Genomic DNA, 113,906 nt, shown 5'->3' with positions numbered 1-113,906 from the left:
CCCCGAAGGCAACGATCTCCCCGAGAACCACGGCGTCCCCGGTCGCTCCGGAGTGCCCGAGGACTGGTTCGTCGATCCGGTCCGGCTCGGCGTCCCCGGTGTCCGCCGCGGTGTCGACGCCGAGAGCGAGGCACCCGGCGGCGCGCTCTCCTGGCAGGTCGACTCGTTGTGCGCGCAGACCGACCCCGAGGCCTTCTTCCCCGAGAAGGGCGGCTCGACCCGCGACGCCAAGAAGATCTGCACCTCGTGCGAGGTGCGGGCGCAGTGCCTCGAGTACGCCCTCGAGAACGACGAGCGCTTCGGCATCTGGGGCGGCCTCTCGGAGCGCGAGCGCCGCAAGCTCCGCCGCCGGGCGTAGGGCACGCCCGCCTCCCCTCCTCTCCTCTTCGCCCCCTCCTCTTCGCCCTCCCGGTAGGCCACGCGATGCGGAGCATCGCGTGCTCGCTGCCGCTTCATCGCGTAGCCGTGAGTGCGTCGGGGGAGGGCGGCGAGCCGCAGGCGGCGCCCCGGTCGCCATCGCCTAGGGTGGTCCGCGATGTATCCACGAGTCACCGCCGTCCTCGTCGCGCGCAACGGCGCGGCGTACCTCGAACGAACCCTCGCGGCGCTGCGGGCGCAGACCCGCCAGCCCGATGCGACCGTGTTCGTCGACGGAGGATCCCGGGACGCGACGGGTGAGCTGCTCGCGGGATGGGGGCCGACCCAGCTCGTGCAGGTGGCCGAGAACCTGCCCTTCGGTCAGGCCGTGGCTCGCGCCGTGCGCGTGATGCAGCCTCCCGCGGGCGAGGACGAGTGGCTCTGGCTGCTCGCGCAGGACTCCGCCCCCGACCCCGGCGCCCTCGCGGCGCTCCTCGGAGCCGTCGAGGTCGCTCCGTCGGTCGCGGTCGCCGGCCCGAAGGTCATGGACTGGACGCGCACCGGCTACATCCGGAGCTACGGCGAGTCGATCACGCGCTACGGCACCACGGTCCACCTCGTCGAGGACGAGCTCGACCAGGGTCAGCACGACGCGACTCCCGATGTGCTCGCCGTGTCGGCGGGTGGCATGCTCGTGCGGCACAGCCTCTGGGAGGAGCTGGGCGGCTTCGACCCGGGACTCCCCGTGGTCGACGACGCCCTCGACTTCTCCCTCCGCACCCGCCTCGCGGGTCACCGCGTCAGCCGAGTGCCCGACGCCCGGGTGTCGACGGCGCGCATCGGCCTGCAGCGCCCCGATGGACGCCGCATCGACGGCGGCGAGCGTCGCCGCGCACGGCAGCACCGCACCGCCCAGCTGCACCGCCGGCTCGCCTACGCGCCCGTCGCCCTGCTCGTCCTGCACTGGCTCACGCTGGTGCCGCTCGCCGTCGGACGCGCCGTCGTCCGCCTCCTGCGCAAGCAGCCGGGGCTCGTCGGAGGCGAGCTGCTCGCCTCGTTCGTCGTGGCGTTCGGCGGCACCAAGGTGTTCCGCGCTCGCCGAGTGCTCCGCTCGTCGAAGAACGTGGGCTGGAAGGCGATCGCGCCCCTGCGGATCCCGCTCGACGTGGTGCGGCAGCTGCGCTCGGTCCGCCACGACGCCGTCCGCGTCCAGGCGAGTCGCGAGCGCCACCCTCTGCAGTTCTTCCAGGGCGGCGGAGTGTGGATCGTGCTCGTCGCCGCGCTGGCCGGTCTCATCCTCTACACGCCGCTCATCGCCGCGTCCGCGATCAGCGGTGGCGGGCTGCTCACACTGTCCCCGACGGTCGGCGAGCTGTGGCAGAACGCCGCCTACGGCTGGCGCGACCTCGGCTCCGGCTTCATCGGAGCGGCGGACCCCTTCGCCGCCGTCCTCGCCGTCCTCGGCTCGCTGACCTTCTGGGCCCCGAGCTTCTCGATGGTCCTGCTCTACCTCACGGCATTGCCGCTCGCGGCGATGGGCGCCTGGCTGATGATCGCGCGGATCACCCCGCGACCGATCGCACGCGCCGCCGGAGCCCTCGTCTGGATCCTCGCGCCCGCCTTCTTCGCGGCGCAGGCCGACGGGCGTCCGGCCGCGATCCTCGTGCACGTGCTGCTGCCGTGGCTGTTCTTCGCCGGCTTCGGCGCGTACCGCTCGTGGTCGGCCTCCGCCACCGCGTCGATCCTCGCCGCGATCATCGTGGCCTGCGCCCCGGTCCTGGCGCCGCCGCTGCTGATCGTCTGGATCGTCGTGCTCGCCACGGCCGGTCGCCGCATCGGCCGCTTCGCCGGGCTGCCGATCCCGGGCCTCGCCCTGCTGTTCCCGATCGTGGTCGCTCAGGGCGGCCGGGGCGACTGGTTCGCGATCCTCGCCGATCCGGGGGTCCCGCTCGCCTCGGCGCGCGTCGACCTGTTCTCGCTGCTCGCGGGCTTCCCGTCGCAGCTCCCCGACAGCTGGCTGGGCTTCCTGCAGGATCTGAGCGTCCCGGCCTCGGCCGCGACGCTGGCGACGGCCGTGCTGATCCTGCCCCTCATCGTCGCCGCGCTCGCGTCGCTCCTCCTCCCGAACAACCTCTCGGCTCTCGGCGGTGTCGGTGTCGCCGCCCTCGGGCTGGTGACCGCGACGCTGGCGCAGGGCCTCGAGGTCGCGACGAGCGGATCGGAGTCGGTCGCCGTCTGGAGCGGGACCGGCCTCAGCCTCTACTGGCTCGGCCTCGTCATCGGCTTCTCGCTCTCGGTAGCGGCGCTGCCGTCCTTCCGCCTCGTCCCGGCCGTCGTCGTGACCGCCGCTGTGGTCATCGCCGTCGCGCCGCTCGCCGGTGCGTTCCCGCTCGGGACCGGCTCGGTGTCGACGACCTCCGACCGCTCACTGCCCGCCTACGTCGCCGCGGAGGCGCAGAACGACCCGCGGGTCGGCACGATCGTGCTCGTCCCGCAGGCCGACGGCGGCATCCTCGCCCGCCTCGAGCGCGGAGCGGGCGCGACTCTCGACCAGCAGTCGACCCTCGCGGCGACCGGAGCCGAGAGCACGGACGCCATCGACGAGCTCGCGGGCAATCTCGTGTCGCGCACCGGCCTCGACGTCGACTCGGCCCTCGACGAGCTCGGGGTCCGCTTCGTGGTGCTGACGGAGCCGACCGAGTCGCAGGCGAGCGGCGCGGCCTCGGCCGTCCGCTCCCGCGCCGCCGTCTCGCTCGACGCCAACGCGGCGTTCTCCGCCGTGGGCGACACCCGCTACGGCCTCCTCTGGAGCGCCGTCGACGACGACGGCGTCCGCGCCGATCCCGCACCGAGGGGAGTCGTCGGGCCCTTCGGCCTCGCCTACACGGTCGGCGTCCTGCTCGTCTTCCTCGTCGCGGTCCTGCTCGCGGTGCCGACGGGCCTCTCGCTCGAGCGCGCCCGCTCGGGCGCCGCGGTGGCGGGGATCGACGACGAGCCCGGCGAGGCGACCGGCCAGTTCGACGACGGGAACGACGATGTCTGATCCGACCGACCAGGAGACGCCGGCGAAGGCCGTGTCCTCCGCCCGCACGAAGCGCGCCGACCGCCGCAGGGCCCCGAGCGAGAGCTCGGCCTCGACGCCCACCCGCCGCGGGCCGTCCGCCGCCCGTCGGCGCCGCTCGGCCCTCCGGGGTGCAGCAGGGATAGCGGGGCTCGCCATGGCGGCCGCCGCGGTCGTCGTCCCGCAGCTGATCCCGCTGCCCGCGGAGAGCCGCGCCGCGGAGGGCGTCGTGATCACGCCGGTCGCCGCCGACGGCTCCCTGGTCTGCGGGGGCGACCTCATCGACGCCGGTGAACCCGAGGAGCTGCGAGCATTCAGCGGCTCGGCGACCACGGTGTGGCCGGCCGGCTCGACCTCGGGCTCCGCGGTGCTCACGGAGGCGGATGTCGCGGCCCCGGGCTCCGGCATCGACGGTCTCAGCGTGCCCGCCGACTCCGACCCCACTCCCGGCGGAGTGACGACCCAGTCGATCGCGAACGAGTCGATCTCGGGCCTCTCGGCGCACGGCTGCGCCGAGCCGACGGCCGACAGCTGGCTCGTCGCCGGGTCGACCGACGTCGGTCGCACGTCGGTGCTCGTGCTCGCGAACGCCAGCGAGGTCGCCGCGACAGTCGATCTGACCCTCTACGGCGAGCAGGGCCTCGTCAGCGCCACCGGCGCGACCGGGATCGTGGTGCCGGCGGGCTCCGTCCGCACGCTGCCCCTCGCCGGGCTGGCGCCCGACGTCGTCCAGCCGGTGGTCCGGATGACCGCGCGCGGCGGAGAGATCGCCGCGAGCCTCCAGAGCAGCGCCATCTCGGGGCTCACTCCCGAGGGCGTCGAGACCTCGTCGCCCTCGGCCGGCCCCGACACCGTGACCGTCATCTCGGGCTTCACCGTCGCCTCCCCGCCCGCCGACACGGCGAGCGACGACGGCAGCGGAGGCGCGGGCAGCCCGGTGCTGCGCATCCTCACCCCCGGCGAGGCCGACAGCACGGTGTCGATCGAGGTGTCGAACGAGGATCCGAGCGGGCTGGGCGCCTCCACTCAGGTCGTCGTGCCCGCCGGTCGCGTCGGCGAGGTGCCCCTCACCGGGCTCGCCGACGGCTCCTACCGGGTGACCCTCTCCTCCGACCAGCCGATCGTGGCGGCCGGACGCTCGAGCTCGACGGGCTCGGCCGGAACCGACTTCGCCTGGTTCGCCTCCGGGACGGCGACCTCCGTCCCCTTCGGCATCGGCAGCACCGGCGAGGCGGGCGCCCGCCTGCACCTCGCGAACGCGAGCGACTCCTCGGCCTCGGTCGTCCTCGAGTCGGCGTCCGGATCGCGCACCCTCGAGATCGGGCCGTTCGCGGCCGCTACGACCGAGCTGGGCACCGACTCCGTCGTGGTCTCGAGCGACCAGCCCGTCCAGGCGTCCGTGTCGATCGCGGCCGACGGCCGGATCGCCTCCTACCCGATCGTGCCGCCCGGACCGCTCTCCTCGCCGGTCACCGTCTACTCGCACTGAAGCGCGATCCACGAGCGTCAGGGGATCGGGCTCTCGGGCTGTCTGTCCGACGCAGGTGGATCTCGATACGCCCGCTGCGCGGGCTACTCGATCAGCGAGGGGTGGGAACCCTGCGCGAGCCGTGCGAGCCGTGCGAGCCGTGCGAGCCGTGCGAGCCGTGCGAGCTCGCTGGTCGAGTAGCCGCCGCGGGCGGCGTATCGAGACCCACCTCCCTGCGGACGTGGGCGCCCGCGTCAGTGGTGCCGGAAGCGGTCGGGCGAGATGTCCCAGGGGTCGCGGCCGAGGAGCTCTGCGACGGCGCGGAAGACGTAGCTCTCGATGAGCATGCGCTGGTGCCAGTCGTCACGGCGGTGCAGCTTGGCCAGCCGCTCGATGGGGACGCGGTAGAGCGTGATGCGCCGTGCGGCGTGGTCGACGCGCCACCGGGCGATCCCCGTGCCGTGCAGGCGGGCGGGGTCGACGTCGGGTGTCGTGGCGACGTCGACGTGGATGCCCGCCAGCTCCTCCGGCCACATCCCGCGGAGGTAGTCGATCGCCGATCCGATCGTCATCTCGAAGAAGTCGGTGCGCGTCTGCAGCGGCGGCAGGTGCGGCCCGGTGACCTGGCCGCGGATGCCCCGCCCGTGCCGATCGCGGGATCCGCTGCGCACGGTGCTCGCCTGACGAGTGGTGGAACGACGTGCGCGGGGCATGTCTCCAGCCTATTGCGCCCGCGACCACCCGCTCCGTCGCCCCTTGCTACTCTGAGCCGGATGGACGGTCAGGGCGCGGTGGACCACGAGCGCCTGTGCTCGCGGACGGGCTGCCGCTCCGAGGCGGTCGTGACTCTCACCTACGACTACCGCGACTCCGTCGTCGCCGTGGGCCCGCTCAGCCCATCGCCCGATCCGCTTGGCTACGACCTCTGCGCCGAGCACGACCGGCGACTGCTCGTGCCGAGGGGCTGGCAGACGATCCGCTACAGCGACCCGTCGGCTCCGACCGTCGGCTGATCGACCGGCCGACCGGGCTCGCGCTCGGGGAAGCCCCGAGGAGCGTCCGCGAGGACCGGTGCGAGGCGTCGGAGCCGCTGGTCGGCGAGGCCGAGCGCGCGCCCCTCCCGCGCCCGGCGCAGCGCGGCGACGCCGAGCAGGAAGTCCTCGGCCGGAGCGTTCGGCACCGGCGAGACGAACGCCGACGCCTCCTGGGCGAGCGAGACCGCCAGCTGCGAGCGCGACGGCTCGGTCATCCGCCCGCGCTGGCGGAGGAACTGCGCGAGCCGGCGGGCGAGGGCGTCCGGGAGGCGCGCCACGTCGGCCGTCGCGGCCCAGCGCAGCAGCGGGGCCGGCACCTCCGCCTCGAGCGGCTCGACCCGGGGGACGCGTTCCAGCTGGCTGCGGGTTCCGGCGAGGATGTCGCCGAGTCGACGCGACTGCCGCGAGAGCAGTCCGACGACCGCGGCGAGGCCGCCGGCCGTCATCAGGATCTCGAGCACCCCGGTCAGGCCGCGCACGAGGGCGTGCCGGAACCCGATGGCTCCTCCGTCGTCGCGCACGATCCGCGCTCCCACGGCGAGCTTGCCGAGCGATCGGCCGCGCGTGGCCGTCTCGACGACGACGGGGACGACGACGATCGAGACGACCAGGGCCGCGATGCCGACCGCCGCGAGTGCTGCGTCGTCGAGGCCGCCGTCACCCGCGAGCGAGGCGACGAGGTAGAAGAGGCCGAAGGCGAGGATCAGCTCGGCGAGGAGGTCGATGATCGCGCCGCACGCGCGCAGCACGAACGACGTCACCGGGACGTCGAGGGCGATGGCCTCGCCGGTGATCAGGCCGGGATCGCCGTCGGCGTCGTGGTCCATCGCACTCCTCGGGTCCCGTCCTCCGTCGCAGCGGAGAGATCACTCCGGGCTATCCTCTCAACAGATGGACATCGACGCTCTCTCGGCTGCACGCAGCACCCAGTGGACGCGCCTGGACGAGCTCTCGCGCAAGCGCCGGCTGAGCGGCGGTGAGGCGGACGAGCTCGTGGAGCGCTACCAGTCCGCCTCCGCCGATCTCGCCGCGATCACGTCGACCGCGGGCTCGACGGCCGTCGGCACGCGGCTCGCCGTCTCGCTGTCGCGTGCGCGGGGCCGACTGACCGGCACGGGAGACGAGCCCCTCGCCGCCGTCTCGCGCTTCGTGGTGCTGTCGCTCCCGGCCGCGCTGTACCGCCTCCGCTGGCTGACCCTCGCGGTCGCCCTCGCGACGGCCCTGGTGGCCACGCTCTACGCGGTGTGGATCCTCGGCGACGCCCGGCTCCTCGCCGCGCTCGGCGACGACGAGGAGCTCCGCCGCTTCGCGCAGAACGACTTCATCGACTACTACTCCGAGAACCCGGCCGCCTCGTTCGCGGGCCAGGTCTGGACCAACAACGCCTGGATCGCCGCGCAGTGCGTCGCGTTCGGCATCGTCGGCGTCTACGTGCCGTACATCCTGCTGCAGAACGCGCAGAACCTCGGCACGTCGATCGCGGTGATGTTCCACGTGGGCGAGGGCGACACGTTCTTCCTCTACATCGCGCCGCACGGCCAGCTCGAGCTGACGGCCGTGTTCGTCGCGGCGGCGGCCGGCCTGCGCATCTTCTGGGCGTGGATCGCGCCCGGGCCCCGCACGCGAGCTCAGGCCCTCGCCGAGGACGCCCGCAGCCTCTTCACCGTCGCGATCGGCCTGGTCTTCGTGCTGCTGGTGTCGGGCGTCATCGAGGGCTTCGTGACGCCCGCTCCGTGGCCCTGGTGGCTGAAGATCGGCATCGGCGCGGTCGCGCTCGGTGCGTTCCTCGTCTACATGATCGTGGTCGGGGGCCGCGCGTCGCGGGCCGGTGAGACGGGCGATCTGGATCGGTTCGGGGCGGGCTCGCGGAGCATCGCGGAGAGCTGAGCCGGGTCTCACCGGACGCCCGCTCGGGACTCAGAGCCGTCCGGCCGCCTTCAGCGCGATGTAGCGGTCCGCGAGCAGCGGAGGGAGCCGCTCCGGCGCTCCGAGGACGACGTCGCCGCCGAGCCGGCGCACCGCCGCGGCGAGGCGATCGGAGTCGGTGAGCGAGCGCTGGGCGGCGGCGGCGGTGTAGACGGCGCTCCGGTCGCTCCGATCGGCCGCCATCTCGACCAGCTCGGGATCGAGCGCGCACGCGACGACGACGGTGTGCTGGCGGGTGAGCTGGGGGAGGACGGCGAGCATCCCCTCGGCCGAGCCGACGGAGTCGAGCGCGGTCAGCAGGACGACGAGCGAGCGCTGCGAGGCGAGCGTGCGCACCTGGCCGGGCACGGCCGACCAGTCGGTCTCGAGGAGCTGCGGCTGCACGGGGGCGAGCGCGTCGACGACGCGGCTCAGAACCTCCGTGCCGGTCGCACCGTGCACGCGGGCGCGGCGGGTGCGGTCGAAGGCGAGGACGTCGACGCGGTCGCCCGCCGAGGCGGCCAGCGCGGCGAGCAGGAGGGACGCCTCGATGGCCGTGTCGAGCCGCGGCTCGTCCTCGATGCGCGCGGCGCTGGTGCGCCCGGTGTCGAGGACGAGGATCACCCGCCGGTCGCGCTCCGGCCGCCACGTGCGCACCACGGGCTCGCGGCGGCGCGCGGTCGCCCGCCAGTCGAGCGAGCGGACGTCGTCACCGCGGACGTACTCGCGGAGGCTGTCGAACTCGGTGCCCTGACCGCGGATCATCACGCTCGTGCGGCCCTCGAGCTCGCGCAGGCGCGCGAGGCGCGAGGGCAGGTGCCGCCTCGACCGGAACGGCGGCAGGACGCGGATCGCGGCGGGAGCGGCGTGGGTGGCCTGCCGGCCGGCCAGGCCGAGCGGCCCCTCCGACCGCACCGTGACGTGCAGGGCTCGACGCTCGCCCCGGCGGCGCGGGACGAGCGCGGTCGTGACGGCCCGCCTCTCCCCGGGTGGGAGGCGCAGGGCCGAGCGCGTGGCGATCGCACCCGCCGACGGCTCCCAGGCGTCGCGCAGGACACCGCGGATCCGCCTCCGCCCCGTGTTCGTGACCAGCAGCTGCGCCTCCGCCCGCTCGCCGAGGCGCACCCGGTCGGGGACCCGGCGCTCGACGGAGACGGACCGCGGCGATCCCGCGATCGCCAGGTCGACCCCGACGAGGACGAGCCAGAGCAGCAGCCAGAGCCCGAGCACGCCGAACGCGGTCTCGGCGCGGCCGCCGAAGAGGACGACCGGCACGAGGCCGACCAGGAGGACGAGGACGGAGCGCCCGGTGAGGTGCACGGCTCAGACCGGGACGCGGACCTGCTGGAGGATGCCGCCGAGGACCGCCTCCGTGCGCACGCCCTCGAGCTCTGCCTCAGGCTGGAGCTGGATGCGGTGCCGGAGCACGGGGAGCACCATCGCCTGCACGTGGTCGGGCGTGATCGAGGTGTAGCCGTTCAGCCAGGCCCACGCGCGCGAGGCGGCGAGCAGGGCGGTCGAGCCGCGGGGGCTCGCGCCGAGCTTCACGCTCGGGCTCTGCCGGGTCGCCCGGGCGACGTCGACGATGTAGCCGAGCACGTCGGGGCCCGCACCGACGCGGCGCACCGCCTCCTGGGCCGCACGCAGTCGCGAGGCGTCGAGCACGGGGTGGACGCCGGCGGCGGCGAGGTCGCGCGGGTCGAAGCCCGCGGCGTGGCGGGCCAGCACCTCGACCTCGACGTCGCGCGGGGGCACCTCCAGCACCAGCTTGAGGAGGAAGCGGTCGAGCTGCGCCTCGGGCAGCGAGTAGGTGCCCTCGTACTCGACGGGGTTCTGCGTCGCCGCGACGAGGAACGGATCGGGCAGCGGCAGCGTGCGGCCGTCGACGCTCACCTGGCGCTCCTCCATCGCCTCGAGCAGCGCCGCCTGGGTCTTCGGAGGCGTCCGGTTGATCTCGTCGGCGAGGAGCAGGTTCGTGAAGACCGGCCCCTCGCGGAAGGCGAAGCCCGAGGTGGAGGCGTCGTAGACGAGCGAGCCCGTGATGTCGCCCGGCATGAGGTCGGGGGTGAACTGCACACGGCGCGTGTCGAGCCCGAGCGAGACCGACAGGGCGCGCACGAGCAGCGTCTTCGCGACTCCGGGGACGCCCTCGAGCAGCACGTGGCCGCCGGCGAGGAGCGCGATCAGCAGGCCCGAGACCGCGCCGTCCTGCCCGACGACCGCGCGCCCCACCTCGGTGCGGACGCGGTCGAGCTCGACGCGCAGATCGTCGTCGCCGATCGGCGGGAGGGAGGTGTCGCTCATCGGTGGGGGCCTTCCGGTCGTCGGTCGGGGTGCGTGGTCGCGGGGGAGAGGGCGGTGCGGATCGCGCTCTCGAAACGGAGGAGCTCGTCGGACGCCGAGACCAGCGCCGCGTCGTCGCCGGGCAGGTCGTCGACGAGCAGACGGCGGACGGCGACCGGGTCGCGGCCGAGGAGCTCGGACGCCACCGACACGATCTCCTCGACCGCCGCCGAGGGCGAGAGCCCGAGCTGGGCGCCGACGCGGTGCAGAGTGCCGATGCGCAGGGCGTCGAGGGCCCGGACCCGGGTGTCGCCGCGGGCGTAGAGGCGTGCCCTGCCGCGGGCGGTCTCGCTCGCGTGGACGACGACCGGCAGCGGCTCGACGGCGAGCGGCCCGAACCGGCGCCCGCGCCAGACGGCGGAGGCGACGAACACGCAGACGAGCAGGAGCAGCGCCGGCGTCACCCAGCCGGGCGCGAGATCGGCCGGGTCGGGGGTGGCGCCCCCGGCGAGGTCGTCGAGTCCGACGCGGTACCAGACCAGTCGGTCCTCGCCGCCGAGCAGCCCCAGGGCCAGGGCGGCGCGCCCCGCCTCGTCGATCGTGCCGTTGCGGAGGAGGTCGGCGTCGCCGACCGCGGTGACGGGCGCACCTCCGGGGCCGGTGGCCGAGGCGAGTGCGAAGGCGTCGTCGCCGGTGGGGAAGCAGCCGACGGCGTCGCCCTCGAGGACGCGGTAGGTGCTCCCGCCCGACGGGATGCTCTCGGCGCGCTCGGCCGCGGGGAGCGGGCAGCGGGCCGGGAGGTCGCCCTCGTCGAGCGGGGCGCCGGCGAACGCCACCTGCGGCAGGAGCGCGTCGAGCGCGGCGCCGGTCGGCTCCACGAGCACGATCGCTCCGGCGGCGGCGCCCAGGCCCGCGTACTGCGACTCGTCGAGGACCGCGTTCGGGTCGTCGATCAGCAGCGTCGTGCCGTCGCCGACCGTGTCGAGCGCCGAGTCGAGGTCGTCGGCGCGCACGACGTCGACGCCCTCCTCGCTCAGGACCTGCGCGACGGCGCGCGCGCCACCGGGGGCGGCGCTGTCGAGGTCGAGGTCGGCCCCGGGAGTGGGCGCGCCCGTGGCGACGGTCAGCAGCAGTGTCCCGACGGCCACGAGCGCGAGCAGCAGAGCCCAGAGCCGGCCGCGGCGCAGCAGAGCGCCGAGGGTCGGGGTGGTGACGGAGGCGGTGGTCGTCATCGGCGGGGAGCGAGGGCGGCGAGTGGATCGAGCGCCGGCCCGAGATCGGGAGTCGTCGCGGCGAGAGAGCGGTCGAGGTCGCGGATCCGCTCGTAGTCTGCCGCAGTGCCGTGGCCGTCCAGGTACCGGACCCGGTCGAAGTCGTCCGCGCAGCGGCGCAGGGCCTCGGCGGATCCGGGGAAGGCGGCGGAGGCCCGGCGGGCGAATCCGTGCGCCGTGGTGCCGGGAGAGTGGCTCACCACCGTCCGCTCGTCGAGGGCGCGCACCAGCGCGCGGAACCGCTCGACGAGGGCCTCGTCGAAGTCGCCCCGAGCAGCGGCCGCCTCGGCGAGGGCCCGGATGCTGTCGGCCGATCGGCCGTCGTCCGCGGCGAGCACCGCGCCCCTCGAGAGGGCGCTCCGGCGGCGCCGACGCGGCGCGCCGGCGATGAGCAGGGCCGCGACGACCAGGGCGAGCAGCACCACGACTCCGATGACGGCCGCGAGCGGCACCCCCGCGCCGTCGGTGGGCACCGAGAGGGAGGCGAACCAGTCGCGGATCGCCTGCACCGTGCGGTCGAACCACGTCGGCTCGGCGGCCCGGTAGCGCGGATCGGCGAGCTCCTCGAGGAGGAGGCGCCGCGCCTCCTGCGCATCGGGATCGAGCGGCGCACCGATGAGGATCACCGGGGCGCCCGCTCGGGGGCGGGGAACGGGTCGGTGCTCGGGCGCCCGGCCGCGCGGTCCTCGACGTGCCGCAGGAGCACGAGGTCGAAGCCCTCGCGCCGCATCCGCCGGTCGAGGTAGGCGAGACCGGTGACGGCCGACTGCAGCACCGTGCCGACGGCGCCGATGACCAGTCCGACGGCGACCGAGAGGAGGGTCACGATCAGCGAGGAGACGATCTGGGCGCCGGGGTCGGTCGGGGCGATCAGGGCACCGGCGATCGGCACGAGCAGGCTCAGCGGAGTGGCGATCACCTGGCTCGCGAACTGGACGATCAGGAGCATCAGCGCCAGAGCGCCGAAGGTGCGCCAGAACCCGCCGACGACGAGAACCCACGAGCGGGCGACGGCCCGCCTGATCGAGAGGCGCTCGACGACGAGGATGCTCGGCACCAGCGCCAGCTTCGTCCCGATCCAGACGCCGAGCGCCGCGGCCGCGAGACTCGCGAAGACGAGGACGAGGATGCCGCCCACGATCGTGCCGGCACCGCCGTTCTGCGCACCGAGCAGGAAGAGGGGGACGGCGAGCGCGACGGCCGCCGCGACCAGGAGCGCCGTCCCGATGCCCTGCAGCACCGTCCAGCCGACGAGGGCCCAGAAGCGCCCGCGGAGGCGCCCGAGGAGCTGGCGCAGCGTCGGGCGCTCGCCGAGGACCCCGCGCGAGACCTCCAGCACGACGACGCCCTGCACGAGCGCGCCGGTCGCCAGGGCGACGGCGAGGGGGATCAGGGCGGCGAGGATCACGATGGCGATGGCTCCCGCTCCGACCGCGTCCTGGTCGGCGGCGTCCGCCTGCTCGATGCGTCCGACGGCGAGGACGGCGATCACGCCGTAGAGCACGAGCGCGAGGACCGAGCCGACGCCCTGCACGAGCAGCGCGACGCCGAGCGTGGTGCGGGGACTGCGTCGCAGCACCTGGAACGGCGCCCCGAGGAGGGTGCCGAAGCCGAGGGGGCGGAGCGGGATCAGACCGGGCTTGGGCGGGGGCGTCCAGCCGGGCGTCGGGCCCGACGGGGGTGCCGACTGCTGCCCCGGGCCGGTGGGCGCCCAGGCGACCGGCGGCGCCGGTGCGACGACGTCGCGGCTCGGGGGCGCAGGCGGGACCGCGTCGCGAGGGGTGCCGGCGGCGCCGCTGTCCGCGGGCCCTGCGGGCGGGGGCCACTGAGCTGCATCGGTCATCCCTCCCATGCTGTCACAGGCCCGCGCGGCGCTCCTCCTGCGCGCCCGGCGCCCTCCCGGCCGCGTCGGTTAGCCTGAGCCGGTAACCGCGGACGCCCAGGGGGGTGAGCGCGACCCGAGACGAGGAAGAACAGGCTCATGAGCGCGCGCATTCTGGTGGTCGACGACGACGCGGCCCTCGCCGAGATGATCGGCATCGTGCTGCGGGCCGAGGAGTACGACGTCTCCTTCTGCGCCGACGGCTCCGGAGCGCTGGAGGCCTTCCGCCGCGCCCGGCCCGATCTCGTGCTGCTCGATCTGATGCTCCCGGGCAAGGACGGCATCGAGGTCTGCCGCGACGTGCGCGCCGAGTCGGGCGTTCCCATCATCATGCTCACCGCGAAGTCCGACACCGCCGACGTCGTGCAGGGCCTCGAGTCGGGCGCCGACGACTACATGGTCAAGCCGTTCGACCCCAAGGAGCTCGTCGCGCGGATCAAGACGCGGCTGCGGCCCGCCCAGGTGGCGGCCAACGCGGTGCTGCAGGTCGGCGACCTCAGCCTCGACGTCGCCGGCCACGAGGTGCGCCGCGGCGACCTGCGGATCGGGCTGACCCCGCTCGAGTTCGACCTCCTCCTCGCCCTCGCCTCCAAGCCCCAGCAGGTGTTCACGCGCGAGATGCTGCTGGAGCAGGTCTGGGGCTACCACTACAAGGCCGACACCCGCCTGGTGAACGTGCACGTGCAGCGCCTGCGCGCGAAGGTCGAGAAGGATCCCGACGACCCGCGGATCGTGATGACCGTCCGCGGCGTCGGCTACCGCGCCGGCGCTGTGCTCCCGAGCTGACCGTGTCCGTCGCCCGCCGGTTCCGGCGCCCCGCGATCCGCCGGTGGCCGCGCAGGATCCTCGGCGCCTGGCGCAGCTCGCTGCAGTTCCGCGCGGTGGCGATCACCGTCCTGCTGAGCGGCATCGCGATCGGCTCCACGGGGGCGTACCTCTCGTACAGCATCAGCGACAACCTCTTCCAGTCGCGCCTCAGCCAGGTGACGGGGGACACCTCCCGCGCCACGCGGGCCGCCCAGGGCTACCTCGACGCGGCCACCGTCTCCACCCGCCAGGACATGGAGGAGGTGATGAGCTCGGTGCGCACCGCGGTCCGCGACGCCTCGTCGTCGGCTCTGATCGCGATCGTGCGCTCGCCCGACCAGGAGGCGTCCTCCCTCGCGCCGCAGGACATCTACAACCGCGAGCTGCAGAACGGCGTGATCAGCGACGAGCTGCGCCAGCGGGTGCAGGACGGCGCGGACGGCCAGTACTGGCAGTCGGTCACCCTCGACGCATCCGGCGAGGAGCAGCCGGGCATCCTGGTTGGATCCACCCTCGAGCTGCCGAGCAGCGCGGGCCGGTACGAGCTCTACATCGGCTACTCGCTCGCCGACGCCGAGCGCACCCTGCAGTTCGTCCAGCAGGTCCTCAACGTCGCCGGAATCCTGCTGGTGCTGCTGATCGGCGCCGTCAGCTGGATCGTCGTGCGCCTGGTCGTCGCGCCCGTCCGGGTCGCCGCCGAGACCAGTCAGCGTCTGGCGGCGGGCGACTTCGACGTGCGCATCCCCGAGAAGGGCCAGGACGTGATCGCCACCCTCGCCCGCTCCTTCAACGGCATGGCCGACAGCCTGCAGGACCGCATCAGCGAGCTCGCCACGCTCAGCCAGGTGCAGCAGCGCTTCGTCTCGGACGTCTCGCACGAGCTGCGCACTCCGCTCACCACGATGAAGCTGGCCGGCGACGTGCTCTTCGACCAGCGGGAGGCGTTCCCGCCGGTCGCCGAGCGCACCGTCGAGCTCCTGCACGGGCAGATCGACCGGTTCGAGAGCCTCCTCGCCGATCTCCTCGAGATCTCCCGCCACGACGCGGGGTCGGCCGAGCTCGAGCTCGAGCCGGTCAATCTGGTGCGCCTGGCCAGCGAGGAGATCGCCGACATGAGCGGGATCGCCGCCGCGAACGGCTCCGAGCTGACACTCTCGGCGCCCGGAGGCTACTTCGACGCCGACATGGACGCGCGCCGCGTCCGCCGGATCGTGCGGAACCTCCTCGGCAACGCGATCGAGCACGGCGACGGGCGCGAGATCGTGGTGACGGTCGACAGCAGCGCGACCGCGGTCGCCCTCGCCGTCCGCGACTACGGTCACGGCATGAGCTCCGAAGAGGTCGCAAGGGTGTTCGACCGGTTCTGGCGGGCCGACCCGTCCCGTCGGCGCACCCTCGGCGGGACGGGGCTCGGCCTCTCGATCGCGCAGGAGGACACCGCGCTGCACCACGGCTGGCTGCAGGTCTGGTCGATGCCCGATCGCGGAGCCTGCTTCCGCCTCACCATCCCGCGGCGCCGGGGCGAGCGGATCGAGTCCTCGCCCCTCCCGCTCCCGCCGATCGACGCCGGCGAGCAGGCCTTCACCGGGCCGATCGTGATGCCGCCGCTCCCGACCCCCGACGGAGCGCTCTCGTGACGAAGTTCCGCACCCTCGCCTCCGCCCTGCTGCTCGTGCTCGCTCTCGCGGGCTGCGCGGGGATCCCCCGCGACGGCGGTGTCGGCGTCGGGCAGCCCGACGCGGCGCCGCAGGACCTCGAGTACGACTTCCTGCCCTCGGGGCCGGCGGCCGGCGCCTCGCAGCGCGACATCCTCAACGGCTTCATCGACGCGGCCTCCAGCCCGCAGGGCAACTACAAGATCGCCCGCGAGTTCCTCTCGACCGGAGCCGACTGGACGCCGAGCGAGCACGTGACGGTCGACGAGGGCCAGCGCTCGCAGGTCCAGCCGTCGACCTCGACCCTGACCCTGACGATCACCCCCGTCGCCGAGGTCGACGCCAGCGGCGTGTACACCGAGGTGGCGACGACCGCCGCGCTGAACCTCGACTACGGCTTCGTGCAGGAGAACGGCGAGTGGCGCATCAGCGCGCCGCCGAGCGGAGTGGTGATCGACCGGACCACCTTCGAGCAGGTCTTCTCGACGCACGCGCTCTACTTCTACGACCCGAGCTACAGCTACCTCGTGCCGGACCTGCGGTGGTTCGCGTCGAGGGCGGACAGCTCGACGAGCACGACGATCGTCACCGAGCTGCTGCGCGGGCCCACCGCCTGGCTGCGCGACTCCGATGCGGCCGTCTCGGCCTTCCCGACGGGGACGGCGCTCGCCGCCGAGACGGTGCCGGTCGAGGCGCAGCGGGCAGTGGTCGATCTGAACTCGGCGGCGCTCGAGGCCGACGAGCGGCAGTGGCGCCTGATGTCGCTGCAGCTGAGCCGGAGTCTCGCCAACGTCTCGAACGTCACCGGCGTGACTCTCTCGGTCGAGCAGAACCCGATCGAGGTCGCGGCCGAGACGACGGGACTGCCCACGTCGCCGCGGGTCGACACGCGGCCGCTCGTGCTCACCGACGACGCCTTCGGCTTCCTCGGCTCGTCGGGCCTCACCGAGACGGCGGTGTCCGACCGGGTGCGGGAGCTGGCGCCCACCGCGGTGGTGCTGGGGGAGCAGCGGGGCGCCGACTCCGACGCGGCGGCCGCCGTGCTCTCGAACGCCGGAGTCGCACTCGTCACTCCCGGCCGGAGCGACGTGCTGCTCGACGCTCGATCGGGCCTGACGGCGCCGAGCATCGACCCGCTCGGCTACGTCTGGTCGGTGCCCGCCGCCTCGCCCAGCCAGCTCGTCGCCTACTCCTCGGACGGAGCGACCTCGTACCAGGTCGCGACCGCCTGGTCGGAGATCGACTCGATCGCCTCGCTGGCGGTCTCGCGCGACGGCACCCGCATGCTCGCGCTGGCGCAGGACGGCCAGCAGGCGACGGTGCTGATGGCCGGCATCAGCCGATCCGCGACGGGGGAGCCCCTCGCCGTCGGCGAGCCCGTGGTGCTCCGCTCCTCCCTCGGCACGGCGATCGCCGCGAGCTGGACGGACGAGCTGGACGTCGTCTCGGTCGTGCGCGCCTCGACGGGCGAGGACGCCGTGACCCTGAACCAGATCGGAGGCGGCGCCACGTCGCTCGGCACCACCACCGGCACCCTGCAGATCGCGGCGGGCAACGCGTCCACCCAGGTCAGGATCCTCGCCGAGGGCGGCGAGCTCCGCCAGCAGCGCGGCTCGGCGTGGCAGACCATCGCGACCGACGTGCGGCTGCTGGCGGTGCAGACCGGCATGGGGTCCTGACCCGTCCGGCTCTCGCGCGACTCCGGGCGCACCTCCGGCTCGCGGAATCGCGTTCGGCTCGCAGGAACCGGCGATTCCTGCGAGCCGGGGCGGATTCCGCGAGCCGGAGGTCTCCGAGCGGGGCGCGACCCTCCTCCACAGGCCGTCGGGCGTCGGAGTAGGGAGGGTGGCGCGTCACGTCGCACGCGCTCCGGGCAGGCTCGGCGCATGCTCCGCGACTCCCTTCTCGACGCCCTCGCCGTCCTCCTCCCCGTCGACTGCCCGGCCTGCGGAAGCCCCGCCCGCGCGGGGCCCTGCGGCGGGTGCCGCGCCGAGCTCGCCGAGGCGGGGCGGCCCGGTCGGCGCACGCTCGGCCCGGCGGAGCACCCGCTCGGAGTCGTCACGGGCGCGGCGTACTCCGGAGTGGTCCGCCGGCTCGTCCTCGCGCTGAAGGACGAGGGGCGGGTCGGAGCCGCGCCGCCTTTGGCCGTGCTGCTGCGGCCCGCTCTGCGCCTGGCCCTGCGTGAGGAGCCCGCCGTGCTCGTCGGCCCGCCGGGCTCCTACGGCCGGCGGCTCCGTCGCGGCTACGACCCGGTCGACCTGATCGTGCGGGCTGCGGGGGGCCGGCCGGCGCGCCCCCTCCGCCGTGCGCGGCACTCTCTCGACCAGGTCGGTCTCGGGCGGTCGGACCGCCTCGGCAACCTCGACGGCGCCTTCCGGGCGCGCCGTCCGCTCGTCGACTCGCCCCCGATCCTGCTCGTCGACGACGTCGTGACCTCGGGCGCGACCCTGCTCGAGATGCGGCGCGCCGTCGAGGCGGCGGGCGGCAGGGTACGCGGCGCGGTCGCCGTCGCGGGCACGCCGCTGCGTGCTGAGGCGGGATTGCCGGGCGACTCACCGCGGTCGCCGATGATCCTCCGGATGAACACTCGGTGACACTCCGGTGGCCGGGGTCTACGCTCGGTGGCACGGCGTGAACGGTCCGCCCCAGAGAAAGGCGGCACGCCGTACTCGACTGGGAGGTTGTCATGGACATCGACATCACAGGACGCAACTTGGGCATCACCGATCGCTTCCGCGCGTACGCGACGGAGAAGGCGGAGAAGGTGGGGCACCTCGCCGATCGAGCCCTCGCGCTCGAGATCAAGGCGAGTCGGCACAGCGAGGGCAAGGGCGCCACAGGGGGAGACCGGGTCGAGCTGACCCTGATCGGGAAGGGCCCCGTCGTCCGCGCCGAGGCGAGTGGTGCCGACAAGTACGCGGCCTTCGATATCGCCCTCGGGCGCCTCCTCGAGCGGGTGAGGCGAGCCAAGGATCGCAAGAAGGTGCATCGGGGCCAGCATCGGCCCACCTCGCTCCGGGATGCGGCCGCCGACGACTTCAGCGTCGTCGCCATCCAGCCGGCCGATGCCGCCATCCTCGAGCAGGTGAGCACGGGGATCGTGCCGGTGCAGGCCGAGGCGCCGGCGCCCGCGGAGGACGAGGTCGAGGAGGAGCCGTACTGCCCCGTCGTCATCCGCAAGAAGGTCTTCGCGTCCGTCTCGATGACGGTCGACGACGCCGTCGACTACATGGAGCTGGTCGGCCACGACTTCTACCTGTTCATCGACGCCGACACCGGCCGCCCGAGCGTCGTCTACCGGCGCAAGGGCTGGGACTACGGCGTGATCGGGCTCGGCGACGAGGCCGACGAGCTCGCGGAGCAGACCGCGGTCTGACCTCCGCCCCCTCCTGACGGGCCCCGGTGCCTCGCGCACCGGGGCCCGTCGGCGTCCGCCCCTGGCGGACAGCACCTCAGACCGCGCACAGCCCTCCCCGGCTAGGCTGGTCGCGGTCCGCGCTCCGGTGCGGAACCCCTGCCTTCTACGTTTTGGAGTACCCCGTGGCCTCAGTTCTCGAAAAGGTCCTTCGCGTCGGGGAGGGGCGGGTCATCCGTCGCCTCGAGAACTACGCGAAAGCCGTCAACGCCCTCGAAGAGGACTTCACGCACCTCAGCGACGAGGAGCTGAAGAACGAGACCGTCGAGCTGCGCGAGCGCTACTCGAACGGCGAGTCGCTCGACGACCTCCTGCCGGAGGCGTTCGCTGCGGTCCGCGAGGCGTCGCGCCGCACCCTCGGGCTCCGTCACTTCGACGTGCAGCTGATGGGCGGCGCGGCACTGCACCTGGGCAACATCGCCGAGATGAAGACAGGAGAGGGCAAGACGCTCGTCGCGACCCTCCCGGCCTACCTCAACGCGATCGCCAGCCGCGGTGTGCACATCGTCACAGTGAACGACTTCCTCGCCTCGTACCAGTCCGAGCTGATGGGCCGCGTGTTCCGCGCCCTCGGCATGACCACGGGCGTGATCCTCTCGGGTCAGACGCCCCAGCAGCGCCGCGAGCAGTACGCGGCCGACATCACCTACGGCACGAACAACGAGTTCGGCTTCGACTACCTCCGCGACAACATGGCGTGGCAGGCGCAGGACATGGTCCAGCGGGGCCACTTCTACGCGGTCGTCGACGAGGTCGACTCGATCCTCATCGACGAGGCGCGCACCCCGCTGATCATCTCCGGCCCCGCCTCGGGCGAGGCGAACCGCTGGTTCTCGGAGTTCGCCAGCCTCGCCAAGCGCCTCATCGAGGGCGAGGACTTCGAGGTCGACGAGAAGAAGCGCACCATCGGCGTCCTCGAGCCCGGCATCGAGAAGGTCGAGGACTACCTCGGCATCGAGAACCTCTACGAGTCGGCCAACACTCCGCTGATCTCGTTCCTCAACAACGCCATCAAGGCCCGTGCCCTGTTCAAGAAGGACAAGGACTACGTCGTGCTGAACGGCGAGGTCCTGATCGTCGACGAGCACACCGGCCGCATCCTCGCCGGACGCCGCTACAACGAGGGCATCCACCAGGCGATCGAGGCCAAGGAGGGCGTGCAGGTCAAGGCCGAGAACCAGACGCTCGCCACGGTCACCCTGCAGAACTACTTCCGCCTCTACTCGAAGCTCTCGGGCATGACGGGTACGGCCGAGACCGAGGCGGCCGAGTTCATGGCCACCTACAAGCTCGGTGTCGTGTCGATCCCGACCAATCGCAAGATGCAGCGCCTCGACAACCCCGACCTCGTCTACAAGAACGAGCAGGTCAAGTTCGAGCAGGTCGTCGAGGACATCGTCGAGCGCCACGCGGCGGGCCAGCCCGTCCTGGTCGGCACGACCAGCGTCGAGAAGAGCGAGTACCTCTCGCGCCTACTCGCCAAGAAGGGCGTGCGGCACGAGGTGCTCAACGCCAAGAACCACGCTCGGGAGGCGGCGATCGTCGCCCAGGCGGGTCGCCTCGGCGCCGTCACCGTCGCCACGAACATGGCCGGTCGCGGCACCGACATCATGCTCGGCGGCAACGCCGAGTTCCTCGCCGTCACCGAGATGGCGGGCAAGGGCCTCAGCCCGTCCGAGACTCCGGAGGAGTACGAGGCGGCGTGGGACGGCGTGTTCGCCGAGGTCAAGGCGAAGGTGGCCGAGGAGGCCGAGAAGGTCCAGGCCGCCGGCGGCCTCTACGTGCTCGGCACGGAGCGCCACGAGTCGCGCCGCATCGACAACCAGCTGCGCGGTCGCTCCGGCCGCCAGGGCGACCCGGGTGAGAGCCGCTTCTACCTCTCGCTCACCGACGACCTGATGCGCCTGTTCAACTCCGGTGCCGCCGAGGCCCTGATGGGCCGCGGCAACGTGCCCGACGACATCGCGATCGAGTCGAAAGTCGTCTCGCGCGCCATCCGCAGTGCGCAGTCGCAGGTCGAGGCGCGCAACGCCGAGATCCGCAAGAACGTGCTCAAGTACGACGACGTGCTGAACCGCCAGCGCGAGGCGATCTACTCCGACCGCCGCCACATCCTCGAGGGCGACGACCTGCACGAGCGCACGCAGAAGTTCCTGGTCGACGTGATCGACGAGATCCTCGAGGTGCACACCGGCACCGGCAACGGTGACGACTGGGACTTCGACGCTCTCTGGACCGAGCTCAAGACGCTCTACCCGATCAGCCTCACGATCGACGAGGTCGTGCAGGAGGCGGGCAGCCGCGGGCGCATCAACAAGGAGTTCATGCGCCGCGAGATCCTCTCGGACGCGAAGATCGCCTACGAGCGCCGCGAGGAGCAGCTCGGCTCGCCGGCGATGCGCGAGCTCGAGCGCCGCGTCGTGCTCTCGGTGATCGACCGCCGCTGGCGCGACCACCTCTACGAGATGGACTACCTGAAGGACGGCATCGGCCTGCGGGCGATGGCGCAGCGCGATCCGCTGGTCGAGTACCAGCGCGAGGGCTTCGCCCTGTTCCAGCAGATGATGGGCCAGATCCGCGAGGAGACCGTCGGCTTCCTGTTCAACCTCGAGGTCGAGGTGACGCAGAAGCAGGGCGAGGTCGCCGGAGTCGCCGCCAAGGGGCTCGCCGAGCCGGTCGCCCCGGTCGAGAAGCTGAGCTACTCGGCGCCGAGCGACTCGGGCGGAGTCGAGGTGCGCAACCAGCGCGGCCAGGTGCAGCAGGCGGCCACCGCGAAGGCGAGCGCCGCTGCGGCCCGCGAGGCGCGCCCGCAGGACGACGCCGCGACCCCCGCGACCGGCGCCTTCGGGCAGAAGCCGGGTGCCGCCGAGGACGACGTCCCGAACAACCGGCAGGAGCGCCGCGCGCAGCAGAAGCGCCGCTGACCCGCTCGACCGAGGGCCCCGACACCGCTGCTGCGGAGGTCGGGGCCCTCGGTCGTCTCCGCCGTCGACGCGACTGCACACCGCGGGGGCTGGGTCCGCGTATGGTCCGACGCCGCTGAAGCAGGTGGTGCCCCTCAGAGAAGTGAACTCCTGCGCGTGGTCCCTCCCTCGCTGATCGAGTAGCCCGCGCAGCGGGCGTATCGAGATCCACCAGCGTCAGAAGGCGAGGCCTGAGGACCGATCTGCTGACGCTGGTGGGTCTCGATACGCCCCTCCGGGGCTACTCGACCAGCGAGGGGCCGGCGGGCGCCGACTTCGCTCTCCTCGCCGAGAGACGAAGCGGCTCCGTCGCCGGAGGGGCGCGACGCGGCGTCGCGTCTCGGTAGGTTGTGGGGCGGACCGACCAGCTGACGACGGAGGCGACGATGACGGTTCTCGACAGCGCGAGCGGCTCGGACGGGGAGTCGCTGGAGGGCGCAGTCGCGCAGGTCGTGGGGCGGTACCCGCAGATCGCCGAGCTCGTGTTCACGCCGGTGGCGGCGCCGCACCCCCTGTCCGACGCCGCCGAGGTGTTCCACCACGCCGCCGGACAGCTGCTGAAGAGCGGGACGGAGCGTCCGCTCGCGTTCTTCGGCTACCACTCGATGAACCGCTTCACGCGATCCCGGGAGGCGGTCGGCCTCCTCCTGACCGACCGCGCCGTGCACGTGAAGGACTCGCCCGCCGGACTCTTCGGCGAGAAGGTCCCTCGCGTCGTCCCGCTCCTCGCCGGCCGGGACGGCCCTGCCGCGTCGGCCGCCGCTGCCGTCGCCTCTGCGACGAGCGACTTCGACTGGAAGTCGGCCGATCGGGTGATCACCGTCGAGCGTCGCCCCCTCCTGCTGCAGGCCGTCACCGATGCGATCGTCGTGGTGCTCGGCAGGGCGGCGGTCTCGGCAGCCCTGCCGACCGAGGTGCCCCGCGCGACCGGCCTCCTGGAGCGCGCCGACGAGCTCGGCCTCGGCGCGGTGCTGAAGCTCCCGGACGAGAGGACCCGCAAGCACTTCGCCAAGCTCGTGAAGGGCTTCGCGATACCGGCCGACGAGACCGTGCTCTTCGGGGTGACCGATCAGACGCTCGGTGGCTCGTACGGGATCGTCGCGACCGACCGCGCGCTCCACTCACGGGACCTGATGGAAGCGCCGATCGCGACTCCGCTGGCCGACATCGTCCCCGAGCAGGTCAGGATCGTCGAGAAGAACCTGCTCGCCGGGACGACGCACACCCTTCCGATGCACCTGACCGACGCGAACAGGGCGGCGCTGGCGACCCTCGTCTCGGAGTACGCCGCCGGCACTCTGCACTGACGACCGTCGCGGTCGGCGCCGAGCCGCTGGTCACAGCACGTTGATCGCGGTCGCCCGCCAGCGGGCGTCCCGGCCCTCGAGCCGGATCGCGACCGCACGCGTCCGCACGCGGTTGTGCACGAGGACCACCGCCTCGACGATCCCGTCGCGCGGCTCGGACAGCACGACCCGTCCGACGGTGAAGGGGATCCGGTGCGCCGGACGCCCCTGCGCGGCGCGGGAGCGCGCCGCGAGCACCACCCGCTTCTGCAGATGCCGGTAGACGTCGTCGCTGAGCCAGCGCGCCACCTGGTCGATCTCCCGCGAGCCCGCCAGGATCTCGATCACCAGCAGGGTGAGGCGCTCGAGGACGGGCTGCGGGTCGGGCAGCTCCGCCCTCGTCGCCGGCTGGGCCTCGAAGAAGCCGATGGCCGGCGCTCGCGCGGAGTCCGCCCCCGCCTCCAGGGGCAGGGTGCGGTAGTCGAAGGCGTTCGAAGGGCGGCTCATGCAGGATGCTCCAGTGGCATGACGAGCGACTCATGGGTCGGGTCACCTCTCGGCTCGGGCGGTGCGTGGTGCGCTCAGGGTGGGGCGCGGGGACCTGCTCATCGAAGCAGTCGAGGGATGCTCACATGCGTGTCGACGCGACACTGTGGATAAGACGTCGCCGGACGCACCCGGTGCGGTGCGCGTGGCGTCGCCTCCCGGACTCCATCGGGCACGAGCGCCGTCTCGCGGAGGGGGTGGATCGAGCGCCTAGGCTTGTCGGGTGTCGACCCTCAGTGACCTCGTTCTCGCCCACGGCCGCTCCACCGACGCGGATGTCGAGTGGCTCCACCTGCTCGTGGGCGACGCCCAGCTGCTGGCCGACCTCGCGTTCGCCGACATCGTCCTCTGGGTGCCCACGTCCGACGACAGCTTCGTGGCCGTCGCCCACGCCCGCCCCTCCAGCGCCGCGACGCTGTTCTACCGCGACTTCGTCGGGCAGCGGATCAAGTCGGAGTGGCGCGCCCAGGTCGTCGAGGCGTTCGAGACGGCGCGCATCGTCGACACCTCGGCGCCCGACTGGTTCGAGGAGACGCCCACGCGGGTCCGGGCGGTCCCCGTCCTCCGCCGCCTCGGCCCGTCCGACTCCACGACCGCGGACCGGCCGATCGCCGTCGTCACCCGCCACACCAACCTCAGCGAGACGCGCACGCCGAGTCGTCAGGAGCTGACGTTCAACGACTGCGCCAACGACCTCTTCTCGATGATCGCCTCGGGCGACTTCCCCGACCTCGGAGCTCCGACCGGCCCGCGGCGCGGAGCCCCGCGCGCCTCCGACGGCCTGATCCGCCTCGACGTCGACGGCATCACCACCTTCGCGAGCCCCAACGCCCTGTCGGCGTTCAACCGCATCGGCTTCGCGGACGAGCTCGAGGGGGAGTCGCTCGCCGAGGTCACGACGAAGCTGCTCACCGGCAAGCTCGTGATCGACGAGTCGCTGCCGCTCGTGGTGACCGGGCGCGCGCCCTGGCGCACCGACATCGAGGCCCGCGGAGTCACGGTGTCACTCCGCGCGATCCCGATCCGCGATCGCGGCGAGCGGGTCGGCGCCGTGGTGCTCTGCCGCGACGTGACCGAGCTGCGGCACCAGGAGCGCGAGCTGATCACCAAGGACGCGACGATCCGCGAGATCCACCACCGCGTCAAGAACAACCTCCAGACGGTCGCCTCGCTGCTGCGGATCCAGGCCCGGCGCACGCACTCCGACCTCGCGCGCGAGGCGCTCACGCAGGCCATGCGGCGCGTCGCGGCCATCGCGGTCGTGCACGACACCCTGTCGGAGGGGCTCAACCAGAACGTCGACTTCGATGCCGTCTTCGACCGCGTGCTGCTGCTGATCGCCGAGGTCGCCTCGACGCACAACACGACGGTGCACCCCAAGCTCAGCGGGAGCTTCGGCAACCTGCCGAGCGAGTACGCGACTCCGCTCGCCCTGGCGCTGACGGAGCTCGTCACCAACGCCGTCGAGCACGGGCTCGCCGGCCGCGAGGGCGACGTCGAGATCGTCGCCACCCGCACCGAGGACGTGCTGACGGTCAAGGTGCGCGACACGGGAGTGGGTCTGCCCGAGGGCAAGGTGGGGTCGGGGCTCGGCACGCAGATCGTGCGCACCCTCATCCAGGGCGAGCTCGGCGGCACGATCGACTGGCACACGCTGGTGGGGCGCGGGACAGAGGTCACCATCGAGATGCCGCTGCGCTGGCTGGCCCGTCCGAAGGCCTGACGAGCCCGAGAACGACGAGACCCCCGCTGCCCTGAGGCGGCGGGGGTCTGAAGTCGCTGTACGGCGCGCTACGAGGCGCGGCGGGCGCGGGCGGCACGGCGCTTGAGAGCGCGGCGCTCGTCCTCGCTGAGGCCGCCCCACACGCCCGAGTCCTGGCCGGTCTCGAGGGCGTACTGGAGGCAGACCTCGGTGACCGTGCATCGTCCGCAGACGGTCTTGGCCTTCTCGATCTGGTCGACGGCGGGTCCGGTGTTGCCGACCGGGAAGAAAAGCTCGGGGTCAGCGGTGAGGCAAGCGGCCTTGTCGCGCCAGTCCATGCAGGTGCTCCTTGTGTGCAGGCGTGCGTGGAGGAACCACGCAGTGTTCGAATGGGATGATCGGATCACGCCGACGATCGAACTCGACGGGAAGTCCCAGCGCACCCTCCTGAGCACGCCACGAAGCCCCGCGCAGCTGCGCAAGGCGATTCGAGAGGGTGGACGGGGGCGGCTCGGTTCTTCCGGAGAGCTCACCCGGCTCCGTGTCGCACCCTGGGGCAGGACACACGAGCCTCTCGGCTCGAACGGATCGGGTTGTTCACATCGGCGGAAACCCACGACCCTGTGAGCGGTGAAACGAACTCAAGTAGCCTCTCACGGAGGTACGCCCGAATCAAGAGTCCAGGATGGGATGTGGCTGTGATGACCGACGAGAATCGGCCCCCGACCGGCCGGAACGCCGTCGCGCGGCCGCCCGGACTGCTGGTGCTGATCGCGGTGCTGGCACTCGAGACGGTGGGCGTCGCGGCCGTCGCGGCCTGGCTGCTGATCGAGCTGGTGACCACCACGGCCGACACTCCCGGCGGCGGTGTCGCCATCGTCGTCCTCGCCGTGATCGCCCTCTGCTGGGCCGCCGCGACGACACTCGGAGCCGTCCGCCGGCGCAGCTGGATGCGCGGCTCCGCCCTGACGATGCAGCTGGTGCAGATGGCCGTCGCGCTCGGGGCGTTCCAGGGGCAGTACGCCGTGCCCGACGTCGGCTGGGCGCTGCTCGCGCCGGCGCTGGTCGCCGTCGTCGCGATCTTCCTCCCGAGCGTCGTCGCCGCGACCCGCCGCGATCCCGCAGGCGGGTAGCCACCGCCCCCGTCCGGTGCGAGGCTGAGGGGCCCCCTCCCCGATGCGAAAGCGACGCCTCCCATGGACTACACCCGACTCGGCTCCAGCGGCCTGCAGGTCTCCTCGATCATCCTCGGCTGCATGAGCTACGGAGCGCCCGATCGCGGGGCCCACGCCTGGAGCATGGGCGAGGAGGAGTCGCGGCCGTTCCTCCGCCGGGCCCTCGAGCTCGGCATCACCACGTTCGACACCGCCGACGTCTACTCGGACGGCACGAGCGAGGAGTTCGTCGGTCGCGCGCTGGCCGACTTCGCCGTCCGCGAGGAGGTCGTGATCGCGACCAAGGTGCACGGCACGATGCGCCAGGGCCCGAACGGCGGCGGACTCTCGCGCCGCCACATCCTGAGCGCGATCGACGACAGCCTGCGCCGCCTCGGCACCGACTACGTCGACCTCTACCAGATCCACCGCTGGGATCCCGAGACGCCGATCGAGGAGACGATGGAGACGCTCCACGACATCGTCCGCTCGGGCAAGGCGCGCTACATCGGCGCGTCGAGCATGTGGGCGTGGCAGTTCGCGAAGGCGCAGTACACGGCCGACCTCGGCGGCTGGACGCGCTTCGTCTCGATGCAGGACCAGTACAGCCTGATCCAGCGCGAGGACGAGCGGGAGCTGCACCCGTTCTGCCTCGACCAGGGCGTCGGAGTGATCCCGTGGTCGCCGCTCGCCCGCGGACGCCTCACCCGCGACTGGGACGAGACGACCTCGCGCACCGAGACCGACCTCTACGGCAAGACGCTCTACCACCAGCAGGAGGAGGGCGACCGCCGGACAGCCGCCACCGTCGCCCGGATCGCGGGGGAGCGGGGCGTCCCGCGCGCGCAGGTCGCGCTCGCCTGGGTGCGCCAGCAGCCGGTGGTGACGGCGCCGATCGTCGGCGCGACGAAGATGCAGCACCTCGAGGACGCGGTGGCGTCGGTCGAGCTGGAGCTGACCGTCGAAGAGCTCGGCGCGCTCGGCGCCGACTACGCGCCGCGCTTCAACGAGGGCTTCTGACGCCGCTTCGGCTCGCGGAAAAAGGTTCGGCTCGCGAGAATCCGCGATTCCTGCGAGCCGAACGTGATTCCGCGAGCCGGAGGCCTTCTCCGGGGGAGGTCGGTCGACCCGGGCGGGTCAGACGAGCTTGAGCTTCTTGCGCAGCGCCTGCACGTGGCCGGTCGCGCGGACGCCGTACTGCGCGAACTCGAGGACGCCGTCGGCACCGACGACGAAGGTCGAGCGGAGCACGCCGACCACGGTCTTGCCGTACATGCTCTTCTCGCCCCAGACGGCCCAGGCCAGGTGCACGGCCTTGTCGGGATCGCTCAGCAGCGGGTAGGCGATGCCCTGAGCGTCCGCCCAGCGGCGCAGCGCCTCCGGGGTGTCGCGCGAGACGCCGAGCACCTCGTAGCCGGAGTCGCGCAGCGAGGACGCGTTGTCGCGGAAGTCGCACGCCTCGGTGGTGCACCCGGGGGTGTCGGCCTCGGGGTAGAAGAAGACGATCACGCGTCGCCCGCGGTAGTCCGACAGCGAGACGCTGCGGCCGTCCTGGTCGAGGAGGGTGAGCTCCGGGGCGACGTCGCCGGCGGCGAGGCGCTGGTCGGCGGGGATCGGGGAGAGGGCGGGATCGGTCATCGTCTGCTTCCGTCGGTGGGTGCGAAGGTGGTCAGGAGGCGCTGGAGGGAGTCGAGGCGCTCGGGTCCCGTCGGGCCGAGTCGCCCCTCCCCGACCGCCTCGATGATGGCGCAGTCGGGGGAGTCGGGGAGGTGCGTGCAGCCGCGCGGGCAGTCCTCGGCGAGCTCGGCGAGAGCGGTGAAGGCTCCGAGGATGTTGTCGACGTTCACGTGCCCGAGTCCGAACGAGCGGACGCCGGGGGTGTCGATCACCCAGCCGTGCCGGTCGCCGCGCTCGACTCGCAGCGAGACGGTGGAGGAGGAGGTGTGGCGTCCGCGGCCCGTCACGGTGTTGACGCGGCCGATCGCGCGGTGCGCGTCGGGCACGAGCTTGTTCACGAGCGTCGACTTGCCGACTCCGGAGTGGCCGACGACGACCGTCTCGTGGCCGAGCAGCGCCTCGGCGATCTCGTCGACGGGCGGCTCGTCCTGGCTCGAGAGGAAGACGCGCAGGTCGAGGCCCTCGAAGTTGCGGAGGAACGGGCCGGGGTCGGCGAGGTCGGTCTTCGTGATGCAGAGCATCGGGGTGATCCCGGCGTCGAACGCGGCCACCAGGTAGCGGTCGACGAGACGCGTGCGCGGCTCGGGGTCGGCGGCGGCCACCACGCAGAGCATCTGGTCGGCGTTGGCCACGATCACCCGCTCGATCGCGTCGGTGTCGTCGGCGCTGCGCCGGAGGAGCGTCGAGCGCTCGCGGATCCGCACGATCCGGGCGAGGGTGCCCTCGTCTCCCGTCGAGTCGCCGACCACGTCGACGCGGTCGCCGGCGACGATCGCCTGGCGACGCAGCTCACGGGCGCGGGCGGCGGTGAACTCGTGCTCCTCCGGGGTGCCGTCGCCGATCATGACCGTGTAGCGGCCTCGGTCGACGCCGAGCACCATCGCGATCTCGGCGTCCTCGTAGGCGGGGCGCTGCTTCGTTCGCGGCTTCGTGCCCTTGGGGTTCGGCCGCACCTTCGCGTCCGACTCGTCGTAGCCGTCGAAGTCGTCGAGTGCTCCGTCGGCGTCGAGGCCGCTGTCCGTCCACCACGACACGGCTCAGACCGATCCCGCCGGTGCCGACGACGCCAGGGCCGACCACAGCTGCGGGAACTGCGGCAGGGTCTTCGACGTCGTCGCGATGTCCTCGATCTCGACGCCCGGCACGACGAGGCCGAGCAGGGCGCCCGCGTGCGCCATCCGGTGATCGGAGTAGGTCCTCCAGCGACCGCCGTGCAGGGCGGCCGGCTCGATGCGCAGGCCGTCCTGGAACTCGGTGACCGCGCCTCCGAGGCCGTTGATCTCGGCGGCCAGAGCGGCGAGCCGGTCGGTCTCGTGGTGGCGGATGTGGCCGATGCCGGTGAGGGTGCTCGGGCCGGAGGCGAGCGCGGCGAGTGCCGCCAGGGCGGGGGCGAGCTCGCCGCCCTCGGAGAGATCGAGGTCGACGCCGAGGATCTCGTCGCCGCCGGTGACGACGAGGTCGCCGCCGTCGCGCTCGACCGTCGCGCCGAAGAGGGGGAGGATGCGCTCGAGGTGCGCGCCGACCTGGGTGGTCTCGGCCGGCCAGTGGCGCAGGCGCACGCGGCCGCCGGTGGCGAGGGCGGCGGCGAGGAACGGGGCGGCGTTCGAGAGGTCGGGCTCGATCAGGGTGTCGGCTCCGGCGATCGGCTGCGGATCGACGGTCCACTCGCCGGGCGACGGCGTGCCGACGACGACTCCGCGTGCCGCGAGCGCGGCGATGGTCATCTCGATGTGCGGCTGGCTCGGCAGGTGCTCGCCCTCGTGGCGGAGGCGGAGGCCCTCGTCGAAGCGAGCTCCGGCGAGCAGCAGGGCCGAGACGAACTGGCTCGAGCGGGAGGCGTCGATGACGATGTCGCCGCCCCGGACGGATCCCGAGCCGTGCACCGTGAAGGGGAGCGAGCCGCGGCCGTCGTCGGCCACGTCGACGCCGAGCGAGCGGAGCGACGTGATCGTCGCGCCCATCGGGCGCTTGTACGCGTAGGCGTCACCGTCGAAGGTGGTCGGGCCGAGGGCGAGGCCTGCGAGCGGGGGCACGAAGCGCATGACCGTGCCGGCGAGGCCGCAGTCGATCGTGGTGGAGCCGAGCAGCTCCTCGGCCGGCTCGACGACGAGGTCGGCGCCGAACGCGCCGCTGGCTCCCGACTCCCGGATCGTCGTGCCGAGGGAGCGCAGCGCCTCGATCATCAGAGCGCTGTCGCGCGAGTGGAGGGGAGCGCGCAGCGTCGACGGCCCCGTCGCCAGGGCGGCCAGGACGAGCTCCCGGTTCGTCAGCGACTTGGAGCCGGGCAGCTCGACGACGGCGTCCAGGGCACCGGAGGCGGCGGGCGAGGACCAGTCGTCCTCACCGGGGAGCGCTCGGGCGTCGCCGTACGGATCGAACTCGGGGGCGGAATAACGCGAGAAGACCATCGGTTATCAGAGTAGTCGGCAGGCACACGGTCAGCGGCGACGGGAGAGGGGTGGCGCATGGTCTCGACGACGATCGCACGCCCCCTCGTCACCCGACGCGTGCGCGCCGGGGCAACCCCGGGCCGCACGGCACCCCGCGGCCTAGAATCGCTCGTGATGACACGCGACGACTCCCCCCGCCCCCTCACCGCCGACGAGGCGCCCGCACCGGCCGAGCCCACGGTGCCGCAGACGTCCGCGGCCGAGCCCTCAGCGGCCCAGCCGTCGACGGCGGAGACCGAGCAGACGATCGAGGCGACCGTCGAGGAGTCCCTCGGCGACCTCGCACCCGAGGCGCCGGTCGACGTCCGCTCACTGTTCGAGGAGCAGGCGCTGCCGTTCATCGACCAGCTGTACGCCGCGGGTCTGCGGATGACGAAGAACCCCTCCGACGCCCAGGACCTGGTGCAGGAGACGTTCGCGAAGGCGTTCGGCGCCTTCAAGCAGTTCGAGCAGGGCACGAACCTCAAGGCGTGGCTCTACCGCATCCTCACCAACACCTTCATCAACTCGTACCGCAAGAAGCAGCGCGAGCCCTACCAGAGCGCGATCGACGAGCTCGAGGACTGGCAGCTCGGCGGCGCGGAGTCGACCACCGCGACCTCGAGCCGCTCGGCCGAGGCGGAGGCGATCGACCACCTCCCCGACACCGCCGTCAAGGAGGCCCTGCAGGCGATCCCCGAGGACTTCCGGCTCGCCGTCTACTTCGCGGACGTCGAGGGATTCTCCTACCAGGAGATCGCGGACATCATGAAGACCCCCGTCGGGACCGTGATGAGCCGGCTGCACCGCGGTCGGCGCATGCTGCGCGAACGACTGACCGACTACGCACGCGAGCGCGGGATCCGCGCCGCTTTCACCTCCGGGAGCACGAAATGACCGACTGCGGCTGCACCAAGGCGAAGGCCGAACTCGAGGAGTACCTGCACGACGAGCTCGGCAAGGAGGACGCCGCCGACATCCGCGAGCACATGGCGAACTGCCCCGACTGCTCCGGTGAGGCGAAGGTCGGCGTCGTGCTGACCGTCGCCGTGCAGCGCGCGTGCAAGGAGACGGCGCCGGAGGATCTCCGCGCCCAGGTGCTCGGCATGCTCCGCGACTCGCAGGCGACCCACACGCAGGTCCAGGCGCGCGTCTAGCGCTCGCCACCGCGTCGAGGGAACCCCGGTCCGTCGAGACGGCCTGCAGCAGCAGGCTCCCTCGACGCACCGGGGTTCCCTCGTCTTACGAGGCGGCAACCCGGCGCCGACCTCCGGCTCGCAGGAACACGTTCGGCTCGTCAGAACCCGGAGGTCTGACGAGCCGAACGACGTCTCACGAGCCGGAGGTCACCGGGTGAGCGCCCGCGACAGCAGGTCGGCCTGCTCGGAGGCGTGGCGCTTGGCCGAGCCGGCGGCCGGCGAGGCCGCGGACGGCCGCGACACCACGCGGATCGGACGCCCGAGGTGCGGAGCGACCTCGAGCGCGATGAACGGCCACGCGCCCTGGTTCTCGGGCTCGTCCTGCACCCAGACGAACTCGGCGTCGGGGTAGCGCTCGGCGATGCCGCGCAGCTCCTCGAGCGGAGCGGGGTAGTACTGCTCGAGGCGGACGAGCGCGATGCCGTCGTCGGGCTTCTTCTCGAGCTCGGCCTTCAGGTCGTAGTGCACCTTGCCGGCGTGCAGCAGCACGCGCTTCACCGCCGACGCGTCCTGGATGCGCGCGTCGTCGATCACGGGCTCGAAGCGCCCCGAGGTGAAGTCCTCGACGGGGCTCGACGCTCCGCGCAGCCGCAGCATCGCCTTCGGGGTGAAGACGATCAGTGGGCGGCGCGGACGCGAGTACGCCTGGCGGCGCAGCAGGTGGAAGTAGGACGCCGGGGTCGACGGACGCGCGACGGTCATGTTCCGCTCAGCGCACATCTGCAGGTAGCGCTCGATGCGGGCCGACGAGTGGTCGGGACCCTGACCCTCGTAGCCGTGCGGGAGCAGCAGGACGAGCGACGAGCGCTGGCCCCACTTCTGCTCGGCCGAGGAGATGAACTCGTCGATGACGATCTGCGCGCCGTTCGCGAAGTCGCCGAACTGCGCCTCCCACAGCACGAGGGAGTCGGGGCGCTCGACGGAGTAGCCGTACTCGAACGCCATCGCGGCGTACTCCGAGAGCAGCGAGTCGTAGATCCAGAGCCGGGCCTGCTGGTCCGACAGGTTCATCAGCGGCAGCCACTCCTGGCCGTTCTCGCGGTCGTGCAGCACCGCGTGGCGCTGGACGAAGGTGCCCCGGCGGGTGTCCTGGCCGACCAGGCGCACCGGAGTGTCCTCGAGCAGCAGCGAGCCGAGCGCCAGCAGCTCGCCGAACGCCCAGTCGATCGAGCCGGAGCGGCTCATCTCCTGGCGCTTGGTCAGCAGCTGCTGCAGCTTCGGGTGCACGGTGAAGCCCTCGGGCGGCGAGTTGAACGCGTCGCCGATGCGGGTGACGACCTCGTTCTTCACTCCGGTCACCTCGGGCTCGCCCGGGTAGTCCGCGCCCTGCTGCGCGTCGGGCAGCTCGAGGTCGGCCACGGAGTCGCCGTCGGCGCTGATCACGGGGATCGCGCCGGTCTGCGCCGCGTGGGTCTCGGCGAAGGCCCGCTCGAGGCGGTCCTGGAAGTCCTGGTGCGCCCGGTCGTACTCCTCCTCGGTGATGTCGCCGCGACCGACGAGCGCTTCGGTGTAGAGCTTGCGCACCGAGCGCTTGGCCTCGATCAGGCTGTACATCAGGGGCTGGGTCATCGAGGGGTCGTCGCCCTCGTTGTGACCGCGACGGCGGTAGCAGATCAGGTCGATGACCACGTCGCGGTTGAACCGCTGGCGGTACTCGAACGCGAGCTGCCCGACGTGCACGACGGCCTCGGGGTCGTCGCCGTTCACGTGGAAGATCGGCGCCTGGATCGTCTTGGCCATGTCGGTCGAGTAGATCGAGGTGCGGGCCTCGTGCGGCGGGGTCGTGAATCCGACCTGGTTGTTGATGTTGATGTGGATCGTGCCGCCGGTGCGGTACGCGCGCAGCTGCGACATCTGCAGCGTCTCGACGACCACGCCCTGGCCGGCCATCGCCGCGTCGCCGTGGACGAGGATCGGGAGCGTGGTGAAGGTGCCGATGGGCTTGCGGTCCTGCTTGGCGCGGACGATGCCCTCGAGCACGCCGTTCACGGCCTCGAGGTGGGAGGGGTTGGCCGCGAGGTACACGGGGATCTCCTCGCCGCCGGCGCCGCGGAAGGTGCCCTCGGTGCCGAGGTGGTACTTCACGTCACCGGAGCCCTGGACCGTCTTGGGGTCCTGGGTCCCCTCGAACTCGCGGAAGATCTGGCCGTAGGTCTTGCCGGCGATGTTCGTGAGCACGTTGAGGCGGCCGCGGTGGGCCATGCCGATCGCGACCTCGTCGAGTCCGTCGTCGGCGGCGCCCTGCAGCACGGCGTCGAGGAGCGCGATCAGCGACTCCCCGCCCTCGAGCGAGAAGCGCTTCTGACCGACGTACTTGGTCTGCAGGAAGGTCTCGAACGCCTCGGCCTCGTTGAGTCGGCCGAGGATCCGCAGCTGCTCGTCGTGGCCCGGCTTCTCGTAGCCGCGCTCGAGCTTCTGCTGCATCCAGGCGCGCTGCTCCGGGTCCTGGATGTGCATGTACTCGACGCCGACGGTGCGGCAGTAGGAGTCGCGGAGGATGCCGAGGATGTCGCGCAGCTTGAGCTGGCGCGCCCCGCCGAAGCCGTCGGTGACGAACTCGCGGTCGAGGTCCCAGAAGGTGAGGCCGTGGCTCTCGATCGCCAGGTCGGGGTGCGAGCGCTGCACGTACTCGAGCGGGTCGACGTCGGCCATCAGGTGGCCGCGCACGCGGAAGGAGTTGATGAGCTCCTGCACGCGCGAGGTCTTCGAGACGCGCTCGGCCAGGTCGACGGCGATGTCGGTCGACCAGTGGATCGGGTCGTAGGGGATGCGCAGCGCGGCGAAGATGTCCTCGTAGAAGCCGCGCTTGCCGATCAGCAGCTCGTGCACGATCTTGAGGAACTCGCCCGAGCCGGCGCCCTGGATGACGCGGTGGTCGTAGGTCGAGGTCAGCGTGATGGTCTTGCCTATGCCGAGCTCGACGAGGGTCTTCTCGGACGAGCCCTGGAACTCGGCCGGGTACTCGAGGGCGCCGGCGCCGATGATGCAGCCCTGGCCCTTCATCAGGCGGGGCACGGAGTGGACGGTGCCGATGCCTCCGGGGTTGGTGAGCGAGAGCGTGGTGCCCGCGAAGTCGCCGGCGACCAGCTTGTTGCCGCGGGCGCGCTTGACCAGGTCCTCGTAGGCGGAGAGGTAGGCGGTGAAGCTCAGAGTGTCGGCGCGCTTGATGCTCGGCACGAGCAGCGCGCGGGTGCCGTCGGGCTTGGGCATGTCGATGGCGATGCCGAGGTTGACGTGCGCCGGGGCGACGACCGAGGGCTTGCCGCCGGGCTCGTCGTAGTAGACGTTCTGGCTCGGGAAGTCCTTGAGCGCGCGGATCAGCGCCCAGCCGATCAGGTGGGTGAACGACACCTTGCCGCCGCGGGTGCGGCGCAGGTGGTTGTTGATCACGATGCGGTTGTCGATCATCAGCTTGGCCGGGATCGTGCGGACGCTCGTCGCCGTCGGGATGCTCAGGCTGGCGTCCATGTTGGTGGCGAGGCTCTTCGCCATCCCGCGCAGCGGCGAGACGACGTCCTCCTCGGCCGGGGTCGTGTCGGCCTCGGCGGGCTTGCTCACGGGCGCGTCCGCAGGGATGGGCGCGGACTTGGGCTGCTTCGAGGTGGTGCGCGAGGGCGGAGTCGCAGCGGCGGAGGTGACGGGATGGGTCACTGTGGCGCCCGCGCTGCTCGAGGCGCTCTCGGCCGGCTTCTCCGCGGGGGCGGGCTTCTCCGCAGCCGCCGGGGGAGTCGCTGCGCCCTTGGCGGCGAGCTGCTGGCCGTATCGCTCCAGGATCGGCCACCAGGACTCGTCCACGGAGGCCTTGTCGGCGCTGTACTGCTCGTACAGCTCCTCCACGAGCCACTCGTTGGCTCCGAAGTCCTCCGAGCCCTGGTCCGTACCCACACCGGTCAATTGGCTCGACACAGCCGATCGCCCACTCTCTCCGTTGATTCGTTCGTGCATGGTCTCGCTCCGGCGCTGACGCCTCGGCGGTCATCCGGACGGGCCCGCCGCATCCCTCGACGCACGGATCCCGGCGGAGAGAAGGTCGTCCTCGTCCGCTGGACCGGCGCCTCCGCCCGGTCCCGTCCCGGTCGTCAAGCCTAGCCCGGATCCCGGCTGCGGCGGCCTCGCGCGCGGGTCGGAGTAGCGTCTGTGGCATGCGCTTCTACGGCGGGACGCCCTCGGGCGACCTCACCTACTCCGACGTCTTCCTCGTTCCCGGACGGTCCTCGGTCACCAGCAGGCTCGACGTCTCGCTGGCCCCCGGAGACGGCACGGGCGCCACGATCCCGCTCGTCTCCTCGAACATGAACTCGGTGACCGGCCCGAAGCTCGCCGCGACGCTCGCCCGCCGGGGCGGCCTCGGCGTCCTGCCGCAGGACATGCCGTTGCAGGCGCTCGACGCCGCGATCCGCTGGGTGAAGGAGCAGCCGGTCGCCTTCTCGGGGGCGCTGACCGCGACTCCGGACACCACGGTGGAGGAGGCGCTCACGATCCTGCCCGCCGTCGCCGGCCACGGCTTCGTGATCCAGGAGCAGGACGGCACGATCCTCGGCACCGTCCCCGCCGCCCGCCTCGGCACGGCGCTGCCCGATGCCCGCCTCGGCGACCTCGTGCACGGGGCGGCACCCGCGATCGACGCCGACGACGTGCCGACCGGCCGCGCCGCTTTCGACCTGATGACGGCGGCCGACCTCGACTTCGCCCCGGTCCTGCACCACGGAGCGCTCGTCGGCACGCTCTCGCGCACCGGCGCCCTGCGCTCCACCCTCTACGACCCCGCGCTCGACGCGCACGGCCGCCTCCGGGTCGCCGCCGCGGTCGGCATCAACGGCGACGTGGCCGCCAAGGCCGGGGCGCTCGTGGAGGCCGGAGTCGACGTGCTCGTCCTCGACACGGCGCACGGCCACCAGGAGGGGATGCTCCGCGCCCTGCGCACGGTCTCGGCGCTGGAGCTCGGCGTGCCGATCGCCGCCGGCAACGTCGTCACGGCCGAGGCGGTGCACGACCTCGTCGAGGCCGGCGCCGACATCCTCAAGGTGGGAGTCGGACCCGGCGCGATGTGCACGACCCGCATGATGACGGCCGTCGGCCGGCCGCAGTTCTCGGCGGTGCTCGAGACGGCCGAGCGCGCTCGCGAGCTCGGGGCGCACGTCTGGGCCGACGGCGGGGTGCGCTACCCGCGCGATGTGGCGCTCGCGCTCGCGGCGGGCGCCTCATCGGTGATGATCGGCTCCTGGTTCGCCGGGACCATCGAGGCGCCGGGCGACCTGCGCAGCGACGCGGCGGGCCGGCTCTACAAGGAGAGCTGGGGGATGGCGTCGGCCAAGGCCGTCCAGGAGCGCTTCGAGCGCCTCGACGCCTACGAGCTCGCCCGCAAGCGCCTCTTCGCCGAGGGAATCTCGTCGTCGACCATCTACCTCGACCCGCTGCGTCCCTCGCTCGAGGACCTGCTCGACATGATCACCTCGGGGGTCCGCTCCTCCTTCACCTACGCGGGAGCGCGCAGCGTCGCCGACTTCCACGACCGCGCCCTGGTGGGCCTCCAGTCGGCGGCGGGTTACGAGGAGGGCAAGGCGCTGCCGGTCAGCTGGTGACCGGCCGCCGCGTGCTAGAACCGTCCGCATGACCATCGTCGACAACGCCGTGTACGTCGGCGGCCGCCGCATCCGCAACCCGGATTCGCTCGAGGACACTTTCGAGCTGATGCGCGAGGAGCACGGGATGGCGTGGATCGGGCTCTACCGCCCGACCCGCGAGGAGGTCGAAGCGGTCGCCGAGGAGTTCGGGCTGCACCCGCTCGCGGTCGAGGACGCGCTGAGCGGGCACCAGCGGGCCAAGCTCGAGCGCTACGACGACGGGCTCTTCGTGGTGCTGAGGCCTGCCCGCTACGTCGACGCGGCAGAGACGGTCGTCTTCGGCGAGCTGCACGTGTTCGTCGGTCCGGACTTCGTCGTGACGATCCGGCACGCCGACTCGCCCGACCTCGCCCGGGTGCGCCGGCGCCTCGAGGAGGACCCCGCCCTCCTCGCCCGCGGGCCGGAGGCGGTGCTGTACGCGATCCTCGACCAGGTCGTGGACGAGTACGCGCCCGTCGTGCAGGGCGTGCAGGGCGACGTCGACGAGATCGAGGACCAGCTGTTCGGGGTCGACTCCGACGACGGACTGTCCGAGCGCATCTACCGGCTCTCGCGCGAGGTCATCCACTTCCAGCGGTCGGTGCAGCCGCTGACCGCGCTGTTGCACCTGCTGGCCGACGACGCGACGGCGGCGGCGGCGAGTCCCGAGCGCGTCGAGCTCCACCGCTCGCTCCGCGACGTGCTCGATCACACGATCCGGGTGACGGAGGCGGTGGACGCCCTCCGCGCGATCCTCGACAAGGCCCTCACCGTGCACTCCACGCTGGTCTCGCGCCGCCAGACCGAGACGGGGCTCGCGCAGAACGACGTCGTGCGGAAGATCTCGTCGTGGGCGGCGATCCTCTTCGCACCGACCCTGGTCGCCGGCATCTACGGGATGAACTTCGACGTCATGCCCGAGCTGCACTGGCAGCTCGGCTACCCCTGGGCCATCGGGCTGATGCTCGTCTTCGGCTTCGCGCTCTACGCCGTCTTCAAGCGCAAGAAATGGCTCTGATCCGGCTCCGACCACGCCGCCCCGGCCGGTAGACTCGACGCCACAATGGACGACCCCCCTTCTGCCCATCCGCCCTCGGACCGGCTCGTCCGGTACCTCTCGACCCCCCTCCTCGTGACGGGGGGTGGCCCCCGTGGGCAGTGAGTGGATCCTGCTCGGCGTCGGACTCCTCCTGACGCTCGGCACCGGCGTGTTCGTCGCGAGCGAGTTCGCGCTCGTCAACCTCGACCGGGCCGACCTCGAGGCCCGCCGAGACCGCGGCGAGACCCGACTCGGCATGACGATCGCCGCGCTCAAGGTGACGTCCACCCACCTCTCGAGCGCGCAGCTCGGCATCACGCTGACGACCCTCCTCACCGGCTACACGATGGAGCCGGCGCTCTCGACCCTCCTCGAGCAGCCGTTCAGCGGACTGGGCCTGCCGGAGGACGTGCTGGACCCGGTCATGACCGTCGTCGCGATCGTCATCGCGACCCTGCTGTCGATGATCCTCGGCGAGCTCGTCCCCAAGAACTTCGCGCTGGCGCTGCCGCGCGCCACGGCGAAGCTCGTCGTGCCGCTGCAGACCGCTTTCACCACCGTCTTCCGCCCCGCGGTCGCGCTGCTGAACGGCAGCGCCAACGCCCTGCTGCGCCTCGTCGGCATCGAGCCGAAGGAGGAGCTCTCGGGCGCCCGCAGCGCCGAGGAGCTCTCGAGCCTCGTCCGCCACTCCGCGAGCGCCGGGCTGCTCGAGGAGGACACGGCCGACCTGCTCGGGCGCACCCTCCGCTTCTCGGCCCTCTCCGCCGGCGACGTGATGACCCCGCGCCTGCGGCTCTCGACGCTCGAGCGCGCGAGCACCGCGCAGGACGTCCTCGACCTCGCCCGCACGACCGGGCTCTCGCGCTTCCCGATCACCGACGACGACATCGACGACATCGTCGGCGTCGTGCACGTCAAGCAGGCCGTCGCCGTGCCCCGCGGCAAGCGCTCCGACGTGCCGGTCACGGCGCTGCGCTCGGAGCCCCTCCGCGTGCCCGAGACGATGAAGCTCGACGTGCTGCTCACCGAGCTCCGCGGCCGCGGGTTCCAGCTGGCCGTCGTGGTCGACGAGTACGGCGGGACCGCGGGGGTCGCGACCCTCGAGGACCTGGTCGAGGAGCTCGTGGGCGAGGTCGCCGACGAGCACGACCGCTCGCGCGCCGACGTCGTGAAGCTGCCGGGGTCGACGACCTTCCCGGGCATGCTCCGGCCCGACGAGGTCCGCGACCGCGCCGGCGTGCACATCCCGGAGGAGGGACCGTACGAGACGGTCGCCGGCTTCGTGATGAGCGAGCTCGGCCGCCTCCCCGCCGTGGGAGACGAGGTCGACGTCGACGGCGGATCGCTCCGCGTCGAACGCCTCGACGGACGGCGCATCGACCGGATCCGCTACACCCCCGACCCCGACGCAGGGACGGACGAGATCCCGGACCCCCTGGCCGACGCCGGACGCCCGCACCGAGCACGCAAGGAGGTCGACCATGAGTGACTGGGCAGGAATCGCCTGGCTCGTGGTGCTGCTCGCCGCGAACGCCTTCTTCGTCGGAGCGGAGTTCGCGGTCATCTCCGCGCGCCGCTCCCAGATCGAGCCCCTCGCCGAGAGCGGCCGCCGCAGCGCCATCACCGCCCTCGCCGCGATGGAGCACGCCACCCTGATGCTGGCGACCACCCAGCTCGGCATCACCGTCTGCTCCCTGCTGATCCTCAACGTCAGCGAGCCCGCGATCCACCACCTCCTCGAGGTGCCGCTGCACGCCGTCGGCATCCCCGACGAGTTCTCGGGGACCGTGGCCTTCGTGATCACGCTGCTGATCGTGTCGTTCCTGCACGTCGTCCTCGGCGAGATGGTGCCCAAGAACATCTCGTTCTCGATGCCCGACAAGGCGGTCCTGCTCCTCGCGCCCCCGCTCGTCGCCATCGCCCGGGTGCTCCGCCCGATCATCGTCGCGCTGAACGCGATCTCGAACGGCGTGCTGCGGCTCTTCCGCGTCGAGCCGAAGGACGAGGCGAACAGCACCTTCACGCTGGAGGAGGTGCAGACGATCGTCGACCAGTCGACCCGCGAGGGGACCCTCCGCGACTCGACCGGCACGCTCCTCGCCGCGTTCGAGTTCACCGAGAAGAAGGTGCACGACGTGGCCCTGCCGCTCGACGGCATCGTCAGCCTCCCCGCAGGAGCCAGCCCCGCCGACGTCGAGCGCGCCGTCGCCAAGCACGGCTTCTCGCGCTACGTCGTCCTCGGCGAGGACGGGCTGCCCGAGGGGTACATCCACCTCAAGGACGTCCTCGACCTCGACGGCGACACGGAGGGACCCAAGTTCCGCCTCCCGATCCCCACCAAGCGGATCCGCCAGCTCGCCTCGATCTTCGAGGCCACCGACCTCGAGGACGCCCTCGCGATCATGCGCCGCACCGGCGCCCACCTCGCCCGCGCCTTCGACGAGAAGGGCCAGGCCACGGGAGTGCTGTTCCTGGAGGACATCATCGAGGAGCTCGTCGGCGAAGTGGACGACGCCACCCGCCGCTGACGCGGGCCGCGGAGGGGTCATCTGCGGCGTTGCCGTCGGTCGCGGTACCGCCGGTATCGCTCCCTCCTCCGCCTTGCAGCTGACCCCTCCGCGGCCCGCGTCCACCTCCGAAGGAAGAGGGGGAGCGGGCGGCGCTGCGCGCGCCCAGCGGAGGTTCGTCCAGCGGCGGAGCCGTTCCTCGTCTCAGGGGTGAGGGGGAAGGCGGCGCCGCCGGTCGCCCTCCCCATGCTGGTCGAGCCCGCAGCCCCGCGGGGGCGTCTCTCCCTGCTGGTCGAGTAGCCCCGCAGGGGCGTATCGAGACCCACCAGCGTCAGCAGAACAGTCTTCAGCCCTGCCCTACTGACGGACGTGGATCTCGATACGCCCGCTGCGCGGGCTACTCGATCAGCGGGAGGAGGGGAGAGAACCGCGGGGGCGGGCTCGAGCGGCGAGCGGTGGCGAGCGGAGGGGCGGACCTAGGCTGGCGGGATGAGCGGGTTCGAGCGGTTCGGGGTGGGGGAGGCGGCGGCGGTGCTGCGCGCGCCGACGGCGGACGACGACAAGTACAGCCGGGGGGTGCTCGGGGTCACGACCGGGTCGGAGCGGTATCCGGGGGCGGCGGTGCTCGGGGTGGAGGCGGCGGTCCGCACGGGGGTCGGGATGGTGCGGTACCTCGGTGACGAGCGGCCGACGGGGCTCGTGCTCGCGCGGAGACCCGAGGTCGTCACGTCGGCGGGGCGGGTGCAGGCGTGGCTGATCGGGTCGGGCACCGATGCGGCCGACCGCTCGGAGGACGAGCGCGGTGCGCTGCTCGAGCGGCTGCGGTCGGGGGTGCCGGTGGTGCTCGACGCCGGCGCCCTCGATCTGGTCGGCGAGGCGACCGGGCCCGTGATCGTGACTCCGCACGCCGGCGAGCTCAGCGGCATGCTGGCGCGGGACGGGGTCGACGTCGACCGGCGCGCGGTCACGGCCGACGCGGCCGGCTGGGCGAGGCGCGCGGCCGAGCGGTTCGGCGCCTGCGTGCTCCTCAAGGGCTCGACGACCCACGTCGTCGCCGGGGCCGCGGCGCACGCGGTGAGCGGATCCACTCCGTGGCTCGCCACCGCGGGCAGCGGCGACGTGCTCGGGGGAGTGCTGGGCGCCCTGCTCGCGGGACGCGCGGCCGACGCCGAGCGCGACGGGCGCACCCTGGCCGACGACGATCTCGCCGGGGTCGCCGCCGCCTCGGCCGTGCTGCACGCCGAGGCGGGAGCGTCGGCCTCGCGCGGCGGCCCGATCGCCGCCCTCGACATCGCGGAGCACCTCCCGGGCGTCGTCGCCCGCCTCCTGGGCTGATGACCGACCGCGGACGGGCGCGGCCCCGGACGAGCGTCGCCCTCGGATGAGCTGAGAACACGGACAGGCACTGAACCGTTCTCGAGACGCCCCCGTTGTCAGAGGGAGAAGAGGCTCCGTGCGACTCCGCCCCCATCGGAACCGCACTGCCGCCTCATCGGAATCTCGAAGCTCCCCTCCGTAGCGTCGCCATCGACAGGCGCGTCCGCCCCCTCACCCCAGGAGAACAGACATGACCGCGAAGACCACGACCCCCGCCCGCTACGCCCTCACCCTCCTGGCCGGAGCCGGCACTCTCGCCGCGCTCGCCGCCTGCTCGAGCACCGCCACCGCCGGCACCGACACCGCGGAGGAGACCACCACCCCCGCCGCCACGACCGAGTCGACCGCTGCGGCGACCGACGATTCCACCGCCGCGGCGACGGGCGACAGCGCCTACGCCGACGGCACCTACGACGCCGAGGGCTCTTACACCTCGCCCGGCGGAAACGAGTCGGTCGGCGTCTCGATCACCCTCGAGGGCGGCGTCGTCACCGCCGTGACCGTCACCCCCGAGTCCGAGAACCCGACCGGCGAGCAGTACCAGGAGCGCTTCGCCAGCGGCATCTCGGGCGAGGTCGTGGGCAAGTCCCTCGACGAGCTGGACGTGACGAAGGTGTCGGGATCCTCCCTCACCTCCGGCGGCTTCAACGAGGCCGTCGAGACGATCAAGGCCGATGCCGCGGCCTGACGCTCTCGCGCACGAGTGGCGCTTCGACGCGATCGGCACCTCGTGGCAGATCGACACCGATGCGCCGCTCGACGAGCCCGCCCGCGCCCGGGTCGCCGCCCGGATCGAGGCGTACGACCGCACCTGGTCGCGCTTCCGCGACGACTCGGCGGCCTCCGCCCTGCGCGCACGACCGGGCGAGCACCTCTTCCCGGCCGAGGCCGAGGCGCTCTTCGGCCTGTACGACGAGCTCTTCGCGCTGAGCGGAGGGGCCGTCACGCCGTTCGTCGGTGACGCCCTCGAGCAGCTCGGCTACGACTCCGTCTACTCGCTCGTCTCGCGCGGACCGGCCGAGCCCGCCCCCTCGTGGGGCGAGGCGCGGGTCGCGGGCGGCGTCGGCGTGCGGACCACGACCGGCGTCGTCCTCGACGTGGGAGCGGCCGGCAAGGGCCAGCTCGTCGATCTCGTGCTCGCCGAGCTCGAATCGGCCGGAGTCGACCGGGCCGTCGTCGACGCGAGCGGCGACCTGCGGGCCCGCGGCGCCGGTGCGCTCCGCATCGGTCTCGAGCACCCGTACGACCCCGCCCGGGCGATCGGAGTGGCGGAGCCGGCCGAGCGCGCACTGTGCGCCTCCGCCAGCAACCGCCGCGTCTGGGGCGAGGGCCTGCACCACGTGCTCGACGGCCGCACCGGGCGACCGGTCGACACCGTCGTGGCGACGTGGGTCGTCGCCGACACCGCGCTGCTCGCCGACGGCCTGGCCACCGCCCTCTTCGTCTGCCCGCCCGAGACTCTCGCCGAGCGCTTCGACTTCGAGTTCGTCCGCGTCCTGAGCGACGGCACCCTCCACTACTCGCCCCGCTTCCCCGGAGAGGTCTTCCGATGATCGGCACCCTCGATCGCGCCCTCGGCCGCATCACCATGTACCGCCTGGTCTGGATGACGCTCGCCGCGCTCCTCCTGATCGCCCTCGGCTACTCCGCTGCCGGGCTGATCTTCTTCACCCCGCTCGAGATCCTCGCGACGGCGGTGGTCGCCGTCGTGTCGACCACCGGGGTCACCTGGCTCATCGCGACGGCGGTGCGCTCGCCCGCGCACCTCGAGTCCTCGCTGGTCACCGGGCTCCTCATCGCGTTCCTCCTCTTCCCGTCGGCCGAACCGCGCGCGCTGCTCGTGGTCGCGCTGGTGGGGGCGGTGGCCGCGGCGTCCAAGTACGTGCTCGCGTGGCGCGGCCGCCACCTCTTCAACCCGGCCGCGGTCGCCGTCCTGCTGATCGCGCTCGCCCAGGGCCTGCTCGAGGGGACGGCCCTCGACGGCTCGCTCACCGCGGCCGCCTGGGTGCTGCCGACCGGCGCGCTCTGGCCGTGGGTGCTCGTCGCGTCCCTGCTGATCGTGGCGCGGGTGCGGCGGTGGTCGATCTTCCTCGTCTTCGTCCTGGTCGCCTCCGCAGTCTCGGTCGGGCAGTCGGTGCTCGTCAACGGCCAGGACGCCGGCGCCGCCCTGATGTCGGTGCTGACGGCCTACCCGTTCGTGTTCGCCGGCGCCTTCATGCTCACCGAGCCGCTGACGCTCGCTCCCCGCCGCTCGCAGCAGATCGTGGTCGCGGTGGTCGCGGCGCTGCTCACCAGCGTCCCCTTCCACCTCGGGCTGCTCTACTCGAGCCCCGAGCTGGGTCTCGTGGTCGGCAACGCGATCGCCTTCGCCTTCGCGTACCGGCAGCGGAGGCGGCTCTCGCTCGAGCTGCGCTCCTCGAGCGAGATCGCCCCCGGCATCACGGAGTACCGCTTCCGTCCCCGGGTCCCCGTTCCGTTCGAGGCGGGCCAGTGGCTCGAGCTCGACCTGCCGCACCGTGCCGACAGCCGCGGGAGCCGCCGGACGTTCTCGATCGCCTCCGCTCCCGCCGACGGCGAGATCGCGATCGCGACCCGGAGCCCTGAGAAGCCGAGCAGCTTCAAGCGGGCTCTCGCCGGCCTCGAGCCCGGCGCCTCGGTGCGCGCCACGAGTGTCGGCGGCGACTTCGTGCTCCCGGCCGACCCCTCGACTCCGCTGCTCCTCGTCGCGGGCGGCATCGGCATCACGCCGTTCGCGAGCCAGCTGCGAGCGATCGCCGACGGCCAGGAGCGGGACGTGGTCGTCGTCTACGCGGCCGCGCGGATCGAGGACGTCGCGTACCGCGAGCTGCTCCGGGAGTCGGGCGCCCGCGTGGTCCTCGTGTCGCGCGAGACGCCGTCGTCGCTGCCGGAGGGCTGGACCCACGTGCCCGGCCGGTTGAGCGCCGAGAAGCTCGCCGACGCCGTCCCGGACGCCCCGCGGCGCACCGGTCTCGTCTCCGGATCGCCGTCGTTCGTCGACTCCGTCCGCGGTGCGCTGCGCGCTGCCGGGGCGAAGAGCGTACGCACCGACGCCTTCGCCGGCTACTGAGGCTCTCAGGGAGGCGCGGCTCCTGCCAGGACCACGCCTTCCTGCCCCTCTACACTGACGCCGTGTCGACCCCAGGAACCCGAGCGCCCCGCCGCCCCGTCGCGTGGCTGCGCGAGAACCGCGACTCCGCCTCCGTGCTGTGGGGCGGCTTCGCCCTGGTGCACGTGCTGCTGTCGCTCCTGGCCCTCTTCGCGCCGGGCCTGCCGATGGGCGACGTCAGCATCGTCTACAAGCAGTGGATGCAGACCGCGGTCGACGGCGGCGCCATCGCCGGCATCGACACCGGCTGGGTCTACCCGATCCTCGCCTGGGCGCCCATCGCCGCCTCCTGGCTGTTCGGCGCCGCCGGCTACGACCTGATGTGGCTGCTGCTCGTGGCCGTCGTCGATGCTGCCGCCTTCGCGCTGCTGCTGCGCGGCGGCGCGCCGGTGCGGCTCGCCGCGGCCCGCTGGTGGCTCCTCTTCCTCGTCCTGCTCGGGCCGATCGCGGTGGGGCGGATCGACGCGTTCACCGTTCCGCCCGCCATCGCCGGGATGCTCTGGGCCGGCACCCGTCCGGCCGCGTCCGCTCTGCTGCTCACGATCGCGACGTGGATCAAGGTGTGGCCGGCGGCGATCCTCGCGGCCGCCGTGCTCGTGCTCCGAGGTCGCCTGACGACCGTGCTGGTTCCCGTCGCGACCTCGATCGTCATCGTGCTCGCCGTCGTCCTCGTCGGCGGAGGCGACCAGGTCTTCAGCTTCGTCGGCGACCAGACCACCCGGGGGCTCCAGATCGAGGCCGTCGTCAGCACGCCGTGGATGTGGGCGGCGTCGCTCGGCCCCGACGGCGGCAGCAGCTACGTCTGGTACGCCGCCGACATCAACACGTTCGAGATGCACGGGCCCGGCACCGAGATCGCCGCGGCGGTGATGACTCCGCTGCTCGCTCTCACGATGCTCGGGGTCGCGCTGCTGGGACTGCGCGCCCTGCGCGCCGGCCCCGCGCCGACCCGCCTGTTCCCCCTGCTCGCGCTGACCTTCGTCGTCGTCTTCATCGACACGAACAAGGTGCTCTCGCCCCAGTACATCGTCTGGCTGGCGCCGCCCGTCATCGCCGCTCTCGTGGTGACCCGGGACGGATGGTTCGCGACGCCGGCGAAGCTGACCCTGGTGATCGCCGCGCTGACGCAGCTCGTCTATCCGTACCTCTACCTCTTCCTCCTCTGGGAGCACTGGTGGATGGTGCTCGTGCTGACCGCCCGCAACGTCGTGCTCCTCGTGCTGCTCGGATGGCTCGTCCGCGAGCTGTGGCGGGCGGGGCGGGTGCAGGCCGACGGTCTCGACGCCTCCGCGAGTGCGCGGATCGGCGCGTCGCCCGTGACGGCCTCGTAGGCTCCTCGGAGCGGTCGAGACGCGGCCGCGGCAGGGAGTCCCTCATGCTCGTCGCATTCTCGGTCGCACCGTCCGGCGGCGAGGGCCCCGACGCCTCCGTGCACGACGCCGTCGCGGCCGCCGTCCGCATCGTCCGCGAGTCCGGCCTGCCGAACCGCACGACCTCGATGTTCACCGAGATCGAGGGGGAGTGGGACGAGGTCTTCGACGTCGTCAAGCGGGCGACGGAGGCGGTGGGCGCCTTCGGGACGCGAGTCTCGCTGGTGCTCAAGGCCGACATCCGCCCCGGCTACTCGGGCGAGATCGACGCCAAGATCGAGCGGCTCGGACGCGCGCTCGACGAGTGAGCCCTCCCGGGCGCGCGGTTCTCGAATCGTTTCGATTCCGCTCCGGTTCTCTGTACCCTTGACCGGTGACACTCTCTCCGGCCCGCACGCGCCTCGCCCTCCTCGCCCTCGCGATGGGAGGCTTCGGGATCGGCTCGACCGAGTTCGTCGCCATGGGACTCCTCCCGCAGCTCGCGGCCGACCTGCTCCCCGACGTCTACGCGGCGAGCTCGGAGCAGGCGAACTCGCAGGCCGGACTCCTGATCTCGGCCTACGCCCTCGGCGTGGTGGTCGGCGCGCCCACCATCGCGGCCGCCGCCGCCCGCTGGCCGCGCAAGCGCCTCCTCCTCAGCCTGCTGGTGGCCTTCACGCTGGGGACGATCGCCTCGGCGCTGCTGCCGACCTTCCCGCTGGTGCTCCTGGCCCGCTTCGTCGCGGCGCTGCCGCACGGCGCGTACTTCGGCATCGCCTCCCTCGTCGCGGCCGACCTGATGGGGCCGGGCAAGCGCGGCAAGGGCGTCGCCTTCGTGCTCTCGGGCCTGACGATCGCGAATGTCGTCGGCGTGCCCGCCATCACCTGGGTCGGCCAGAACGCCGGCTGGCGCAGCGCCTACCTGGTCGTGGCCGCCATCTTCGCCGCGACCGTCGTCGCGGTCTGGCTGCTCGTGCCGTTCCAGGCGGGCGACCCGGGCGCGACGATGCGCAACGAGCTCAAGGCGTTCGGTCGACTGCAGGTCTGGATGACCTTGGCGATCGGCGCCATCGGCTTCGGCGGACTCTTCGCGATGTACAGCTACATCACTCCGCTCTCGACCGAGGTGACCGGGCTGCCGCTCGGCGTCGTGCCCTGGGTGCTGGTCGTGATCGGCCTGGGCATGACGGTCGGCAACCTCGTGGGCGGCTGGGCGGCCGACAAGAACGTCACGCGGGCGCTGATGGTGCTGTTCGCGGGTGTCGGAGTGTCGCTGGTGGGCCTCGCCCTGACCGCGACGAGTCCCGCGGGCCTGCTCGTCTTCACGTTCCTCGCGGCCGGGTTCTCGGCCGGCGCCTCCCCGGCGATCCAGACCCGGCTGATGGACGTCGCGCGCGACAGCCAGACCATCGCCGCGGCCCTGAACCACTCGGCGCTCAACATCGGCAACTCGGTCGGCGCGGCCCTCGGAGGCGTCACCATCGCCGCCGGCCTCGGCTACGTCTCGCCCATCTGGGTCGGCGTCGTGCTCACCGCCGCCGGCATCCTCCTCGCCTTCGCGAGCCTCGCCGTCGACCGCGCTCGCGGCACCGTCTACCCCGCCCCGCGCGAGCCCTCCGCCCCCGGCACGAACGGCATCCCGATCAACGCCCTCTGACCCACCCGCCTCGGAGCCGGCCGGTGAGGGAACCCCGGCCAGCCGAGACCGCCCTTGGGAGCCGGCTCCCTCGACGGGCCGGGGTTCCCTCGCTGTCGGGCGAGGTGCAGACTTCGCCCGAATGCGGGCGCCCCAGCGGAGGAGCGAAGCCTCACCTGTCGACGCTGGTGGGTCTCGATACGCCCCTGCGGGGCTACTCGACCAGCATGCATGCGGTCATGCGGGTGAGCGGGCGTGCGGACGGGCGGACGTGCGTGCGTGCGTGCGTGCGCCTCTCGCCCGTCTCGGGGCGGAGCCACGCAAGCTCAGCAGGCCGAATCAGATGACGGATCTGTTGACGCTGGTGGGTCTCGATACGCCCCTGCGGGGCTACTCGACCAGCATGCACGCGGACGAGCGGGCGCAAGCCTCGCGCGCACATCAAGGTGGAGCCGTTCGGAAATCCGCGTGCCAGCGGATTTCCGCAGGCGTCGTCAGACGCTCTGCGGATCGCAACCACCTGGAGGAGCCGACCGCGGCACGGCGGGCGGGGACCGCCGTGCAGAACGGCTCAGTCCGTCTCGATCAGGATCCCGTCGTGGATGGCGCGCTTGCGCAGGGCGACCTTCGTGCCGACGTCGATGCCGACGACGCGGTACTTCTCGCGGATGCGCTTGAGGTACGACTTCGCCGTCTCCTCCGAGATGCCGAGTTCGAAGGCCACCGACTTGACCGGTTCGCCGCCTCCGTAGAGCGCCATCACCCGGCGCTCCTGCGCGCTGAGCTTCGGGGCGCCGTCGGAGTCGCCGGTCGACAGGGCCATGTCGAGCTCGTGCGAGATGTACGAGTGGCCGTCCTTCGCCGCGCGGATCGCCTCGACGATCATGTCGGCGTCCTCCGTCTTGACGAGGTAGCCGAGTGCTCCGGAGGCGAGCGCCTCGCGCACGACGGCCGGCTCGGAGTAGGTGCTCATCAGCACGGTCTTGACGCCGGTCGTCTTGAGAGTCGAGAGCTTCACCGAGATCGGGATGTTGTCCTTGAGGTCGAGGTCGAGCAGGACGACGTCGACGGGGAACTCCGGGTGGGTGAGCAGCTCGGGCCAGGAGGCGACCGCGGCGACCAGCTGGATGTCGGACGCGGCGCCGCGGATCCACTCGGTGAGGGCGCCGAGGAGCATCTTGTGATCGTCGACCACCGCGAGGGTGATCTTCGGTTCGGCGGTGTTGGTCATCGGGGTCCTTCGGCTCTGCGGGCGATTCGCGGATGCTGATCAGCGGTCGGCGGGGTTCTCGACCAGACAATCGATCTCGACCACGAGCTCTCCGTCGTGGGAAGCCTCGCGGAAGGTGCCGACCTGTGCGATAGCTTCCCATGTCGCAGGGTCCACTTCGCGCAGTGGCACGCCTTCGGAGCGGAGAACGAGCGGCACGAGCAGGGTCCGCGGGGGTGCGTCGGGGCCGGGATCGCGCGGGGGGCTCGCCTCGACGTGCAGGGGAGAGGTGGATCCGTCGACGATCAGCCAGATCGCCGACAGCAGCCCGTCGCGCTGCTCGTGGCCGAGGAGTCCGGCGGCGCCGTCGGGGTCGTGCAGGTCGACGAGGGGCGCGAGCAGCTCCGACTCGAGGATCGCGTGGTGCAGCCACGTCTCCCGCCGACCCTCGATCAGGTGGAGGCGCAGCTGCGTCGCGAGGGAGGCGGCGAGCGCGGCGCGGTGCGCGTCGAGCGGCAGCGGGGTGCTGCCGTCGCCGACCTCGGCGAGCAGGCGCTCGGCGGCGAGGTCGAGGCGCGCGAGCTCCTCGGAGGCGAGCATCCCGACCGCGTAGCGCGGCCCGAGCGTGGTGCTCTGCACCAGGGCCCGGTCGATCTCGAGCTGCACCATCCGGCGGAATCCGCGCATCATCACGACCACCACGACGGCCGGCGCGATCGTGACGACGAGCGCGCTGACCCGCACCGAGAACGACGTGGGATCACCGGCCGACATCGCCCCGAAGGTCACCAGCTCGGCCACGGCGACGACGAGTGCCAGGGCGAGGATCTCGACGCTCCGGCGGTGGACGATCATCGCCGCGTGCGACACCGCGGCGGCGACCGCGGCCGTCGGCGCGACCGCGGCGCTGCCCGGCTCGACGACGGCGATCAGGTCGAGCACGACCGTGCCCGCGAGGCCGAGGAGGAAGGCGGTGTACGCCATGGTGGGCAGCCGGTCGCCCGAGGAGCGGATGGTGATGACGACGGCGGCGAACGACGCCGCGAGGAGGAACCAGGCGGCCAGGACCAGCCCCGGTCGCGCGTAGGAGTCCATCGTGGTGAAGAAGACGAGGAACTCGTAGGCCATCAGCGCCGCGGCGATGCCGTTCAGCCCGCTGCCGAGGTAGCTGGTGCCGAGCCCCTCCTGCTGGCCCTTCGCCGATCGGGCGGCGCGCGACGGCCGACCCCGCCAGGCTCCGGTTCCGCGCAGCAGCGGAGCGATCTCGTCCGCGCCGTCCCTCACTTGGGCACCTCGAGCACGACCGTGGTGCCCGAGCCCGGCGAGCTGAAGAGCCGGGTGCTGCCGCCGACATCGGCGAGCCGGGCCACGACCGACTCCTTGAAGCCCAGCTTCGTCGAGGGCACGGTCCCGATGTCGAAGCCCACTCCCGCATCGGTGACCATCGCGCGCACGGTCCGCTGGTCCTCCGTGATGGTCACGTCGGCGCTGTTCACCCCGGAGTGGCGTCGCACGTTCTCGAGGCACTCGGCGAGCGCGAGCACGAACGAGTCGAGGGCGGCCCCCGTCAGCACGACCTGGCCCGAGCCGTGCCAGATCACGTCGAGCCCCATCCGGCCGAAGCGGCTCTTGACGTTCTCGAAGGAGTCGGCGGCCGGCGCGCTGGTGACACTGGTGAGCTGGTACGAGCCCGACACGCTCGGAGTCGGGGTGCCGCCGAGGCGCAGCTGCCGCAGGAGCTGCGCGTCCTCGGCGGCCTGCTGTCGGAGGGCCTCCACCGAGACACCGCGGCCGGAGTGGGCGAGCAGCGTGAGTGTGGCGAGCACCGTGTCGTGGAGCAGGCGCGCGCCTTGGCGGCGCTGCGCCTCCGTCTCGCTGGCCTGGCGCTCGACCCGGTGGGCGTTGCCGATGCTGTCGATGCGGCGCACGACGCGGGGCACCGCGGTGCTGATCCAGAGCGCGAACCCGCTGAGCACGCCCCAGGGCAGCAGGCTCTGGACGATCACGGCCAGGACCATCGCGTCTGCGCGCACCAGCACCGTGAAGAAGATGCTGGGCAGCATGACGGGGAGCAGGAGGGCGACGCGTCGGAGCGAGGTCGTGACGGCGACCGCGATGCTCGACGTGATCGCGTTGGCCGTGCTGACCAGCACGAAGCCGGCGAAGGCGTTGCTCTGGGTGAGGTCGACGGCGAGCCCGGCGCTCAGGAGCAGCCCGCCCAGACCGGTCAGGACCACCCAGAGCCGCCCGCCGGTGCGGCCGAGGCCGATGTGGGCGACGGCGAGACCGGCCAGCATGGCGACCGCGAAGGGCACCGCGTGCTCGTGCAGGGTGCCGGGGACGAGGACCATCGACAGGGCGGCGGCGTCCGTGAGCAGTCCGATCCCGCAGGCGGACTGGCGCAGGAGCCGATCGCGCTCGCGTGCACTGCGCTTCAACGGCACGGTCGCTCCTCCTCACGTCGAGGTCCCGGGGCGGACCCCCGACACACGATAGCCGCGGACGGGGGGCAGGGGCGGGCCGCCGCGGCGAGCGGCTACAGGCGCAGGAGGCGGTCGAGGTGCGCGCCGACGGCGTCGTCCTCGATCAGGAAGCCGTCGTGGCCGAAGGTCGAGGTGATCACGGCCACCTCGTCGCCGTCGATGTTCCCGGGGGCGTGCGTGGCGATGATCCGCTGCCCCTCGACGGGGAACAGCCGGTCGCTGTCGATGCCGAGCACGAGGGTCGGGCTGGTGATCCGCGAGAGCGCCTCGGCCTCGCCGCCGCGTCCGCGGCCGACGTCGTGCGAGTTCATCGCCTCGACGAGGGTGATGTAGCTGTTCGCGTCGAAGCGGCGGGTGAACTTGTTGCCGTGGAAGTCGAGGTAGGACTCGACGGCGAAGCGGCCGCCCCCGCCGAGCGGGTCGAGACCCGACTGCCAGCTGCGCTCGAAGCGGTCGTTGAGCTCGGAGGGGCTGCGGTAGTTGAGCAGCGCCATCCGCCGCGCGAGCGCGAGGCCGTGGTACGGGCCCTGGCCGTCGCCGGCGTCGTAGTAGGAGCCGCCCGCGAACCCGGCATCGTTGCGGATCGCCTCGAGCTGCACGAAGTTCAGCGCGATCTGGTCGGCCGTGGCGCGCGGGGGAGCGGCGAGCACGGCGAGGCGGGCCACCCGCTCCGGATGCTCGATCCCCCACTCGAGCGCCTGCATCCCGCCCATCGAGCCGCCGATGACGGTGTGCCAGCGGTCGATCCCGAGGAGGTCGGAGAACAGCACCTGCGCGCGGACCTGGTCGCGGATGCTGGTGTACGGGAAGCGCGCAGCCCACTCGTGCCCGTCGGGGGCGAGGGAGGCGGGGCCGGTCGTGCCCTGGCAGCCGCCCAGCATGTTGGGCGCCACGACGAAGAAGCGGTCGGTGTCGATCACCTTCCCGGGGCCGACGAGTCCCGACCACCAGCCGTCGGTGGCGTGGCCGCGGTCGCCCCGCCCGAGCAGGTGCGAGTCGCCGGTCAGCGCGTGCAGCACGAGCACGGCGTTGTCCCCGGCGGGCGAGAGCTCGCCCCACGACTCGTAGGCGAGGCGCAGGTGCGGGAGGTGTCCGCCCGCCTCGAAGTCGAAGGGGCCGGCGTCGAGGAACCGGCGGTGGCCGGGGTGGTCGCCGTCCCGCCAGGCGCCGGTCGCGGGCGGCTTGCCGATCACGGAGCGGAGCTGGCGCTCGGTGATGAAGGCCGACGGGACGGTGTCCTCGGGTGTCTGCTGCCAGTCCATAGCGTGGTCCATCGTGTCACGGCGTGCCGACGGCCCGCCCTTTGTTACGCCCGCCTCCGCTCCGCGTGCAGAACGGACGAGGCCCCGCGCAGGATCGGGGCCCCGTCCGTTCTCGAGCGACTCAGGCGTTGGCGCGCGACGCCTCCACGACGGCACGCGCGGCCTGCAGCGCCTGAGCGAGGTCGGCGCGCAGGTCGTCGATGCTCTCGAGGCCGACCGACAGGCGCACCAGGCCCGGCGTGACGCCGGCGGTGAGCTGCTGCTCCGGGCTGAGCTGCGAGTGCGTGGTCGAGGCGGGGTGGATCACCAGCGAGCGCACGTCGCCGATGTTCGCGAGGTGCGAGAACAGCGAGAGGGAGTCGACGAACGCGCGACCCGCGTCCACCCCGCCCTTGAGCTCGAACGAGAGCACCGCGCCGACGCCCTTGGGCGCGTAGTGGTTCGCGGCCGCGTACCACGGCGAGGTCGGCAGGCCCGAGTAGTTCACGGTCGCGATGTCGGGGTGGTTCTCGAGGTACTCGGCGATCTCCTGCGCGTTCTGCACGTGGCGCTCGATGCGCAGCGACAGCGTCTCGATGCCCTGGATCAGCTGCCAGGCGCTCGCCGGGGCGATGGAGGCGCCGAGGTCGCGGAGGAGCTGCACGCGCGCCTTGATGATGTAGGCGAGGGAGTCGCCCACCGCCGCGGTGTAGACGGCGCCGTGGTACGACTCGTCGGGCGTGGTCAGCCCGGGGAAGCGGTCGGCGTTCGCCGTCCACGAGAAGGTGCCGCCGTCGACGATCGCGCCGCCGATGACGGTGCCGTGGCCGCCGAGGAACTTGGTCGCCGAGTGCACGATGATGTCGGCGCCGTGCTCGAAGGGGCGGATGAGGTAGGGCGTCGCGATCGTGTTGTCGACGATCAGCGGCACCCCCGCCGCGTGGGCGACGTCGGCGACCGAGCGGATGTCGAGGATGTTGATCTTGGGGTTGCCGATGGTCTCGGCGAAGAAGAGCTTGGTGTTCGGGCGGACGGCCCGGCGCCACTCCGCCTGGTCGTCCTGGTTCTCGACGAAGGTCGTCTCGATGCCCAGCTTGGCCAGTGTGTACTTGAAGAGGTTGTAGGTGCCGCCGTAGATCGACGAGGACGACACGATGTGGTCGCCCGCCTGCGCGATGTTGAGCACCGCGGCGGTCTCGGCCGCCTGGCCGGAGGCGAGCAGCAGCGCTCCCGATCCGCCCTCGAGCGCGGCGAGGCGCTCCTCGACGACGGCCTGCGTCGGGTTCTGGATGCGGGTGTAGATGTTGCCGAACTCGGCGAGCGCGAACAGGTTCTTCGCGTGCTCGGCGTTGTCGAAGACGTACGACGTGGTCTGGTAGATCGGGGTCGCGCGAGCCTTGGTGACCGGGTCCGGAGCGGCTCCCGAGTGGATCTGCTTGGTCTCGAACTGCCACTGGGTCGGGTCGGTCATGGTGCGTCCAATCGGTTCGTCGAAGTCTGCGGGTGGAGGCCGTTCTCCGCCGCGACGAGCCTAGGCGCGGCCGTCGGGGCGGTCGAGGGCACCCGACACACGCGGTAATCCGGTCAGCGGTGCCCCGGCCCGGGCTCCCGCACGTCGCGCTTCGACCCCGTCGGGTCGGCGCGGCGGGGCCGCTCCGGACGCTCGTCGGCCACGGGGGCGAACAGCCAGTCGGCGCGCGGCTCGACCAGCTTGTGGAACACGGTGCGCGGCCAGCCGAGCGAGAGCACCACCGAGACGAGCACGCAGAAGACGATCACCGCGATCAGCGCGAACGTGCTGTCGGCCTCCGAGAGGATCCCCGACTCGCGCAGCGGGTAGAGGACGAAGCTGTGCAGCAGGTACACGTACATCGTCGACTGACCCCACGTGGTCAGGGCGCTGCGCGAGCGCGGGACCAGGCTGAAGAAGGCGAGCGAGAGCGCGACCGCCGTCAGCATCAGCCCCAGGCGCACGAGGCCCGCCCACCACTCCGTCTCGCCGAGAGCGTCGTAGGGGCGGTCGTAGAAGAACCAGTAGCGCAGGTCCGCGGCGCGGAACGCCTCGATGTTGACGGTCATCACGAGGACGGTGACCGCGAACAGCGCCGCAGCCGCGACGCGCCAGGCGAGCAGCTGGGCCGGCCGCAGGTCGAGCCAGCGGTCGATGAGCGGAGTCCCGCCGAGCGTCCAGGTGCGCAGCCGCCAGCCGAAGACGAAGAAGGGGAGGATCCCGATCGCTCGCGCCAGCGAGAACGTCGAGTCGATGTTGTCGTAGTAGCTGACGCCGACGGCCAGCGCGACGCTGATCAGCAGAGGCCAGCGCAGCAGCGCCAGATAGGGGAGGACGAGCCGGAAGATCCCGAGCGCGAGCAGGAACCAGAGCGTCCAGCTGGGCTTGGTCGGGTTGAACTCCTGCTTGCCCTCGACGGCGAACTGCACCAGCGTCCAGACCGTCTCCATGATCAGGTAGGGCAGCAGGATGTCGGTCATCACCCGGCGCATGGTGCGGGTGCTCGGCGGTCCGCTCTTCGAGAAGTAGCCCGAGATGATCGCGAACGCCGGCATGTGGAAGGCGTAGATCGTCAGATAGACGATGAGCGACACGTCGGACTGCGAGGTGAGGCGCTGGATGCCGTGCCCGATCACCACGAGGGTCACGCAGACGAACCGCGCGTTGTCCCAGAGGGGGACGCGGCGCTTCGGGTGAGCGGCGACCGCGCCCGTGGCGGGAGCGGGGTCGGCGGGCTGCATGCGGTCAGGCTAGCGTTGGGCGGGACGACGGAGTCGGTGGTGCCGGAGGCTTGACGGAAGGGGACGATCGTGGTTCGACGCGTCGTCGTGACAGGAGCGAGTTCAGGGATCGGTGCGGCCACGGTCCGCCTGTTCCGCGACCACGGCTGGGAGGTCGTCGCCGTCGCGCGCCGCCGCGAGCGTCTCGAGGCGCTCGCCGCCGAGACCGGCTGCGAGCCGTTCGTCGCCGACCTGACCGATGCCGCGCAGGTCGATGCACTCCGCGATCACCTCGCCGCGACCGGCCCCGTGCACGCCCTCGTCAACAACGCGGGCGGCGCCCTCGGGCTCGACTCGGTCGAGGCGTCCGACCCGTCCGACTGGACGCGCATGTTCGAGATCAACGTCCTCTCGGTGAAGCTGGTGACGAGCGCGCTGCTGCCGCTGCTGCGCGCGGGGATCGCCGACACCGGCTCCGAGGGATCGGCCGACATCGTCACCGTCACCTCCATCGCCGGCCACGTCGCGTACGAGGGCGGCGGCGGCTACAACGCCGCGAAGTTCGCCGCGCACGCCCTGGTGGCCGTCCTCCGGCTCGAGCTCGCGGGCGAGCCGATCCGGGTCATCGAGATCGCACCGGGGATGGTGCACACCGACGAGTTCTCGCTCGTGCGCTTCGGCGGCGACCGCGCCCGGGCCGACGCCGTCTACGCCGAGGTGCCGGCCCCGCTGGTGGCCGAGGACGTCGCGGCGGCGATCGTCTCCTCCGTCGAGCTGCCCGCGCACGTCAACCTCGACCTGGTGACGATCAAGCCGGTGGCGCAGGCGGCCCCGCACAAGGTCGCCAAGGGGACGCTCGCTCCGAAGGCCTGATCGGGGCCGGGACGGGATGTGACGCGGAGGGTCGCGACGCCCTAGCCTGTCCCTCATGGTTTCCGACGCCGACGACTCAGCCGACCTCCTCGCCGCCACGGAGAAGGAGGTCCTCGGCTGGCTCGAGTTCGGCGACGCCGCTCGCCACCTCGCCGACGACGTGGTCGCCTCCGGCTACCGGCCCGAGCTCGTCGTCGCGATCGCCCGCGGCGGTCTCCTCCTCGCAGGCGCGATCGCCTACGCCCTCGGGATCAAGAGCTGCGGCGCGCTGAACGTCGAGTTCTACACCGGTGTCGAGGCGCGGCTGGCCGAGCCCGTCGTGCTCCCGCCCCTGCTCGACGAGGCGTCGGTGCGCGGGAAGCGCATCCTGCTCGTCGACGACGTGTCCGACTCCGGGCACACCCTCGCGCTCTCGGTGAAGCTGATCCGAGCGATGGGCGCCGAGGTGCAGACCGTCACGCTGTACACCAAGCCGCGCACGGTCCTCGAGCCCGACTTCTTCTGGCGCCGCACTCCGCGCTGGATCGTCTTCCCCTGGTCGGCCCTGCCCCCGGTCGCCGGAGCACTCGCCGAGGACGACGAATGAGCGTCCACCTGATCGGCGGCGGTGGCGGCGCCGAGCACGACGCGCAGCTCTACTCCGCGTTCCTCGCCGAGGCCAGGACGCACGCCGTGGACGCGGGCCGCATCGAGGGGCCGCGCATCGCGATCGTGGTCGTGCACGACGGTCTCGGGTCCGAGGCCTACGCCCACTACTCCACGATGCTCGCCGCGGTGGGGCCGCTCGAGCCGGTCGCCGTGCTCAAGCCCGAGGGCGGTCGCATCGACCCCGCGGTCTTCGACGGCATCGACGGCGTCTTCGTCGGGGGAGGTCTGACGCCCGCGTTCCGAGACGCCCTCGAGCCCTCGTTCGCCACGCTGCGCGACCTCGTCTCCGCCGGTCTGCCCTACGCCGGGTTCTCGGCGGGGGCCGCCATCGCGGCCGACCGCGCGATCGTCGGCGGGTTCCGCGTCGGCGGTGTCGCGGTCGCTCCGGAGCAGGCCGCCGAGGAGCTCGACGAGGTGACCGTCCTCGAGGGCATCGGCCTCGTCGACGTCTCGATCGAGGTGCACGCCGCGCAGTGGGGCACCCTCGGGCGCCTCGTCGCCGCCGTCGAGGCGGGACTGGTCGACGGGGGAGTCGCGATCGACGAGTCGACCGTGCTCACGGTCGGCACCGGCGCGCTCCAGGTGCGCGGCGCGGGCTCCGTCTGGCGCGTCAGCGGCGGCTCGGCGGGGGTCGTCGTCGCGACGCTCGCCGCGAACTGACCCGATGGACCTGCAGGAGCTCGCCGGAGCGGGACTGATCGATCGGGGCTGGGCCGAGGCGCTCGCGCCCGTCGGCCCGGACATCGCGCGGATGGGCGACTTCCTGCGTGGCGAGGTGGCGGCGGGGCGGCAGTACCTCCCCGCGGGCAAGGACGTGCTGCGCGCCTTCGCGGCGCCGCTCGCCGACGTCCGGGTGCTCGTCGTCGGTCAGGACCCGTACCCCACGCCCGGCCACCCGATCGGGCTGTCCTTCGCGGTCGCGCGGCACGTCCGCCCCGTCCCCCGGAGCCTGCAGAACATCTACCGCGAGCTGCACGACGACCTCGGCATCGCGACTCCCTCGCACGGCGACCTCGGCGACTGGACCCGGAACGGCGTGATGCTGCTCAACCGAGTGCTGACCGTCGCTCCCGGGGCGCCGGCCTCGCACCGCGGCAAGGGCTGGGAGGCGGTGACTGAGCACGCCATCCGGACGCTCGCGGCCCGCGACCAGCCGCTCGTGGCGATCCTCTGGGGCAGGGACGCGGCGAACCTGCGACCGCTCCTCGGCGACGCGGGCATCGTCGAGAGCGCGCATCCGAGCCCGCTGTCGGCCTCGCGGGGCTTCTTCGGCTCGCGGCCCTTCAGCCGGGCGAACGCGCTGCTCGCCGAGCGGGGCGCGGAGCCGGTCGACTGGAGCATCGCCGAGTGATGACGGTGTCGGCGCGGGAGCCCCGCACGCCGCTACGCTGACTCGGATCATCGGAGAGGGGAGCAGAAGATGCTTGAGGAAGAGTACGAGCAGCGCCGCGTCCTGCCGCCGCACCTGCGGAAGGCGCCGCCGCCCGAGCCGGACTTCTCGTTCGAGATCCGCGAGGCGCAGGAGCCCGATCTCCCCGACATCCGCGAGATCTACAACCACTACGTGCGCAACACGGTCGTCACCTTCGACGAGGACGACTCGACGCTGAAGGAGTGGCGGTCGAAGTTCCTCCGCAACCAGAAGCTCGGGCTCCCGTTCATCGTCGCGGTCTCGCCCTCGGGTCAGATCCTCGGCTACGCGATGGTGTCGCCGTGGTCGTCGAAGCGCGCGTACCGCTTCACGGTCGAGAACTCGATCTACCTGCGCGCCGCGTCGACCGGCAAGGGACTCGGCAAGGCGCTGATGGAGGAGCTGCTCGAGCGGTCGAAGGCCGTCGGCATCCGCCAGATCATGGCCGTCATCGCCGACAAGGGCGCGGAGGCGTCGCTCGGCATGCACGCGCGGTACGGCTTCGTCGAGGTCGGCCGGATGGGCCGCGTCGGCTTCAAGTTCGAGCGCTGGCTCAGCACCGTGCTGATGCAGAAGACCCTCAAGTAGGTGGGTCTCTCAGGAGAAGTCACCCCACCCGTGTGGCCCCTCCCTCGCTGATCGAGTAGCCCGCGCAGCGGGCGTATCGAGATCCACGTCGGCTAGAAGACCCGGTCAGGCGTCCGATCCACTGAAGCCGGTGGGTCTCGATACGCCCCTGCGGGGCTGCTCGACCAGCATGCGGGGCGACGGGCGCAGGTTGTTCCCTCACCACCGAGACGCAACGCGGCTTCGCCGCTCGATACGCCGCCTGCGGCGGCTACTCGACCAGCAGGCTTCGAGTGCCGACCCCACTCGCTGATCGAGTGACTCGCGCAGCGGGCGCATCGAGATCACCGGCATCGGAGGTCGAGGCCGCCGGTCGATCGGCCACACTGCGAATGCGCCGAACCGGCGGGGCGGCGTGAGGGCCCAGTCCTACACTTGTCGGCATGGAATGGCTCGTCCCGCTCATCATCGTCGTGGCCCTCGTCGTCGTCCTCGGGGTCTACCTCTGGGCGACCTACAACTCGCTCGTGACCCTCAACGTCCGCGTGGACGAGGCCTGGAGCGACATCACCGTCCAGCTCAAGCGGCGGGCCGATCTGATCCCCAATGTGATCGACTCCGTGAAGGGCTACGCCGCGCACGAGCGGCAGGTCTTCGAGTCGGTGACCCGTGCTCGCGCCGAGACCCTCTCGGCCGAGGGCCCCGCCGAGGCGTCCGTCGCCGAGGACCACATGCAGAAGGCGCTGCGCTCGATCTTCGCGGTGGCCGAGGCCTACCCGCAGCTGCAGGCGAGCCAGAACTTCCTCCAGCTGCAGGGCGAGCTGGTCGACACCGAGGACAAGATCCAGGCCGCGCGCCGCTTCTACAACGGCGGCGTGCGCGAGATGAACACCAAGGTGAAGGTGTTCCCCAACACGCTCTTCTCCCGTCGGCTCGGCTTCTCGGAGCGCGAGTTCTTCGAGGTCGGCGATCTCGCCGCGATCTCGGAGCCCCCGCGCGTCCAGTTCTAGAGGCGCGCGGTGTACAGCGCGATCGCGAGGAACAAGCGCAACACCGTCCTGATCCTCGTGCTCTTCCTGGCGATCATCGGCGGTCTCGGCGCGCTGGCCTCCGCGATCTACCGCAGCACCGCGATCGTCGTCGTCGTGCTGATCGTGGCCGCCGCGTACGCGGTGTTCCAGTACTTCTTCGCCGCGAGCCAGGCCGTCGCGATCAGCGGAGGCGTCCCGATCGAGAAGGCGGACGAGCCGCGGCTGTACCGCATCGTCGAGAACCTCTCGATCACGACCGGCACCCCGATGCCGAAGGTGTACCTGATCGATGACCCGGCTCCCAACGCGTTCGCCACGGGACGCGATCCCGAGCACGCGGTCGTCGCCGCGACCACGGGGCTCCTGGCGATCATGGACGACGCCGAGCTCGAGGGTGTCATGGCGCACGAGCTCGGGCACGTCCGCAACTACGACATCCGCGTCTCGATGATCGTCTTCGGCCTCGTCGTCGCCGTCGGCTTCCTGTCCGACGTCTTCCTCCGCTTCGCGTTCTTCGGCGGCAACCGCAACGGGAGCGGGGGCGGCGGCAACCCGATCCTGCTCGTCGTCGGCCTGGTCTCGCTGGTGCTCGCGCCGATCGTCGCCACCGTCGTCCAGCTCTCGATCTCGCGGCAGCGCGAGTACCTCGCCGACGCCACGAGCGCGCTCACCACGCGGCACCCCGACGCGCTGGCGAGCGCCCTGCTCAAGCTCGAGTCGGCGGGCCGGCCGATGCGCCGGCAGAGCACCTCGATGGCGCACCTCTGGATCGCCGACCCGGCCGAGCCGAGCGCGATCTCGCGTCTGTTCGCCACGCACCCGCCGATCGCCGACCGCGTGGCGCGCCTGAGCGAGATGGGCTCGCGCTTCTAGAGACCTCTAGATGTCGTACTCCTCGGCCGGCCCCGGCACCGGAGTGGGTGCCGCGAGCGGACCGCCGTCGAGCGTCGTGAGGTACTCCGCGAACACCGGCGCGGGATCGGTGCCCGTGGCGACCGCGTCGACGAGCGCCCGTCGGACCAGGGCGAGCACGACGGTGGCGAGCACGGCGGCGCGCGGGAACGAGGCGGGGCCGAGGCTCATCCGCTCGGCGATGCTCGGGGTGAGGGCGGCCTCGCCGTCGTGCAGCGACTGCGCCCAGACCGCCCGCATCGCGGGGGTCTCGGTGAGCAGCGGGATGAGCCGGAGGGTGCGCTCGAGCTGCCGGCCCGATGCCGCGGCGGCGAAGGCCGCGCCGAGTGCGGTGTTCAGCGGCTCGGAGGCGGGACGCGCTGTCAGAGCGCGTCCCATGGCCGCGATCGCCGCGTAGAGGACGGGACGGACGCAGTCCTCCTTGCCGCCGAGGTAGCGGTGGAAGGTGCGCAGCGAGATCCCGGCCGCATGGGCGAGATCGATCGAGCTGACGCCCTTGACGGTTCCGCGCTCGAGGAGGAGGGCGACGCACTTCTCGGAGAGGGCGAGCGCGATCGTCCCCTGACGCTGCGGCGTCGCCGCGCTCATTCGACCACCTCCGCGTGGTGGAGCGACAGTGCGGCCGAGAGTGCCGGGGCGAGCGTGCCGCGGCCGACGACGTCGACCGCGTCGAGTCCCTGCCACCGAGCCGCCTCGACGAGCAGAGCGGCGAGCCTCTCGGCGGTGTCGGCGGGAGCGCCGGGCTCGAGCCAGGCGGCCTGGACGCGGAGCATCTTCTGCTGACGGTCGCTCTTGAGGTCGATCCGCGCCGCGATCACGTCGTCGAGCAGCACCGGCAGCACGTAGTAGCCGTGCACCCGCTGGGCGGCCGGCGTGTAGATCTCGATCCGGTAGTGGAAGCCGAAGAGGAGCTCGGCCCTCGGGCGGTGCCAGACCACGGGATCGAAGGGGGAGAGGAGCGCGTCGGCGCGGAGGGCGCGCGGGCGCCGGGCCGCGGTGTGCAGCCAGAGCGGCACGGGCCGGCCCGAGCGCTCCCAGCCGCGGACCTCGACCGGCACCAGCTCACCCGCATCGACGAGATCGCGCACGGCCGCGAGGGTCGGCGCCTTGAGGAGCCGGTGGTAGTCGGCCAGATCGCCGAGGGTGCCGATGCCGTGCGCGACGGCGGCGCGCCGCACCAGCTCGCGGATCGCGTCGTCGGTCGAGACCTCGGCGTCGAGGACCTCGCGGGGGAGGGCCTGCTCGGCGAGCGCGTAGGAGCGCTCGAAGCGCGTGCGCCCTGCGCTCACCACCTCGCCCCAGCGGAACAGCACCTCGAGCCCGCGCTTCATGTCGGACCAGCCCCACCACGGGCCGGTGCGGACGTTGGCCTCGTGCTCGATCTCGGAGGCGCGCAGCGGCCCGTCGGCGAGCGCCGCCCGCAGCCAGTCGAGGGTCGCGCGGTTCTCGGCCGCCCAGCCCTCGTGCTCGGGGAGCCCGACGCGGCGGTAGTGCTCCATCCGCCAGCGGTAGAGCGGGACGTCGGCCCGGCGGATCAGCGCGGCCTCGTGCGCCCAGTACTCGAGGTAGTGGCCCTTCGGCGAGAACGCGACGGCGTCGAGCTGCGCGCGATCGTAGGCGCCGAGGCGGGCGAGGACGGGGAGGTAGTGGCTCCGCTCGAAGACGTTGACCGAGTCGAGCTGCAGCGGCCGGATCCGGTCGATCACCCCGAGGATCTGCCGTGTGCCGACCCGGGGCGGCCTCGCGGCGCCGAAGCCCTGCGCGGCCAGGGCGATGCGGCGCGCGAGCGCGGGAGTGAGCTGCTCGGTCATGGTGCCCCACGCTAGCGAACGCCTCCGACATCGGCCGTTCCGGAGGATCCCGCCCCGCCGCCGGATGTTCCCATCCGGTTCACCTGGGCATCCCCGTCTCGTCGCGAGGCACTCCTAGGTTTCCGGAGGCGACCCGCCGGGTCCGCCCACCCGACTCCTGGAGGACTCTTGAAGATCCAGCGCTTCCCGCGCGCAGGCGCGCTCGCTGCCGCGACCGCCGCACTCGCCCTCACCCTGACCGCCTGCTCCGGCGACGCCGGGGCCTCCTCCGACGCGTCGTCCATCGACGCCTCGACCGCCACCTCGGCCGCCGACGTCGGCGGTCTCGACGCTCTGGTCGAGGCCGCGAAGGCCGAGGGCGAGCTGAACGTCATCGCCCTGCCCGACAACTGGGCCAACTACGGCGAGCTCATCTCGGGCTTCGAGGACGAGTACGGGATCACCGTCAACTCCGCCGACCCCGACGTCTCGTCGGCCGAGGAGATCAGCACCGCGAAGAACCTCGCCGGGCAGGACACCGCGCCCGACGTCTTCGACCTCGGTGCCGCCGTCGCGCTCGCCAACACCGACATGTTCGCGCCGTACCAGGTCGAGACCTGGGACGACATCCCGGACGAGAACAAGGAGGAGACCGGCCTCTGGGTGAACGACTACACCGGCCTGATGTCGATCGGCTACGACGCCGAGGCCGTCCCCGAGCCCGCGTCGCTCGACGACCTGCTCGGAGCCGACTTCCGCGGTTCCGTCGCGATCAACGGCGACCCGACCCAGGCGGGAGCCGCGGCGGCCGCGGTCCAGCTCGCCGCCGTCCAGTCCGGCGGCTCGGCCGACGACATCCAGCCGGGCATCGACTTCTTCGAGAAGCTCAACGACGCCGGCAACTTCCTCCCGCTCGACCCGACCGACGCGACCATCGCCTCCGGCGAGACCCCCGTCGTCTTCGACTGGAGCTACAACAACCTCGCCGCCGCGAAGACGAACGAGGGCACCCGCGAGTGGACCACCACCGTCCTCCCCGGCACCGCCGTCGGCAGCTACTACAACCAGGCCGTGAACGCCGACGCGCCGCACCCGGCCGCCGCGCGCCTCTGGCAGGAGTACCTCTACTCCGACGCTGCGCAGAACCTCTACCTCGCGGCCGGTGCGTACCCGGTGCGCCTGGCGGCGATGGTCGACGCCGGCACGGTCGACCAGGACGCGCTCGACGCCGTCGGTGCGGCTCCGGCCGACCTCGTCCAGTTCACGTCCGAGCAGACCGAGGCCGCCTCGGCGCTGCTGGCCGAGAAGTGGGCCGCGGCGATCCAGTGACGTCCGACTCCGTCCGCGCCGTCTCCGGGGCCTCGGCGCCCCGGAGGCGGCGCGGCCTCCCCGAGACTCTCGGAGTCGCGCCGTTCGCGGTCTACGTCCTGCTGTTCCTCGCGGTGCCCACCGTGCTCGCGGTCGGCACCGGCTTCGTGGACGGCGATGGCCGACCGACTCTCGCCAACGTCGCCGCGCTCGGCGACCCGGTCGTGCTGTCGGCGTTCGGCGCCTCCCTCGGCCTCTCGGCCCTCACGGCGGTCGTCGGCGCGATCCTCGGCGCGATCATCTGCCTGGCGCTCCTCGGCGCCGACCCCCGGGGCCCCCTCCGCACGGTCGTCGACGCGGCGGCCAGCGTGCTCGCGCAGTTCGGAGGCGTCATGCTCGCCTTCGCGTTCATCGCGACCATCGGCGTGCAGGGTCTGGTCACCAGCCTCCTCGCGGGCGTCGGCGTCGACCTCTACGCCGACGGCGTCTGGCTCTACCAGATGCCCGGACTCGTGCTGCCCTACCTCTACTTCCAGGTGCCGCTGATGGTGCTCACCTTCCTGCCCGCGCTCGAGGGGCTGCGGCCCGAGTGGGCCGAGGCCAACGCGGTGCTCGGCGGAGGCGCGCTGAGCTACTGGTGGCGCGTCGCGGTGCCCGTGCTCGCCCCCTCCTTCCTCGGCTCGGTCCTGCTGCTCTTCGCCAACGCGTTCTCGTCGTTCGCGACGGCCGCCGCTCTGATCAGCCAGGGAGCGCAGATCGTGCCGCTGCAGATCCGCGCGGCGCTGGTCAGCGAGACCGTCCTCGGCCGCGAGAACCTCGCCGGGGCGCTCGCGCTCGGGATGCTCGTCGTGATGATCGTGCTGATGTCCGGCTACGCGCTGCTCCAGCGCCGCGCGCGGCGGTGGCAGCGATGAACCGGCGGCTCCTGTCCCGCGCGGTCCTGGTCGTCACCGGGCTCGTCTTCGCGGTGCCGCTGGTCGCGATGGCCGAGTTCACCCTCCGCGGCGCCGGCGGCTACGACCTCTCGCACTGGACGGCGATCCTCGACCCCGAGAACGAGCGCGGCTACCGCGCCCTCTTCCAGGGCATCGGCAACTCGCTGATCCTCGCCGTCGTCACCGCGCTGATCGTGCTGGTCCTGCTGGTGCCGACGATGCTGCTGGTCGAGATCCGCCTGCCGCGCCTGCGCCGGGTGCTCGAGCTGGTCTGCCTGCTGCCGCTCACCGTCCCCGCGATCGTGCTCGTCGTCGGGCTGGCCCCGGTCTACTCCGTGGTGACCCGACTCGTCGGCTCGGCGCCGTGGACGCTCGCGCTGGCTTACGGCGTGCTCGTGCTGCCCTACGCGTACCGCGCGATCGCCGCGGATCTCGCCGGGCTCGACGCGGTCACCCTCTCGGAGGCGGCCCGCTCCCTCGGCGCCGGCTGGTTCGGCGTGCTCACCCGGGTGCTGCTCCCGAACCTGCGGCGCGGGCTGGTCGCCGCCGCGCTCATCACCGTCGCGGTGGTGCTCGGCGAGTACACGATCGCGTCCCTGCTCAGCCGCACGACGCTCCAGACCGGGCTCGTGCAGGTGTCGAAGTCGGACGCCTACGTCGCCGTGATCTTCTCGCTCCTCTCCCTCCTCTTCGCGTTCGCGCTCCTGCTCGGGATCGGCCGCCTCGCGCGGATCGGCCTGCCGCTCGCCGACCGCGCCCCGTCGAAAGGCACCTCGTGACCACCTCCGCCCCGGGAGCGCGCGTGCGCTTCGTCGACGTCGCCCGGCACTACGGCACCGCCCGCGCCCTCGACGGGGTCTCGTTCGACGTGGCGCCGGGCGAGTTCATCGCCCTCCTCGGCCCGTCCGGCTGCGGCAAGACCACGGCGCTGCGGGCGCTGAGCGGGCTCGAGCGGATCGACTCCGGCCGCATCCTGGTCGACGAGGACGATGTCGCCGACGTGCCGGTCGCCCGCCGCGACATGGGCATGGTCTTCCAGTCGTACTCGCTCTTCCCGCACCTCCGGGCACGCGAGAACGTCGAGTTCGGCCTGCGCACCCGCGGAGTCGCCGCGCGCGAGCGCCGCGTCCTCGCCCAGGAGTCGCTCGACCTGGTCGGGCTCGGCGCGCTCGGCGACCGCTACGCGCATCAGCTCTCGGGCGGTCAGCAGCAGCGCGTCGCGCTCGCCCGCGCGCTCGTGACGCGGCCGCGGGTGCTCCTGCTCGACGAGCCGCTGTCGGCGCTCGACGCCAAGGTGCGGGTGCAGCTGCGCGACGAGATCCGCCGCATCCAGACCGAGATCGGCATCACCACCTTCTTCGTCACGCACGATCAGGAGGAGGCCCTCGCGGTCGCCGATCGCGTCGCCGTGATGAACGCCGGCCGCATCGAGCAGCTCGGCGCCCCGGAGGACCTCTACGCGCGCCCGTCGACGTCGTTCGTCGCGCACTTCGTCGGGCTCTCCAACTCCGTCGCGGGCTCGGTGTCGGGCGGAGCCGTGGCCGTCCTGGGCTCCCGCGTGCCGCTGGTCGACCCGAGCGTCGCCGACGGAGCGGTGTCGGCCTTCCTCCGTCCGGAGGACATCGACATCGTGCCCGAGGCGACACCCGGAGCGCTGCCGGCGGTGGTCGTCTCCTCCAGCTTCCTCGGCCCGGTCCGCCGCTCGACGGTGCGCACCGAGCAGGGGGAGGAGCTCGTCGTCCAGCACTCGGCCGGCCAGCGGCTCGAGCCGGGGGAGCGGGTCGGGCTCGTGCTGGCGCTGCGCCCCGTCGCCGTCCGCGCCCTATCGTGACCGGCGCCGATTCCTCACGCGGAATGCACCGGGGATTAGTCTGAGCAGATGAGAATCGGCAGGTCCCGCCGCACCTCCGGCTCGCGCGCCGTCGACAGCGCTCCGCGCGTCGTCCGGAGCAGCCCGGCCGATGCCGATGCCGGGTTCGTGACCGACGGCATGCGCATCGCGGGAGCCTGGGCCTGGCGCCTGCTCGTCGTGGTCGCCGCGCTCGCCGTCCTCGCGCTGCTCGTGATCGAGCTGCGCATCATCGTCATCCCCCTGCTCCTCGCGGTCGTGATCGCGGCACTGCTCGTGCCCTTCTCCTCGTTCCTGCAGCGGCACCACTGGCCCAAATGGGCGGCGATCGCGGTGTCCGAGATCGGCCTCCTGGTCGTCGTCGGCGGCCTGCTCTTCCTCGTCGTCACCCAGGTCTACTCGGGCTTCGACGACCTCAGCCGGCAGACCGTGCAGTCGTACGACGACTTCAAGGCGTGGCTGCTCGACGGCCCGCTGCACCTGACCGAGGGCGACATCAACCAGTACGCGCAGCAGGCGCTCGACGCGCTGCAGCAGGACTCGGGGATGCTCGTCAGCGGAGTCGTCAGCGTCGGCGCGACCGTCGGCCACCTCCTCGCGGGCGTGCTGCTGACCCTCTTCTCGACGCTCTTCATCCTGATCGACGGGCCCAACATCTGGAGCTGGGTCGTCCGGCTCTTCCCTCGTCGGGCCCGTCCCGCGGTCGACGGTGCCGGCCGCGCGGGGTGGATCACCCTCACGAACTTCGTGAAGGTCCAGATCCTGGTCGCGTTCGTCGACGCCGTCGGCATCGGCCTCGGCTCGTTCCTCCTCGGAGTCCCGCTGGCGATCCCGATCGGCGTCCTGGTGTTCCTCGGCTCGTTCGTGCCGGTCATCGGCGCCGTCGTGACGGGCGCCCTCGCCGTCTTCATCGCCCTGGTCTACAACGGGCCGGTCGTCGCGCTCATCCTGCTGCTCGTCGTCCTCGGCGTGCAGCAGCTCGAGGGCCACATCCTCCAACCGCTCATCATGGGCTCGGCGGTCAAGGTGCACCCGCTGGCCGTGGTGCTCGCCGTCGCCGGAGGATCGATCGTCGCCGGCATCGCGGGCGCCTTCTTCGCGGTGCCCTTCGTCGCGACCCTCAACGTCATGGTCAAGTACGTCGCGAGCGGTGCCTGGCGCTCGCAGCAAACCCCTCAGAGAGCAGCCGCAGAGCATGCAGACTAGCCGCGTCGTCGGTCCCACCCTCCACGAGTTCGAGGCGGCCCGAACCGTCATCGCCCCCGTGATCGCCTCCACCCCGATGGAGACGAGCAACTTCCTCGCCGAGGTGCTGGGCTCGCCCGTGTTCCTCAAGTGCGAGAACCTCCAGCGGACGGGGTCCTACAAGATCCGCGGGGCGGTCTTCCGCCTCTCGCGCCTGTCCCCGGAGGAACGTGCCCGCGGAGTCGTCGCCGCCTCCGCCGGCAACCACGCGCAGGGCGTCGCCTTCGCCGCGCGCGAGCTCGGCATCGAGGCGACGATCTTCATGCCGATCGGAGTCGCGCTGCCCAAGCTCTCGGCGACCCGCGACTACGGCGCCGAGGTCGTGCTGAGCGGCCACATCTTCAACGAGGCACTCGCGGCCGCGGCCGAGTTCGCCGAGCGCACCGGAGCCGTCTTCGTGCCGCCGTACGACCACCCCGACGTGATCACCGGCCAGGGCACCCTCGGCCTCGAGATCCTCGAGCAGGCCGAGGGCGTCGAGACGATCATCGTCCCCATCGGCGGAGGCGGCCTCATCGCCGGAGTCGCCTCGGCGGCGAAGCAGAAGGCCGCCCAGGAGGGGCGCACCCTGCGCGTCATCGGGGTCCAGGCCGCCAACGCCGCGCCGTACCCGCTGTCGCTCGCGAGCGGCGAGCCCACCGCCATCACGATCACTCCGACGATCGCCGACGGCATCGCCGTGGCCAAGCCCGGACTGCTGAACTTCGAGATCATCCGCGAGCTCGTCGACGAGGTGGTGACGGTCGAGGACGACGACATCGCCCGGGCGCTGCTCGTGCTGCTCGAGCGCGCGAAGCTCGTCGTGGAGCCGGCGGGCGCCGTCGGCATCGCCGCGATCCTCACCGGCAAGGTCCGCAACGCGGGGCGGACGGCCGTGATCCTCTCGGGCGGCAACATCGACCCGCTGATGATGGAGCGTGTGATCAGCCGCGGCCTCGCCGCCTCCGAGCGCTACCTCAAGATGAGCATCGGCCTGCCCGACCGGCCGGGACAGCTCGCGCGCATCGCCGAGCTGATCTCGGAGGCGAACGCGAACGTCGTCGAGGTGCTGCACACCCGCCACGGCCGCGGCCTGCAGATCAGCGAGGTCGAGCTCGAGATCAGCGTCGAGACCCGCGGCCCCGAGCACGCCGACCGCGTCCTCCAGGTGCTGACCGACGCCGGTTACCACCCGCGCCTCTCCAACGCCTGATCCGCCGGCCGCGGCCGCCATCCCGTAGGAGGGATGCTGCTGCCTGCTGCCTCGCTGATCGAGTAGCCCGCGCAGCGGGCGTATCGAGATCCACCAGCGTCAGAAGTCCGGATCAGAAGGCCGATCTGCTGACGCTGGTCGGTCTCGATACGCCCCTGCGGAGCTACTCGACCAGCAGGCCGGCGACTCGACTTCGCTTCTCGCGCCTCGTTCGATCGCTGATCGCGGCCTGGTGGTCCGTCCGCAAGGCGGAGGAGGAGGCGATACCGGCGGTATCGCGCCCGATGACAACGCCGCGGGAGGTGCTCGTTCGGACCCTGATCGCGGCCTGGTGGTCCGTCCGCAAGGCGGAGGAGGAAGCGATACCGGCGGTATCGCGCCCGACGACAACGCCGCGGACGGACCACCAGGACGGGATCAGCGGGTCAGTGGCCGTTCCAGGTCTCGACGTTGACGACCTTCACCGTGATCTCGCGGCCGGTGGGGGCGGTGAAGCTCGTCGAGTCGCCGACCTTCAGGTCCATGATCGCCGCGCCGAGCGGGCTCTGGGGGCTGTAGACGTCGAGGTCGCTCTCGCCGGCCATCTCGCGGTTGCCGAGGAGGAACCGCGACTCGTCGCCCGCGATCTCGGCGGTGATGATGGTGCCCGCCTCCACGACTCCGTGGCTCTCGGGCGGCGTGCCGATCTCGGCGTAGCGGATCAGCGCGGTGAGCTGGCGGATCCGCGCCTCCATCTTGCCCTGCTCCTCCTTGGCGGCGTGGTAGCCGCCGTTCTCCTTCAGGTCGCCCTCCTCGCGGGCGATCTCGATCCGCTTCGCGATCTCCTCGCGTCCGGCGGTGGACAGCTCGGCGAGCTCCGCCTGGAGGCGGTCGAACGACTCCTGGGTCATCCAGGTGACCTCGGGCTGGTCTGCCACGGTGGGCTCCTCACGTGACGGCCGCTGTCGCGGGGCCGGACGTGGCCGTTAGAGCGCATAGGCGCCCGGCGGCCGTGTCGGCCGAGGTCCGGCGGCGGTGGAAAAGACAAGGCCCCGACGAGTCCGTCAGGGCACCCGGCAACCCTACGGGAGCCAGCAGGACGAGATCAAACCTGTCGTGGCCAGCTCGGTGGTCCGCACGGTCTCGGTGAACGAGCGGAACCGCTCCGTCGAGGCGGGGTACTCGACGACGAGCCAGCCGACCACGGCCGACTGCTCGTTCAGCGCCTGCACCGCGCAGGCGACCGCGGTGCCCGTGGGCGCGGTCAGATCGAACGACACCTCGACGGTCCGGTCGTCGACGACGGTGTGGGCCGTGTCCTGCGCGTCGACGCCGCCGCGTGCCCCGTCGAGCCCCGCCCAGGTCACCCAGGCGGCGAAGACGGCGACGAAGGCCAGGGCGACGCCGCCGAAGAGCCAGCGATTGCCGCGCCTCGTGCGGCCGTTCCGGCCGTAGCGGGAGGCGAGCGGACCCGCCGCGCGGACCTCGTCCGGGTCGAGCGACACGGCGTCGCTCGGCTCGGCGGTCTCGGACGTGCGGGCGGCCACGGAACTCCCCGGGTGTTGCGTCTACTCTGGACGGATGGCGCGGGCTCCGGTCGAGCCGCCGCGCCGCCCCCATTAAACCCCGAGGAATCGAGCGATCGTGTCCCAGGCCGTCGAGGTCTCCGTCGATTCGGAGGTGCGGGAGGCTCCGCGCCTCCTCGCCGTGCACGCCCATCCCGACGACGAGTCGAGCAAGGGCGCGGCGACGCTGGCCGCCTACGCCGATCGCGGCGCCGAGGTCATGGTCGTCTCGTGCACGGGAGGCGAGGAGGGGTCGATCCTCAACGAGGCCCTCGCCGCCCGCGCCCACGCCGAGCGCGACATCGGCGGCCTCCGCCGCTCCGAGATGGCCGCCGCTCAGGAGGCGCTCGGCGTCGAGCACACCTGGCTCGGCTTCGTCGACTCGGGGATGCCGGAGGACGGCGCCGTCAGCGCCTCCTCGTTCGCCGGCCTGCCGCTGCGGATCGCCGCCGCGCCGCTCGTGCGCCTCGTCCGCCGCTTCCGCCCGCACGTGATCATCAGCTACGACGAGAACGGCGGCTACCCGCACCCCGACCACATCCGCGCGCACCAGGTCGCCGTCGAGGCGTTCCGCGCCGCCGGGCTGGCGGAGGAGTACCCGGACCTCGGCGCGCCGTGGTCCGTCTCGAAGCTCTACTACGACCGCGTGTTCAGCAGCCAGAAGCTGCACGCGATCGCCGAGCACCTGCGCTCCCTCGACCCGGAGGACCCGCGGCTCGCGACGTTCGAGGAGATGAAGCGCTGGGGCGACGAGACGCCCTACCTCGCGACCACGCAGATCGTGATCTCCGGCTACCACGACCGTCGCGACGCCGCCCTCCGCGCCCACGCGAGCCAGGTCGCTCCCGACAACGCCTTCTTCTTCCTCCCGCACGAGGCGATCGACGCCGCCTGGCCGACCGACGACTTCCAGCTCATCGAGAGCCGCGTCGAGGCGCCGACCCCAGAGACCGATCTCTTCGCCGGAGTCGACCTCCGCGCCGACGCCGAGGTGACCGCATGATCGCCGCCGCCCTCTCCTCCGGGTTCGACACCGTCGCCTCCGCACTCCTCCGGGCTGCGGAGGCCACTCCGATGCCGACCCCCGGCCCCGAGTTCAACGAGGACACGGTCACCCCGGGCCTCTTCGGCTTCCTCACGATGTTCGTGATCGCCGGAGCCGTCGTCCTGCTCGCCCTCGACATGGTGCGCCGCGTGCGCCGCACCACCTACCGCGCCCAGGTGGCGGAGCGGCTCGACGCCGAGGAGCAGGAGCGCGACGCCTCCGAGCGCTGACGATCGGCCGGCGTAGCGCTCAGCCGGCGTCGCGCTCAGCCGGCGTTGTGGGCGGGGTCGAGGCACACGAGCAGCGCCGCGGTCCAGTGGCAGAGGAACGCCACCGCGGTGAGCGCGTGGAAGATCTCGTGGAACCCGAAGACCCCGGGGATCGGGTTCGGCCGCTTGAAGCCGTACACGACCGCGCCGACGGTGTAGCAGAGCCCGCCCACCAGGACGAGGACCATCATCGCCGCGCTCGCCTCGAAGAGCGGGCCGAGGTACATCACGGCGGCCCAGCCGAGCAGCAGGTAGAGCGGCACGTAGAGCCAGCGCGGCGCCGAGATCCAGAAGACGCGGAAGCCGATGCCCACGAGCGCCCCCGCCCAGACGAGCGCCAGCAGCAGCCAGCCCTGCGACGGGGGCAGCGCGAGCGCCGCGAGCGGCGTGTAGGTGCCGGCGATGAGCAGGAAGATGTTGGCGTGGTCGATCCGCTTCAGGATCACCTTCGTCCGCGGCGCCCAGTCGAATCGGTGGTAGAGCGCGGAATTGCCGAACAGCAGCAGCGACGTCGTCGTGAAGACAGCCGCCGCCCACTTGGCCGTCGCGCCGTCGGCCACGCCGATCAGCACCACTCCCGCCACGATCGCGAGCGGGAAGAGGCCCGCGTGGATCCAGCCGCGCCAGGTCGGCTTCGCCTCGGCGGCGCTGCCGTGCTCGATCTCGTCCTCGACGAGCGGCAGGTTCGGCAGGTCGGGTCCGTTCGCGACGTCCTGCGCGACCGCGAGATCGGCGGCGCGTGCTGACGACGCCTCGGCCGGGTCGGGGGAGGCGGGCGTCGAGGTCATACGCGACAGGATACGACGCGCTCCCGGGCGGCTCCCGGCCCCGCACAGGCGAGCCCCGCGTGCCGACTGCCGTGGACCATCGACTACCGTGTCCCTGTGCCGAAGTCGAGACTGCCTGTGGGGAGGGACCTCCTCTACGGCGTCTACAAGAAGCGCCTGCGGTCGAGCTTCGCTCCCGGGACGCTGCCGAACCACGTCGCCATGATCATCGACGGCAACCGCCGCTGGGCGCGTCAGCGCGCGCTCGAGACGGCCGCGCACGGGCACCGGGCGGGCGCCGCGAAGGTGCACGAGTTCCTGCAGTGGTGCGACGAGCTCGGCATCCGCCACGTCACGCTCTACCTGCTCTCGCAGGACAACCTCGTCGGTCGCGAGACCTCCGAGCTCACCGAGCTGATCGCGATCATCGCCGACCTCGCCGAGGAGGTGTCGCAGCAGCCCGACTGGCGCGTGCAGCACGTGGGCTCGGACGACGGACTGCCGGAGTCGCTCGTGACGGCGCTCGACAGCGCGGAGGAGCGGACCGCCGACCACACCGGCCTGCACGTGAACCTGGCCGTCGGCTACGGCGGGCGGCACGAGATCGCCCAGGCGGTCAGGAGCATCCTCGACGAGCACGGTAAGCTCGGCTCCTCGATCGAGGACGTCGCCGGCCTGCTCACTCCCGAGCTGATCGGCGAGCACCTCTACACCAGCGGGCAGCCCGACCCGGATCTGGTGATCCGCACCTCCGGCGAGCAGCGCCTCTCGGACTTCATGCTCTGGCAGAGCGCGCACAGCGAGTTCTACTTCATGGAGGCGCTCGGCCCCGACATCCGCGAGGTCGACTTCCTCCGGGCGCTGCGCGACTACGCCGGCCGCCACCGCCGCTTCGGCAGCTGACCGACACCCGACCGGAAGGGCCGGCATGACCGCGCACGACGCCGCACTCGCCGCCTACCTCGAGACGTTCGACGAGGAGACGGGGTACCTCGACTTCGCGCGGGTGGGGCCGATCTCGTCGACCGCCGTGGCCGAGCAGGCCGCCGCCTCCGCGCTGCTCGCGCGAGCCGCCGCCGAGACACTCGACGAGCTGTTCCGGCAGGACGCGCGGGTGCGCGAGGCCGTCGCCGCTCTCGTGCGCTTCCCGGCCGATCGGATCGTCTTCCAGCCGAACACCTCGACCGGCCTGATGCACGCCCTGCTCGGAGTGCCGGGAGCGGTCCTGCTGTCGCCGGGGGAGTTCCCGAGCCTCCCGTTCGCCGCGGTGCGCACGGCAGCGCTGCGCGGAGAGAGGTCGCCGGTGTGGCTCGAGGGCGCGGCGGGGCACGTGACGCCCGCCGGCGTCCGCGAGCAGCTCACGCCCGAGATCGCCGCCGTCGCCCTCAGCCTGGTCGACTCGCGCACCGGCCACGTCGCCGATCTCGAGGGGATCCGCGACGTCATCGGCGACCGCCTCCTCGTCGTCGATGCGATCCAGGGCTTCGGAGTCGTGGACGCTCCCTACGAGCTCGCCGACGTCGTCGTCTCGGGCGGTCAGAAGTGGGTGCGGGCCGGCTGGGGGACGGGCTTCCTCGCCCTCGGCGATCGCGCCCTGTCCCGCCTCGCTCCGCTGCTGTCGGGATGGACGGGCGCCGACGCTCCGGAGCCGTGGGACGAGGTGGGAGCTCCTCGGGCGGGCGCAGGAGCCTTCAGCATCACGAACCCCGACCCGATCGCGCAGGCCCGCCTGGCGGCCGCGCTCGAGGACATCGCGGCGGTGGGCGTGCCCGCCGTCGCCGCTCGCGTGGCCGACCGGGTGAGCGCGATCATCGACCTCGCCGACGAGTTCGGCCTCGCCGTCGTCGGCTCTCGCGACGAGCGGAGCCGTGCGGGGATCGTCGTGCTCGAGCCGGCGCCGGAGGAGCTCGGCCCGCTCTCCGCGGCGCTCGCGGCCCACGGAGTCACGGCGCGGCTCCGCCCCGGCACCGTGCGATTCAGCGCTCACGCGAGCACCACCGACGAGACCCTGGCCGTGCTCCGCTCCGCGCTCGTCTCGGCGGCGACCGTCGTCGAGTACTGACGGCTGTTCCGCCGACGGCCGTTCACATACTGGTTACACGTTCGTAGCGCAAGAAAGCACACGCCTGTCATTCGCGGGGTTAGGTTCGAGTCATCAGGTACAGCGCCTGGTCGAGACGGCCACACAAGTACGGCTCGATATCGCGCAGACCACCGAAGGGAACTGCGCGGTGCACCAGTTGCACCCATGGGGCCGGCTCGCAGCATGAGTCGGGGGCCCGCGCCCCCGAGTGTGGAGAGTCGACGTGACAGTTCCCCAGGGCATGGATCCGCAGACCGCAGCGCAGGGCGGCGTCCACCGCCGAGCGCAGCGGGACTCTGCGAATCCGACCGGACAGCTCCAACGCACCTACGTCCTCGACACGTCGGTGCTGCTGTCGGATCCCTCCTCGATGTTCCGCTTCGCGGAGCACGCCGTCGTGCTGCCGGTCGTGGTGATCAGCGAGCTCGAGGGCAAGCGCAACGATCCCGAGATCGGCTACTTCGCCCGGCAGGCGCTGCGCAATCTCGACGAGCTGCGCATCCAGCACGAGCGGCTCGACTTCCCGATCGCCGTCGGCAACGGCGGCACCCTCCGCGTCGAGCTAAACCACTCGAACATGTCGGTGCTGCCGAGCGGTCTGCAGCTCGGCGACAACGACGCCCGGATCCTGGCCGTCGCGATGAACCTGCAGACCGAGGGCGCTCTCGTGACGGTCGTGTCCAAGGACATGCCGATGCGAGTGAAGGCCGCCTCCATCGGCATCGCCGCCGAGGAGTATCTGGCCGAGCTGGCCCCCGAGTCGGGCTGGACGGGGATGGACGACATCACGCTGGCCGGCGACGCGATGAGCGAGTTCTACGACCGCGAGCGCCTCTTCACCGACGTGGTCGCCGAGATCCCCGTGAACACCGGGCTCGTCGTGCACTCCGACCGCGGCTCCGCGCTCGCGAGGGTCACCGGCAAGCGCCAGATCACGCTCGTCCGGGGTGACCGCGACGTCTTCGGGCTGCACGGGCGCTCGGCGGAGCAGCGGCTCGCCATCGACCTGCTCCTCGACCAGGAGGTGGGCATCGTCTCGCTCGGCGGCCGGGCCGGCACCGGCAAGTCGGCCCTCGCCCTGTGCGCCGGACTCGAGGCGGTGCTCGAGAAGCGGCAGCACAAGAAGATCATGGTGTTCCGCCCGCTCTACGCGGTCGGCGGTCAGGATCTCGGCTTCCTCCCGGGTGACGCCGCCGAGAAGATGAACCCGTGGGCCCAGGCTGTCTTCGACACCCTCGGCGCCCTCGTCTCGCAGAACGTGCTCGACGAGGTGATCGAGCGCGGGATGCTCGAGGTCCTGCCGCTGACCCACATCCGCGGTCGGTCCCTGCACGACGCGTTCGTGATCGTCGACGAGGCGCAGTCGCTCGAGCGGAACGTCCTGCTCACGGTGCTCTCGCGCGTCGGCCAGAACTCGCGCGTGGTGCTCACCCACGACGTCGCGCAGCGCGACAACCTGCGGGTCGGGCGGCACGACGGCGTCGCCTCCGTGATCGAGACGCTGAAGGGGCACCCGCTCTTCGCGCACGTCACTCTCACGCGATCGGAGCGGTCGGCGATCGCGGCCCTCGTCACCGAGATGCTGGAGTCGAACGAGCTGGCCTGAGCGCCGGCCGGGGCACCTCCGGCTCGTCAGAACGCGTTCGGCTCGCGGAATCTCCCGATTCCTGCGCGCCGGACGCGTTTCTGCGAGCCGGAGATGTTCGTGCGAGCCGGAGGTGGCGCCGGGGCGGGCGGCGTACCGTGGGGAGGTGAGCATCCTCGATGACGCGCTCCTCGAGCGCTTCCGTCTCCGCGCCGCCGACTACGACGAGCGCAACGCCTTCTTCGCCGAGGACCTCGACGAGCTGCGGTCGATCGGCTACCTGGCGCTCTTCGTCCCCGAGGATCTCGGCGGCCCGGGCCTCGGCCTGGAGCAGGTCGCGGCCGAGCAGACGCGCCTGGCGACCGCCGCTCCGGCCACCGCGCTCGCGATCAACATGCACCTCGTCTGGACGGGCGTCGCGCGCGTCCTCCGCGAGCGCGGCGACGACTCCCTGACGCACGTGCTGCGCGACGCGGCCGCCGGTCACGTCTTCGCCTTCGGCAACAGCGAGGCCGGCAACGACCTCGTCCTCTTCGACTCGCTCACGCGGGCCGAGCCGCTGCCGGACGGCGGCCACCGCTTCACCGGCACCAAGGTCTTCACCTCGCTCTCACCGGCCTGGACGCGGCTCGGAGTGTTCGGCCGCGACGACAGCGGTCCCGAGCCCCGCCTCGTGCACGGCTTCATCGACCGCGAATCGCCGGAGTCGCCCGTGGCGGGCCTCAGCGTCCGCGACGACTGGGACACGCTCGGCATGCGCGCGACGCAGAGCAGGACCACGGTGCTCGACGGCGTCGAGGTGCCGGCCGAGCGGATGTTCCGCTCGCTGCCCGTCGGCCCCTCCGCCGACCTGCTGGTCTTCGCGATCTTCGCGAACTTCGAGCTGCTGATCGCCTCCGTCTACCTCGGGATCGCGCAGCGGGCGCTGACCCTCGCCGTCGAGGCGGCTCGGCGCCGCACCTCGCTCAAGGCGGGCGGCCGCTCGCTGGCCGACGACCCCGACATCCGCTGGCGGATCGCCGACGCGGCCATCCTGCTCGACGGCCTGGAGGCTCCTCTGCACTTGGCCGCCGCCGATGTCGACGCGCTGATCGACCGGGGCGCGCGCTGGTTCCCCTCGCTGGTCGGGGTCAAGATCCGCACCACGGAGGCGGCGCTGCGCATCGTCGAGAGCGCCGTGCGTGCGTCGGGGGGCTCCGCCTACTCGCGGCACTCGGAGCTGTCCCGGCTCTACCGCGACGTGCTGGCAGGGCTCTTCCACCCCTCCGACGACGAGTCGGCGCACTCGACGTTCGCGAACGCCTGGCTGGGCCCGGTCACGGCCCGGGACTGACTCCGCGAGAGGTCCTTCGAAGGGGCCCACTCCAGTGGACGGCCGGGCTGTGGAGAACTTCTGCAGGGCGGGCGCCGTTCGGTCTACGGTCGGCGGATGCGCCAGGGCCCCGTACTCGATGGGGTCGCCGTCGTGCTCGGAGCTCTGACGCTGGGGGTGGTCGCCGTTGCCGGGGGAGCGGGTGTCGCGGGGCTCGTGATCGCGGCGGTCTCGGTGCCGCTCGTGCTCGCGGACGTGCGCCGGCACCTTCTGCCGAACGTGCTCACCGTGCCGATCCTCGCTGCAGGCGCCGTGCAGGCGCCGGAAGAGGTGCCGACGGTCGCCGGGGTCGCGCTGGTCCTCGGTGCGCTCCACCTCGCCGGCGGGCTCGGGATGGGCGACGTGAAGCTCGGAGCAGGGCTGGCGTTCCCGCTCGCGGCGCTCGGATCCGGTCGTGCGGCCGCGGGAGTCGGAGCGGCCTTCCTCCTCGCCGGCGTCTGGACACTGCCGCAGCTGCTCGCCGGCGACCGCTCACGGGTCGCGTTCGGACCCTTCCTGCTCGCCGGCTTCTGGATCGTCGTCGCGGCCGGCTGAGCGGGCCTGGTCTCTCCGTCGGCGCGGTGGTAGACCGGACGCGGCGGTACTCGCCGCGGGGGGAGGCTCCGATGGATCGGGACGCGCGGACGACCTGCGTGATCGTGGGAGCCGGGCCGGCGGGGCTCGTGCTCGGCCTGCTGCTCGCGCGCGCCGGCGTCGAGGTGACGGTGCTAGAGAAGCACGCGGACTTCCTGCGCGACTTCCGCGGCGACACGGTGCACCCGACGACGCTCGGGCTCCTCGACGACCTCGGGCTCCTGGCCCGCTTCGACGCGCTGCCGCAGTCGAGGATCCGGCGCGTGAGCGTCCCGACGGCGAACGGTGCCCACGCGGTCCTGGCCGACTTCTCGCGGCTGCCGGTGCGGCATGCGTACATCGCGATGGTGCCGCAGTGGGACCTGCTGGATCTGCTCGCCGAGGCGGCAGCGGCCGAACCGTCGTTCACCCTCCTCACCGAGCACGAGGTGACGGAGGTCGTCCGCGACGGCGACCGCGTCGTCGGAGTCCGGTTCACGGCGCCGTCGGGGTCGGGGCGACTCCTCGCCGACCTCACCGTCGCCTGCGACGGGCGATGGTCGGCGGTGCGCCGCTCGGTCGGCCTCGAGGCGCGGGAGGTCGCCGTCGGCTTCGACGTCTGGTGGTATCGGATCCCGACCGGGCGCGCGGTGGGGGAGTCGCTGCTGCCGCGGATCGGGGCGGGCCGGGTGGCGATCGCCATCCCGCGTCGCGGCTACCTCCAGGTTGCGCGCCTGGGGCGGAAGGGCACCGATGCCGAGGTGCGCGCCCGCGGGATCGAGGCCTTCCGGGCGGAGGCGGCGGCACTCCTGCCCGAGGTGGCCGACGACGTCGACGCGATCGCGTCGATGGACGAGGTGAAGCACCTCGACGTCCGCCTCGACCGCCTCCGCCGCTGGCACGCGCCGGGCGTGCTCTGCATCGGCGACGCCGCGCACGCCATGTCTCCCGTCGGCGGAGTCGGCATCAACCTCGCCGTCCAGGACGCCGTCGCGACGGCCCGGCTTCTGGCCGGTCCCCTCCGCAGGGGCGTCTTCGGGAGCGGAGGCGACACGCTGCTCGCGCGCGTCCAGCGCCGTCGCGGACTCCCCGCCGTACTCGTCCAGACCCTGCAGAGGCTCCTGCACGCCCGCCTGATCCTGCCGGCGCTGAGCGGCCGCCTGTCGGGCCCGCCGCCGTCCGTCGTCGCGCTCCTGCGCACCCTCCCGGCCCTCGCGGTCGTGCCCGCCCTCCTCGTCGGAGTCGGCCCGCGCCCCGAGCGCGCGCCCGCGTGGTCCCGCCGTCCGTGATCGTCGGCGGACCGCTGCCCCCGACTTCCGACGCTGGCGGGTCTTCTCCCTTCGCTGCCGCTCGAGTGGGCCGCGGAGCGCGCCCCCTCCTCGCTGGTCAGCAGCCCACGGAGCGGACCCCCTCCTCGCTGATCGAGCGACCCGTACAGCGGACCCCCTCCTCGCTGATCAAGCAGCTCGTATGGCGGGCTCCTTCCTCGCTGATCAAGCAGCTCGTGTGGCGGGCTCCTTCCTCGCTGATCGAGTAGCCCGCGGAGCGGGCGTATCGAGATCCACCAGCGTCAGAAGGCCGGATCGGAAGGCTGGTCTGCTGACGCTGGTGGGTCTCGATACGCCCCTGCGGGGCTACTCGACCAGCATGGGGAGGACGCCGCGCGCCGATTCGCCGCCGTCGGCAGGAGAAGCGGCTTCGCCGCTCGATAGGCCCGTTCTGCGGGCTCGGTCAGCATGCCCAGGCAAGGGGATCCACCGAGTCCGCCGTGCGCGCCCGGATCACCTCGACCGAGCAGCCCGTACCCGGACCAGCCGACCACCGCGGAGGCGAACCGGCGAAACGCGTGCCAGCGTTTCGCCGTAGCCGTTCGCACCCCGCTCTGCGAAACGCCCCCTCCGCTCTGCCGACCGCGGTGAGGTCTGCGCTCGCGCAGACCTCACCAAACGATTCAGCCCGGCCGGGTCATCGACATGACGTCGAGGGCCGCGTCCAGCTGCTCCTCCGTCACCTCGCCGCGCTCGACGAAGCCGAGGTCGACGACCGACTCGCGGACGGTGATGCCCTTCGCGACCGAGTTCTTGGCGACCTTCGCGGCGGCCTCGTAGCCGATCACCTTGTTGAGCGGCGTGACGATGGACGGCGAGGACTCGGCCAGGGCGCGGGCGCGCTCGACGTTCGCCGTGAGGCCGTCGACGGTCTTGTCGGCGAGGAGGGTCGCCGAGCTCGACAGGAGGCGGATCGACTCGAGCAGGGCGGTGCCCATGACCGGGATCGCGACGTTGAGCTCGAAGGCGCCCGAGGCGCCGGCCCAGGCGATGGTGGCGTCGTTGCCGATGACGCGGGCGCACACCATGAGGACCGCCTCCGGGATGACCGGGTTGACCTTGCCGGGCATGATCGACGAGCCGGGCTGGAGGTCGGGGATGTGCAGTTCGCCGAGCCCGGTGTTGGGGCCGGAGCCCATCCAGCGGATGTCGTTGTTGATCTTGGTGAGGCTGACGGCGAGGACGCGCAGCGCGCCCGAGGCCTCGACGAGGGAGTCGCGTGCGCCCTGCGCCTCGAAGTGGTCGCGCGCCTCGGTGACGGGCAGCCCGGTCTCGTCGGCGAGGCGGGCGATGACCTTCTGCGGGAAGCCGGCCGGGGTGTTGATGCCCGTTCCGACCGCCGTGCCGCCGAGCGGGACCTCCGCGACGCGGGGCAGCGCCGAGCGGACGCGCTCGATGCCGAGCCGGATCTGCATCGCGTAGCCGCCGAACTCCTGGCCGAGGGTCACGGGCGTCGCGTCCATCAGGTGGGTCCGCCCCGACTTGACGACCTCGGACCACAGCTGAGCCTTGACCTCGAGGGCTTCGGCGAGGTGCTCGAGCGAGGGGATGAGGCTCTCGATCAGCGCGCCAGTCACGGCGACGTGCACCGAGGTCGGGAAGACGTCGTTCGAGGACTGCGAGGCGTTGACGTGGTCGTTGGGGTGCACGGTGCGGCCGAGCGCGGTCGTCGCGAGAGTGCTGAGCACCTCGTTCATGTTCATGTTCGACGAGGTGCCGGATCCGGTCTGGTAGACGTCGATCGGGAAGTGCTCGTCGTAGCCGCCGCCGACGACGAGGTCGGCCGCGTCCGCGATGGAGCGGGCGATATCGGCGTCGAGGACGCCCAGCTCGGCGTTCACGAGTGCTGCGGCCTTCTTGATCCGCGCGAGGGCGGCGATCTGCGCGGACTCGAGGCCCGCCCCCGAGATCGGGAAGTTCTCGACCGCGCGCTGCGTCTGCGCGGCGTAGAGCGCATCGCGGGGGACGCGCACCTCGCCCATCGTGTCGTGCTCGATGCGGTAATCGCCGGAATCGGTCGGGGAGTGATCCACCACGCTGTGTTCGTCCTTGTCTTCTGTGTCGTCGGCGCCGTGCGGGTTGTCGGCGTCGTCTGGAGTGCCGGCTGACGTGTGTCGCGCCGGCCGGCTAGAGGAGCGGTGAACCGTCGGGCTCGACGGCCTGGAGCGGCGTCAGCATCCGCTCCTGCTCGGAGAGGTACGGGCTCAGCTGCGGCGGGTCGATGCCGAGGACGACGTCGGAGCCCACGGTGCCGTCCGAGAGGCGGTAGTTCGCCCCCACGACGGCCAGCTCGCCCGAGGCGACGGCGTCGGCGATGAGCGGGGAGCGCTGGAGCAGCTCGGCGACGGTGTCGCGCAGGTGCTCCCTCCCGACGGCGAGGGCGTCGGTCGCCGACGGGTCGACGAGGACGCGGCCGTCGGGCTGGGGGCCGACGATGCGGCGCACCGCGGGGATGATCGGCTCGATGAGGTGCTCGATGTGCGGCGGGAGGCGCTCCGCGCCGGGGGCCTGCGACTGGATCGCCGCCTTCACGGCGCCGCACTCGTCGTGGCCGAGCACGAGGATCAGCTTGACCCCGAGGACGGCCACGCCGTACTCGAGCGAGCCGATGATCGAGTCGGCGATGACCTGACCCGCGTTGCGGACGACGAAGAGGTCGCCGAGGCCCAGGTCGAAGATGATCTCGGCGGCCAGGCGCGAGTCGCTGCAGCCGAACAGGGCGGCGAGCGGCTTCTGCTCGGCGGCGATCTCGGCGCGGCGCTCGACGTCCTGGCGCGGGTGGCGGGGCTCGCCGGCGACGAAGCGCTGGTTGCCCCGCAGCATCTCCTTCCACACCCAGGCGGGCGGTCGGGACTCCCGGGGGACGGGGATGGACTGCGGTGCGTCCCGGTCGTTCAGGTCGTGGCTCATCGTGACTCCTCCTTGCCGATCTGCGGGGCGATGGCGTCGACGACCTCGCGGATCTCCTCCGTCGACGCGGTGCCGTAGACGAGGTAGGTGCTCGACCCCTCCGTCGTCTCGAGAGCGTACGGGGTGTTGCCCGTGTCCGCTCCCGAGTCGCGGCGGTCGTAGACCGTCCAGTCGCGGCCGTCGATCTGCTCGACTCCGGTCGCGGCGGCACGGTCGAGCTGCGAGCCGACCCAGTCCTCGTCGGCCTCGAAGCCCTGGCTCACGCCGATGTAGCCCGCGTTCGGGGTGAGCAGGCCCACGTACCAGTAGTCGACGCCGCCGTCGGTGCGCAGCTCGGCGGCGTTGGCCGACCAGCCCTCGGGCATCTCGGGGACGACGAGAGTCTGCGTCTCACCGAGCTGCAGCTGCGACGCGACGTCGGAGACGTCGACCGGGGGACGCTCCGTGCCGTCGCCGCGCGGGACGACCAGCACGATGAGGGCGACGACGCCGACCGTGGCCAGGAGGGAGAAGACGAGGTTGTTGACGGTCTTGCGCTGGCGGTAGAGCCGGGAGTTCTCGGCCTTGCGGGCGGCCATCTCGGCCGGGGTCTCGGGACGGCCGAGCTCCGCGACCACGCGGGCCTGCTTGCCGCTGCGGCTCATCCGGCGCTCGATCCGCCGGAGCGGGCGGCGTCGAGGCGCGCCCGCGCTCCGATCAGCCACTCCTCGCAGCGTGCCGCGAGGGCCTCGCCTCGCTCCCACAGTGCGAGCGAGCGCTCGAGGGTCGAGTTGCCCTGCTCGAGCTCGGAGACGACCCGGACGAGCTCGTCGCGGGCCTGCTCGTAGCTGAGCTCGGCCGTGCCCGGGGACGATGTGCCCTCCGAGGCGGGGGAGTCGGTGCGGGCGTCGGCCATGGGGATGATCCTATCGATCGGTGCTGGAGGGGGACTCGGTGCGGATGTTGTCATCCGCGCCCGGCGGGATCGGCCGATGCGCCCTCGGACCGCGCCGCGACGGCGCCCTCCGCCAGGGTCAGGACGAGCGCCTCTCCCGACGCCGCGTCGGCGGGAGCGCGGACCACGTGGCCCGAGGCGTTCTGCACGATCGCGTAGCCGCGATCGAGCGTGTGCTGCGGCGACAGCGCGCGGAGCTGCCCGTGGAGGCGCTCCACCTCGAGGTGGGCCCGCTCGATCCGCCGCTCGACGAGCTCGGCCCCGCGCGCGACCCAGCGGGTGAGCTCCTCGGCGTGGCGGTCGACCAGGACGTGGGGCTGCGCGAGCACGGGCCGCGTGCGCAGCTGCGAGAGACGATCGACCTCGTGCGAGACGAGCCCGCTGACCCGGCTGGTCATCCGCAGTCGCGCCTGCTGCATGCGCAGCAGCTCGTCGGAGACGTCGGGGACCACGCGCTTGGCCGCGTCGGTCGGTGTGGAGGCCCGGAGATCGGCGACGTCGTCGAGGAGCGGCCGGTCGGCCTCGTGGCCGATCGCGCTCACGACGGGGGTCGTGCAGGCGGCCACCGCGCGCACGAGCCTCTCGTCGCTGAAGCCGAGCAGGTTCTGGAAGTCGCCGCCGCCGCGGGCGATCACGATCACGTCGACGCTCTCGTCGGCCTCGAGCGTGCGAAGGGCCGCGAGGACCTCGGTCACCGTGCGCTCGCCCTGGACCGCGGCGTGCACGACGCGGAACCGCACGGCGGGCCAGCGCAGCTGGGCGTTCCGGAGGACGTCCTTCTCGGCGTCGGAGTCCTTTCCCGTGATCAGGCCGATGCCGTGCGGAAGGAAGGGGAGCGGCTTCTTGCGGCCCGCCTCGAACAGCCCCTCGGAGGCGAGCTGCCGGCGCAGGCGCTCGAGCTTCTCGAGCAGGTCGCCGAGACCGACGTGCCGCATCTCGAAGACCTGCATCGAGAGCGTGCCGCCCTTGACCCAGTAGTTGGGCTTCACGAGGGCGATGACGCGGTCGCCCTGCGCCAGATCGGCGGGGAGGCGGGCGCGGACCGAGGACCACACCGTGAATCCCACCGTCGCGTCGCCCGAGAGATCCTTGAGCTTTCCGTAGACGTTGCCGCCCGACACGCCCCACTGCGTGATCTCGCCCTCGACCCAGGCGGTGCCCAGCCGCTCGATCCAGCCCTTGATCTTGCTCGCGAGCAGGCCGACCGGCCAGGGGGCGTCTGCGGTGGGAGGGGCGTCTGTCATCGGTGCCTTCGCTGGAGCGGGCGGGGGGAGCGGGGGGGGGCGGACCCGCGTCGACAACGGTACGGGATGCCTCCGACACCGCGGCGGCTCAGGATCGAGCCCGTAGAATCATGGAGTGAGCGAAGCCCAGATCAGTCTGCCCATGCCCCGCATGCCCCGCGCTGCGGGACGTCTGCGCGACATCCCCGTCGACGGGCCCAAGCGCGTCCTCCTCGCCGCCCCGCGCGGCTACTGCGCCGGTGTCGACCGCGCGGTGGTCGCCGTCGAGAAGGCGATCGAGCACTACGGCGCCCCGGTCTATGTGCGCAAGCAGATCGTGCACAACGTGCACGTCGTCTCGACGCTCGAGAGCCAGGGCGCCATCTTCGTCGACGAGGTCGACGAGATCCCCGAGGGATCGCACGTGGTGTTCAGCGCCCACGGGGTGTCGCCCGCCGTCGTGCAGGGTGCCGCCGACCGCAACCTGCAGGCGATCGACGCGACCTGCCCGCTGGTCACGAAGGTGCACCGCGAGGCCGTGCGCTTCGCCCGCGACGACTTCGAGATCCTCCTCATCGGCCACGAGGGACACGAGGAGGTCGAGGGCACCGCGGGAGAGGCTCCCGATCACGTCACCCTCGTCGGCAGCCCCGACGACGTGCCGAACATCCACGTGAAGGACCCGGACAAGGTCGTCTGGCTCTCGCAGACGACGCTCTCGGTCGACGAGACGATGGAGACGGTGCGCCGCCTCCGCGAGCGCTTCCCCAACCTGCAGGACCCGCCGAGCGACGACATCTGCTACGCGACCCAGAACCGCCAGGTCGCGATCAAGAAGGTCGCGGCCGGCGCCGAGCTCGTGATCGTGGTCGGCTCGGCGAACTCGTCGAACTCCGTCCGCCTCGTCGAGGTGGCGCTCGAGTACGGCGCGAAGGCCTCGTACCGGATCGACTACGCGAGCGAGATCAAGCAGGAGTGGCTCGACGGCATCCGCACCGTCGGCGTCACGAGCGGCGCCTCGGTGCCCGAGATCCTCGTGCGCGAGGTGCTCGACGACCTCGCCGCCGCCGGCTACGGCGACGTCGAGGAGGTCAAGACGGCCGAGGAGGACCTGATGTTCTCGCTGCCCAAGGAGCTGCGGAAGGACGTCGCCGGCAAGCGCGACGCCCGCGGCGTCGGCGGACGGATCAGCGCCGCGAGCTGACGCTCGCACCGCACAAGCGAAGAGGCCGCCACTCCCGAGGGAGGGCGGCCTCTTCGCGTGAGCGCGGGATCAGGCGTCGATGCCGGCCGAGCCCTGCGCGGACATCTGGTTGACGTACTCGCTGAAGGTCGGGTCGCCGAGGATCGCGATCGCGGCGACGATCATCGAGAGGACGACGGTCGCGACGATCCCCAGGATGGGCACCAGCACCGCGCGCTTGCCGGCGCGCAGCCGGCGGATCGAGATCCAGACGGCGAAGGCGACGATCAGCGACTGAGCGAGGGCGAGGACGACTCCGAGGGCCCGAGCGAGATCGGGGGAGGCGTAGGTGCCGATGCCCTGGGTCTGGTAGAGCTCCTCGAGCGTGGTCGCGAAGCTCGACGGGTCGAGCAGCGTCGGCACGGCGAAGAAGACGCCGAGGGCCAGCAGCACGATCGTCAGCAGCCGGTCGACGGGGTGCGCCGCGGCCGGACGCGCGGCCGCCGTGGCGGGCCGCGGGTCGGAGTCGGAGCCGCGCGGGTCCGGGACGACCACCGCCTCCTCGGGAGGCTGCCACGACCAGCCGGGCGGCGCGTACTCGCCGTACTGCGGCTTCGGGCGCTCGGCGCGGCCCGGCTGGTCGTGTGCGTTCGTCACGGAGTGCTGTCCTACTTTCCGGAGTGCCCGGCGGAGCCGAGCTGGCGGGTGGCCTCGGCCACGCGGGCGGCCATGGCGGTCTCGGCGATCTTGCCCCAGGCGCGCGGGTCGTAGACCTTCTTGTTGCCGACCTCGCCGTCGACCTTGAGGAAGCCGTCGTAGTTCTTCAGCACGGTGTCGGCGATCGAGCGGCTGAACGCGTACTGCGTGTCGGTGTCGATGTTCATCTTCACGACACCGTTGCGGACGGCCTCGGCGATCTCCTCGTCGGTCGAGCCGGAGCCGCCGTGGAAGACGAGGTCGAGCGGCAGGGCGGCGGTGCCGTACTTCTGCTGCAGGCCGTCCTGGATCTCGCGGAGCAGCTCGGGACGCAGGCGCACGTTGCCCGGCTTGTAGACGCCGTGCACGTTGCCGAAGGTCAGCGCCGCCATGTAGCGGCCCTGCTCGCCGAATCCGAGTGCCTCGACGGTCGCGATCGCGTCGTCGAGTGTGGTGTAGAGGTGCTCGTTGATGTCGTGCGAGACCCCGTCCTCCTCGCCGCCGACGACGCCGATCTCGACCTCGAGGATCGCGTTGATGTTCTTGACGCGGGGGAGGATCTCCTTCGCGATGGCGAGGTTCTCGTCGAGGGGCACGGCGGAGCCGTCCCACATGTGCGACTGGAACAGCGGCTCGCGGCCGGCCTTGACCTCTTCCTCGGAGGCGGCGATCAGCGGGTAGACGAAGCCCTCGAGCGCGTTCTGCGGGCAGTGGTCGGTGTGCAGCGCGACGGTGACCGGGTAGTTCTTGGCGACCTCGGTCGCGAACTTCGCGAAGGCGATCGCGCCCGCGGCGCGGTTCTTCACGGTGTGGCCGGCGAAGTAGTCCGCGCCTCCCGTGGTGACCTGGATGATGCCGTCCGAGCCGGACTCGGTGAGGCCCTGCAGCACGGCGTTGATCGTCTGCGAGGACGAGACGTTGAAGGCGGGGTAGGCGAATCCGCCGGCCTTCGCCTTGTCGAGCATCTCTGCGTACTGGTCCGGGGTAGCGACGGGCATGGCATCTCCTTTGACGGATGAACGGGAGTGGGTCGGGCGAGGCCCGCGTCGCCGATGAGTCTAGCGAGGCGGGGCTGGGCCGCCCCCGGGGTGCGTCGGGCGCCTCCGGTAGGCTTCGAGCCGGGATGGGGATCCGCGACAGCGGGTCCTGCGACGACGCCGTCTGCACGAATCGAATGCGAAGGACTCCGCGCTGTGACCGACAACGACTCTCTGTATCTCCACCCTGACCGGAACCTCGGCATGGAGCTCGTCCGTGCCACCGAGGCCGCGGCCATCCGTGCCGTGCCCTTCATCGGCAAGGGCGACAAGAACGCCGCCGACGGTGCCGCCGTCGACGCGATGCGCACGTTCCTCGGCACCGTCAACTTCGACGGCGTGGTCGTGATCGGCGAGGGCGAGAAGGACAACGCGCCCATGCTCTACAACGGCGAGCACGTCGGCAACGGCTCGGGTCCCGCCGCCGACATCGCGGTCGACCCGATCGACGGCACCTCGCTGACCGCGGCGGGTCGCCAGAACGCGCTGTCGATGATCGCCGTCGCCGACCGCGGAGCGATGTTCGATCCCTCCGCCGTCTTCTACATGCAGAAGATCGTGACCGGGCCCGAGGGCGTCGGCATCATCGACATCGAGCGGCCGATCGGCGAGAACATCCGCGCTCTTGCCCGCGCCAAGCGCAAGCCGGTCGACGAGATGCGCATCGCGGTGCTCGACCGGCCGCGGCACGCGCAGCTGATCGACGACATCCGGGCCGCCGGTGCGGGCACGCGACTGCTGCTCGACGGCGACGTCGCGGGCGGCATCAACGCGGCCCGCCACGACTCGCGCCTCGACATGTGCGTCGGCATCGGAGGCACCCCCGAGGGCATCATCACGGCGTGCGCGATCCGGGCGCTCGGCGGAGTGATCCAGGGCAAGCTCCACCCGAAGGACGACGACGAGCGCCAGCGCGCCCTCGACGCCGGACACGACCTCGACCGCGTGCTGCACGCGAACGACCTGGTCCGCAGCGACAACACCTACTTCGTCGCCACCGGCGTCACGAACGGCGGGCTCGTGAAAGGCGTGCGCAAGGAGGGCCACGTCATCACGACGGAGTCGATCGTCCTGCGCTCCCGCTCGGGCACCATCCGCCGCGTGACCGCCCAGCACCTCGCGGAGAAGTGGCTCTAGCGAACCTGTCCGCCGCGCCCCGGGTCACGTCGAGTCGCCACGCCGGCATGTTGGTCGGGTAGCCCCGCAGGGGCGTATCGGGACCCACCGGCGTCAGCAGATCAGGCTTCTGCCCGGCCTTCTGACGGATGTGGATCTCGATACGCCCGCTGCGCGGGCTGCGGGCTCGATCAGCATGGATGGGGCGACAGCGGTGAGGTGACATCTCCCGGGAGAACCGTCTCTCGGGAGGACGCCCCGCCGGCCCGCCGGTCGAGTAGCCGCCGAAGGCGGCGTATCGAGACCCACCTCCCTACGGGCGCTCCTCTCGATGACGCGCGAACGGGCGCGATCCTGCCCGTCAGGCGCTCCGCTCGTCGTCGAGGGTGTCGGGAGTCAGGAGCTCGACAGCGGTGAGGCGACGGGGTGAGGCGGTGACGCCTCCGAGCGGGGCGATGACCCGCGACTCGTCGAGGGTGTCGAACTGGCGCGCGGTGACGAGCACGCGGCTCTCGAGCGAGCCGGCGAAGGCGTTGTAGGAGTCGACCGTCTTCTCGAGGGAGCGGCGCAGCCCCTCGGCGTGGTCGGCGAGCGTGCCGAGCCGCGCGTAGAGCGTCTTGCCGAGATCGAGGAGGCGCTTCGCGTCGTCGGTCAGGACGTCCTGCTGCCAGGTGTACGCCACGGTCTTGAGGACCGACCAGAGGGTGACCGGGGAGGCGAGCGCGACGCGCTTGCGGAAGGCGTACTCGAGCAGGCTCGGGTCGGCGTCGAGCGCGCTGGCGAGCAGCGGCTCGCTGGGGATGAAGGCGATCACGAACTCCGGGCTCGCGGGGAGCCCGCTCCAGTACTCGCGGGCGGCGAGCGCGTCGATGTGGCCGCGGAGCGCGCGGACGTGGGCCCGCAGGAGCGCCGTGCGGCGCGCCTCCTCGTCGGTGCCCGCCCCGACGGGGATGGCGCTCGCCTCGAGGTAGGAGTCGAACGGGACCTTGGCGTCGACCGCGATCGCCTTGCCGCCGGGGAGGCGGACGACCATGTCGGCGCGCCCGCGACCGGCCTCGCCCTCGAGCCCGAACTGCACGTCGAAGTCGACCCGCTGGGTGAGCCCGGCCGCCTCGACGACGTTGCGCAGCTGCGTCTCGCCCCAGGCGCCCCGGCTGGTGCTGGATCGCAGCGCCGAGGCGAGGGTCTCGGTGGTCGAGCGCAGCCGCTCGCCCGCGACGCGCTGCACCTCGAGCTGCTCGGTGATCGCGCCGAACTGGGCGGCGCGCTCGCTCTCGAGCCGCCGCACCGACTCCTGCATGCCGCGCAGGCTCTCGGCGACGGGGGAGAGGGTCTGCAGGATCCGCGCGTCGTGCCGCTCGCGCTCGGCGACGACCCGGAGCTGCTCCTGCAGCTCGCGGATCTGCTCGCGGGCCGAGCCGAGGTGCTCGCGGTGCTGCTCGACGACGGCCTCGTGCCGCTCCTCCAGACCCTCGGCGCGAGCGCGCGCGGTGGCGAGCTCGAGCGAGAGGGCGGCATCGGGAGTACGGGAGCGGATGAGGAGGAGCGCCGCGATCGAGGCGAGCAGGGCGCCGATCGCGAGGCCGATGACGAAGGAGTAGTCCATGCCGGTGATGACACCACGGACCTCCGACATCCGTGCTCCTGCCCCTCGGAAGGGTGTAGTGGCCGGGGAGCGGTGGCGTCGGTGCTTGCCCGTAGGCTTCGCAATCATGGGGAATCACCGCCGCTCATCGCGCCTGCTCACCGCCGCGCTCGCCGTCGCCGTCGGGCTCGGAACCGCTATCGTCCCGATCTCGTCCGCCTCCGCTGCCGAGGACGTCGCCCCGCCGGCGTCCGTCCTCGTCGACCCGGGTACGACCGATTCGCTCGTCGCGGTCGACGACGGCACCGGGCTGCCCGACCAGGCGGTGCAGTACGAGGCGAGCAGCACCAAGAGCTTCCGCGCCGGGTACATCTTCAGCGACGCGAACTTCTTCGACAGCGATTCGCGCACCGCTTCGCAGATGCAGGCGATCCTCGACGACAAGGGCCAGAACTGCTCCGGCACCCCCAACGGCGTCCCGTGCCTCAAGGCGTTCAGTCAGCAGACGCCGAGCAAGGCGGCCGACGCGATGTGCAAGGCGTACACCGGCAGCTCGCGGGAGTCGGCGGCGTCGATCTTCACCCGGGTCGGTGAGGCCTGCGGCATCAACCCGCTCGTGCTCGCCGTGCTGGTGCAGAAGGAGACCAGCCTGGTCACGACGACCAGCCCCACCGAGCGCCTCTACAACCGTGCGACCGGCTTCAACTGCCCCGATTTGACCGGCTGCGACAACGGTTCGGCCGGCTTCTTCACCCAGGTCTACGGGGCCGCGCGTCAGTTCAAGAAGTACGCGAACCCGCCCGGATCGGGTTCCACCTTCACCGCGTACGCGAAGGACACGACGCCGAGCATCCTCTACAACCCCGACACCTCGTGCGGTTCGTCGCCCGTGACGATCCGCAACCAGGCCACGGCGAACCTCTACTACTACACGCCCTACCAGCCGAACGACTACGCGCTCACCAACAGCGGCAACCAGGCCTGCGCGACCTACGGCAACATCAACTTCTGGTACATCTTCAGCGACTGGAACGGAACGCTCGCCAACGCGGGGATCGCGCCGGTCGGCCGTCAGGACGCGCCGCGCATCTCCGGTGGCACCCTCACCGCCTCCGGCTGGGCCGTCGACCCGACCACCCAGCAGACGGCCCTCTCGACCACGGTGACCGTCACCGCTCCCGACGGCTCCAAGACCGTCCGCACGCAGAGCGCAGGCGGCGACCGCGGCGACATCCCCGGCGAGTACCCGGCTGCGGGTCGCCGGCACGGCTTCACCGCCACGGTGCCGGCGTCGGCGCAGGGCACCTATACCGTCTGCGTGAGCGCCGCCTCCGTCGCCTGGAACCTCTGGACCGGCTCCGGCGACTCGAAGGCCCCCGGATCGAAGGACCTCGGCTGCACGACTGCCAGCAACCAGGGCTCCGTGGCCGTCAGCCGTCTCGCCGGCAGCGACCGCCAGGGCACGGCCGTCGAGATCTCGAAGGCGACCTTCGGTGCGAACGTGCCGGTCGTCTACGTCGCGACCGGCGGCAACTTCCCCGACGCGCTCAGCGCAGGGCCGGCGGCCGCGAAGCAGGGCGGCCCGCTCCTCCTGGTCGACCGCGACTCGATGACCCAGGCCGTGCGCGACGAGCTGACCCGGCTGAAGCCGGCCAAGATCGTCGTCGTCGGATCGGCGCTCAGCGTGAGCGACGCGCTCAAGAACGACCTCGCCGAGTACACGAAGTCGATCCAGCGCATCGGCGGAGTCGACCGCTACGACACCTCGAAGCAGATCATCCAGTACGCGTTCCCGCAGGGCTCCACGAAGGCCTGGCTCGCGACGGGCGAGAAGTTCCCGGACGCTCTCAGTGCGAGCGCGGCCGCGGGATCGGTCAGGGCGCCGGTCGTGCTCGTGAACGGCGGTCTCCCGACGGCCGACGCCACGACGAAGAGCCTCGTCAGTCAGCTGGGCGTCAAGACCCTCACCATCGCGGGCAGCGCGCTCTCGGTCAGCGAGGGGATCAAGAACTCCCTGCCGGTGACCTCGACGCGCATCGGCGGCGTCAACCGCTACGACACCTCCGAGAAGCTCAACCGCGCGGCGTTCACGTCGGCGAGCACCGTCTACCTCGCGACGGGCGAGAAGTTCCCGGATGCTCTCGCGGGGGCGACCGCGGCCGGGTTCACGAGGAGCCCGCTCTTCGCCGTGCAGCCGACCTGCGTCCCGCAGGCCGTGCTCGACGACATCCGCACGCTCGGAGCCAAGAAGGTTGTGCTGCTCGGCGGTACCGGGACGCTGTCCGACTCGGTCGCGCGACTCGAGTCCTGCGGCTGATCGCCTCCGCCCCTGCCGCTAGCGTGGAGGCATGAGCGCCTCCTCGACCGACGCCCGGCGTCGGCGGGGAGGCGCTTCCGTTCTCGCCGCGCTCCTCGCCGCCCTCCTGCTCACGGGAGCGACCGATCTGACGGCGACGGCGGCTCCCGAGCCCGAGCCCACGAGCATCCGGATGTGGACGGACCTCGCCGGCGGAGTGGACGGCTCGGGCTTCGACGCCGGGGACATCGTGTCGGACGAGGTGTTCTTCGACGGTCAGGCCCTCGGACCGCTGACCGTCCAGGCGTTCCTCGACGCGCGGGTCCCGGAGTGCGAGGGCACCGACGTGCCGTGCCTGCGCGACTACGCGGAGGACACCGGCGACGTGGCCGCGGACGAGCAGTGCGCCGCGTACCGGGGCGGGCCGAACCGCTCCGCCGCCGAGATCATCGGATCGGTGGCCGTCGCCTGCGGCGTGAGCCCCGCGGTGCTCCTCGTCCTGCTGCAGAAGGAGCAGTCGCTCGTGACCGACGCGTCGCCGAGCGAGCGCCAGTTCCGCAGCGCGACCGGCTACGGCTGCCCCGACACGGCCGACTGCGACAGCGACTACTTCGGGTTCTTCGGCCAGGTCTATGGAGCCGCCTGGCAGTTCCAGCGCTATCGCAACCCGGACAGCAGCTTCGACTGGTACCCGGTGGGCGAGACGAGCGAGATCCAGTACTCGCCCGACGCGACCTGCGGGACGGCTCCGGTGCTGATCGAGAACGCGGCGACCGCGGGTCTCTACTACTACACGCCGTACCAGCCGAACGCGGCGGCGCTCGAGAACCTCTACGGAGAGGGCGACGCCTGCTCCGCCTACGGCAACCGCAACTTCTGGCGCATCTTCAGCAACTGGTTCGGCGACCCGCGCGCGGGGGAGTGATCAGGCGGCGACGGGCGCCTTCGGCCGCAGCCGCTTGACCGAGACGCCGGCGAGCTCGCCGAGCTCGGCCATGCTCGCCGCACCGTGGCGCCGGGCGGCGTGCACGACGATCGCGGCGCACGCCTCCGCGTCGGCCGAGGCGTCGTGGTGGCGGAAGTCCTCGAAGCCCGCGGCCATGGCGACGACGGGCAGGCGGTAGGAGTCGAGCTCGTAGGTCTTGCGGGCGAGCTGGAGCGAGCAGAGGTAGTCGTACTCGGGGTGCTCGAGGGCGGTCGCGGCGCAGGCGGCGCGGATGACTCCCATGTCGAAGCCGGCGTTGTGGGCGACGAAGACGTCGTCTCCCGCGAAGGCGACGAGATCGGCGAACTGCTCGCTCCAGGTGGCGGCGGCGTGCACGTCGTGCTTGCGGATGCCGTGGATCCGCGTGTTCCACTCGAGGAAGTCGTCGAAGCCGTAGGGCGGGCGGATCAGCCAGCCCGCGCGGTCGACGATGTGGCCGTTCCGGACCTTCACGAGCCCCACCGAGCAGGCGGAGGCCCCGTGGGAGTTGGCGGTCTCGAAGTCGATGGCGGTGAAGTCGATGGGCACGCCTCACCCTCTCACGCACCTCCGACGCCGCCGTCCGCGGCACGCGGCCCCGCGTAGGATGGTCGCCCGTGGCTCTCACTATCGCAATCGTCGGACTCCCCAACGTCGGCAAGTCGACGCTCTTCAACGCGCTGACCAAGAACACGGTGCTCGCCGCGAACTACCCGTTCGCGACCATCGAGCCCAACGTGGGGGTCGTGAACCTGCCCGACTCCCGTCTCGAGGTGCTCGCCGGCATCTTCGGCTCCGAGCGCATCCTGCCGGCGCCCGTCTCGTTCGTCGACATCGCCGGCATCGTGCGCGGCGCCTCCGAGGGGGAGGGGCTCGGCAACAAGTTCCTCGCCAACATCCGCGAGGCCGACGCGATCGCCCAGGTCATCCGCGGCTTCGAGGACTCGGACGTCGTGCACGTCGACGGCAAGGTCGACGCGGCGAGCGACATGGAGACGATCAACACCGAGCTGGTGCTGGCCGATCTGCAGACCCTCGAGAAGGCCGAGGCGCGGTACGAGAAGGAGCTGAAGGGCCGCAAGATCGAGCCGATCGTGGTCGAGACCGCCAAGAAGGCGCGCGAGTTCCTCGATCAGGGCAAGCCGCTGTCGGCGTCCTCGATCGACCTCGAGCCGATCCGCGAGCTGGGCCTGCTGACCGCGAAGCCCTTCATCTACGTGTTCAACGTCGACGAGGCCGTGCTGACCGACGACGCGCGCAAGGGCGAGCTGGCCGCGCTCGTGGCGCCCGCGCAGGCGATCTTCCTCGACGCGAAGCTGGAGTCGGAGCTCATCGACCTCGACGCCGCCGACGCCGCCGAGATGCTCGAGTCGACCGGCCAGACCGAGTCGGGCCTGAACCAGCTCGCGACCATCGGCTTCGACACCCTCGGGCTGCAGACCTACCTGACGGCCGGCCCGAAGGAGACGCGCGCCTGGACGATCGGCAAGGGCTGGACGGCTCCGCAGGCGGCCGGCGTGATCCACACCGACTTCCAGAAGGGCTTCATCAAGGCCGAGATCATCTCGTTCGACGACCTGGTCGAGACGGGCTCGATCGCGGAGGCGCGCGCGAAGGGCAAGGCCCGCATCGAGGGCAAGGACTACGTGATGCAGGACGGCGACGTCGTGGAGTTCCGCTTCAACGTGTAGCGGTCCCGGACCGACGCCGACCGCGGACTAGGTGCTGTTCGGGGGGTGCGCACCCGGCTCGGCCCGGCCCGCGTTCCTCCGTCGCACTGACAGGATGACGGATGTCACCTCCGTCAATGCCCCGGATCGGAGCAGCGGGCGCGTGATGCGGCAGCTGCGCGAGTCGGAGGGCAGCCGACGTGCGCACGGCAGGACCGCGCCTGCATCACCCCCAGTCCGTCTCGACGGGCGGAATGGACACCATGGATCCGGCTCCCCTCTCCCGACGGAGCATCGTTCGCGCAGCCGCGTGGACGACGCCGATCGCAGTAGCGGCCGTCGCCGCCCCCTCGGCAGCGGCCTCCGACGCCGCCCTGGAACTCCTGGTCGACCTGTCGATCGAAGTGCCCGAGGACCCGATCGACGGCTCCCGCAACCTGTACGCCGCGATCGGCCGACTCGACGGAGAGCCCTTCTCGGAGCCCTTCACCGGTCGCGTCGTCGTCCTGATGTCGGCTCTCGTCGGGGAGGACCGCGCCGATCTCGACGGGTTCGGCGTCATCTACGGCGAGGGCTGGGGCTATCAGAACCTGTCGGGCCGAGTGCTCCTGACGTGGGAGGGCACGGTCTCGGGATACGACCGAGCCGAAGGATTCCTGACGAACGACGACGGGGCGGGATTGAGACTGCGTGACGACGACTCCGGTGTCGACACCCGGATGCGCTACGAGCCGATGGTGGAGTCCGGTGAGGCGACGGCAGTCGTGCTGGGTCCGCGCAACGTGCAGTGGGGCCCTCCCGCAGACTGACCCGATCCGGCTCGCAGGATCAGCGGGGGTGGAGGTGCACGGGTCGGTTCAGCAGATCGCCGATGATCCAGCTCGAGAGGCCCACGAGGACCGAGATCCCGACGACCACCCACGCGCAGGAGCCGTCCCACCAGCGCGATCGACTCCCGGTCGGCGTCGTCGCTGTATCAGCCGGCCGGTGCGGCTCGTTCGTCGTCCACCGGGCCCCGTCCTCTCGGCGCGTCGAGTCCACGAGGGGCCGCAGAGGCGTCGTGCGCGGGGCCGCGGCCCTCGACACTCCAGAAGCGAGCGGCGGTGCTGTTCTGGGGGTACGTGGGCGCGCGGATCCGCCGTCGGGGGCGACCGCCCGCTGACAGGATGAGCGAGCACCCCCCCTTCACGACGCGACCCGCAGCCGATCGCGTCGTTCCGCCTTGCCGCGGGGCCACGCCTCCGCAGCTTCCCGACGACCGGAGCACCTGTGAACCGCGACATCTCCTCCGCATCGCCGTCGATGCCGACCCGCCGTTCCCTTGTGCAGGCCGCGGGGTGGACGGCGCCGATCGTGGTCGCCGCGGTGTCGGCGCCGGCTGCCGCCGCGTCGACCCCTGCGCCCAGCCTCCTGGTCTACTGGACGTTCGTCGAGGCCGAGTTGAAGGTCGGAGAGTCGACCGCCATCCAGTTCGGTGCTGTGCTCACCGAGGGGGAGGTGTTCACCGGCTCCTTCTCGTTCCTCGCCTCCGCCTACACCGACCCGGACGAGGTCCTCGCGACGATGACGGGGGTCGGCGACATCGGCGGCGACCCCGGCTGGAGCTACACCCAGGTCGGGCCGGACCTCCTCCTCTCCTTCACGGGCTCCTTCGACGCGAGCGCCGCGACCACCGGGTACCTCGGCGACTCCGGCACCGGGAGCCGGGTCGACATCGACACCGATGGCAGGTACGTCGACACCTTCACCAGGACGGTCCTCGTCACGAGTCCCGAGGGGGTCGAGGTCGTCGTCTCGGAGCCGGAGCAGGCGTACTGGGGAACGGACGGAGAAGGAGCGCCGGACGACGGCGGCGACCCGTCGACCGCTCCGACCCTCTCGGTCAGCTGGGGCCTCTACGACTCCGTCCTCCCCGTCGACGGGACGACCAGCCTGGATGTGACGTTCTCGGTCGCCGAGAACACCGAGTTCACGGGGTCGTTCACAGCGTCCCTCTCCGCGGCGGTCGGTCCCGAGGCCGGCCGCGCCGCGTTCAGCGCTTACGGAGACTTCGACCGGGAGGGTTGGACCTGGGAGACCCAGTGGCCCGACCTGGTCGTGACGTGGAGCGGGACGATCGCTGTCGACGAGACGATCACGGCGACGCTGACCGGTGAGAGCGCCGGCGTCGCGGTCGACACCAGCGGGCAGTACATCGAGACGGAGGTGGGGGCGACGATCACGACGGAGTCGGACGCTCTTGTCGAGATCACGTCTCCGCCCGGGATCTTCGTCTGGGGGTCGGACGGAGACGGTGCACCGCAAGAGGAGGAGCCGAGTGACGGCGAACCGGGGAACGAGGAGCCCCTCGACGGGGAGCTGGGCTGACCACTGCTGTCGGAGCGCCGGGTCCTCCGGAGCGATCGCGACGAGGTCCTCCATCGCTCCCGATCCGCTCGACAGCGGCACCACGGCGGGCGATCCCGCCCCGCGCCGGCGACGACTCGGAGGCGATCGCCCCCGTGATCGACCGGCGCACGTGGCGGGCATGACCTCGGTCCATCGGGGCGGGGTCCTCCAGGACCTCCACCAGACGATGGTGCACGGCACGGCTGTCGGGACGTGACAGGCGTCCACGCTGGAGAGACGCGCTCGTCGACCGAGTCCGGGGTACGGCAGAGCGTCGGGGGGCCCGGATCCCGCACCGCGTGCTTCGTCGGAGGCGGGAGGAGCCGGCGTCCGGATCGACGGCGATGCGGCCCTGTCCGAGCACAAGCGGGCACGGTGTGCAGCTCTCCTCGACCGTCTCGGGCAGTAGCGCCTCCCCTCGGAGTGCCGGGCCTCCGAAAGACCGGGATGCGAGCGTCAGTCGAGCAGGTCTCCGATGATCCAGCTCGAGAGGCCGACGAGAGTCGCGATGGCGACCACGACCCAGGCGATGACGCGGCGGGTCGAGCGGCTGATCGCCTCCGAGGTGCGCGAGGAGCGGCGCAGCGGGCGGACGTACGCGGCGGGCACCTCGTAGCGCTCTGCGGCGGGCACCAGCGCCGGCAGCGTCACCGCGGGCCCGTCGACCCAGTGCGCGGGCAGCTCCGAGGCGCGCGCTGCCTGGAGCGTCAGCTCGGCCTTCAGGGGCGAGCTGCGCAGTGCGGCGTAGGCCGTCGCCGTCAGCCCGAGCCCCTCCAGATGGCGGACGGTGGGCGCGAAGTGCGGCGAGGTGCCGGGCGAGAGCTCGCCGACACGGGCGCCGTGCAGTCGCACCTCTATCAGGTCGCTCGGGAGCAGGTGCAACGTCACCAGGACCAGGGCGCGGCCCTCGACGATCGCGGTCAGCTGAGCGAAGTGCTCGTCCTCGCGCTGCACCTGCAGCCCGCGGCCCCAGGGCAGCACGGAGTAGCGCGACGTCGGGGGCTCGTTGACCGGCACCACGAGGTCGGGCACCGGCAGAGCGAGTCGGAGGGACGCCCGCAGCCCCTGCTCGCCGCGCTCGACCCGGAGGCGCGCGCCCGTCACGGGGACGACTCCGCTCGCGACGATCCGGTCGATAGCGGGCCGGTAGGCGGTCGCGTCGGGGAGGTAGCCGATCACGCGGCCCCGCGTGCGGATCGAGATCGCGGGGGCTCCAGTGGGATGGTCGGGCTCGGGGACCAGCTCGACCTCGAGCGACTCCTCGACCACCTCGGCGGCGCGCAGGGGCCTACCGAGGACGTCGGCGATCTCCTCGATCCGCTCGGCCTCGTCGATCGCGTCGACGGTCGGGGTGCCGTCGGCGTTCGGGAGGCGGAGGACGGGACGCGACTCGGCGCGCGACGGCGGGCGATCGGCGGCGGGCATGCGGTCCTCGGTCCACCGGGTGCCGTCCCACCAGCGCATCGCCGCGCCCTCCGGATACCAGCCCGCCGGAGCGCGTCGATCCTCGTCCACCGGCTCCCCGTTCTCTCGGCCGATCGAGTCTACGAGGCGCTTGAGGGCACATCCGATTCAGCGAAAGTTGCGGTAGTCGCGTGCGACTACCGCAACTTCTGAGGAAGTTGCGGTAGTCGCGTGCGACTACCGCAACTTCTGAGGAGTCGAGGGCTCAGAGCGCCGGGTCGTCCTCGGCCGCGTCGTCCGGCGCGATCGCCGCGCGCTGCTCGACGGCGCCCGCGCAGGGCCTCGTCGACTGCTCCGCGACCGAGGTCGCGTCGATGAGACCGCGGACGTAGTGCGCGTGGCCCCGGTTGATCGGGTCCGGATCCTCGAGGACCTCGGAGAGTCGGCGGAGCGAGGCACGGGTCGCGAGGCTCGACATGGCGTTCAGGCTAGGGCCCCCCGAGCGGGGACGGTAGAGGCGATCCGCGCCAGACCCCCCCGCCTAGGCTCGGGGGCATGACCCGACTCGATAGCGCCGTCGTCCTCGTCCTCGGAGCCTCCGGTGGGCTCGGCCGGCTCATCGCCGACGAGCTGGAGGCGCGCGGCGCCCGAGCCGTCCGCTCCGGACGAGACGCGGACGCGCTGGGTTCCGAACCGCTGGTCGCCGATCTGCGCGGCGAGGAGGCTCCGCGGCGGCTGATCAGCGAGGTGCTGGCGCGGCACGGTCGTCTCGACGGCGTAGTGGTCGCCTCCGGTGTCGTCGCCTTCGGCCCGTCGACCGAGCTCGATCCCGCGGTGCTCGAGGAGCTCGTCGAGGTGAACGCACTCGCACCGATCCGGCTGCTGACGGCCGCCTTCGAGGCGCTGTCGCAGTCGGCGACGGCCGGGCGCGAGCCGTTCGCGGTCACGATCAGCGGAGTGGTCGCCGAGGCTCCCACCGCCGGTCTCGCCGCGTACTCCGCGTCGAAGGCCGCCCTGTACTCGTTCGTCAGGGCGTCGGCGCGTGAGTACAAGCGGGCGGGCGTCCTGCTGCTCGACGCTCGGCCCGGCCACACCGAGACGGAGCTGTCGACGCATCCGCTCGCCGGCTCGGCCCCGAGGTTCGGCGCTGGGCACTCGCCGGCGTCGGTCGCCGGCCGCATCGTGGACGCGATCGAGGCCGGCGAGACGGACCTGCCGCCCGCCGCGTTCTGACGCCGGCGACCAGAGGTGTGGAGGTGACGAGCGGCGCTCCTCCACAGCGGGCGATGAACGGGAGCCGTCCCCACGCGGGGCGGATTCGCCGATGCGGCCGCGCTCTGCTCGGCAGGATCGGCGGATGGGAATCAGATACTACGCATACGCTTTCGACGCCGATCGGACCGAGGCGGCACTGGCCGATCCACGGAGCGTGATCGGCGACGATCCGCTGGCGGATGCCTGGGGCATGCCCCACGGTGCTGCGATGGCGGTCACGAACTTCGAGCAGTCCTTGCCGGAGCGGGACATGGTCCACCTGGACAAGGCCTGGTCGCCGTTGCAGGCGCTGACCGCTGCTCGAGCGCCGGGCGGGACTCCGCGCCCGGCCCACCGGATGTTCGAGGGCCGGGTGACGCCGAACGGGTACGGCTGGATTCCGTGGATGCGGGCTCTCGTGCCCGAGGAGATCGCGGAGATCGCGGACGACCTCGTCGAGCTGCAACAGGTGTTCGACGCCGGAGATCCGACGAAGGACGACGCGGAGTACATCTCCCGCTTCCTCGACAGAGCAGTGAGATTCACGACCGAGGTGGCTCGGTCGAAGCGCGGACTCGTCTACTACATCGGCTAGCGACGCTCAGGCCGTGGCGAACCGCTTCGCCGAGCGCTCGCGCGCCTTCGCCGCCTCGACCTCGCGGTCCTTCGGCGGCACCGTCGCCACGAGGTCCTCGAGGAGGTGACCCGTGACGTGCGCGATCTCGGCGACGGCGCGGTCGAACGCCTCCTGATTCGCCTTCGACGGCTTGGTCGTGCCGCTGATCTTGCGCACGTACTGGAGTGCGGCGGCCTGCACCTCCTCGTCGCTCGCGGAGGGCTCGAAGTTGTGAAGAGTGTGGATGTTCCGGCACATGCGACGAGGGTACGTCCGGCCGCCCACATCCGCGAGGGACACCCGCCGTTCACCGGCGCGTCGCCCGCCGGCTCTAGCGTCTCTGCGTGCCTGCCTTCTCCGACTCCTCTCCGCAGCCCCTCTCCGCGCTTCACCCCGAGACCGAGCTGATCCCCACACCCGAGCTCCTGCGCACGCTGACTCCCGAGGACGCCCGGGATCTCGTCGTGCTCGACGAGGACGACGACGATCCCGTCCTGCTCCGCCGCGACGGCACGCAGATCGACACCTGGCGCGAGGGCTACCCCTACGACGAGCGGATGTCGCGCGAGGAGTACGAGGCGGGCAAGCGCCTCCTGCAGATCGAGCTGCTGAAGCTGCAGAACTGGATCAAGAAGAACGGCCGCCGGCTCGTGGTCGTCTTCGAGGGGCGCGACGCCGCGGGCAAGGGCGGCACGATCAAGCGCTTCACCGAGCACCTCAACCCGCGCGGAGCCCGCGTGGTCGCGCTCGAGAAGCCGACCGAGCGCGAGGGCACCCAGTGGTACTTCCAGCGCTACGTCTCGCACCTCCCCGCCGCGGGAGAGATCGTGCTGTTCGACCGCTCCTGGTACAACCGCGCCGGCGTCGAGCGCGTGATGGGGTTCTGCACGCCGGAGCAGTACGACGAGTTCATCCGCCAGACCCCGCTGTTCGAGAGCATGCTCACGGGCGACGGGATCGACCTGGTCAAGCTGTGGTTCTCGGTCTCGGCGGAGGAGCAGCGCACGCGCTTCACGATCCGCATGATCGACCCGGTGCGGCAGTGGAAGCTCTCGCCGATGGACCTCGCCTCGCTCGACAAGTGGGGCGACTACACGGCGGCGAAGGAGGCGATGATGGCCGCGACCGACACCTCCGACGCGCCGTGGACGATCGTCAAGAGCAACGACAAGAAGCGCGCGAGACTCGAGGCGATGCGCTACGTGCTGAGCCTCTACGAGTACGACGGCCGTGACGACGAGGTCGTCTCGCCGCAGGGACCGGACCCGCTGATCGTCGGCTCCGCGTCCGAGGTCTACGAGCGCGGCGAGCACGTCGCGACGGCACGGTAGTGCCGGCCGGGGGGCGGCGGTACGACAGGGGGGAGCGCGGAGTGGAGGACAGGGAGCACGGCCTCGACCTGCCCGGCGTGCATCTGCGCTGGCTGGCACTGGAGGAGCAGAGTCTCGACGCCGAGTCGCTGCTGCCTCTCCTGACGGCGCTCGAGTGCGAGCGCTACCGGAGCACGGTGTCGGCCGCGATCGCGGAGCGCTTCGTCTTCGGGCGGGTGCTGCTGCGGCTGCTGGCGGCCGAGCTGACGGCCGGGGATCCGACCGCGATCAGCGTGGTGGCGCGCTGCGCGAGCTGCGGAGGGCCGCACGGCCGCCCGGCACTCGAGGGGCCCGATGCGGCGCTCGCACGGCTGTCGGTGAGCATCGCGCACTGCGCCGGTGCCGTCGTGGTCGCGGCGAGCAGCGCGGGGACCGTCGGCGTCGACATCGAGCCGGTCGAGGGGCCGGCCGATCGGGGCGCCCGCATCACGCAGGTCGCCGGGGCGCCGTTCTCGATGGGAGCGATGCGGCCGGCCGACCCGATCCTGCACTGGACGCGGGTCGAGGCGGCGCTGAAGGCCGACGGCCGCGGGCTCGAGGTCGACCCGCGCCGGGTCCGGATCCACGAGTCGCGTCTGTCCGCGGAGGCGCGGATCGACCAGGCGCGCTACCGGCTGGCCGAGCCGCAGCTCGACCCGGCGTTCCGCGTGAGCGTCGCGCTCGGGCCGATCGAGGGGCGGAGCGTCGGGCCGATCATCGGCTGGCGCCGCGAGGACGCCGATGCGCTGGCGGAGTCGCTGGTGCCGGCGGGCGGCCGTTAGCAGGCGTCAGCGAGCGGTCGGCAGCGCGGGCAGCGCCTCGTCGAGCAGCCACGCGTCGAGCAGGTCGTCGACGCCGTCGGTCAGCTCGGCGCAGAGCTCGCGGAAGTCCTCGTCGGTGACGGTCGCGGAGGCGTGCCGTGACGCCCACGCGCGCAGCAGCGCGAAGAAGACGGCGTCGCCCACCCGGAGGCGCACCGCGTGCAGCGTCAGCGCACCGCGCTTGTAGACGCGGTCGTCGAAGAGCGCGACCGGGCCGGGATCGCCGAGCACGAGGTCCTGCGGCTGGGAGCGCAGGAGCGCGTGGTGGCGCCGGGCCAGCGTGTCGGCGGACGGGCCGCCCGACTCCTCCGACCACAGCCACTCGGCGTAGCAGGCGAAGCCCTCGTTGAGCCAGATGTGCCGCCAGCTCGCGATGCCGACACTGTTGCCGAACCACTGGTGGGCGAGCTCGTGCGCGATCAGCCGCTCCGAGCCCCCGCGGCCGTCGGCGTGGTTCGCGCCGAAGATCGCCATGCCCTGCGCCTCGAGCGGGATCTCGAGCACGTCCGCCGTGACGACCACCGTGTAGCGGGCGAACGGGTAGGGGCCGAAGACGCGCTCGAAGAAGGCGATCATGTCGCTGAGCGGAGCGAAGTCGCGGGCCACCCGGAGGGCCAGCGCGGCCGGGCGGGCGATGCTCACCGCGACTCCCGCCAGGATGCGGTCCTCGATGACGTAGCGGCCGATCTGCACCGAGGCCAGATAGGTCGCGGTCGGCTCGCGCTGCTCGTAGAGCCACGTCCGCCGGCCCGAGCGCCCGCTGGTCTCGAGGAGCACGCCGTTCGCGAGGGCCGAGTAGCCCTCCTCGGCGGTGATGCGGATCCGGTACGGCGCCTTCTCGGCGACGTCGTCGTTGCAGGGGAACCAGGTTGACGCGCCGGAGGGCTGCGAGGCGACGAGCACGCCGTCGGCGAGCTCCTCCCAGCCCAGCTCGCCCCAGTGGCTGACGCGTGGCCCGGGGTGGCCGCCGTACTCGATCTCGAGCACGAACGACTCGCCCGCCTCGAGCGGCTCGGCGGGCGTGATCCTCAGCTTGTGCGCCGTCTGCTCGGTGCGCGCCTTGCGCCCGGCGACGCGAGCGCGGGTCACCCGCAGGCGGCTCAGATCGAGTGAGAAGCGGCGCAGCGGCTGCAGTGCGACGATCTGCAGGGTCGCCCGAGCGGCGAGCCGGTTCGTCGCGACCCGGTAGTCGAGGTCGAGGTCGTACGACTCGACGCGGTAGCCGGTGTTGCCGATACCGGGGAGGTACGGGTCGCCGGCGGTCTCGAGTCCTGTCTGCGCGGGGCTCACGCGACGGGCGCGTGGTAGTCGCCGACGCGCACGTCGCGCCACGGTCCGATGGGGTTGCCGCTCCAGCGGCTGCCGGCGGGCACGAGCTCGCCGCGCATGACCAGGGAGGCGGGCCCGACCGTGCCGTGCGCGGCGATGCGCGCCGCGGGCAGGATCACGCTGTGCGGGCCGAGGGTCGCACCGGGGTCGAGACTCACGAGATCCATGCTCATGATTCGATCATGGAACAGGTGCGTCTGCACGACGCAGCCCCGGTTCACGGCCGCTCCGTCGCCGAGTTCGACGAGATCCGCCTCCGGGAGCCAGTAGCTCTCGCACCAGACGCCGCGCCCGATGCGCGCGCCCAGGCTGCGCAGCCACCAGACGAGCGCGGGAGTGCCGGCCGCCGCGTGGGCGAACCAGGGAGCGGCGACCATCTCGGTGAAGGTGTCTGCTAGCTCGCTGCGCCAGACGAAGGACGACCAGAGCGGATGCTCGCTCGGCCGCACGCGCTGGATCAGCAGCCACTTCGCCGCCGTCGAGACCGCCGCGGCCACCGCGCCCGCGACCAGCAGGACCAGGCCGCCGAGCAGGGTCGTCACGATCGCACCGACCGTCTGCACCAGCGCGAGCAGGCTCACGACGACTCCGAAGCCGATCGCCACCGAGACGACGACCGGCACGAAGCGCAGCAGCTCCCAGACGATGCGGGCGATGCGGAGCCGCGTGGCGGGGCGGAACGTGCGCGCCGACTCCGCCTCGACCACGGTCCGTCGCAGGCGCACCGGAGGCGAGCCCAGCCACGACGAGCCGGCCTTCGACTTGCGCGGTGCCGACGAGAGCACGGCGACGAGGCCGCCCGCGGGGACGGTGTGCCCGGGGGCCGCCATCCCCGAGTTGCCGAGGAACGCGCGCTCGCCGATCTCGGCGCGGGCCAGCCGCATCCAGCCGCCGCCGAGGGCGTAGGAGGCGACCAGGGTGTCGTCGGCCAGGAACGCGCCGTCGCGGATCGTCGTCATCGCGGGCAGCAGAAGCACGGTCGAGGCCTCGACGTCGCGGCCGACCTTCGCTCCGAGCAGGCGCAGCCAGACCGGGGTGAACAGGCCGGAGTAGAGGGGGAAGAGGAGCGTGCGCGCCTGATCGAGCAGGCGCTCGGTCGACCAGACCTGCCAGCCGATCCGCCCGCGCACGGGGTAGGTGCCGCGGTCGACGCCGAGCCCGAGGAGGCGGACGAAGGCAACGACGAGCGCGGCGAGCACGAGGCCGGTGACGAAGACGGCGGGGACGAGTGCGGCGAGGGCGCGCGGCACCGCCTCCGCGAGACCGCTCGATCCCTGCGTGACGATCGCGACGACTCCGGTGCCCGCGCCGAAGGCGAGGACTGGGACGGCGGCGAGACCGACGGCTGAGACGCCGTACGCCCACACCCAGGCAGTGCGCTTCGGCGGCCGCTCGGCGGGGAAGCCGGCATTGGCCTTGCCGAGGCGCTGGGCGGGGGAGCCGCCCCAGCGCTGACCGGCGGGCACGCGGCCGAAGACGGCCGAGCCGGCTTCGATCTGCGCGTTCTTGCCGATCCGGGCGCCGGGGAGCAGCGTGCTCCGAGCGCCGACGGTGCTGCCGGCGCCGACGCGCACGGCGCCGACGCGGACGACGTCGCCGTCGATCCAGTAGCCCGAGAGGTCGACCTCGGGCTCGATCGCGGCCCCGCGACCGAGTGTGAGCATGCCGGTCAGCGGCGGGAGCGAGTGCAGGTCGACGTCGTCGGCGATGCGGGCCCCGAGCGCGCGGGCGTAGTAGGCGACCCAGGGCGCTCCGGCGAGGCTCACCGCGCCGAGCTGGTGCGCGATCTGCTCCGCCAGCCAGAGCCGGAGGTGCACCCCGCCGCCGCGCGGATGATCGCCGGCGCGCACGCCGCGCAGCAGCAGCCGGGCCGCGACGACGGTGAGGCCCATCCGCCCGAACGGAGTGCAGAACAGCGCGAAGGCGGGGATCAGCACGGCGAGCCAGACGGTGGGCAGCCAGTCGAAGCCGGGCAGCAGGTCGAGGATCGCGGTCACCGTGAGGATCGCGGTCAGCCAGCGGGCGCTGCCGAGGACGAGCAGCGGGGCGCCGAGGAGGGTCTGCAGCACGCGCATGCGGCGGGGGACCGGGGCGATGCGGTGGTCGGAGACCTCGGAGAGTCCGGTCGCGCGGCCGGTGATCTCGGACGCCATCGCTGCGAGCCGCGGGTGGGCGTAGACGTCGGCGACGGTGAATTCGGGATCGCGCTCGCGGATCCGCGCGACCAGCTGCGCCGCCGCGAGGGAGCCGCCGCCGAGATCGAAGAAGTTGGCCTTCTCGTCCACGGGGACACCGAGCACCTCGCGCCAGCGCGCGGCCAGCCAGGCGGTCTCGGGGTCGAGGGCGGAGTCGTCCTCGGTACCGCCCTCGAGCGGCCACGGCAGCGCGGCGCGGTCGACCTTGCCCGACACGCGCGTCGGCAGTTCGGCGACGACCGCCAGGAGGGGTACGAGAGCGGCCGGCAGCTCCTCTCGGAGCCGCGCGAGCGCCGCATCCCGGTCGAGTGCGCGCCCGTCGGGCAGGGCGAGGTAGCCGACGAGCACCTGGTTGCCTGCGCTCGTCGTGCGGACGGCAGCGGCGGCTCCGGCGACTCCGGGAAGCGCCTGGAGGGCGGCCTCGACCTCGCCGAGCTCGATGCGGCGGCCGCCGAGCTTGACCTGGTCGTCGGCGCGGCCCTGGAAGACGAGCCCGGCGCTCTCGAACCGCACCAGGTCGCCCGAGCGGTAGGCACGGTCCCAGCCGAGGGTCGGAGCCGGGGCGTACTTCTCGGCGTCCTTGGCGGCGTCGAGGTAGCGGGCGAGCCCGACTCCGCCGATCACCAGCTCGCCGACCTCCCCCTCGCCGACGCGCGCGCCCTCGGCGTCGACGACGGCGAGGCGCCAGCCGTCGAGGGGGAGGCCGATGCGCACCGGACCCTCGCCGCCGAGCGGGGCGGCGCAGGCGACGACGGTGGCCTCGGTCGGACCGTAGGTGTTCCAGACCTCGCGGCCGTCGACCGCGAGGCGCTCGCCGAGCTCGGGCGGGCAGGCTTCGCCGCCGAAGATCAGCAGACGCACGTTCTCGAGCGACTCCGCGGGCCAGAGGGCGGCGAGGGTCGGGACGGTCGAGACGACCGTGATGCCGTGGGTGGTCAGCCACGGGCCGAGGTCCATGCCGCTCCGCACCAGCGAGCGCGGGGCGGGCACCAGGCAGGCGCCGTGGCGCCAGGCGAGCCACATCTCCTCGCAGGAGGCGTCGAAGGCGACCGAGAGACCCGCCAGCACGCGGTCGCCCGGGCCGAGCGGCTCCTGCTGCAGGAAGAGCCGCGCCTCGGCGTCGACGAAGGCGGCGGCCGACCGGTGGGTGACGGCGACGCCCTTCGGGGTGCCGGTCGAGCCCGACGTGAAGATGATCCAGGCGTCGTCGTCGAGGGTGGGCGGCTGCAGCAGCGGGATCGAGGCCGTGCTGGGGTGCGGCGCCGAGCCGGCGAAGAGGCGGGTGGGCTCGCCCTCGCTCCGTTCGAAGCGCCCCGAGCCGGTGATGACGCCGACGACGGCGGCCTCGCCGAAGACGAGCTGCGCCCGCTCCTCCGGGTCGTCGGCGTCGACGGGCACGTAGGCGGCGCCGGCGGCGAGGATCGAGAGGATCGCGAGGTACAGCTCGCGGGAGCCGCTCGCCATCCGGACGCCGACCCGATCACCGCGGCGGACTCCGGCGGCGGTGAGCTCGCCGGCCGTGCCGACGACGCGGGCCAGGAGCTCCCGGTAGCTCAGCGCACCGGCCGGGTCCTCGAGGGCGGAGGCGTCGGGGTGCCTCTCCGCGGTGTCGCGGAGGACGTCCACCAGCGTCCGCGGAGGCGTCGCGAGCGCTCCGGCGTCGAGGAGGTCCTGAGGATTGCCGGTGCTCGTTCCACCCACGTGTCGTCTCCGTTCCGGACCCGCGATCCGACGCGGCGACCGGGGCGTCACCGTAGAGCGGCCCGGTGTCGCGGAGGTGAACAGCCGCCGATCGCGCCGAACCGCCTCCGCGCTCGCGGCAGCCTAGTGGCCGACGGGCAGCGGAGCGTCCGACTCGGCCGGGCGTCGCACGAAGAAGGCGGCGATGATGGCCGCCGTCGCGATGGACGCACCCCAGACGAACGCGGAGTGGATGCCGCCTGCCGTCGCGACGACCTGGTCGGCGCCGTCACGGGCCAGTGCGGCCGACTGGATCGAGAGCACGGTGACGAACAGCGCAGTGCCGGCCGCGCCTCCGAGCTGCTGGACCGTGCCGATGATCGCGCTGCCGTGCGAGTAGAACCTGGGCCGGACGGAGCCGAGGCCCGCCGTGAACAGGGGAGTGAAGACGAACGCGAGGCCGAGGCTCAGCACCACGTGCAGCGCGAGGATGAACCACGAGGTCGAGTTCTCGTCGAGGGTGGTGAAGCCCCACAGTGCGGTGGCGACGACGATCGAGCCGGGCACGAGAAGCACCCGCGCGCCGAACCGGTCGAACGCGCGACCGACGAACGGCGCGAGGAGCCCCATCAGCAGCCCGCCCGGGAGCAGCAGCAGGCCCGTCTCGAGCGGGGTCAGCCCCAGCACGTTCTGCGTGTAGAGCGGCAGCAGGATGAGGGTGCCGAACAGCGCCGACATGCTGATCGCCATCATGACGATCACGATCGTGAAGTTGGCCGAGGTGAAGGTGCGCAGATCGAGCAGGGCGCGGTCGGTCTTCTGCAGCGAGAGCTGGCGCAGCACGAAGCCGAGCAGGCCGACGGCCGCGACGACGAACGGCACCCACGGGGCGACGATCGCGTCGCCGCCCTCGCTGAGGCTGCTGAGGCCGTAGACGAGGCCGCCGAAGCCGAAGACCGAGAGCACGATCGAGAGCGCGTCGATCGGGATCGAGCGGGGCTCGGTGACGTTCTCGACCTTGCGGAGCCCGAGCAGCAGCGCGCCGATCGCGATCGGCAGGACGATCCAGAACATCCAGCGCCAGCTGAGGAAGTTGAGGATGACGCCCGAGATGGTGGGCCCGACCGCGGGGGCGACCGAGATCACGATGGAGATGTTGCCCATCATCCGGCCCCGGATCGCCGGCGGGACGAGGGTCATCACGGTCGTCATCAGCAGCGGCATCATGATCGCCGTACCGCCGGCCTGCACCACGCGCGCGGCGAGCAGGACGGCGAAGCTCGGTGCGAGCGCCGCCGACAGCGTGCCGATGCTGAAGAGGGTCATCGCGGCGGTGAACAGCGTGCGCGTGCTCAGCCGCTGGATCAGGTAGCCCGTGATCGGGATGACGACCGCCATCGTCAGCATGAACGCCGTCGAGAGCCACTGGCCCACGTGCGCCTCGATGCCGAAGTCGGCCATGAGATCGGGCAGGGCCACGCTCATGATCGTCTCGTTGAGGATGACGACGAACGCCGAGACCAGCAGCAGGCTGATGACGAGGCGGCTCTTGGGGTCGAGGGCCGTCGACCGGTCGGGGGCGGCGGGCCGCGTGTCGGTGAGGGTGCGCTCGGTCACAGGTGAGTCTCCGGTCGTGGGGGGATCGTCGTGAGGGGGCGCATCGCCTGGCTGGACGTCGATGCGACGAGTGGTACGAGGCTCAGAACACTGCCGGGCACCTCCGACATTCCCGAACGGCCGACATCCGTCGAGCATCCGGCGTGTCGGGAGCCTCAGCCCGCGAGCACCGCCGCGAACGCGTCGGCCGCCGCCTCCGCCTCGGGGAGCGTCGACTCCGCGCCGAAGCTGAAGCGCACGGCCGTCTGCGCCATGACCGGCTCCAGCCCGAGCGCCAGCAGCACGGCCGACGGTTCGTCGCGACCCGCCGCGCACGCCGAGCCGCTGGACACGACGACCCCGCGCTCCTCCAGCGCCAGCAGGATCGACTCGCCGCTGCGCCCCGGTACGACGTAGGAGGCGATCGAGGGGAGGCGGTGCGCGGCCGATCCCGTCGGCACCGCCCGGGGCGCCAGCGCCGCCACCCGTGCCGCGAACGCGTCGCGGACCGCGGCGATCCTGGGTGCCCGCTCGGCGTCGACGAGCCGCACCGCTGCTCCGAGCGCGACCGCGAACGCGACGTTCTCGGTCCCCGACCGCCGCTCGCGCTCCTGCCCGCCGCCGTGCACGAGCGGTTCGAACGGCAGGCGGCTCCGCAGCATCAGCGCGCCGACCCCCTTCGGCGCACCGAGCTTGTGCCCCGAGATCGAGACGGCGTCGGCGCCGAACGCCGTCAGGTCGAGCCAGCCCGCCGCCTGCACCGCGTCGATGTGCAGCGGGATCCGGTGCTCCCGGCTGAGCGCGGCGACCGCGGGCACATCCTGCACCGTCCCGATCTCGTTGCTCGCCGCGACGATCGAGACCAGCGACGTGTCGGGCCGGAGGAGTGCCGCCAGAGCCGCGAGGTCGAGCCGCCCCGAGGCGTCGACCGGAGCGACCGACACTTCGAAGCCGTGCAGGCGGCGGAGGTGGTCGGCCGATTCGACCGCAGCCTCGTGCTCGATCGCCGAGATCACCAGGTGCCGCCCGCGCGGGGCGCCCAGCGCGATCCCCTTGATCGCTGTGTTGATCGACTCCGTGCCCCCCGACGTGAAGAGAGTCTCGGAGGCGCGCCCGCCCAGCAACGCGGCCACCCGCCCACGGGCGTCGTCCAGGGCCCGCGCCGCGGCGTCTCCGAGCGAGTGGCTGCTCGACGGATTGCCGTACTCGCTCGTCAGGAACGGCCACATCGCCTCGAGCACCTCGCGCCGCACGGGGGAGGAGGCCGCGTGGTCGAGGTAGATCACGCCGAGACGGCGATGTCGAGCCCGAGGTCGAGCGAGCGGACGCTGTGCGTCAGCGCGCCGACCGAGATCACGTCGACCCCCGCCTCGGCGATGGCGCGGACCGTCTCGAGGTTGACGCCTCCGCTCGCCTCGACCACGGCTCGGCCGCCGATGAGCGCGACGCCCTGTGCCAGCTGCTCGGGCGTGAAGTTGTCGAGCATGATCGTGTCGGCACCGCCCGCGATCGCCGCTTCGACCTGGTCGAGCCGGTCGACCTCGACCTCGATGTGCGTCGTGTGCGAGACCGTCGCGCGAGCGGAGCGCAGGGCGGTGGTGAGATCGATTCCGCGCTCCGCGAGGATCGCGAGGTGGTTGTCCTTGGCGAGGATCGCGTCCGAGAGCGAGAAGCGGTGGTTGTACCCGCCGCCGCTGAGCACCGCGTGCCGCTCGAGAGCCCGCAGCCCGGGCGTCGTCTTGCGGGTGTCGACGATCCGCGCACGCGTGCCCTCGACCGCGGCGACGTAGCGCGCGGTCAGGGTGGCGATGCCGCTCATCCGCTGCACCAGGTTGAGGGCGACGCGCTCGCCGCGCAGCACGCCGCCGGCCGGCCCGTCGATGCGGGCCAGCACGGCACCGGTGTCGAAGCGCGCGCCGTCCTCGGCGATGTCGGCGATGCGGATGCGCGAGTCGGCCTGCAGGAACGTGCCCAGGAGCACCGCACCGCCGCTGAAGACGCCGGGCTCGCGCGCGACGAGCTGCGCCGAGGCCGTCGCATCCGGAGGGATCAGCGTGTCCGAGGTGAGGTCGCCCCAGGGCGCGTCCTCCTCGAGGGCGAGGGTGACGAGGCGTTCGATGCTCTGACGGGTCAGCACGGGACGGCGACCTTTCTCGTGCCGGCGACGCGGTAGGCGGTCGCGGAGGTGTCGGGGTGGTCGGTGCGGTGGTGCGCGCCGCGCGATTCGGCGCGGGCGAGGGCCGCGTCGATCAGCGCGAGCCCGGCGGTGCGGAGGTTCGCGTTCTCGAGCGTCTCGAGCGTGAGAGTAGTGGGAGCGCCGGCGGAGAGCGCGTCGCGCGCCTCCTCGAGCCCGGCCGCGTCGCGGGAGAGCCCGGCGCCCGTCCACATCGCGGCCTGCAGGGCCGCGCGGTCGAGTGCGACCGGCACCACGGTCCGGGGCTCGCCGGCGACGGAGGCGGCGACGGCCGCCCGATCGAGCGCCGCGGCCGCGCGCCGGGCGAACACCGCGCCCTCGAGCAGGCTGTTCGACGCGAGGCGGTTCGCCCCGTGCACCCCCGTGCAGGCGACCTCGCCCACGGCGTACAGGCCCGGGAGGCTCGTCCGCCCGTCGAGGTCGGTCGCGATCCCGCCCATCCAGTAGTGCGCGGCGGGGGTCACGGGGATGAGGTCGTCGGCCAGCGAGAGCCCGCCTGCGCGGCACGCGGCCGAGATCGTCGGGAACCGGCGCGCGAGAACCTCAGCGGGGATCGCCCGCGCGTCGAGATGCACGGGCAGCCCGCCCTGGAGGCGCATCCGCTCGGCGATCGCGCGCGCCACGACATCCCGCGGAGCCAGCTCGGCGTCGGCGTGCACCGCCGTCATGAAGCGCTCGCCCGAGGCGTCACGCAGCACGGCGCCCTCGCCGCGCACCGCCTCCGAGACGAGGAACCCGCTCGCGAGCGCCGTGGGGTGGAACTG

General features: G+C 72.2%; 102 protein-coding genes (2 of these 102 cut by a window edge). 60 read left to right on the top strand and 42 right to left on the bottom strand.

Going from position 1 to position 113,906, the window contains the following annotated elements; all coding sequences use genetic code 11:
- The 3 genes from GRS92_RS12070 to GRS92_RS12060 all read left to right on the top strand — a co-directional run.
- Positions 1-358: the 3' portion of a WhiB family transcriptional regulator gene (locus GRS92_RS12070; protein ID WP_159856640.1), read on the top strand. Its footprint begins 20 nt before the window's first position; only the last 358 of its 378 coding nucleotides appear in the window; its start codon lies beyond the left edge, outside the window; the stop codon is at positions 356-358.
- A gap of 177 nt (positions 359-535) precedes the next feature.
- Positions 536-3,400: a glycosyltransferase family 2 protein gene (locus tag GRS92_RS12065; RefSeq protein ID WP_159856638.1), complete on the top strand. Its 2,865-nt coding sequence runs from the start codon at positions 536-538 to the stop codon at positions 3,398-3,400.
- Entirely contained in the window at positions 3,393-4,907 is a 1,515-nt protein-coding gene (locus tag GRS92_RS12060) for a DUF5719 family protein (protein WP_159856636.1), read from the top strand. The genes GRS92_RS12065 and GRS92_RS12060 overlap by 8 nt, the downstream gene beginning before the upstream one ends.
- A 233-nt stretch (positions 4,908-5,140) precedes the next feature.
- Here GRS92_RS12060 and GRS92_RS12055 read toward each other — a convergent pair whose 3' ends face one another.
- On the bottom strand, positions 5,141-5,599 hold the full coding sequence (locus tag GRS92_RS12055) for a metallopeptidase family protein (RefSeq protein WP_159856634.1): 459 nt from the start codon (positions 5,597-5,599) through the stop codon (positions 5,141-5,143).
- A 60-nt stretch (positions 5,600-5,659) separates the two neighbouring features.
- Between GRS92_RS12055 and GRS92_RS12050 the strand changes: the two genes are divergently transcribed.
- The gene (locus GRS92_RS12050; protein ID WP_159856632.1) at positions 5,660-5,899 is read left to right on the top strand and encodes a DUF3499 family protein; all 240 of its coding nucleotides are present in this window, start codon (positions 5,660-5,662) and stop codon (positions 5,897-5,899) included.
- Here the strand turns inward: GRS92_RS12050 and GRS92_RS12045 are convergent.
- Positions 5,866-6,747, bottom strand: a complete 882-nt coding sequence (locus tag GRS92_RS12045; RefSeq protein ID WP_159856630.1) for an RDD family protein — start codon at positions 6,745-6,747, stop codon at positions 5,866-5,868. The genes GRS92_RS12050 and GRS92_RS12045 overlap by 34 nt on opposite strands.
- A 64-nt stretch (positions 6,748-6,811) precedes the next feature.
- On the opposite strand from GRS92_RS12045, the gene GRS92_RS12040 reads away from it, so the two are divergent.
- The gene (locus GRS92_RS12040; RefSeq protein WP_159856628.1) at positions 6,812-7,807 is read left to right on the top strand and encodes a stage II sporulation protein M; all 996 of its coding nucleotides are present in this window, start codon (positions 6,812-6,814) and stop codon (positions 7,805-7,807) included.
- A 30-nt stretch (positions 7,808-7,837) separates the two neighbouring features.
- Here the strand turns inward: GRS92_RS12040 and GRS92_RS12035 are convergent, their stop codons facing one another.
- The 5 genes from GRS92_RS12035 to GRS92_RS12015 are packed head-to-tail and all read right to left on the bottom strand — an operon-like array spanning position 7,838 to position 13,222.
- On the bottom strand, positions 7,838-9,145 hold the full coding sequence (locus GRS92_RS12035; protein ID WP_159856626.1) for a DUF58 domain-containing protein: 1,308 nt from the start codon (positions 9,143-9,145) through the stop codon (positions 7,838-7,840).
- Positions 9,146-9,148: 3 nt separating this feature from the next.
- A complete protein-coding gene (locus tag GRS92_RS12030; RefSeq protein WP_159856624.1) occupies positions 9,149-10,129 on the bottom strand; it encodes an AAA family ATPase in 981 nt (326 codons plus the stop codon).
- Positions 10,126-11,340 carry a DUF4350 domain-containing protein gene (locus GRS92_RS12025; protein ID WP_159856622.1) on the bottom strand — a complete coding sequence of 405 codons (1,215 nt, stop codon included), beginning with the start codon at positions 11,338-11,340 and terminating at the stop codon, positions 10,126-10,128. Before GRS92_RS12025 ends, GRS92_RS12030 begins: the two co-directional genes overlap by 4 nt.
- Positions 11,337-12,005: a DUF4129 domain-containing protein gene (locus tag GRS92_RS12020; protein WP_159856620.1), complete on the bottom strand. Its 669-nt coding sequence runs from the start codon at positions 12,003-12,005 to the stop codon at positions 11,337-11,339. The genes GRS92_RS12025 and GRS92_RS12020 overlap by 4 nt, the downstream gene beginning before the upstream one ends.
- Complete coding sequence (locus tag GRS92_RS12015; protein WP_159856618.1) at positions 12,002-13,222, bottom strand: hypothetical protein; 1,221 nt, start codon at positions 13,220-13,222, stop codon at positions 12,002-12,004. Before GRS92_RS12015 ends, GRS92_RS12020 begins: the two co-directional genes overlap by 4 nt.
- Positions 13,223-13,360: 138 nt before the next feature.
- Between GRS92_RS12015 and mtrA the strand changes: the two genes are divergently transcribed.
- The 7 genes from mtrA (at position 13,361) to GRS92_RS11980 (ending at position 23,408) form a co-directional block, all read left to right on the top strand.
- Positions 13,361-14,047 (top strand): MtrAB system response regulator MtrA, encoded by a 687-nt coding sequence (mtrA, locus tag GRS92_RS12010; RefSeq protein ID WP_159856616.1) that lies wholly within the window; start codon positions 13,361-13,363, stop codon positions 14,045-14,047.
- A gap of 2 nt (positions 14,048-14,049) precedes the next feature.
- Positions 14,050-15,705, top strand: a complete 1,656-nt coding sequence (gene mtrB / locus GRS92_RS12005; protein WP_235021986.1) for an MtrAB system histidine kinase MtrB — start codon at positions 14,050-14,052, stop codon at positions 15,703-15,705.
- Positions 15,702-17,402, top strand: a complete 1,701-nt coding sequence (locus GRS92_RS12000; RefSeq protein ID WP_159856614.1) for a GerMN domain-containing protein — start codon at positions 15,702-15,704, stop codon at positions 17,400-17,402. The genes mtrB and GRS92_RS12000 overlap by 4 nt, the downstream gene beginning before the upstream one ends.
- 207 nt (positions 17,403-17,609) lie before the next feature.
- The gene (locus GRS92_RS11995; protein ID WP_159856612.1) at positions 17,610-18,317 is read left to right on the top strand and encodes a ComF family protein; all 708 of its coding nucleotides are present in this window, start codon (positions 17,610-17,612) and stop codon (positions 18,315-18,317) included.
- Positions 18,318-18,409: 92 nt separating this feature from the next.
- Positions 18,410-19,099, top strand: a complete 690-nt coding sequence (hpf, locus tag GRS92_RS11990) for a ribosome hibernation-promoting factor, HPF/YfiA family (protein WP_159856594.1) — start codon at positions 18,410-18,412, stop codon at positions 19,097-19,099.
- 164 nt (positions 19,100-19,263) lie between these two features.
- Positions 19,264-22,062 (top strand): preprotein translocase subunit SecA, encoded by a 2,799-nt coding sequence (gene secA, locus GRS92_RS11985; protein WP_159856592.1) that lies wholly within the window; start codon positions 19,264-19,266, stop codon positions 22,060-22,062.
- 425 nt (positions 22,063-22,487) lie between these two features.
- Positions 22,488-23,408 carry a hypothetical protein gene (locus GRS92_RS11980; RefSeq protein WP_159856590.1) on the top strand — a complete coding sequence of 307 codons (921 nt, stop codon included), beginning with the start codon at positions 22,488-22,490 and terminating at the stop codon, positions 23,406-23,408.
- A gap of 30 nt (positions 23,409-23,438) precedes the next feature.
- Here GRS92_RS11980 and GRS92_RS11975 read toward each other — a convergent pair whose 3' ends face one another.
- Positions 23,439-23,894, bottom strand: a complete 456-nt coding sequence (locus GRS92_RS11975) for an Rv3235 family protein (RefSeq protein WP_235021984.1) — start codon at positions 23,892-23,894, stop codon at positions 23,439-23,441.
- Positions 23,895-24,156: 262 nt separating this feature from the next.
- Between GRS92_RS11975 and GRS92_RS11970 the strand changes: the two genes are divergently transcribed.
- Complete coding sequence (locus GRS92_RS11970; protein WP_159856588.1) at positions 24,157-25,656, top strand: sensor histidine kinase; 1,500 nt, start codon at positions 24,157-24,159, stop codon at positions 25,654-25,656.
- Between the two features lie 68 nt (positions 25,657-25,724).
- Here GRS92_RS11970 and GRS92_RS11965 read toward each other — a convergent pair whose 3' ends face one another.
- The gene (locus tag GRS92_RS11965; protein WP_056045195.1) at positions 25,725-25,973 is read right to left on the bottom strand and encodes a WhiB family transcriptional regulator; all 249 of its coding nucleotides are present in this window, start codon (positions 25,971-25,973) and stop codon (positions 25,725-25,727) included.
- Between the two features lie 363 nt (positions 25,974-26,336).
- Here GRS92_RS11965 and GRS92_RS11960 point away from each other — a divergent pair, with 363 nt between their 5' ends.
- Together GRS92_RS11960 and GRS92_RS11955 are read left to right on the top strand one after the other, a co-directional pair.
- Complete coding sequence (locus GRS92_RS11960; RefSeq protein WP_159856586.1) at positions 26,337-26,768, top strand: hypothetical protein; 432 nt, start codon at positions 26,337-26,339, stop codon at positions 26,766-26,768.
- Positions 26,769-26,831: 63 nt separating this feature from the next.
- Positions 26,832-27,809 carry an aldo/keto reductase gene (locus GRS92_RS11955; RefSeq protein ID WP_159856584.1) on the top strand — a complete coding sequence of 326 codons (978 nt, stop codon included), beginning with the start codon at positions 26,832-26,834 and terminating at the stop codon, positions 27,807-27,809.
- A 117-nt stretch (positions 27,810-27,926) separates the two neighbouring features.
- On the opposite strand, the gene bcp is transcribed toward GRS92_RS11955, so the two are convergent.
- The 3 genes from bcp to aroA are packed head-to-tail and all read right to left on the bottom strand — an operon-like array spanning position 27,927 to position 30,874.
- A complete protein-coding gene (gene bcp / locus GRS92_RS11950; RefSeq protein WP_159856582.1) occupies positions 27,927-28,427 on the bottom strand; it encodes a thioredoxin-dependent thiol peroxidase in 501 nt (166 codons plus the stop codon).
- Positions 28,424-29,500, bottom strand: coding sequence for a ribosome small subunit-dependent GTPase A (gene rsgA, locus GRS92_RS11945; RefSeq protein ID WP_159856580.1), 1,077 nt, complete (start codon positions 29,498-29,500; stop codon positions 28,424-28,426). Before rsgA ends, bcp begins: the two co-directional genes overlap by 4 nt.
- 3 nt (positions 29,501-29,503) lie before the next feature.
- Complete coding sequence (gene aroA / locus GRS92_RS11940) at positions 29,504-30,874, bottom strand: 3-phosphoshikimate 1-carboxyvinyltransferase (RefSeq protein WP_159856578.1); 1,371 nt, start codon at positions 30,872-30,874, stop codon at positions 29,504-29,506.
- A gap of 156 nt (positions 30,875-31,030) precedes the next feature.
- Here aroA and GRS92_RS11935 point away from each other — a divergent pair, with 156 nt between their 5' ends.
- Together GRS92_RS11935 and GRS92_RS11930 are read left to right on the top strand one after the other, a co-directional pair.
- Entirely contained in the window at positions 31,031-31,792 is a 762-nt protein-coding gene (locus GRS92_RS11935; RefSeq protein WP_235021982.1) for a sigma-70 family RNA polymerase sigma factor, read from the top strand.
- The gene (locus GRS92_RS11930; protein WP_159856576.1) at positions 31,789-32,052 is read left to right on the top strand and encodes a zf-HC2 domain-containing protein; all 264 of its coding nucleotides are present in this window, start codon (positions 31,789-31,791) and stop codon (positions 32,050-32,052) included. Before GRS92_RS11935 ends, GRS92_RS11930 begins: the two co-directional genes overlap by 4 nt.
- A gap of 189 nt (positions 32,053-32,241) precedes the next feature.
- Here GRS92_RS11930 and GRS92_RS11925 read toward each other — a convergent pair whose 3' ends face one another.
- Positions 32,242-36,000, bottom strand: a complete 3,759-nt coding sequence (locus GRS92_RS11925) for a multifunctional oxoglutarate decarboxylase/oxoglutarate dehydrogenase thiamine pyrophosphate-binding subunit/dihydrolipoyllysine-residue succinyltransferase subunit (protein ID WP_204162391.1) — start codon at positions 35,998-36,000, stop codon at positions 32,242-32,244.
- Between the two features lie 236 nt (positions 36,001-36,236).
- Here GRS92_RS11925 and GRS92_RS11920 point away from each other — a divergent pair, with 236 nt between their 5' ends.
- From GRS92_RS11920 to GRS92_RS11870, 11 genes are all read left to right on the top strand, one after another.
- Positions 36,237-37,676, top strand: a complete 1,440-nt coding sequence (locus GRS92_RS11920) for a GuaB1 family IMP dehydrogenase-related protein (protein WP_159856572.1) — start codon at positions 36,237-36,239, stop codon at positions 37,674-37,676.
- A gap of 28 nt (positions 37,677-37,704) precedes the next feature.
- Entirely contained in the window at positions 37,705-38,715 is a 1,011-nt protein-coding gene (gene corA / locus GRS92_RS11915) for a magnesium/cobalt transporter CorA (protein WP_159856570.1), read from the top strand.
- Positions 38,716-38,848: 133 nt separating this feature from the next.
- On the top strand, positions 38,849-40,225 hold the full coding sequence (locus tag GRS92_RS11910) for a hemolysin family protein (RefSeq protein ID WP_442966235.1): 1,377 nt from the start codon (positions 38,849-38,851) through the stop codon (positions 40,223-40,225).
- Positions 40,218-41,264: a hemolysin family protein gene (locus GRS92_RS11905; RefSeq protein WP_159856568.1), complete on the top strand. Its 1,047-nt coding sequence runs from the start codon at positions 40,218-40,220 to the stop codon at positions 41,262-41,264. Before GRS92_RS11910 ends, GRS92_RS11905 begins: the two co-directional genes overlap by 8 nt.
- Before the next feature lie 468 nt (positions 41,265-41,732).
- Entirely contained in the window at positions 41,733-42,578 is an 846-nt protein-coding gene (locus tag GRS92_RS11900; protein ID WP_159856557.1) for an ADP-dependent NAD(P)H-hydrate dehydratase, read from the top strand.
- Between the two features lie 232 nt (positions 42,579-42,810).
- On the top strand, positions 42,811-43,308 hold the full coding sequence (locus GRS92_RS11895; RefSeq protein ID WP_159856555.1) for an FMN-binding protein: 498 nt from the start codon (positions 42,811-42,813) through the stop codon (positions 43,306-43,308).
- On the top strand, positions 43,295-44,173 hold the full coding sequence (locus GRS92_RS11890; RefSeq protein WP_159856553.1) for an FAD:protein FMN transferase: 879 nt from the start codon (positions 43,295-43,297) through the stop codon (positions 44,171-44,173). The genes GRS92_RS11895 and GRS92_RS11890 overlap by 14 nt, the downstream gene beginning before the upstream one ends.
- A complete protein-coding gene (locus GRS92_RS11885) occupies positions 44,170-45,708 on the top strand; it encodes an RnfABCDGE type electron transport complex subunit D (protein ID WP_159856551.1) in 1,539 nt (512 codons plus the stop codon). Before GRS92_RS11890 ends, GRS92_RS11885 begins: the two co-directional genes overlap by 4 nt.
- 62 nt (positions 45,709-45,770) lie before the next feature.
- Positions 45,771-47,078, top strand: coding sequence for a glycosyltransferase 87 family protein (locus GRS92_RS11880; RefSeq protein WP_159856549.1), 1,308 nt, complete (start codon positions 45,771-45,773; stop codon positions 47,076-47,078).
- A 44-nt stretch (positions 47,079-47,122) separates the two neighbouring features.
- Positions 47,123-47,425, top strand: coding sequence for a thiamine-binding protein (locus tag GRS92_RS11875; protein ID WP_159856547.1), 303 nt, complete (start codon positions 47,123-47,125; stop codon positions 47,423-47,425).
- 113 nt (positions 47,426-47,538) lie between these two features.
- Positions 47,539-48,753 (top strand): MFS transporter, encoded by a 1,215-nt coding sequence (locus GRS92_RS11870; RefSeq protein WP_159856958.1) that lies wholly within the window; start codon positions 47,539-47,541, stop codon positions 48,751-48,753.
- A 550-nt stretch (positions 48,754-49,303) separates the two neighbouring features.
- Here GRS92_RS11870 and GRS92_RS11865 read toward each other — a convergent pair.
- The 6 genes from GRS92_RS11865 to GRS92_RS11840 form a co-directional block, all read right to left on the bottom strand.
- Positions 49,304-49,963: a response regulator gene (locus GRS92_RS11865; RefSeq protein WP_159856545.1), complete on the bottom strand. Its 660-nt coding sequence runs from the start codon at positions 49,961-49,963 to the stop codon at positions 49,304-49,306.
- 39 nt (positions 49,964-50,002) lie between these two features.
- Positions 50,003-51,226 carry a hypothetical protein gene (locus GRS92_RS11860; protein ID WP_159856543.1) on the bottom strand — a complete coding sequence of 408 codons (1,224 nt, stop codon included), beginning with the start codon at positions 51,224-51,226 and terminating at the stop codon, positions 50,003-50,005.
- Complete coding sequence (locus tag GRS92_RS11855) at positions 51,223-52,386, bottom strand: sensor histidine kinase (protein WP_235021979.1); 1,164 nt, start codon at positions 52,384-52,386, stop codon at positions 51,223-51,225. Before GRS92_RS11855 ends, GRS92_RS11860 begins: the two co-directional genes overlap by 4 nt.
- 92 nt (positions 52,387-52,478) lie before the next feature.
- Positions 52,479-53,687 carry a homoserine O-acetyltransferase MetX gene (metX, locus tag GRS92_RS11850; protein ID WP_159856541.1) on the bottom strand — a complete coding sequence of 403 codons (1,209 nt, stop codon included), beginning with the start codon at positions 53,685-53,687 and terminating at the stop codon, positions 52,479-52,481.
- A gap of 121 nt (positions 53,688-53,808) precedes the next feature.
- Positions 53,809-55,137, bottom strand: a complete 1,329-nt coding sequence (locus GRS92_RS11845; protein WP_159856539.1) for a bifunctional o-acetylhomoserine/o-acetylserine sulfhydrylase — start codon at positions 55,135-55,137, stop codon at positions 53,809-53,811.
- Between the two features lie 113 nt (positions 55,138-55,250).
- Entirely contained in the window at positions 55,251-56,417 is a 1,167-nt protein-coding gene (locus tag GRS92_RS11840; RefSeq protein WP_159856537.1) for an acyltransferase family protein, read from the bottom strand.
- Positions 56,418-56,486: 69 nt separating this feature from the next.
- Here GRS92_RS11840 and GRS92_RS11835 point away from each other — a divergent pair, with 69 nt between their 5' ends.
- The 7 genes from GRS92_RS11835 (at position 56,487) to GRS92_RS11805 (ending at position 61,799) form a co-directional block, all read left to right on the top strand.
- Positions 56,487-57,269, top strand: coding sequence for an SDR family oxidoreductase (locus tag GRS92_RS11835; RefSeq protein ID WP_235021978.1), 783 nt, complete (start codon positions 56,487-56,489; stop codon positions 57,267-57,269).
- 55 nt (positions 57,270-57,324) lie between these two features.
- Positions 57,325-57,855: a phosphoribosyltransferase gene (locus GRS92_RS11830; protein WP_159856535.1), complete on the top strand. Its 531-nt coding sequence runs from the start codon at positions 57,325-57,327 to the stop codon at positions 57,853-57,855.
- A complete protein-coding gene (locus tag GRS92_RS11825) occupies positions 57,852-58,577 on the top strand; it encodes a Type 1 glutamine amidotransferase-like domain-containing protein (protein ID WP_159856533.1) in 726 nt (241 codons plus the stop codon). The genes GRS92_RS11830 and GRS92_RS11825 overlap by 4 nt, the downstream gene beginning before the upstream one ends.
- Before the next feature lie 4 nt (positions 58,578-58,581).
- Positions 58,582-59,268, top strand: a complete 687-nt coding sequence (locus GRS92_RS11820; RefSeq protein ID WP_159856531.1) for a uracil-DNA glycosylase — start codon at positions 58,582-58,584, stop codon at positions 59,266-59,268.
- Positions 59,269-59,337: 69 nt separating this feature from the next.
- The gene (locus GRS92_RS11815) at positions 59,338-59,916 is read left to right on the top strand and encodes a GNAT family N-acetyltransferase (RefSeq protein ID WP_159856529.1); all 579 of its coding nucleotides are present in this window, start codon (positions 59,338-59,340) and stop codon (positions 59,914-59,916) included.
- A 422-nt stretch (positions 59,917-60,338) separates the two neighbouring features.
- A complete protein-coding gene (locus tag GRS92_RS11810) occupies positions 60,339-60,905 on the top strand; it encodes a LemA family protein (RefSeq protein ID WP_159856527.1) in 567 nt (188 codons plus the stop codon).
- A gap of 9 nt (positions 60,906-60,914) precedes the next feature.
- Positions 60,915-61,799, top strand: a complete 885-nt coding sequence (locus GRS92_RS11805; RefSeq protein WP_159856525.1) for a M48 family metallopeptidase — start codon at positions 60,915-60,917, stop codon at positions 61,797-61,799.
- A gap of 6 nt (positions 61,800-61,805) precedes the next feature.
- Here GRS92_RS11805 and GRS92_RS11800 read toward each other — a convergent pair whose 3' ends face one another.
- A complete protein-coding gene (locus GRS92_RS11800; protein ID WP_159856524.1) occupies positions 61,806-62,426 on the bottom strand; it encodes a TetR/AcrR family transcriptional regulator in 621 nt (206 codons plus the stop codon).
- Entirely contained in the window at positions 62,423-63,649 is a 1,227-nt protein-coding gene (locus GRS92_RS11795) for a winged helix-turn-helix domain-containing protein (protein WP_159856522.1), read from the bottom strand. Before GRS92_RS11795 ends, GRS92_RS11800 begins: the two co-directional genes overlap by 4 nt.
- Positions 63,650-63,823: 174 nt before the next feature.
- Between GRS92_RS11795 and GRS92_RS11790 the strand changes: the two genes are divergently transcribed.
- The 6 genes from GRS92_RS11790 to ilvA are packed head-to-tail and all read left to right on the top strand — an operon-like array spanning position 63,824 to position 70,157.
- Positions 63,824-64,957, top strand: coding sequence for an ABC transporter substrate-binding protein (locus GRS92_RS11790; protein ID WP_159856952.1), 1,134 nt, complete (start codon positions 63,824-63,826; stop codon positions 64,955-64,957).
- A complete protein-coding gene (locus GRS92_RS11785) occupies positions 64,954-65,850 on the top strand; it encodes an ABC transporter permease (RefSeq protein WP_159856520.1) in 897 nt (298 codons plus the stop codon). Before GRS92_RS11790 ends, GRS92_RS11785 begins: the two co-directional genes overlap by 4 nt.
- On the top strand, positions 65,847-66,650 hold the full coding sequence (locus GRS92_RS11780; RefSeq protein WP_159856518.1) for an ABC transporter permease: 804 nt from the start codon (positions 65,847-65,849) through the stop codon (positions 66,648-66,650). The genes GRS92_RS11785 and GRS92_RS11780 overlap by 4 nt, the downstream gene beginning before the upstream one ends.
- A complete protein-coding gene (locus GRS92_RS11775) occupies positions 66,647-67,702 on the top strand; it encodes an ABC transporter ATP-binding protein (RefSeq protein ID WP_159856516.1) in 1,056 nt (351 codons plus the stop codon). The genes GRS92_RS11780 and GRS92_RS11775 overlap by 4 nt, the downstream gene beginning before the upstream one ends.
- Positions 67,703-67,750: 48 nt before the next feature.
- Positions 67,751-68,926 carry an AI-2E family transporter gene (locus GRS92_RS11770; protein WP_159856514.1) on the top strand — a complete coding sequence of 392 codons (1,176 nt, stop codon included), beginning with the start codon at positions 67,751-67,753 and terminating at the stop codon, positions 68,924-68,926.
- Positions 68,916-70,157, top strand: a complete 1,242-nt coding sequence (gene ilvA / locus GRS92_RS11765; protein ID WP_159856512.1) for a threonine ammonia-lyase — start codon at positions 68,916-68,918, stop codon at positions 70,155-70,157. Before GRS92_RS11770 ends, ilvA begins: the two co-directional genes overlap by 11 nt.
- A gap of 425 nt (positions 70,158-70,582) precedes the next feature.
- Here ilvA and greA read toward each other — a convergent pair whose 3' ends face one another.
- Both greA and GRS92_RS11755 read right to left on the bottom strand, forming a co-directional pair.
- Positions 70,583-71,074 (bottom strand): transcription elongation factor GreA, encoded by a 492-nt coding sequence (gene greA, locus GRS92_RS11760; RefSeq protein WP_159856510.1) that lies wholly within the window; start codon positions 71,072-71,074, stop codon positions 70,583-70,585.
- 144 nt (positions 71,075-71,218) lie between these two features.
- Positions 71,219-71,683 (bottom strand): DUF4307 domain-containing protein, encoded by a 465-nt coding sequence (locus tag GRS92_RS11755; RefSeq protein WP_235021977.1) that lies wholly within the window; start codon positions 71,681-71,683, stop codon positions 71,219-71,221.
- Between the two features lie 97 nt (positions 71,684-71,780).
- Between GRS92_RS11755 and mca the strand changes: the two genes are divergently transcribed.
- Both mca and GRS92_RS11745 read left to right on the top strand, forming a co-directional pair.
- Positions 71,781-72,704 carry a mycothiol conjugate amidase Mca gene (gene mca / locus GRS92_RS11750; protein ID WP_235021976.1) on the top strand — a complete coding sequence of 308 codons (924 nt, stop codon included), beginning with the start codon at positions 71,781-71,783 and terminating at the stop codon, positions 72,702-72,704.
- The gene (locus tag GRS92_RS11745) at positions 72,701-72,976 is read left to right on the top strand and encodes a hypothetical protein (protein WP_159856509.1); all 276 of its coding nucleotides are present in this window, start codon (positions 72,701-72,703) and stop codon (positions 72,974-72,976) included. Before mca ends, GRS92_RS11745 begins: the two co-directional genes overlap by 4 nt.
- A gap of 35 nt (positions 72,977-73,011) precedes the next feature.
- Here the strand turns inward: GRS92_RS11745 and trhA are convergent, their stop codons facing one another.
- Complete coding sequence (gene trhA, locus GRS92_RS11740; protein WP_159856507.1) at positions 73,012-73,803, bottom strand: PAQR family membrane homeostasis protein TrhA; 792 nt, start codon at positions 73,801-73,803, stop codon at positions 73,012-73,014.
- A gap of 96 nt (positions 73,804-73,899) precedes the next feature.
- Between trhA and GRS92_RS11735 the strand changes: the two genes are divergently transcribed.
- From GRS92_RS11735 to GRS92_RS11710, 6 genes are all read left to right on the top strand, one after another.
- The gene (locus tag GRS92_RS11735; RefSeq protein ID WP_159856505.1) at positions 73,900-74,685 is read left to right on the top strand and encodes an isoprenyl transferase; all 786 of its coding nucleotides are present in this window, start codon (positions 73,900-73,902) and stop codon (positions 74,683-74,685) included.
- 25 nt (positions 74,686-74,710) lie between these two features.
- Positions 74,711-75,844, top strand: coding sequence for an aminotransferase class V-fold PLP-dependent enzyme (locus GRS92_RS11730; protein ID WP_159856503.1), 1,134 nt, complete (start codon positions 74,711-74,713; stop codon positions 75,842-75,844).
- A gap of 262 nt (positions 75,845-76,106) precedes the next feature.
- Positions 76,107-77,471 (top strand): PhoH family protein, encoded by a 1,365-nt coding sequence (locus GRS92_RS11725; protein WP_159856946.1) that lies wholly within the window; start codon positions 76,107-76,109, stop codon positions 77,469-77,471.
- Between the two features lie 145 nt (positions 77,472-77,616).
- Positions 77,617-78,783 (top strand): acyl-CoA dehydrogenase family protein, encoded by a 1,167-nt coding sequence (locus GRS92_RS11720; RefSeq protein ID WP_159856501.1) that lies wholly within the window; start codon positions 77,617-77,619, stop codon positions 78,781-78,783.
- A gap of 96 nt (positions 78,784-78,879) precedes the next feature.
- Complete coding sequence (locus GRS92_RS11715) at positions 78,880-79,356, top strand: prepilin peptidase (protein WP_159856499.1); 477 nt, start codon at positions 78,880-78,882, stop codon at positions 79,354-79,356.
- A gap of 71 nt (positions 79,357-79,427) precedes the next feature.
- Complete coding sequence (locus GRS92_RS11710; protein WP_159856497.1) at positions 79,428-80,663, top strand: FAD-dependent oxidoreductase; 1,236 nt, start codon at positions 79,428-79,430, stop codon at positions 80,661-80,663.
- A 662-nt stretch (positions 80,664-81,325) separates the two neighbouring features.
- On the opposite strand, the gene GRS92_RS11705 is transcribed toward GRS92_RS11710, so the two are convergent.
- The 5 genes from GRS92_RS11705 to xseA form a co-directional block, all read right to left on the bottom strand.
- Positions 81,326-82,738 carry a class II fumarate hydratase gene (locus GRS92_RS11705; protein ID WP_159856495.1) on the bottom strand — a complete coding sequence of 471 codons (1,413 nt, stop codon included), beginning with the start codon at positions 82,736-82,738 and terminating at the stop codon, positions 81,326-81,328.
- 91 nt (positions 82,739-82,829) lie between these two features.
- On the bottom strand, positions 82,830-83,525 hold the full coding sequence (locus GRS92_RS11700) for a carbonic anhydrase (RefSeq protein ID WP_159856944.1): 696 nt from the start codon (positions 83,523-83,525) through the stop codon (positions 82,830-82,832).
- Positions 83,526-83,608: 83 nt separating this feature from the next.
- Positions 83,609-84,256 (bottom strand): DUF4245 domain-containing protein, encoded by a 648-nt coding sequence (locus tag GRS92_RS11695; RefSeq protein WP_159856493.1) that lies wholly within the window; start codon positions 84,254-84,256, stop codon positions 83,609-83,611.
- Positions 84,253-84,507 (bottom strand): exodeoxyribonuclease VII small subunit, encoded by a 255-nt coding sequence (locus GRS92_RS11690; protein ID WP_159856491.1) that lies wholly within the window; start codon positions 84,505-84,507, stop codon positions 84,253-84,255. The genes GRS92_RS11695 and GRS92_RS11690 overlap by 4 nt, the downstream gene beginning before the upstream one ends.
- Before the next feature lie 50 nt (positions 84,508-84,557).
- Positions 84,558-85,790: an exodeoxyribonuclease VII large subunit gene (gene xseA / locus GRS92_RS11685; RefSeq protein WP_159856489.1), complete on the bottom strand. Its 1,233-nt coding sequence runs from the start codon at positions 85,788-85,790 to the stop codon at positions 84,558-84,560.
- A 142-nt stretch (positions 85,791-85,932) separates the two neighbouring features.
- On the opposite strand from xseA, the gene GRS92_RS11680 reads away from it, so the two are divergent.
- Positions 85,933-86,973: a 4-hydroxy-3-methylbut-2-enyl diphosphate reductase gene (locus tag GRS92_RS11680; protein ID WP_159856942.1), complete on the top strand. Its 1,041-nt coding sequence runs from the start codon at positions 85,933-85,935 to the stop codon at positions 86,971-86,973.
- A 69-nt stretch (positions 86,974-87,042) separates the two neighbouring features.
- Here the strand turns inward: GRS92_RS11680 and GRS92_RS11675 are convergent, their stop codons facing one another.
- Together GRS92_RS11675 and fbaA are read right to left on the bottom strand one after the other, a co-directional pair.
- Positions 87,043-87,609 (bottom strand): DUF6264 family protein, encoded by a 567-nt coding sequence (locus GRS92_RS11675; RefSeq protein ID WP_159856487.1) that lies wholly within the window; start codon positions 87,607-87,609, stop codon positions 87,043-87,045.
- A gap of 11 nt (positions 87,610-87,620) precedes the next feature.
- Complete coding sequence (gene fbaA / locus GRS92_RS11670; protein WP_159856485.1) at positions 87,621-88,646, bottom strand: class II fructose-bisphosphate aldolase; 1,026 nt, start codon at positions 88,644-88,646, stop codon at positions 87,621-87,623.
- A 243-nt stretch (positions 88,647-88,889) separates the two neighbouring features.
- Between fbaA and glpX the strand changes: the two genes are divergently transcribed.
- Complete coding sequence (gene glpX, locus GRS92_RS11665; RefSeq protein WP_159856483.1) at positions 88,890-89,822, top strand: class II fructose-bisphosphatase; 933 nt, start codon at positions 88,890-88,892, stop codon at positions 89,820-89,822.
- A gap of 340 nt (positions 89,823-90,162) precedes the next feature.
- On the opposite strand, the gene GRS92_RS11660 is transcribed toward glpX, so the two are convergent.
- Positions 90,163-91,437, bottom strand: a complete 1,275-nt coding sequence (locus GRS92_RS11660) for a DNA recombination protein RmuC (RefSeq protein ID WP_159856481.1) — start codon at positions 91,435-91,437, stop codon at positions 90,163-90,165.
- Positions 91,438-91,513: 76 nt separating this feature from the next.
- Between GRS92_RS11660 and GRS92_RS11655 the strand changes: the two genes are divergently transcribed.
- Together GRS92_RS11655 and GRS92_RS11650 are read left to right on the top strand one after the other, a co-directional pair.
- Positions 91,514-93,703: a cell wall-binding repeat-containing protein gene (locus tag GRS92_RS11655; protein ID WP_159856479.1), complete on the top strand. Its 2,190-nt coding sequence runs from the start codon at positions 91,514-91,516 to the stop codon at positions 93,701-93,703.
- A gap of 31 nt (positions 93,704-93,734) precedes the next feature.
- Positions 93,735-94,607, top strand: coding sequence for a hemagglutinin (locus GRS92_RS11650; RefSeq protein ID WP_159856477.1), 873 nt, complete (start codon positions 93,735-93,737; stop codon positions 94,605-94,607).
- On the opposite strand, the gene GRS92_RS11645 is transcribed toward GRS92_RS11650, so the two are convergent.
- Positions 94,608-95,195, bottom strand: a complete 588-nt coding sequence (locus GRS92_RS11645) for an exonuclease domain-containing protein (RefSeq protein ID WP_159856475.1) — start codon at positions 95,193-95,195, stop codon at positions 94,608-94,610. It lies immediately after the preceding gene.
- A gap of 68 nt (positions 95,196-95,263) precedes the next feature.
- On the opposite strand from GRS92_RS11645, the gene ychF reads away from it, so the two are divergent.
- The 3 genes from ychF (at position 95,264) to GRS92_RS11630 (ending at position 98,683) form a co-directional block, all read left to right on the top strand.
- Positions 95,264-96,337 carry a redox-regulated ATPase YchF gene (gene ychF, locus GRS92_RS11640; protein WP_159856473.1) on the top strand — a complete coding sequence of 358 codons (1,074 nt, stop codon included), beginning with the start codon at positions 95,264-95,266 and terminating at the stop codon, positions 96,335-96,337.
- 242 nt (positions 96,338-96,579) lie between these two features.
- Positions 96,580-97,125, top strand: a complete 546-nt coding sequence (locus tag GRS92_RS11635) for a hypothetical protein (RefSeq protein ID WP_159856471.1) — start codon at positions 96,580-96,582, stop codon at positions 97,123-97,125.
- A 460-nt stretch (positions 97,126-97,585) separates the two neighbouring features.
- Complete coding sequence (locus GRS92_RS11630) at positions 97,586-98,683, top strand: hypothetical protein (protein WP_159856469.1); 1,098 nt, start codon at positions 97,586-97,588, stop codon at positions 98,681-98,683.
- A 477-nt stretch (positions 98,684-99,160) separates the two neighbouring features.
- Here the strand turns inward: GRS92_RS11630 and GRS92_RS11625 are convergent, their stop codons facing one another.
- Complete coding sequence (locus GRS92_RS11625) at positions 99,161-100,219, bottom strand: DUF2510 domain-containing protein (RefSeq protein ID WP_159856467.1); 1,059 nt, start codon at positions 100,217-100,219, stop codon at positions 99,161-99,163.
- A gap of 154 nt (positions 100,220-100,373) precedes the next feature.
- Entirely contained in the window at positions 100,374-100,586 is a 213-nt protein-coding gene (locus GRS92_RS11620; RefSeq protein ID WP_159856465.1) for a hypothetical protein, read from the bottom strand.
- 77 nt (positions 100,587-100,663) lie between these two features.
- Between GRS92_RS11620 and GRS92_RS11615 the strand changes: the two genes are divergently transcribed.
- On the top strand, positions 100,664-101,341 hold the full coding sequence (locus GRS92_RS11615; RefSeq protein ID WP_159856463.1) for an SDR family NAD(P)-dependent oxidoreductase: 678 nt from the start codon (positions 100,664-100,666) through the stop codon (positions 101,339-101,341).
- Positions 101,342-101,432: 91 nt separating this feature from the next.
- On the top strand, positions 101,433-101,957 hold the full coding sequence (locus GRS92_RS11610; RefSeq protein WP_235021975.1) for a hypothetical protein: 525 nt from the start codon (positions 101,433-101,435) through the stop codon (positions 101,955-101,957).
- Positions 101,958-101,963: 6 nt separating this feature from the next.
- Here the strand turns inward: GRS92_RS11610 and GRS92_RS11605 are convergent, their stop codons facing one another.
- A complete protein-coding gene (locus GRS92_RS11605) occupies positions 101,964-102,236 on the bottom strand; it encodes a DUF2277 domain-containing protein (protein WP_159856459.1) in 273 nt (90 codons plus the stop codon).
- Between the two features lie 146 nt (positions 102,237-102,382).
- Here GRS92_RS11605 and ppk2 point away from each other — a divergent pair, with 146 nt between their 5' ends.
- Positions 102,383-103,309, top strand: a complete 927-nt coding sequence (ppk2, locus tag GRS92_RS11600; protein WP_159856940.1) for a polyphosphate kinase 2 — start codon at positions 102,383-102,385, stop codon at positions 103,307-103,309.
- A 41-nt stretch (positions 103,310-103,350) separates the two neighbouring features.
- A complete protein-coding gene (locus tag GRS92_RS11595) occupies positions 103,351-104,109 on the top strand; it encodes a 4'-phosphopantetheinyl transferase family protein (protein ID WP_204162389.1) in 759 nt (252 codons plus the stop codon).
- Positions 104,110-104,115: 6 nt separating this feature from the next.
- On the opposite strand, the gene GRS92_RS11590 is transcribed toward GRS92_RS11595, so the two are convergent.
- The 6 genes from GRS92_RS11590 to nadB form a co-directional block, all read right to left on the bottom strand.
- Positions 104,116-105,438, bottom strand: coding sequence for a M1 family metallopeptidase (locus tag GRS92_RS11590; RefSeq protein WP_204162092.1), 1,323 nt, complete (start codon positions 105,436-105,438; stop codon positions 104,116-104,118).
- Positions 105,435-109,373: a Pls/PosA family non-ribosomal peptide synthetase gene (locus GRS92_RS11585; protein ID WP_235021974.1), complete on the bottom strand. Its 3,939-nt coding sequence runs from the start codon at positions 109,371-109,373 to the stop codon at positions 105,435-105,437. Before GRS92_RS11585 ends, GRS92_RS11590 begins: the two co-directional genes overlap by 4 nt.
- A gap of 123 nt (positions 109,374-109,496) precedes the next feature.
- Entirely contained in the window at positions 109,497-110,969 is a 1,473-nt protein-coding gene (locus GRS92_RS11580; protein ID WP_235021972.1) for a DHA2 family efflux MFS transporter permease subunit, read from the bottom strand.
- A 155-nt stretch (positions 110,970-111,124) separates the two neighbouring features.
- Entirely contained in the window at positions 111,125-112,234 is a 1,110-nt protein-coding gene (locus tag GRS92_RS11575) for a cysteine desulfurase family protein (protein ID WP_159856455.1), read from the bottom strand.
- Positions 112,231-113,085 carry a carboxylating nicotinate-nucleotide diphosphorylase gene (gene nadC, locus GRS92_RS11570; RefSeq protein WP_159856453.1) on the bottom strand — a complete coding sequence of 285 codons (855 nt, stop codon included), beginning with the start codon at positions 113,083-113,085 and terminating at the stop codon, positions 112,231-112,233. Before nadC ends, GRS92_RS11575 begins: the two co-directional genes overlap by 4 nt.
- Positions 113,079-113,906, bottom strand: partial view of an L-aspartate oxidase gene (gene nadB / locus GRS92_RS11565; RefSeq protein WP_159856451.1) — the 3' portion only. 663 nt of this gene lie beyond the right edge of the window; 828 of the gene's 1,491 nt are visible here — the last part of the coding sequence; its start codon lies beyond the right edge, outside the window; the stop codon is at positions 113,079-113,081. The genes nadC and nadB overlap by 7 nt, the downstream gene beginning before the upstream one ends.

The sequence above is a fragment of the Rathayibacter sp. VKM Ac-2754 genome (assembly GCF_009807095.1).
Classification (GTDB): domain Bacteria; phylum Actinomycetota; class Actinomycetes; order Actinomycetales; family Microbacteriaceae; genus Rathayibacter.
This window is presented reverse-complemented; position numbering and strand designations above follow the sequence as displayed.

What these genes read in the sequence shown, in the direction of transcription:
- GRS92_RS12045 (WP_159856630.1), bottom strand. Translation starts at nt 6,747, where the DNA reads ATGGACCACGACGCCGACGGCGATCCCGGCCTGATCACCGGCGAGGCC.
- GRS92_RS11920 (WP_159856572.1), top strand. Translation starts at nt 36,237, where the DNA reads ATGCGCTTCTACGGCGGGACGCCCTCGGGCGACCTCACCTACTCCGAC.
- GRS92_RS12060 (WP_159856636.1), top strand. Translation starts at nt 3,393, where the DNA reads ATGTCTGATCCGACCGACCAGGAGACGCCGGCGAAGGCCGTGTCCTCC.
- GRS92_RS12050 (WP_159856632.1), top strand. Translation starts at nt 5,660, where the DNA reads ATGGACGGTCAGGGCGCGGTGGACCACGAGCGCCTGTGCTCGCGGACG.
- GRS92_RS11745 (WP_159856509.1), top strand. Translation starts at nt 72,701, where the DNA reads ATGATCGCCGCCGCCCTCTCCTCCGGGTTCGACACCGTCGCCTCCGCA.
- GRS92_RS11680 (WP_159856942.1), top strand. Translation starts at nt 85,933, where the DNA reads ATGCCCCGCATGCCCCGCGCTGCGGGACGTCTGCGCGACATCCCCGTC.
- GRS92_RS11885 (WP_159856551.1), top strand. Translation starts at nt 44,170, where the DNA reads ATGATCGGCACCCTCGATCGCGCCCTCGGCCGCATCACCATGTACCGC.
- GRS92_RS12055 (WP_159856634.1), bottom strand. Translation starts at nt 5,599, where the DNA reads ATGCCCCGCGCACGTCGTTCCACCACTCGTCAGGCGAGCACCGTGCGC.
- GRS92_RS11825 (WP_159856533.1), top strand. Translation starts at nt 57,852, where the DNA reads ATGAGCGTCCACCTGATCGGCGGCGGTGGCGGCGCCGAGCACGACGCG.
- mtrA (WP_159856616.1), top strand. Translation starts at nt 13,361, where the DNA reads ATGAGCGCGCGCATTCTGGTGGTCGACGACGACGCGGCCCTCGCCGAG.
- GRS92_RS11890 (WP_159856553.1), top strand. Translation starts at nt 43,295, where the DNA reads ATGCCGCGGCCTGACGCTCTCGCGCACGAGTGGCGCTTCGACGCGATC.
- GRS92_RS11965 (WP_056045195.1), bottom strand. Translation starts at nt 25,973, where the DNA reads ATGGACTGGCGCGACAAGGCCGCTTGCCTCACCGCTGACCCCGAGCTT.
- GRS92_RS12015 (WP_159856618.1), bottom strand. Translation starts at nt 13,222, where the DNA reads ATGACCGATGCAGCTCAGTGGCCCCCGCCCGCAGGGCCCGCGGACAGC.
- corA (WP_159856570.1), top strand. Translation starts at nt 37,705, where the DNA reads ATGACCATCGTCGACAACGCCGTGTACGTCGGCGGCCGCCGCATCCGC.
- GRS92_RS11635 (WP_159856471.1), top strand. Translation starts at nt 96,580, where the DNA reads ATGGATCCGGCTCCCCTCTCCCGACGGAGCATCGTTCGCGCAGCCGCG.
- GRS92_RS11800 (WP_159856524.1), bottom strand. Translation starts at nt 62,426, where the DNA reads ATGAGCGCGGCGACGCCGCAGCGTCAGGGGACGATCGCGCTCGCCCTC.
- GRS92_RS11815 (WP_159856529.1), top strand. Translation starts at nt 59,338, where the DNA reads ATGCTTGAGGAAGAGTACGAGCAGCGCCGCGTCCTGCCGCCGCACCTG.
- GRS92_RS12030 (WP_159856624.1), bottom strand. Translation starts at nt 10,129, where the DNA reads ATGAGCGACACCTCCCTCCCGCCGATCGGCGACGACGATCTGCGCGTC.
- GRS92_RS11690 (WP_159856491.1), bottom strand. Translation starts at nt 84,507, where the DNA reads ATGGCCGACGCCCGCACCGACTCCCCCGCCTCGGAGGGCACATCGTCC.
- GRS92_RS11955 (WP_159856584.1), top strand. Translation starts at nt 26,832, where the DNA reads ATGGACTACACCCGACTCGGCTCCAGCGGCCTGCAGGTCTCCTCGATC.
- trhA (WP_159856507.1), bottom strand. Translation starts at nt 73,803, where the DNA reads ATGACCTCGACGCCCGCCTCCCCCGACCCGGCCGAGGCGTCGTCAGCA.
- GRS92_RS11905 (WP_159856568.1), top strand. Translation starts at nt 40,218, where the DNA reads ATGAGTGACTGGGCAGGAATCGCCTGGCTCGTGGTGCTGCTCGCCGCG.
- GRS92_RS11660 (WP_159856481.1), bottom strand. Translation starts at nt 91,437, where the DNA reads ATGTCGGAGGTCCGTGGTGTCATCACCGGCATGGACTACTCCTTCGTC.
- GRS92_RS12065 (WP_159856638.1), top strand. Translation starts at nt 536, where the DNA reads ATGTATCCACGAGTCACCGCCGTCCTCGTCGCGCGCAACGGCGCGGCG.
- GRS92_RS11830 (WP_159856535.1), top strand. Translation starts at nt 57,325, where the DNA reads ATGGTTTCCGACGCCGACGACTCAGCCGACCTCCTCGCCGCCACGGAG.
- aroA (WP_159856578.1), bottom strand. Translation starts at nt 30,874, where the DNA reads ATGGTCTTCTCGCGTTATTCCGCCCCCGAGTTCGATCCGTACGGCGAC.
- GRS92_RS11780 (WP_159856518.1), top strand. Translation starts at nt 65,847, where the DNA reads ATGAACCGGCGGCTCCTGTCCCGCGCGGTCCTGGTCGTCACCGGGCTC.
- GRS92_RS11655 (WP_159856479.1), top strand. Translation starts at nt 91,514, where the DNA reads ATGGGGAATCACCGCCGCTCATCGCGCCTGCTCACCGCCGCGCTCGCC.
- GRS92_RS11700 (WP_159856944.1), bottom strand. Translation starts at nt 83,525, where the DNA reads ATGCTGCGGGGCAACCAGCGCTTCGTCGCCGGCGAGCCCCGCCACCCG.
- GRS92_RS11650 (WP_159856477.1), top strand. Translation starts at nt 93,735, where the DNA reads ATGAGCGCCTCCTCGACCGACGCCCGGCGTCGGCGGGGAGGCGCTTCC.
- GRS92_RS11610 (WP_235021975.1), top strand. Translation starts at nt 101,433, where the DNA reads ATGCGGCCGCGCTCTGCTCGGCAGGATCGGCGGATGGGAATCAGATAC.
- GRS92_RS11615 (WP_159856463.1), top strand. Translation starts at nt 100,664, where the DNA reads ATGACCCGACTCGATAGCGCCGTCGTCCTCGTCCTCGGAGCCTCCGGT.
- GRS92_RS11865 (WP_159856545.1), bottom strand. Translation starts at nt 49,963, where the DNA reads ATGACCAACACCGCCGAACCGAAGATCACCCTCGCGGTGGTCGACGAT.
- GRS92_RS11715 (WP_159856499.1), top strand. Translation starts at nt 78,880, where the DNA reads ATGCGCCAGGGCCCCGTACTCGATGGGGTCGCCGTCGTGCTCGGAGCT.
- GRS92_RS11895 (WP_159856555.1), top strand. Translation starts at nt 42,811, where the DNA reads ATGACCGCGAAGACCACGACCCCCGCCCGCTACGCCCTCACCCTCCTG.
- GRS92_RS11960 (WP_159856586.1), top strand. Translation starts at nt 26,337, where the DNA reads ATGACCGACGAGAATCGGCCCCCGACCGGCCGGAACGCCGTCGCGCGG.
- fbaA (WP_159856485.1), bottom strand. Translation starts at nt 88,646, where the DNA reads ATGCCCGTCGCTACCCCGGACCAGTACGCAGAGATGCTCGACAAGGCG.
- GRS92_RS11810 (WP_159856527.1), top strand. Translation starts at nt 60,339, where the DNA reads ATGGAATGGCTCGTCCCGCTCATCATCGTCGTGGCCCTCGTCGTCGTC.
- glpX (WP_159856483.1), top strand. Translation starts at nt 88,890, where the DNA reads ATGGAGCTCGTCCGTGCCACCGAGGCCGCGGCCATCCGTGCCGTGCCC.
- GRS92_RS11980 (WP_159856590.1), top strand. Translation starts at nt 22,488, where the DNA reads ATGACGGTTCTCGACAGCGCGAGCGGCTCGGACGGGGAGTCGCTGGAG.
- GRS92_RS11875 (WP_159856547.1), top strand. Translation starts at nt 47,123, where the DNA reads ATGCTCGTCGCATTCTCGGTCGCACCGTCCGGCGGCGAGGGCCCCGAC.
- GRS92_RS11935 (WP_235021982.1), top strand. Translation starts at nt 31,031, where the DNA reads ATGACACGCGACGACTCCCCCCGCCCCCTCACCGCCGACGAGGCGCCC.
- ilvA (WP_159856512.1), top strand. Translation starts at nt 68,916, where the DNA reads ATGCAGACTAGCCGCGTCGTCGGTCCCACCCTCCACGAGTTCGAGGCG.
- GRS92_RS11725 (WP_159856946.1), top strand. Translation starts at nt 76,107, where the DNA reads ATGGATCCGCAGACCGCAGCGCAGGGCGGCGTCCACCGCCGAGCGCAG.
- GRS92_RS11770 (WP_159856514.1), top strand. Translation starts at nt 67,751, where the DNA reads ATGAGAATCGGCAGGTCCCGCCGCACCTCCGGCTCGCGCGCCGTCGAC.
- hpf (WP_159856594.1), top strand. Translation starts at nt 18,410, where the DNA reads ATGGACATCGACATCACAGGACGCAACTTGGGCATCACCGATCGCTTC.
- GRS92_RS11840 (WP_159856537.1), bottom strand. Translation starts at nt 56,417, where the DNA reads ATGCAGCCCGCCGACCCCGCTCCCGCCACGGGCGCGGTCGCCGCTCAC.
- GRS92_RS11975 (WP_235021984.1), bottom strand. Translation starts at nt 23,894, where the DNA reads ATGAGCCGCCCTTCGAACGCCTTCGACTACCGCACCCTGCCCCTGGAG.
- GRS92_RS11930 (WP_159856576.1), top strand. Translation starts at nt 31,789, where the DNA reads ATGACCGACTGCGGCTGCACCAAGGCGAAGGCCGAACTCGAGGAGTAC.
- metX (WP_159856541.1), bottom strand. Translation starts at nt 53,687, where the DNA reads ATGGACTGGCAGCAGACACCCGAGGACACCGTCCCGTCGGCCTTCATC.
- GRS92_RS11730 (WP_159856503.1), top strand. Translation starts at nt 74,711, where the DNA reads ATGACCGCGCACGACGCCGCACTCGCCGCCTACCTCGAGACGTTCGAC.
- GRS92_RS11995 (WP_159856612.1), top strand. Translation starts at nt 17,610, where the DNA reads ATGCTCCGCGACTCCCTTCTCGACGCCCTCGCCGTCCTCCTCCCCGTC.
- GRS92_RS11870 (WP_159856958.1), top strand. Translation starts at nt 47,539, where the DNA reads ATGGGAGGCTTCGGGATCGGCTCGACCGAGTTCGTCGCCATGGGACTC.
- GRS92_RS11695 (WP_159856493.1), bottom strand. Translation starts at nt 84,256, where the DNA reads ATGAGCCGCAGCGGCAAGCAGGCCCGCGTGGTCGCGGAGCTCGGCCGT.
- GRS92_RS11845 (WP_159856539.1), bottom strand. Translation starts at nt 55,137, where the DNA reads ATGACCGACCCGACCCAGTGGCAGTTCGAGACCAAGCAGATCCACTCG.
- GRS92_RS11605 (WP_159856459.1), bottom strand. Translation starts at nt 102,236, where the DNA reads ATGTGCCGGAACATCCACACTCTTCACAACTTCGAGCCCTCCGCGAGC.
- GRS92_RS11710 (WP_159856497.1), top strand. Translation starts at nt 79,428, where the DNA reads ATGGATCGGGACGCGCGGACGACCTGCGTGATCGTGGGAGCCGGGCCG.
- GRS92_RS11820 (WP_159856531.1), top strand. Translation starts at nt 58,582, where the DNA reads ATGGACCTGCAGGAGCTCGCCGGAGCGGGACTGATCGATCGGGGCTGG.
- GRS92_RS12025 (WP_159856622.1), bottom strand. Translation starts at nt 11,340, where the DNA reads ATGACGACCACCGCCTCCGTCACCACCCCGACCCTCGGCGCTCTGCTG.
- GRS92_RS11795 (WP_159856522.1), bottom strand. Translation starts at nt 63,649, where the DNA reads ATGACCGAGCAGCTCACTCCCGCGCTCGCGCGCCGCATCGCCCTGGCC.
- bcp (WP_159856582.1), bottom strand. Translation starts at nt 28,427, where the DNA reads ATGACCGATCCCGCCCTCTCCCCGATCCCCGCCGACCAGCGCCTCGCC.
- GRS92_RS12040 (WP_159856628.1), top strand. Translation starts at nt 6,812, where the DNA reads ATGGACATCGACGCTCTCTCGGCTGCACGCAGCACCCAGTGGACGCGC.
- GRS92_RS11900 (WP_159856557.1), top strand. Translation starts at nt 41,733, where the DNA reads ATGAGCGGGTTCGAGCGGTTCGGGGTGGGGGAGGCGGCGGCGGTGCTG.
- GRS92_RS11620 (WP_159856465.1), bottom strand. Translation starts at nt 100,586, where the DNA reads ATGTCGAGCCTCGCGACCCGTGCCTCGCTCCGCCGACTCTCCGAGGTC.
- xseA (WP_159856489.1), bottom strand. Translation starts at nt 85,790, where the DNA reads ATGACAGACGCCCCTCCCACCGCAGACGCCCCCTGGCCGGTCGGCCTG.